A 110,042-nucleotide genomic window follows, 5' to 3' on the forward strand; every position below is an offset into this window, starting at 1 on the left:
CGGCTGGAGCTCCACCGTGTGCTCGCCGGCCATCGTGACGTTGACCAGGTCGCCGACCACCGCGCGGGCGATCCGGGTCAGCTCGTCGTCGTCGAGGTCCGGGTGCTGGAGCAGCACCTTGTTGATCGGGGCCGACCACAGCTCGGAGCGGCGGGACACCCGGACCGTCACCAGGTGCGGATGCGGCACCCGGTAGCCGGGCCCTATCAGCATCGCCGCGTCCAGCCCCTCCCCGTTGACCGCGGCCCAGACCTCGCCGATCTCCGCCTCGATCTTGCCGAGTGCCAGGGCCGCCAGCTCGCGGTCCATCGGCACGGAGTGCAGCAGCCGGCCGCGCGCCGCGTCGTACACCTGGGCACCCTGCCCGCACACCGCGAGCCCCTCGTATCCGAGCCCGTCCAGGACGTGCCGGACCTGCGGGACGGGGCGGCCGGTCACCACGATGTGCCGGGCGCCGGCCGCGCGCGCCCGCGCGAGCGCGGCGTACGAGCGAGGTGAGACGGTGTCACCGGCGCGCAGCAGGGTCCCGTCCAGGTCGGTGGCGATCAGCGCATAGGGGAGGGAGCGCGGGAGAGCGTGCGGGAGGGCGCGAGTCACGGCGCCAAGGATACGGACCGGATTGGACAAGTCCTACAAATAGCGCCCCAATCCGGCCTCCCGCAGGCCCCGGGAGACACGTAACGTGTCAACCCGCACTGTGTCACCCGGGACACCCCCGGACCGCGTGGAAAGCGAGGCAGCACCCCATGCCCCAGCAGAGCCCCCTGGACGTCCCCGAGGGCGACCCGTTCGGCCCGCACAACCTGCCGTACGGAGTGTTCAGCACCAGCGCGGAGCCGGAGCGGCGACGCATCGGTGTGCGGCTCGGCGGTCATGTGCTCGACGCGGGCGCGGCCGCCCTGGCCCTCGGCTCCCCCTACGCCGGGCTCCTCGGCCGGCCCTCGCTGAACCCGCTGCTCGCGGCCGGCCGCACCGCCTGGCACGACGTCCGGCGGGCGCTGACCGCCTGGGTGACCGACCCCGGCCACCGGCCCACCGTGGAACCCCACCTGATCGCCCTCGACGAGGTCACCCTGCACCTGCCGTACGAGGTCGCCGACTACGTCGACTTCTACGCCAGCGAGCACCACGCCACCAACGTGGGCCGGATGTTCCGCCCGGACGGCGACGCCCTCACCCCCAACTGGAAGCACCTCCCCATCGGTTACCACGGCCGCTCCGGCACCATCGTGGTCTCCGGCACCGAGGTGGTCCGGCCCGCCGGACAGCGCAAGACCCCCGCCGACCCGGCCCCGGTGTTCGGGCCGAGCGTCAAGCTGGACATCGAGGCCGAGGTCGGCTTCGTGGTCGGCGCCCCCTCCGAGCAGGGCGTCCCGGTGGCCCTCGGCGACTTCCGGGAGCACGTCTTCGGACTCTTCCTGCTCAACGACTGGTCCGCGCGGGACATCCAGGCCTGGGAGTACGTCCCGCTGGGCCCCTTCCTCGGCAAGTCCTTCGCCACCTCGGTGTCGGCCTGGGTGACCCCGCTGGAGGCCCTGGACTCCGCCCGGGTCGCGCCCCCGGACCGGGACTTCCCGCTGCTGCCCTACCTCGACGACGCGGAGGCCGACGAGCCCGGCGGCTTCGACCTGCACATCAGCGTGTCGGTCAACGGGCAGGAGGTGGCCCGGCCGCCGTTCTCCTCCATGTACTGGACGGCCGCCCAGCAGCTCGCCCATATGACGGTCAACGGGGCCTCGCTGCGCACCGGCGACGTCTTCGGCTCCGGCACGGTCAGCGGCCCGGAGGTCGACCAGCGCGGTTCGCTGCTGGAGCTGACCTGGAACGGCCGGGACGCCATCGAACTGGCCGACGGCAAGCGGACCTTCCTGGAGGACGGTGACACCGTCACCCTGACCGCCTGGGCCCCCGGCGCGGACGGCGCCCGGGTCGGCCTCGGCGAGGTCACCGGCCGGATCGTGCCGGGCCGCTGATCGTGCCCGGCCGCTAGCGGAACCCAGCCCCGGCGGGGCCCCTCCCCCGGACGGCCGACGCCCATTGGGCGGCCGTCCGGGTGCGGGGGATGTGGCGGGCCGTCAGGGTGGACGGACGGGAGCGGGATGCCCGTACGTCCGTACCCCCACCGCGAGGAGCCCCATGAGCGTCCGTCAGCTGAAGACCGCCGTCACCTGTGTGGCCGTGGCCGCCCTCGCCCTGGCCGCCGTCCCCGGCGCGCACGCGGTGGACGGGCCGGCCCCCGACCCCCGCAACCGGCAGGCGATGCGGGACATGGCCACCGCCATCGCGGTCACCGCCAAGTACGTGGACGAGCGCGAGGCGATCAAGGACGGCTATGTGAAGCACGGCGAGTGCATGAACAACCCGTTCGGGGTGGGCGCCATGGGTTTCCACTACGTCAAGGACGCCTACTGGGGGTCCAAGGACCCGGCCAAGCCGACCGCGCTGCTCTACAGCGCCGAGAAGGACAAGCACGGGCGGCGCCAGCTCCAGGCGGTGGAGTGGATGTCCACCGACCGGGACCAGGACCTGAAGACCACCGACGACCGCCCCAGCATGTTCGGACTCCCCTTCGACGGGCCGATGCCCGGCCACTGGGCGGGCATGCCCAAGCACTACGACCTGCACATGTGGGCGTACAAGAAGAACCCGGCCGGCCGCTTCCACAACTGGAACCCCGCCCTGACCTGCCCGAAGACCCCCGGGGCCAAGACCACCACCCCGGCCCACGCCCACCACTGACCGGAACGTCGACCGCCCGGGGCATACACGGCAGGGCCCGGTCCCCCGAAGGGACCGGGCCCTGCCGTGCCGGACGGGGTGGTCAGCGGACGAAGATGCTCGACTGGCCCGCCAGGTCCAGGAAGTACTGGGGGGCGACGCCCAGGACCAGGGTGACCGCGACGCCCACTGCGATGGTGGTCATGGTCAGCGGGGAAGGCACGGCCACCGTCGGGCCGTCGGCCTTCGGCTCGCTGAAGAACATCAGCACGATCACCCGGATGTAGAAGAACGCGGCGATCGCCGAGGAGATCACACCTACCACCACCAGGGCTCCCGCCCCGCCCTCCGCCGCGGCCTTGAACACCGCGAACTTTCCGGCGAACCCGCTGGTCAGCGGGATTCCGGCGAAGGCCAGCAGAAACACCGCGAACACCGCCGCGGTCAGCGGGGAGCGACGGCCCAGACCGGCCCACTTGGACAGGTGGGTGGCCTCGCCGCCCGCGTCGCGCACCAGGGTGACCACGGCGAACGCGCCGATGGTCACGAAGGAGTAGGCGCCCAGGTAGAAGAGGACCGAGGAGATGCCCTCCTCCGAGGTGGCGATCACACCCGCCAGGATGAACCCGGCGTGCGCGATGGAGGAGTAGGCCAGCAGCCGCTTCACATCGGTCTGGGTGACCGCGATGATCGCGCCCGCCAGCATGGTCACGATCGCCACGCCCCACATCACCGGCCGCCAGTCCCAGCGCAGGCCGGGCAGCACCACGTACAGCAGCCGGAGCAGGGCGCCGAAGGCGGCGACCTTGGTGGCGGCGGCCATGAAGCCGGTGACCGGGGTGGGGGCGCCCTGGTAGACGTCCGGGGTCCACATGTGGAACGGGACGGCGCCGACCTTGAACAGCAGGCCCATCAGGATCAGCGCCCCGCCGATCAGCAGCAGGACGTCGTTGCCCATGGTCGCGGCCAGGGCCGGGTCCACGGTGGCGACGGTGCCGTCGACCACGTCGGCGATCGCCGCGTACGAGACGGAGCCCGCGTAGCCGTAGAGCAGGGCGATGCCGAACAGCAGGAAGGCCGAGGAGAAGGCACCGAGCAGGAAGTACTTGACCGCGGCCTCCTGCGACATCAGCCGCTGGCGGCGGGCGACGGCGCAGAGCAGGTACAGCGGGAGGGAGAAGACCTCCAGGGCGATGAACAGGGTCAGCAGGTCGTTCGCCGCCGGGAAGATCAGCATTCCGGCGATCGCGAACAGGGCCAGCGGGAACACCTCGGTGGTGGTGAACCCGGCCTTGACGGCGGCCTTCTCGCTGTCACTGCCCGGGGTGGACGCCGCCTGGGCGGCGAAGGAGTCCACCCGGTTGCCGTGCGCCGCCGGGTCGAGGCGCCGCTCGGCGAAGGTGAACAGGGCCACCACGGAGGCCAGCAGGATGGTGCCCTGGAGGAACAGGGCGGGACCGTCCACCGCGATGGCGCCCATCGCGGCGATGTGCGCCTTGGTGGTGCCGTATCCGCCGGCCGCCAGGGCCACCACGGCCGCGAAGGCGCAGGCGAGGGCGGCGACGGACAGGAACACCTGCGCGTAGTAGCGGGACCTGCGCGGCAGGAAGGCCTCCACCAGCACGCCCAGAATGGCCGCGGAGATCACGATCAGGGTGGGCGCGAGCTGGGCGTACTCGATGTTCGGGGCCGGGATCCGGTCGATCGCGTCGGCGCTCAGGACGTTCACTTCGCCGCCTCCACCTTCTCGGCGGGCACGGCCGGCCGGGGATCCTTCTCTTTCACATCGGACATCGTGTGCCGCACCGCCGGGTTGACGATCTCGGTGAGCGGCTTCGGGTAGACCCCGAGGAAGACCAGCACCGCGATCAGCGGGGCCACCACCAGGACCTCCCGCAGGCGGAGGTCGGGCATGGTGCGGACCTCCTCCTTCACCGGGCCGGTCATGGTCCGCTGGTACAGGACCAGCACGTACAGGGCGGCCAGCACGATGCCGAGGGTGGCGATGATGCCGACCACCGGGTACCGGGCGAAGGTGCCGACCAGGACCAGGAACTCGCTGACGAACGGGGCGAGTCCGGGCAGCGAGAGGGTGGCGAGCCCGCCGATCAGGAAGGTCCCGGCGAGCACCGGGGCCACCTTCTGGACACCGCCGTAGTCGGCGATGAGCCGGGATCCGCGGCGGGAGATCAGGAATCCGGCGACCAGCATCAGCGCCGCCGTCGACAGGCCGTGGTTGACCATGTAGAGGGTGGCGCCGGACTGCCCCTGGGAGGTCATCGCGAAGATGCCCAGGATGATGAAGCCGAAGTGCGAGATCGAGGCGTAGGCCACCAGCCGCTTGATGTCCCGCTGGCCGACGGCGAGCAGCGCCCCGTAGACGATGCTGATCAGGGCGAGGACCAGGACCACCGGGGTGGCCCACTTGCTGGCCTCGGGGAAGAGGCCCAGGCAGAAGCGGAGCATCGCGAAGGTGCCGACCTTGTCGACCACCGCGGTGATCAGTACGGCGACCGGGGCGGTGGACTCGCCCATGGCGTTGGGCAGCCAGGTGTGCAGCGGCCACAGCGGGGCCTTCACCGCGAAGGCGAAGAAGAACCCGAGGAACAGCAGCCGCTCGGTGTTGGTGGCCATCTCCAGTTCGCCGGACTCGCGGAGCGCGGCGATCTCCTGGAGGGAGAAGCTGCCGGCGACCACGTACAGCCCGATGACGGCGGCCAGCATGATCAGGCCGCCGGCCAGGTTGTAGAGGAGGAACTTGACCGCGGCGTAGGACCGCTGGGCGGCCGCGTTCTCGTCGGATCCGCTGTGTGCCCGGTCCCCGAAGCCACCGATGAGGAAGTACATCGGGATGAGCATGGCTTCGAAGAAGATGTAGAAGACGAACACGTCGGTGGCGGCGAAGGAGATGATCACCATCGCCTCGACCATCAGGATCAGGGCGAAGAAGCCCTGGGTGGGACGCCACCGCGAGGAGGAGGTCTCCAGCGGGTCGGCGTCGTGCCAGCCGGCCGCGATGATGAACGGGATCAGCAGGGCGGTCAGGGCGATCAGGGCGACCCCGATGCCGTCCACGCCCAGTTCGTAGCGGACCCCGAAGTCGGGGATCCAGGCGTGCGACTCGGTGAGCTGGTAGCGCGCGCCGCCCGGGTCGAACCGGACGGCGACCACCGCGGCCAGGGCCAGGGTCGCCACCGAGACGAGCAGCGCGAGCCACTTGGCGGCGGTCCGGCGGGCGGCCGGTACGGCCGCCGTGAGGACCGCGCCGACCGCGGGGACCGCGGCTGTCACCGTCAGAAGCGGGAAATTCATCTCACACCGCCCTCATCAGCAGGGTCGCGGCGATCAGGATCGCCGTGCCCCCGAACATCGAGACCGCGTAACTGCGGGCGTAGCCGTTCTGCAGCTTGCGCAGCCGGCCCGACAGTCCGCCGACCGACGCGGCGGTCCCGTTGACCACCCCGTCGACCAGGGTGTGGTCGACGTACACGAGCGAGCGGGTCAGGTGCTCGCCGCCGCGGACCAGCACCACGTGGTTGAACTCGTCCTGGTACAGGTCCTTGCGGGCCGCCCGGGTGAGGACGGAGCCGCGCGGGGCGGTCACCGGGACGGGCTTCTTGCCGTACTGGGCGTAGGCGATGCCGACGCCGACGAGCATCACGACCACGGTGGAGGCGGTGATGGCCGCCGCGCCGATCGGCGGGTGGCCGTGATCGAAGGAGGTGACCGGCTCCAGCCACTTCACGAAGGACTCGTGGAAGCTGAACAGGCCGCCCGCGAACACCGATCCGAAGGCCAGCACGATCATCGGGATGGTCATCGACCTGGGCGACTCGTGCGGGTGCGGGAGTTCGCCGTTCTCGTCGGGCTGCCAGCGCTTCTCGCCGAAGAAGGTGAGGAGCATGACGCGGGTCATGTAGTACGCGGTGATGGCCGCGCCCAGCAGGGTGACCGCGCCGAGGATCCAGCCCTCGGTGCCGCCCTTCGCGAAGGCCGCTTCGATGATCTTGTCCTTGGACCAGAAGCCGGAGAGGCCGGGGAAGCCGATGATGGCCAGGTAGCCGAGGCCGAAGGTGACGAAGGTGACCGGCATGTACTTCCGCAGGCCGCCGTACTTGCGCATGTCGACCTCGTCGTTCATGCCGTGCATGACCGAGCCGGCGCCGAGGAACAGCCCGGCCTTGAAGAAGCCGTGGGTGACCAGGTGCATGATCGCGAACACGTAGCCGATGGGGCCGAGGCCGGCGGCCAGGATCATGTAGCCGATCTGCGACATGGTGGATCCGGCCAGGGCCTTCTTGATGTCGTCCTTGGCGCAACCGACGATCGCACCGAACAGCAGGGTGACCGCGCCGACCACGACCACGACCAGCTGGGCGTCCGGGGAGGCGTTGAAGACCGTCCCGGAACGGACGATCAGATACACGCCGGCGGTCACCATGGTGGCGGCGTGGATCAGGGCCGAGACCGGGGTCGGGCCCTCCATGGCGTCGCCGAGCCAGGACTGCAGAGGCACCTGCGCGGACTTGCCGCAGGCGGCCAGCAGCAGCATCAGGGCGATCCCGGTGACGACCGCCCCGGAGGCCTGGTCCACCGAGCCGAGCACCGGGCCGAAGGCGAAGGTGCCGAAGGTGGTGAACATCAGCATGATCGCGATGGACAGTCCGATGTCACCGACCCGGTTGACCAGGAAGGCCTTCTTCGCGGCGGTGGCCGCGCTGGGCTTGTGCTGCCAGAAGCCGATCAGCAGGTACGAGGCGAGGCCCACGCCCTCCCAGCCGACGTACAGCAGGAGGTAGTTGTCGGCGAGGACCAGCAGCAGCATCGCCGCGAGGAACAGGTTGAGGTAGCCGAAGAAGCGGCGCCTGCGCTCGTCGTGCTCCATGTAGCCGATGGAGTACACGTGGATGAGCGTGCCCACCCCGGAGATCAGCAGGACGAAGGTCATCGACAGCTGGTCGAGCTGGAAGGCGATGTCCGCCTGGAACCCCTCGACGGGGATCCAGCTGAACAGCTTCTGGTGCAGGGCGCGGTCGTCCGCGTCCCGGCTGAGCATGTCGGCGAAGAGGGTCGCGCCGATCCCGAAGGAGACGGCGGCGAGCAGGGTGCCGAGCCAGTGCCCGACTTTGTCGAGGCGCCGGCCGCCGCAGAGCAGCACCGCCGCTCCGAGCAGGGGCGCCGCGATGAGCAGCGCGATCAGGTTCTCCACGGTGTGCGCCCCTTACAGCTTCATCAGGCTGGCGTCGTCGACCGAGGCCGAGTGGCGGGTACGGAACAGCGACACGATGATCGCCAGGCCGACCACGACCTCCGCGGCGGCGACGACCATCGTGAAGAAGGCGATGATCTGGCCGTCGAGGTTGCCGTGCATCCGGGAGAAGGTGACGAAGGCGAGGTTGCAGGCGTTGAGCATCAGCTCCACGCACATGAACAGCACGATCGCGTTCCGCCGGACCAGCACCCCGGCGGCGCCGATGGTGAACAGCAGCGCCGAGAGATAGAGGTAGTTGACCGGATTCACTTCGCCGCCTCCTCGTGCGCGTCCCGTCCGAGGCGTTCCGCCGAGCGCTGTTCCAGCGCCTTCAGGTCCTCCATGGCCTGGCCGGACACGTCCCGGATCTGGCCTCGGGCGCGCAGCGTCTTGTTGACCGTCAGCTCGGACGGGGTGCCGTCCGGGAGCAGGCCGGGGACGTCCACCGCGTTGTGCCGGGCGTACACCCCGGGGGCCGGCAGCGGCGGGAGCTGGACTCCGCCGCGGACCCGCCGCTCGGCCAGCTCGCGCTGGGTGGCGGAGGCCTCGGTGCGCTCGCGGTGGGTGAGCACCATCGCGCCGACCGCCGCGGTGATCAGCAGGGCGCCGGTGAGCTCGAAGGCGAACACGTACTTGGTGAAGATGATCTGGGCGAGGCCCTCGACATGGCCGGCGGAGTTGACCCGGCCCAGGCCGTTGAAGTGGGTCAGCCCGGCCTGTCCGATGCCGGCGATCAGCAGGCTGCCGAAGCCGAGTCCGCAGAGCACGGCCAGCCAGCGCTGGCCCTTGATGGTCTCCTTGAGGGAGTCCGCCGCGGTGACGCCGACGAGCATGACCACGAACAGGAACAGCATCATGATGGCGCCGGTGTAGACGACGACCTGGACGATGCCCAGGAAGTACGCCCCGTTGGCCAGGTAGAAGACCGCCAGGATGATCATCGTGCCGGCCAGGCACAGCGCGGAGTGCACGGCCTTCTTCATCAGGACGGTGCACAGGGCGCCGATCACGGCGATGGTGCCGAGCACCCAGAACTGGACCGCCTCACCGGTGGAGGCCGCCGCGGCGAGCGCGCTCACGCGTCCACCTCCTCGGCCGTGCCGGCGGCCTCCGCCGGGACCTCGCCCTTGGAGACGGCCACCTGCCGGGTGGTGCCCGGGGCGGCCGCGGTCACCAGGCCCCGGTAGTAGTCCTGTTCGTCCGTGCCCGGGAACACCGAGTGCGGGGCCTCGACCATGCCCTCGGTCAGTCCGGCGAGCAGCTGCTCCTTGGTGTAGATCAGCGACTCGCGGCTGGCGTCGGCCAGTTCGAACTCGTTGGTCATGGTCAGCGCGCGGGTCGGACAGGCCTCCACGCAGAGGCCGCAGAGGATGCAGCGGGCGTAGTTGATCTGGTACACCCGGCCGTACCGCTCGCCCGGGGAGTACCGCTCCTCCTCCGAGTTGTCCGCGCCCTCCACGTAGATGGCGTCGGCGGGACAGGCCCAGGCGCAGAGCTCGCACCCGATGCACTTCTCCAGACCGTCCGGATGGCGGTTGAGCTGGTGCCGTCCGTGGAAGCGGGGGGCGGTGGTCTTCTGCTGTTCCGGATACTGCTCGGTCAGCCGCTTCTTGAACATGGCCTTGAAGGTCACGCCGAAGCCGGCCACCGGGTTCTGCCACTTCTCGTCAGACATCTCTCAAGCCTCCTCTCGGTCACTGTCAGCATTCGCGCCGCCACTGACAATCAGCTCCCGCTCGCCGCGGGACCGCCTGCGCGGTACGGGAGCCGCGTGCTGGCCGGGCTTCGGCGGGACCGGGAATCCGCCCGCCATCGGGTCGAAGGGTTCCTCCGCCTCGGCCTTCGCCGGCCCGGCCGCCTTCGCCTTCCGGTCCCGGAACAGGTCCACCAGCAGGGACAGCAGGAGGACGGCGACCACGCCGCCGCCGACGTAGAGGACGATCTCGGCGAAGTCGTAGGCCTCGTTGCGCAGCGCCCGGACGGTGGCGACCAGCATCAGCCAGACCACCGAGACGGGGATGAGGACCTTCCAGCCGAGCTTCATCAGCTGGTCGTAGCGGACCCGGGGAAGGGTGCCGCGCAGCCAGATGAAGAAGAACAGCAGCAGTTGCACCTTGAGGACGAACCACAGCATCGGCCACCAGCCGTGGTTGGCGCCCTCCCAGAAGGTGCTGATCGGGTACGGGGCCCGCCAGCCGCCCAGGAAGAGGGTGGTCGCGACCGCCGAGACCGTCACCATGTTCACGTACTCGGCGAGCATGAAGAGCGCGAACTTGATGGAGGAGTACTCGGTGTTGAAGCCGCCGACCAGGTCGCCCTCGGACTCCGGCATGTCGAACGGGGCCCGGTTGGTCTCGCCGACCATGGTGACCACGTAGATGAGGAAGGACACCGGCAGCAGCACGATGTACCAGCGGTCCGCCTGCGCCTCCACGATCGCCGAGGTCGACATGGACCCGGAGTAGAGGAACACCGAGGCGAAGGCGGCGCCCATGGCGATCTCGTAGCTGATCATCTGGGCGCAGGAGCGGAGTCCGCCGAGCAGCGGGTAGGTGGAGCCGGAGGACCAGCCGGCCAGCACGATGCCGTAGATGCCGACCGAGGCCACCGCGAGGATGTACAGCATCGCGATCGGCAGGTCGGTGAGCTGCATGGTGGTGCGCTGGCCGAGGATGGACACCTCGTTGCCGGCCGGTCCGAAGGGGATCACCGCGATGGCCATGAAGGCCGGGACGGCCGCGACGACCGGGGCGAGGATGTACACCGCCTTGTCGGCCCGCTTGACGACGATGTCCTCCTTCAGCATCAGCTTGATGCCGTCGGCGAGGGACTGCAGGAAGCCCCAGGGGCCGTGCCGGTTGGGGCCGATGCGCAGCTGCATCCAGGCGACCACCTTGCGTTCCCACACGATGGAGAACAGCACGGTGACCATCAGGAAGGCGAAGCAGAACACCGCCTTGATGACCACGAGCCACCAGACGTCCCGCCCGAAGAGCGAGAGGTCCTCGGCGGCGAGCTGTACGGCGTTCACGCGTCCACCTCCGCAGTGGTGTCGGACGGGGCCGCGGCCGGGCCGATCCGGACCAGGGTGCCCGGCAGGGCCCCGGTGTCCGCGGTGACCCCGCGGCCCGCCGAGTTGAGCGGGAGCCAGACCACCCGGTCGGGCATCTCGGTGACCCGCAGCGGGAAGGCGACGGTGCCCGCGGGTCCGGTGACGGCCAGCACGTCGCCGTTCTTGACCCCGGTCTCGGCGGCGGTGGCCGCGGAGAGCCGGGCGGAGGCCTCGTGCCGGGTGCCGGCCAGTGCCTCGTCGCCCTGCTGGAGGAGGCCCTGGTCCAGGAGCAGCCGGTGGCCGGCCAGGACGGCCTCGCCGGTGCCGGGGCGGGGCAGCGGCTCGGGGTCGGCGGGCTGTTCGGAGGCGCGTTCGCCGGTCCAGCCGCCGAGCCGGTCGATCTCCCGGCGCACCGCGTGGATGTCGGGCAGGCCCAGCGGCCGGCCGGCCTCCTCGGCGAGCATGTGCAGCACCCGGGCGTCGGACGGGGCCAGCCGCCGGGTCATCTGCTCGGGCTTCAGGGCCGCCTCGAAGGGGCGGATCCGGCCTTCCCAGTTGATGAAGGCGCCCGGCTTCTCGGCGACCGCGGCCACCGGGAACACCACGTCGGCGTGGTCGGTGACCTCGCTGGGGCGGAGTTCCAGGGAGACCACGAAGGTCTCCCGGAGCGCCTCGCGGGCCCGGACCGGGTCGGGCAGGTCGGTGACCTCGACCCCGGCGACGACCAGGGCGCCGAGCTCTCCGCCGGCCGCGGCCTCCACGATCTGGCCGGTGTCCCGGCCGTAGCGGTGCGGGAGTTCGTCCAGGCCCCAGGCCGCGGCGACCTCCTCGCGGGCGCGCGGGTCGGTGGCCGGACGGGCACCCGGCAGCAGCGAGGGCAGGGCGCCCGCCTCGACGGCGGCCCGCTCCCCGGCGCGCCGGGGGATCCACACCAGGCGGGCCCCGGTGGCGGCGGCCGCCCGGACCGCGGCGGTCAGCGCACCGGGCACGGCGGCGAGCCGCTCGCCCACCACGATGACGGCGCCGGGGGCGCGCAGTGCCTCGGCGGCCTCGTGGCCGCCCTCCTCCAGGCCGGTGCGGGTGGCCAGTGCGGCCAGCCAGGCCGGCTCGGTGCCGGGGGCGGCGGCCAGCAGGGTGCCGCCCGCCTTCTCCAGGCCCCGGGTGGCGAAGGGGGCCAGGGCGAAGGTCCGCTGCTTGTGCTTGCGGTGGGCCTTGCGGAGCCTGAGGAAGACCCCGGGGGCCTCCTCCTCGGACTCGATCCCGGCGAGCAGGACGGCGGGGGCGGCCTCCAGGGAGGCGTAGGTGACCCCTTCGCCGGACAGGTCGGCGCCGGTGCCGGCCACGGTGGCGGCGAGGAACTCGGCCTCCTCCGCGCTGTGTGCCCGGGCCCGGAAGTCGATGTCGTTGGTGTCGAGGACCACCCGGGCGAACTTGGCGTAGCCGTAGGCGTCCTCGACGGTGAGCCGGCCACCGGTGAGCACTCCGGCGCGGCCGCGGGCGGCGGCCAGTCCGGCGGCGGCCGCGGCGAGGGCCTCGGGCCAGCTCGCCGGCTCCAGTTCGCCGGAGGCGGCGCTGCGGACCAGCGGGGTGGTGAGCCGGTCGGGGCGCTGGGCGTAGCGGAACCCGAAGCGGCCCTTGTCGCAGATCCACTCCTCGTTGACCTGGGGGTCCTCCGCGGCGAGCCGGCGGAGGACCTTGCCGCGCCGGTGGTCGGTGCGGGTGGCGCAGCCGCCCGCGCAGTGCTCGCAGACGCTGGGCGAGGAGACCAGGTCGAAGGGGCGGGAGCGGAACCGGTAGGCGGCGGAGGTGAGCGCGCCCACCGGGCAGATCTGGATGGTGTTGCCGGAGAAGTAGGACTCGAAGGGGTCGTCCTCGCCGGTGCCGACCTGCTGGAGGGCGCCGCGTTCCAGGAGTTCGATCATGGGGTCGCCGGCGACCTGGTTGGAGAAGCGGGTGCAGCGGGCGCACAGGACGCAGCGTTCGCGGTCCAGCAGCACCTGGGTGGAGATCGGGACGGGCTTCTCGTAGGTCCGCTTCTGTCCGTCGAACCGGGAGTCGGACTGTCCGTGGGACATCGCCTGGTTCTGCAGCGGGCATTCGCCGCCCTTGTCGCAGACCGGGCAGTCCAGCGGGTGGTTGATGAGCAGCAGCTCCATCACCCCGCGCTGGGCCTTCTCCGCGACCGGGGAGCTCAGCTGGGTCTTGACGACCATGCCGTCGGTGCAGGTGATGGTGCAGGAGGCCATCGGCTTGCGCTGGCCCTCCACCTCGACGATGCACTGGCGGCAGGCGCCGACCGGGTCGAGCAGGGGGTGGTCGCAGAAGCGCGGGATCTCGACGCCGATCTGTTCGGCGGCCCGGATGACGAGCGTCCCCTTGGGTACGGACAGCTCGACCCCGTCGATGGTGAGGGAGACGTGGTCCTCGGCCGGGGCGGTCATGCGGTCACCTCCGTGTCGGCCCACAGGGTCGACTTCTTGGGGTCGAAGGGGCAGCCCTTGCCCGTGATGTGCTGCTCGTACTCCTCGCGGAAGTACTGGAGGGAGGAGAAGATCGGGCTGGCCGCTCCGTCGCCGAGGGCGCAGAAGGACTTGCCGTTGATGTTGTCGGCGATGTCGTTCAGCTTGTCGAGGTCGGACATCTCTCCCTTGCCCGCCTCGATGTCGCGGAGCAACTGGACGAGCCAGTAGGTGCCTTCGCGGCAGGGGGTGCACTTGCCGCAGGACTCGTGGGCGTAGAACTCGGTCCACCGGGTGACGGCGCGGACCACGCAGGTGGTCTCGTCGAAGCACTGGAGGGCCTTGGTGCCGAGCATGGAGCCGGCCGCGCCGACGCCCTCGTAGTCCAGCGGGACGTCGAGGTGCGCGTCGGTGAACATGGGGGTGGAGGAGCCGCCGGGGGTCCAGAACTTGAGCCGGTGTCCGGGGCGCATCCCGCCGCTCATGTCGAGGAGCTGGCGCAGGGTGATGCCGAGCGGGGCCTCGTACTGGCCGGGGCCGGAGACGTGTCCGGACAGCGAGTAGAGGGTGAAGCCGGGGGACTTCTCGGTCCCCATGGACTTGAACCAGTCCTTGCCGCGGTTGAGGATCGCGGGAACCGAGGCGATGGACTCCACGTTGTTCACCACGGTGGGGCAGGCGTAGAGGCCTTCCACCGCGGGGAAGGGGGGGCGCAGCCGGGGCTGTCCGCGCCGGCCTTCGAGGGAGTCGAGGAGGGCGGTCTCCTCGCCGCAGATGTAGGCGCCGGCTCCGGCGTGCACCGTGATGTCCAGGTCGATGCCGCTGCCGAGGATGTCCTTGCCGAGGTAGCCGGCCTCGTAGGCCTCGCGCACGGCCTCGTGCAGTCGGCGGAGGACGGGGACGACCTCGCCGCGCAGGTAGATGAAGGCGTGCTGGGAGCGGATCGCGTAGCAGGCGATGATCATTCCCTCGATGAGGGAGTGCGGGTTGGCGAAGAGGAGGGGGATGTCCTTGCAGGTCCCGGGCTCCGACTCGTCCGCGTTGACCACCAGGTAGTGCGGCTTGCCGTCGCCCTGGGGGATGAACTGCCACTTCATCCCGGTGGGGAAGCCGGCGCCGCCGCGGCCGCGCAGACCGGAGTCCTTCACGTAGGCGATCAGGTCGTCCGGGGTCATGGCGAGGGCCTTGCGCAGGCCCTCGTAGCCCTCGTGGCGCCGGTAGGTCTCCAGGGTCCACGACCGGGGGTCGTCCCAGAACGACGACAGCACGGGCGCGAGGAGCTTCTCCGGGCTGGTGCCGTTCTTGCTGAGCTCGGTGGACACGCTCATCACTCCCCTCCCCCGGCACCGGTCTCACCGCGCGGGTGGACGATCGGTGTGTGCGGGGCTTCGCCGCGGGCGATCCGCAGTCCGATCAGCGAGGCCGGTCCGGCTCCGCCGCTCGCCTCGACGGCGCCCTCGCGCTCGTCGGGGAAGCCGGCGAGGATCCGGGCGGTCTCCTTGTACGTGCACAGCGGCGCGCCGCGGGTGGGCTGCACCGGGCGGCCGGCGAGCAGGTCGTCGACGAGCCCCTTGGCCGATTCGGGGGTCTGGTTGTCGAAGAACTCCCAGTTGACCATCACGACGGGGGCGAAGTCACAGGCCGCGTTGCACTCGATGTGTTCGAGGGTGACCTTGCCGTCGGGGGTGGTCTCGTTGTTGCCGACCCCGAGGTGCTCCTTGAGCTCCTCGAAGATGGTGTCGCCGCCCATGACCGCGCAGAGGGTGTTGGTGCACACCCCGACCTGGTAGTCCCCGGAGGGCTTGCGCCGGTACATGGTGTAGAAGGTGGCGACCGCCGTGACCTCGGCGGTGGTCAGGCCCAGCACCTCGGCGCAGAAGCGGATGCCGGTGCGCGAGACGTGGCCCTCCTCCGACTGGACGAGGTGGAGCAGGGGCAGCAGCGCGCTGCGGCTGTCGGGGTAGCGGGCGATGACCTCGGCGGCGTCCGCGGCGAGCCGTTCGCGGACCTCCGCCGGATAGTCGGGGGCGGGCAGCCGGGGCATGCCCAGCGAGATGTCGGTCATCGGTCGACGCCTCCCATCACGGGGTCGATGGAGGCGACGGCGACGATGACGTCGGCGACCTGGCCGCCCTCGCACATCGCGGCCATGGCCTGCAGGTTGGTGAAGGACGGGTCGCGGAAGTGGACCCGGTAGGGGCGGGTGCCTCCGTCGGAGACCAGGTGGACGCCGAGTTCGCCCTTGGGGGACTCGACGGCGGCGTAGGCCTGGCCGGCCGGGACCCGGAAGCCCTCGGTCACCAGCTTGAAGTGGTGGATGAGGGCCTCCATGGAGGTGCCCATGATGTTCCTGATGTGGTCGAGCGAGTTGCCGAGGCCGTCCGGGCCCATGGCGAGCTGCGCCGGCCAGGCGATCTTCTTGTCGGCGACCATGACCGGGCCGGGCTCCAGCCGGTCCAGGCACTGCTCGACGATCCGCAGGGACTGGCGCATCTCCTCCAGGCGGATCAGGAACCGCCCGTAGGAGTCGCAGCTCTCGGCGGTGGGCACGTCGAACTCGTAGGTGTCGTAGCCGCAGTACGGGTCGGTCTTGCGGAGGTCGTGCGGCAGTCCGGCCGAGCGGAGCACCGGGCCGGTGGCGCCGAGCGCCATGCAGCCGGCCAGGTCCAGGTAGCCGACGTCCTGCATGCGGGCCTTGAAGATGGGGTTGCCGGTGGCGAGCTTGTCGTACTCCGGCAGGTTCTTCTTCATGGTCTTCACGAACTCGCGGAGCTGGTCCACGGCGCCCGGGGGCAGGTCCTGGGCGAGGCCGCCGGGGCGGACGAACGCGTGGTTCATCCGCAGACCGGTGATCAGCTCGAAGAGGTCGAGGATCAGTTCGCGGTCCCGGAACCCGTAGATCATGATCGTGGTGGCGCCCAGCTCCATGCCGCCGGTGGCGATGCACACCAGGTGGGAGGAGAGCCGGTTGAGCTCCATCAGGAGCACCCGCAGGACGGTGGCCCGGTCGGGGACCTGCTCGGTGATGCCGAGCAGCTTCTCGACGCCCAGGCAGTACGCCGTCTCGTTGAAGAACGGCGTCAGGTAGTCCATGCGCGTGACGAAGGTGGTGCCCTGCGTCCAGTTGCGGAATTCGAGGTTCTTCTCGATTCCGGTGTGCAGGTAGCCGATGCCGCAGCGGGCCTCGGTGACGGTCTCGCCGTCGATCTCCAGGATCAGCCGGAGCACCCCGTGGGTGGAGGGGTGCTGGGGGCCCATGTTGACGACGATCCGCTCGTCGTCGGCCCGGGCCGCGGACTGGACGACCTCGTCCCAGTCCCCGCCGGTGACGGTGTAGACGGTGCCTTCGGTGGTCTCGCGCGCGGAGGCGTGGCTGTGAAGGGGTGACGTGGACATCAGCTGTACGACCTCCGCTGGTCGGGAGCCGGGATCTGGGCGCCCTTGTACTCGACGGGGATGCCGCCGAGCGGGTAGTCCTTGCGCTGCGGGAACCCCTGCCAGTCGTCCGGCATCATGATCCGGGTGAGGGCCGGGTGACCGTCGAAGACCAGCCCGAAGAAGTCGTAGGTCTCGCGCTCGTGCCAGTCGTTGGTCGGGTAGACGGAGACCAGCGAGGGGATGTGCGGGTCGGCGTCGGGGACCGACACCTCCAGGCGCAGGATCCGGCCGTGGGTGAGCGAGCGCAGGTGGTAGACGGCGTGCAGCTCGCGGCCCTTGTCCCCGGGGAAGTGCACCCCGGAGACCCCGGTGCAGAGCTCGAAGCGCAGCGCCGGGTCGTCCCGCAGGGTCCGGGCGACCCGGACCAGGTGCTCGCGGGCGATGTGGAAGGTCAGCTCGCCGCGGTCCACCACGGTCTTCTCGATGGCGTTGCCGGGGACCAGGTCCTGCTCCTCCAGGGCGCCTTCGAGCTCGTCGGCCACCTCGTCGAAGTACGAACCGTAGGGGCGGGTGGCGGCGCCGGGCAGGGTGACCACCCGGACCAGGCCGCCGTAGCCGCTGGTGTCGCCGCCGGCCGCGGCACCGAACATGCCCTTGCGGACGCCGATCACCTCGCCGGGGCCGGTGCCACCGCGCGGGGCGGGGACGTTGTCGCCGTTCTCGGCTGTCGCGTCGCTCACCGGAGCAGACCCTTCATCTCGATCAGGGGGAGCGCCTTGAGGGCCGCTTCCTCGGCCTCCCGGGCCGCTTCTTCCCGGTTCACGCCGAGTTTGGAGCCCTGGATCTTCTGGTGGAGCTTGAGGATCGCGTCCATCAGCATCTCGGGGCGGGGCGGGCAGCCCGGCAGGTAGATGTCCACCGGGACGATGTGGTCCACGCCCTGGACGATCGCGTAGTTGTTGAACATCCCGCCCGAGGAGGCGCACACGCCCATGGAGATGACCCACTTGGGGGCGGGCATCTGGTCGTACACCTGCCGCAGCACCGGCGCCATCTTCTGGCTGACCCGGCCGGCCACGATCATCAGGTCGGCCTGGCGCGGTGACCCGCGGAAGACCTCCATGCCGAAGCGGGCCAGGTCGTAGCGGCCGGCGCCGGTCGTCATCATCTCGATGGCGCAGCACGCGAGGCCGAAGGTGGCGGGGAAGACGGATGACTTGCGCACCCAGCCCGCGGCCTGTTCGACGGTGGTCAGCAGAAAGCCGCTCGGCAGCTTCTCTTCCAGTCCCATGGAAAACTCAGCCCCTCAGTCCCATTCCAGGCCGCCGCGCCGCCAGACATACGCGTAGGCGACGAAGACGGTGAGCACGAAGAGCAGCATCTCGACGAGCCCGAAGATCCCCAGGGCGTCGAAGGTGACGGCCCAGGGATAGAGGAAGACGATCTCGATGTCGAAGACGATGAAGAGCATCGCCGTCAGGTAGTACTTGATCGGGAAGCGGCCGCCGCCGGCCGGCATGGGAGTGGGCTCGATGCCGCACTCGTACGCCTCAAGCTTCGCCCTGTTGTACCGTTTTGGGCCGATCAGCGTGGCCATGACCACGGAGAAGATCGCAAACCCTGCGCCTAGGGCGCCGAGCACGAGGATGGGCGCGTAGGCATTCACGCTCCTCGCTCCTTCCAGTCGTCCTTGACCGTTGGACCGCTGCACCGGCCGTACACGCCCCGCCTCGCATGTGAGGCAGTTCACAAGCCGGACTGGTGCGCATCTTATGCCTGGCGGTCTGTGATCTGCGACACGGGTAACAAGACCGAGTTTGTGATCTCCACCACCTGACGAACGATCATGAAGTCCGATGAGTGGTGATCTTCATACGCGAAGCACCCACATGATCACCAGAGGTGACATCCGCACGGGTTTCCCCAGGTGGAAGCGTTGGCGCACTATCAAAGGCTGGATCCTGCACGCAAATTGGCGCTGGCCGCCGGGAAGGTGATATGCGAACCCGCGTCGCCCGACCGGGGGAGGCCGCGCGGAGCCGAGTGGACGCGTGCTTCCGTTCACGAACTCCACAGGACGCTCACAGCGCTCCCACGGCGAGACACTCCTGTGACCTGTGTCACGGCGAAATCGCGTCGGGGAAAGAGGGCTTGGCCAACTGTGCGCCCGGATGGTAGGCGTTGGATCAAATCGGACTAATCATGGAAACCCCATGATCACAGGCCTGCAACGGGCTGTCCGTTTCGCCCGTTACGGCGTCAATAAGCGAAACGGAGCGCCCGGTTCGCGCCGTTCGCGCACAACTGTGGCGCAGACCACGTTTCTTGAAGCAACCCCTGACGCCCTGATAGCGGTTGTTCCCATGTCCCTTACCGCTCACATACCCAGCCACCGGAAGCCCCGTCGCAGCGCCTCGAAGCTCGCGGTCCGCGCCGGAGTTGCCGGTGGCGTCCTCAGCACCCTGGCGATGGCCGGCACGGCGAGCGCCACCCCGGCCGAGCCGGTGACCGAGACCCTGGAAATGCCGATCCTGAACGTGGATCTGGTCTCCGGTGTGGCCTCCGCCGTCACCACCGCCGCCGACAACTCCCGCGCCGCCGCCGTCAACGGCGAGCTGGACGCCCAGGAGGCGGCCGCCCGCACCGGTGCCGCCGACGAGGCCCGCAAGGCCAAGGCCGCCGCGCAGAAGAAGCTCGACGAGAAGAAGATCAAGGCCGAGGCCGAGCGCCGCGCCGCCGCCGACCGCGCCACCCGCAACGACGGCCGGACCGGACTCAAGAAGCCCAAGAAGCTCACCGCGCCCAAGGAGCAGGAGACCCCGGTCTCGCAGGGCTCCGCGGCCGCCATCGTGAACTTCGCCCGCGCCCAGGTCGGCAAGGCCTACGTGCTGGGCAGCACCGGCCCCTCCTCGTACGACTGCTCCGGTCTGGTGCGCGCCGCCTACCGGCAGGCCGACATCTCGCTGCCGCGCATGTCCCAGGACCAGTCGACGGCCGGCCGCTCGGTCTCGCTGAACAACCTCAAGCCCGGCGACATCCTCTTCTGGGGCTCCAAGGGCAACGCCTACCACGTGGCCGTCTACGTGGGCGGCGGCAAGTTCGTCGGCGCCCAGAACTCCCGCACCGGCATCGTCGAGCGCTCCCTGAGCTACGACCGCCCCACCGGCGCCGTCCGCCTCCTCTGACGGAGCCTCCCAGCCCAGCGCGAAGGGCCGGCACTCCCCCGCTCGGGGGTGGAGTGCCGGCCCTTCGCGCGTGAGCTCAGGTCCCCAGGATGTAGTCGGCCGAGCTGATCCGGTTCTTGAAGGTGGCCGAGGCGTTGCCCCGGTAGCCCTCCGGGATCGTGCCCACGTTCCCGTCGATGTCCTTGTCGGTGGCCACCTTCCAGGTGAACACGTCCAGGTTCTTGTAGGACTCGGTGTTGTCGTTGGCCGTCCTGCCCCGGCCCGCGCACCCGGCCGGCCCGGAGAAGGAGTCGCCGGAGAAGTTCATGTCCTCGCCCAGCAGGTCGAAGACGCATCCGGACTGGCCCGCCCCGTAGTAGAGCCCGAACTCGTTCTGCTCCAGGTACCCGTTCTTCTGGAGCGCCGTGGCCGGACTCCCGGAGACGAGGACGACGGCCACCGCGACGGCCGCCGGAACACCGCTCACGGACAGGCGGTGCAAGACCCTTTTCACCATGGTTCCTCCCTGTGGGGCGATGCGGGTGTCTCGGCTGAGAATTAGGTACGACAAACTCCCGGAAGTAAAGGGGGCGTCGCACCGGTGGCGGAAAGGGACGTTGGCCGGGAATTGCCTTGTCGGCCGTTCCGGCCGTTCTTTAGAGTTCGTCGGCCCAGGATCCGGTCCAGCGAGGGAAGAACTGCACCCATGCGCAAGCACCTTGCCGTCCCGCTGCTGCTGATGTGCGCGTCCGCCACGGCCTGCGGCGGGGGCGGTCAGGAGCCCCGGGCCGAGGACAGTCCACCGCCCTCCAAGGCCGAACTCGCCTACTACGCCTGCCTGGAGAAGCAGGGACTCGCCCTGGAGACCTCCGACGGCGGCTACCCGCGGCTGGCCAAGACCGAGCCGATGGAGCGCATCACGGCCGCGGAGGCCGTGTGCGGGGCGCTGCTCCCGCCCCTTCCGTCCGCACGGCCGGCGAGTGCGGAAGAACTCGCCGAGGCACGCCGGAAAACCGCCTGCATGCGCGCCGAAGGGATTTCCTGGTATCCGGATCCCGACCCGGTCACCGGGGAATTCAATTCGATCACCAGTGAGCAGATGGGCGAACTCAAGACCACCCGGGCCGACGCCCTGGAGAAATGCCGCGAACAGCGATGACCCTACGCGCCGTCAGCGGGCGTCCGCGGCCAGCTTGAAGCGGGCCTCGCGCTGCCGGCCGTAGAGCGCCAGCGTCTCGGCGTGGTCCTCGGCCAGCCGCCGCTGGTAGGCCGTCTCCACGGCGGCCCAGACCCCGACCAGGTTGACCTCCCGCTTGCAGGCCACGTCCCGGGTGGCCGCGGCCCGTGCCCGGGGCCCGGCCTTCGCCTCGGCCAGCCCCAGCTTCTCCACCACGTCGTACGGGCTCGGGATGCCCGGGTAGCCGGCCGCGGCCATGCAGGCCGACCACTTGGCGAGCACCGCCCGCACCCGGGAGTCCTGCTTGGAGCGGTCGTGCGCCTCGGCGGCCAGGCCGAAGCCGAACAGCAGGTCCACGCTGTCCCGGGTGGGGGCGTACAGCTTCCGGTAGCCCTCGCGGAGGCAGCCGCCGGCCGCGATCCGGCGGCCGGCGACGCTGATCCCGCTGTCGGCCCGGTCCGCCTCCTCCTGGGTGCGCGGGTCCGGCCCCTCCGGGCCCTGTCCTCCCGGGGCCCGGCCGTAGAGCACGGTGGCGGCGCTGTCGCCGAGCGGGGCGGGGGCCGGTTTGGCGGGCCGCGGACGGCCGGCCGTCTTGTCGTAGCCGTACCGGGCCGCGTGCACCGGGTCGGCGAGGCCGAACAGATAGCGGTGCCGGTCCCCGGCCGCGGCCGGGTCGGGGGCGCCGGGCGGGTTCGGGAGGTATCCGAAGCCGTACCGGGCCATGCAGGCGGTCACCAGCCGGTCCTGGACCCGGGCCATCCGCCGGGACTCCTCCTCGGAGTCGGTGAAGGCGTCCATCGGGAAGGACAGCGTGGCGGTCGGCGGGTCCACGGCCACCGGGCCGAGCGCCGGCTCCCCACGGGAGGGCTCGGGCGCGCCCCCCGAGCAGCCGGCGAGCAGTACGGCGACGAGCACCGGCGCCACCGCGGTCACGGTGGCGCCGGCCTTGGTCCTGCTGCCGGGTGGCTGTGCTCTCATCCTCGCGCCCTCCTCCTGGATCACCCCAGGATGGGAGCCGGCTCCGCCGCGGTACAGGCGAGTTGAGGACAGTTCCCGGGTGTTTTCAGCTCAGCGTGACCCACTGGTTCGCGTCACCGAACACCCAGGTGCCGTTCGCCGGGTCCTGCGCCTGCACATTGCCGAAGACCTTCAGCCGCTCCGACTTGATGAACTTGTACCCCACCTCGGGGGTGTGCACCTGCACCTCCGCCTGCCAGGGGACCTGCTTGCCCGGCACGCAGTCCACCTCGGCGGTGAACCGGCCCTGCACGAGCAGCGGCTGCTCCTGGCTCGCCGACCCGCCGACGAGCACCCGGACCGGCTTGGTGCAGCTGAGCGTCCCCTTCAGGGTCGCCCTGCCCTTGGTGAACTTCCCGCCCGCCTTGATCGTCATCCCGAGGGCCAGCGGGGCCGGCGGCACGGCCGAGTCCAGGGTCAGGTATCCGCGCAGCTCATCGCGGTCCGCGCAGTCCTGCCGGTAGGTCAGCTTCAGCTTCGCGACCTTGCCGGTGTCCCCGAAGACCAGCTCGCTGATCCCGAAGGAGCCGGTGAGGGTCGCGCAGCCGCCGTTGTAGCCGTTGACGAAGAGGGAGGGCCGGTCCAGGGCGACGCCGGGCATCTCGGGGGTCTTCACCGCGTCCGTGTACTGGCCCACGGCCAGGGCCTGTCCGGCGGGTGCGGCGAAGTCCAGGGTCCAGGTGTCACCGGGACGGTTCACGACCACCCGCAGGGTGCGGCGGTCGGCGGAGACCTTGGCGTCGAAGGTGTCGCCGTACGTCGGGTGGTACCAGACGGCCCGGTCGGTCTGGCCGTCGCCGGAGTCCCCCTGCCAGTTGAACTCGGCCTGGGCCACCGGTGCGGCCTGCGCGGTGCCGGACCCGGCCAGGACGGCGGTCAGCGGCAGGGCCAGCGCCGTCAGGACGGCCGCGGTGCGCCGGAGCGCGGACATGCGGATTCCCACTCTGTGTTCCCCCCATGGTGCAGACGATCGGATGATACGGATGATCAACATTGGATCGCCGCGAGTCTGCCAATGGCGGGCGTTGCGGGGCAACGGGCTTTCCGCCCGGGGCGGTTGACCGCCAGCGGCGGACAACCGTCACCCCGGGCGCCCGGGCGCCCGGCCCTCAGGCCTTGGGGGCCACCTTGGAGAGACCGTTGATGACCCGGTCCATCGCGTCCCCGCCGGTCGGGTCGGTCAGGTTGGCCAGCATCTTCAGGGTGAACCGCATCAGCACCGGGTGGGTCAGTCCGCGCTGTGCCGCGATCTTCATGACCTTCGGGTTGCCGATCAGCTTCACGAAGGCGCGGCCCAGGCTGTAGTAGCCGCCGTAGGTCTCCTTCAGCACCTTCGGGTAGTTGTGCAGGGCCAGCTCCCGCTGGGCAGGGGTGGCCCGGGCGTGCGCCTGCACGATCACCTCGGCCGCGATCTGCCCGGACTCCATGGCATAGGCGATGCCCTCGCCGTTGAACGGGTTGACCAGCCCGCCCGCGTCACCGACCAGCAGCAGGCCCTTGGTGTAGTGCGGCTGCCGGTTGAACGCCATCGGCAGGGCCGCGCCGCGGATCGGCTGGGTCATGTTCTCCGGGGTGTACCCCCAGTCCTCGGGCATGGAGGCGCACCAGGCCTTGAGGACCTCGCGCCAGTCCAGCTCGCGGAACGCGGAGGAGGAGTTCAGGATGCCCAGGCCCACGTTGGAGGTGCCGTCGCCCATCCCGAAGATCCAGCCGTAGCCGGGCAGCAGCCGGTCCTGTGCCCCGCGCCGGTCCCACAGCTCCAGCCAGGACTCCAGGTAGTCGTCGTCGTGCCGGGGCGAGGTGAAGTACGTCCGGACGGCCACGCCCATCGGCCGGTCCTCGCGCCGGTGCAGGCCCATCGCCAGGGAGATCCGCGAGGAGTTGCCGTCGGCCGCGACCACCAGCGGGGCGTGGAAGGTGACCGCGGTCTTCTCCTCGCCGAGCTTGGCGTGCACCCCGGTGATGTGCCCGGTGCGCGGGTCGCGGATCGGCTCGCCGACGTTGCAGCGCTCGTACAGCCGGGCCCCGGCCTTCTGGGCCTGCCGGGCCAGGGTCTCGTCGAAGTCGTCGCGCTTGCGGACGAGCCCGTAGTCGGGGAAGGAGGCCAGCTCGGGCCAGTCCAGCTGGAGCCGCTGTCCGCCGCCGATGATGCGCAGGCCCTTGTTGCGGAGCCAGCCGGCCTCCTCGGAGATGTCGATCCCCATCGCGACCAGCTGCTTGGTGGCGCGCGGGGTGAGGCCGTCGCCGCACACCTTCTCGCGCGGGAACGCGGTCTTCTCCAGCAGCAGGACGTCGAGTCCGGCCTTGGCGAGGTAGTAGGCGGTGGTGGAGCCGGCGGGTCCGGCCCCGACGACGATCACATCCGCGGTGTGCTCGGAGAGGGGCTCGGTCACTGCGGGTTCTCCCGAAGGCTCGAATGGGGGTGCCGAAGGGCACGGGACATGTGCAGTCTAAGCAGCGAGAGAGATCACGGATCGAAGGGCTACCTCGATGACGACAGTGCCGACTTCACCGACCCGGCCGCTTCCCGCCGTCGGGCTCCGCGTCCCCACCGACGAGGACGCCCACGCCTGGCACGCGCTGTTCGCCGATCCCGATGTGATGGAGTTCCTCGGCGGTCCCGCCGAGCTCTCCTCCTACGAGGAGTTCACCGCGCGGCAGCGGCTGCACGACGCCCGGCACGGGTTCTGCCTGTGGTCCCTGCTCGGCGCGGAAGGCCAGGTCATCGGCTTCACCGGGGCCCAGCCCTGGCCGGTGGAGAAGGAGTGGGGGCCGGTCGGGGAGATCGAGATCGGCTGGCGGCTGGGCCGTTCGCACTGGGGCCGGGGCTATGCCACGGCGGCCGCCGAGGCCACCGTGGAGCGGGTCCGGGCGGCCGGTCTGGAACGGGTCTGCGCCATGATCGACGCCCGGAACACGCGTTCGGTGGCGGTGGCCGACCGCCTCGGCATGACCCTGGCCGAGGAATTCACCAGCCCGAGTGGCGCCCCCGGCCGCCGGTACGTCCTGGAACTCCGCTAGCGGAGGCGGCCGGGGCCGGTCCGGGCTCAGAAGACGGACAGTCCGGTCAGGGTGGTGAACCGGTCCAGGGCCGCCACCCCGGCCACCGAGTTGCCCTGGGCGTCCAGCCCGGGGCTCCACACCGCGATGGTGCACCGGCCGGGGACCACCGCCACGATCCCGCCGCCGACCCCGCTCTTGCCCGGCAGCCCCACCCGGTAGGCGAACTCCCCGGCCGCGTCGTACGTCCCGCAGGTCAGCATCACCGCGTTGATCTGCTTGGCCTCGCTGCGGGTGAGCAGCCGCGACCCGTCCGAGCGGAGCCCGTGCCGGGCCAGGAAGCGGGCGGCGAGCGCCAGGTCGGCGCAGCTCATCTCGATGGAGCACTGCCAGAAGTAGTGCTCCAGCAGGTCCGGGACCGGGTTGTCGATGTTGCCGTAGGAGGCCATGAAGTGGGCGACGGCCGCGTTCCGGTCTCCGTGGGACTGCTCGGAGGCGGCCACCTCGGGGTCGAACCCGAGCTCCGGGTTCACGCTCTCCGCCCGCAGGAACTCCAGGAGTTCGCTGCTGGCGTCGCCGGTCAGGGTCTGGAGCCGGTCGGTGACCACCAGGGCGCCCGCGTTGATGAATGGGTTGCGCGGGATGCCGTTCTCGTACTCCAGCTGCACCAGGGAGTTGAAGGGGTTGCCGGAGGGCTCCCGGCCGACCCGCTCCCACAGGCTGTCCCCGCCCTCGGCCAGGGCCAGGGCCAGCGCGAACACCTTGGTGACGGACTGCGCGGAGAACGGGGTGCGCCAGTCCCCCACCCCGTACACGGTCCCGTCGAGGTCGGCGACGGCCATGCCGAACTGGCGGGGGTCCACACCGGCCAGCGCCGGGATGTACTCGGCCGGGGTGCCGCTGCCGACCAGCGGGGCGACGTCGGAGGCGATCTGCTCCAGCAGCGCCCGGTAGTCGAAGGCGGCGGGTTCCACGGCGGCCGGCACGGTGCGGGGTCCTCAGGCCTTGGTGCCGCGGTGCAGGGCCGCGATCCCGCCGGACAGGTTCCGCCAGGCCACCGAGGACCAGCCGGCCTTCTGCAGCAGGGCGGCCAGCGCGGGCTGGTCCGGCCACTCGCGGATGGACTCGGCGAGGTACACGTAGGCGTCCGGGTTGGAGGACACCGCGCGGGCCACCGGCGGCAGGGCCCGCATCAGGTACTCGGTGTACACGGTCCGGAACGGCGCCCAGGTGGGCCGGGAGAACTCGCAGATGACCACCCGGCCGCCCGGCTTGGTCACCCGGTACAGCTCCCGCAGCGCCGCCTCGGTGTCCTGGACGTTGCGCAGCCCGAAGGAGATGGTGACCGCGTCGAAGGTGTCGTCGCGGAACGGCAGCCGGGTCGCGTCCCCGGCGGTCAGCGGCAGCCACGGGTGCTTCCGCTTGCCCTCGCGGAGCATCCCGAGGGAGAAGTCGCAGGGGACCACGTAGGCGCCGGTGGCCGCGAAGGGCAGCGAGCTGGTCGCGGTGCCGGCGGCCAGGTCCAGGACCTTCTGCCCGGGGCGGGCGTCCACCGCCCGGGCGGTCGCCCTGCGCCACACCCGGTCCTGGCCCAGCGACAGCACGTCGTTGGTGAGGTCGTAGTTCGCCGCCACCCTGTCGAACATGGAGGCGACTTCGTGCGGCTGCTTGTCCAGGTGTGCGCGGGTCACTGGCGTTCGGCCTCGCTCGGCTCGGTCCGGGTGGGTACCGGGCCATTCTGGCAGGCTCGGGGGGTGCCTTCCGGGCACCCCCCGGTGGAACCGGCGCCGCCCGTTCCCCGTCTACCGGCACGGGCGGGCCGGTCCGACCGGCCGGGGTGCCCGCCCGACCCGCCCGACCCGACGACACCAGGGGGAAGCCGCGCGACCGGCCCGGTGGGGGCCGCCGTACGGCGCACTCATGCGCGCATCGACCCGTACGCCCAGAAGTCCGTCCAACCGCCGGCCGAGGGCCCGCCCGCCCCGCGCGGCGGCCCGGGACGAAAGGCTCCGGAGGCTCCGCCGGACCCTGCTGGGTCTGCTCTGCACGGCCGCCGCGATCGCCTTCGCGCTGTCCCTCACCCCCGACGACCCGGCCGCGGACGGCTCCCCGGCCGCCCTGCGGCCCCCGGACGACTCCCGGGCCTCCCGCGACTCCTCCGGGGCGTCCCGGCCGGGCGCCGGCACCTTCACCGCCTCGCGGGTCACCGCCGACCGGCACGGCGCCGAACCGGCCCGCCGCTACCGGGTGGAGGTGGAGGACGGCTCCGGACTGGACGCCGACCGGGCGGCCCGCGAGGTCGACGCGATCCTCGCCGACCGGCGGGGCTGGATCAGGGACGGGCGGTCCGGGTTCCGGCTGGTCGGACCGGACAGCCCGGTGGACTTCACCGTGAAGATCGCCACCCCCGGCACCACCGACCGGCTGTGCGAGGTCACCACCCCCGAGCTGGTCGGCGAGACCAACTGCCGGACCGACCACACCGTGGTGGTCAACCTCAAGCGGTGGCTGCAGGGCTCCCCGCAGTTCGACGGGCCGGTGACCGAGTACCGGGCGCTGATCGTCAACCACGAGGTCGGGCACGAGCTGGGCCGCCCGCACGAGACCTGCCCCGGCCCGGGACGGCCGGCACCGGCGATGATGCAGCAGCTCAAGGGCCTCCAGGGCTGCCGGTCCAACGCCTGGCCGTACGACCGGGCGGGCCGCTACCTGTCCGGGCCCCAGGTGCCGTAGCCCGCGCACGGCGCGCCGGGGCGAGCGGACCCGGGCAGTCGGGGGCCTGGCCGGCGCGGGCGCGTCAGCGGCGGCGGTGCAGCAGCCGGCCGCCGATCACCGTGGCCACGCAGCTGGTCGCGCCGCGCTCCAGCAGGGCCGCCTCGTCGGGCACGTCGTAGACCGCGAACCGGGCGGGCGCGCCCTCCTCCAGGACCCCGGAGTACGCCTCGGCCGCCGCCGCCCGGCCGGCCAGCGGGTCCAGCGAGGCGGGTGCCGCCGGCCCGGTGGGCGGCAGCACGGCCAGCCCGGAGCGGACCACCGCCGTCCGCACCGACGGGACGGTGAACGGGCCGGCCACCGCGACCACCCCGCGGGCCAGCAGTTTCTGGGTGCCGCGCCGGGCGCTGTTGCCCCAACGGGCCTCGGTCATCTTCAGATCGGCCAGCGCCGGGCCGGTGATCGGGTCCGCGCCGAGTTCGGTGATCTCGTACGGGTCGTCCGGGTAGTAGGTCCGCTCCAGCAGTTCGGCCCCGGACCGCAGCAGCAGCCCGGGCACCAGCAGCCCCGGCCAGCGCCGGACCCGGGCGTGCGGGTGCCGGGCGGCCAGTTCGCCGTACGGGCCGAGGGCGGCGATCCGGTCGCCGTCGACCAGGACGGCACCGCCGGGCAGCGGCCCGGCCGGCGCCCCGGGACCGGCCGGCGCCCCGGTGACCAGCAGGTCGGCGGTGTGCAGGGTGAGCATCGGCGCGGACTCAGTTCGCGGAGATGAGCTTCAGCTCGGGGTGCGCGGTCCCGCCCTCGATGGCGGTGGAGGAGATGTGCGAGACCACCCGGTGGTCGGCCGGGTCGTTCGCCGGGTCCTCGTGCACGGCCAGGTGCTCGTAGGTGGTCGCGCGCTGCGCCGGGACCCGGCCCGCCTTGCGGATCAGGTCGATGATCTCGTGCCGGTTGGAGCGGTGCTTGGCACCCGCCGAGGAGACCACGTTCTCCTCCAGCATGATCGAGCCCAGGTCGTCGGCGCCGTAGTGCAGCGAGAGCTGTCCGGCCTCCTTGCCGACGGTCAGCCAGGACCCCTGGATGTGGGCGACGTTGTCGAGGAACAGCCGGGCGATGGCGATCATCCGGAGGTACTCGAACACGGTGGCCTGGGTGCGGCCCTTGAGGTGGTTGTTCTCGGGCTGGTAGGTGTACGGGATGAAGGCCCGGAAGCCGCCCGTCCGGTCCTGCACCTCGCGGATCATGCGGATGTGCTCGATCCGCTCGGCGTTGGTCTCGCCGGTGCCCATCAGCATGGTGGAGGTGGACTCCACGCCCAGGTTATGGGCCAGCTCCATGATCTCCAGCCAGCGCTCCCCGGACTCCTTGAGCGGGGCGATGGCCTTCCGCGGGCGGGCCGGCAGCAGCTCGGCGCCGGCCCCGGCGAAGGAGTCCAGTCCGGCCGCGTGGATCCGGCGGATCGCCTCCTCGGCGCTCACCTTGGAGATCCGCGCCATGTGCTCGACCTCGGAGGCGCCCAGGGAGTGGATGACCAGCTGCGGGAACGCCTTCTTGATCGCGGAGAAGTGCTCCTCGTAGTACTCCACCCCGTAGTCCGGGTGGTGGCCGCCCTGGAACATCACCTGGGTGCCGCCGAGCTCCACGGTCTCCGCGCAGCGGCGCAGGATGTCGTCGAGGTCCCGGCTCCAGCCCTTCTTCGTGTCCTTGGGGGCCGCGTAGAAGGCGCAGAACTTGCAGGCCGTCACGCAGACGTTGGTGTAGTTGATGTTCCGCTCGATGATGTACGTCGCGATGTGCTCGGTACCGGCGTAACGGCGCCGGCGCGCGGCGTCGGCGGCGGAGCCGAGGGCGTGCAGCGGGGCGTGGCGGTAGAGGTCGAGCGCCTCCTCCGCGGAGATCCGGCCCCCCGCGGCGGCACGGTCGAGGACAGACTGGAGAGCGGCCTGGTCGGTCACCGGTGCGTCACCCTTCGGCGGTGTGTCAAGGTCCGGACCGGCCCAGCCTACGCCAGTGCTGTCAAGGGTCGCGGGTGAGGTCTCCCTCGGGGTTACCGGCCGGTCCGTCGCCGGAGGCGTAGTGCAGGGTGCCGTTCGGGTTCAGGGTGAACCGCTCGTTCGCGGAGCCGTCGGAGCAGACCCCGGGGGCCGGATTGGTTCCGCCGGAGGTGTCCAGCACCAGGGACCGGTCGGTGGCCGAGGCCAGCTTCCAGTCCCCGCCGCAGTCCGTGTCCAGCAGCGGGACCACCGACTTGTCCCGGCCGACCACCTCGCCGACCTTCCCGGCCCGGATGGTGATCTCGAAGGGGCTGGAGACCCCGAGCCGGGCCGTGGTGACCGTGCCCTTCCAGGTGCCGATGAACTTCTCCGGGACCTCGCGGACCGGCGCGGGGGTGGTGGGCTTCCGGGTGGACTTCGGGGTGGGCTTCGGGGTGGGCTCCGTCGCGGCCGGCGGTGCCGCCGAGCCCGACCCGCCGTCGCTCGGCCGGCCCTCCGAGGCCATGTCCCGGCCCTTGTCCCCGGTGCCGGGCAGCAGGCCCGTGCCGTACAGCCCGCCCGCCAGCGCGGCCACCACGGCGGCGGCGGCCACCACCACGGTGCAGCTCACCCGCCGCCCGGCCGCGGTCACCCGCACCTCCCGACCCCCGCCCGCCGCCCCGGTGACGGCCCCGGCCGCGCCGGTGCCGGTGCCGGTGCCGGTGCCCGGGCCGGAGCCGTGCGTGGGATCGGTGCTGAACGCGGGGTCGGTGCCGAACGCGGGGCCGGTGCCGTGCGTGGGGTCGGTGGCGAAAGCGGGGCCGGAGCCGTACGAGGGGTCGGCGGCGCCGAAGGCGCCCGCGGGGGCGTAGCCCGTCCCGCCGGCCGGGTACGGGCCGGGCGGGGTCTCCGGGGCGGCGGGCGCGGCCGGGGCGTCCAGGTCCAGCAGGTCGAAGGCCGCCCGGCTGGCCTCCTCCACCAGCGGGGCCGGCAGCCAGCCCGGGCCGTCCAGGGCCCCGGCCAGCCGGGCCGCGAGCTCCTCCGGCGCGGGCCGGGCGGCGGGGGCCTTCGCCAGACAGGCCGCCGCCAGCTCGCGCAGCGGCCCGGGCGGCACCGCGCCCAGCTCCGGCTCCTCGTGCACCACCTTGTAGAGCAGGGTCGCCGAGTTGTCCCCGCTGAACGGCGGCACCCCGGTGGCCGCGAAGACCAGGACCGCACCCAGCGAGAAGACGTCCGCCGCCCCGGTGACCCCCTTGCCGAGGATCTGCTCCGGGGCCATGTAGCCGGGCGAACCCACCGATACCCCGGTGGAGGTCAGCGAGGCGGTTCCGTCGGTGGCCCGGGCGATCCCGAAGTCGATCAGCCGCGGCCGGTCCAGCCCGAGCATCACGTTCGAGGGCTTCACGTCCCGGTGCACCAGCCCCAGCCCGTGCACCGCCACCAGCGCCCGGGCCAGCCCGAGTCCCACCGCCCGGACCGCCGGTTCCGGCAGCGGGCCGTGGCCCGCCACCGCCCGGTCCAGCGAGGGCCCGGGCACATAGCCGGTGGCCACCCACGGCACGGCCGCCCCGGGATCCGCGTCCAGCACCGGAGCGGTCCACTCGCCGCCCACCCGGCGGGCCGCCGCGACCTCCCGGCGGAAACGGGCCCGGAACTCGTCGTCCGAGGCGAAGTGCGGGTGCACGATCTTCACCGCGACCGTCCGGCCGCCGGCGCTGCGCCCCAGGTACACCCGGCCCATCCCGCCGGAACCGAGCCTGCCGATCAGCCGATAGGCCCCGATGGTCCGCGGGTCCCCGTCCTCCAGCGGCCGCATGGCGTGTCCCCTCCCCGAGCCTGCCTGACTGCCCGCACAGTAGCGGGAGCGGGCGGGCACCGGGCCGCGAATTCGGCAGGAATCAATAGCGGGTTCACCGAACTCGCCCAATTCCGAGGCCAATTCGGTACCGCTGGGGACTATGGGGTCAGCAACTCCACTTGTACGTCGGCCGGGAACCCGGTGGTGGGGCCGGTCCGCCGGGCGAATTCCCTTACCCCGGCCAGTTGCTCGGCCCCGAAGCGGAAGTCGAGGGTGGTGAAGTAGCGCTCCAGGAGTTTCGCGTCGAAGGCCTCCCAGCGGGCCGCCTGCTCGGCGACCTTGCCGACCTCTTCGAGGGAGAGGTCACGGGAGGCGAGGAATGCCTCGTGCACCCTGCGCACCACCTGTGGCTCCCGTTCCAGGTACTCCCGGCGGGCCGCCCAGACGGCGAAGACGAAGGGCAGCCCGGTCCAGTCCTTCCACATCTGCCCGAGGTCGTGCACGGTCAGGCCGAGCCGGGGGGCGTCGTGCAGGGAGGCCCGCAGGGCCGCGTCCCCGATCAGCACGGCGGCGTCCGCCTCCTGCATCATCACGCCCAGGTCGGGCGGGCAGGAGTAGTAGTCGGGGCGCACCCGGTACTGCTCGGCGAGCAGCAGCTGGGCCAGCCGTACGGAGGTCCTGGAGGTGGAGCCGAGGGCCACCGGGGCGCCGTCCAGCCGCTCCAGGGGCACCTTGGAGACGATCACGCAGGACATCACCGGGCCGTCGCAGCCCACCGCGATATCGGGGAAGGCGACGAGGTCCCCGGCGTTCCGGAGGAACTCCACGAGGGTGATGGGGCCCATGTCCAGCTCCCCCTCCACCAGCCTCCGGCTGAGTTTCTCGGGGGTGTCCTTGGTCAGCTCCAGATCCAGCAGGGTGCCGGTCCTGGCCAGCCCCCAGTAGAGCGGCAGGCAGTTCAGGAACTGGATGTGGCCGACCCGCGGCCGGCTGCGATAGGGGTCCACATCGCGAGACTAGCCGGGGTCTCGTCGTCAGCCTCTCAGCGGGTCTCAAACGTCCGGGTGACGTGATCTTTCCCTCTGGTCTCGCACGGACAGTGCGTGCTAGGCTCGACGCAAGTTGCAGTTTGGTTTCCCTTGCAGTACGAGGCCTGCGGAGCATGTGACCCGCAGGCTTTTGTAGTTTTCAGACTTCTTAGCAGGTTCTGGAGCAGGGCGACCCTTTGGCCCATAGGAGGGCTCATGGCTACCGGAACCGTGAAGTGGTTCAACGCTGAAAAGGGCTTCGGCTTCATCGCCCAGGACGGCGGCGGCCCGGATGTCTTCGTCCACTACTCCGCGATCAACGCGTCTGGCTTCCGCTCCCTTGAGGAGAACCAGACCGTGAACTTCGACGTCACCCAGGGCCCGAAGGGCCCGCAGGCGGAGAACGTCACCCCGGCCTAATCGCCCGGGCCAACCAATCGCGGTTGGATAGCAGTACCCAAGGAGCCCCGTACCTTCCGTGTGAACGGAAGCGCCGGGGCTCCTGCCTTTGTGTCCGGACGGCCGGGCACGGACAACGGACAGCGGTGCGGGCCGTGAGCGTGTGCTCACGGCCCGCGGTCGCGTCCGGGGTGGGTCAGACCGTCTCGGGGGCCTTCTCCACCAGCAGGTCCAGGACCAGCTCGACGCCCTCGGGGGTGGTGACCCTCAGGTGGTAGGTGCCGGGCCCGGTGCCGATGGTGAAGATCCGCGGCAGCCTGACCTCGCCGTCCTCGCCGGCGGCGGGCAGTTCCAGGGAGTGCAGCCGCTCGGTGTCCTTGGCCGGGACGGTGCCCTTCTCCGTGAAGAACGGGCCGGTGCTGTCCTTGCCGACCGGCACCCACTGGCCCCGGTCGTCCTTGGTGACCATCTCGGCGGTGAGGACGGTCCCGGCGAAGGGCTTGCCGTCGGCGCCGGTGACCAGCAGCCGCTGCTCGGAGAAGCTGGCGCCGGCCACCACCTTCAGCGGCTCCTCGCCGATCCGGGCGATCCCGGTGGCGACCGGCCGCGGGGTGACCTTGCCGTCGAACTTCACCGTGTACTCGTGGACCCCGTAGAAGGTGGCCCGCAGGGTGAAGGTGCCGCCCTTGCCGTTGTCGGCGATCTTCAGCTCGGGGAGCGCGACGATCCCCTCGGCGTCGGTGCGCAGCACGGCATGGGTCTTGCCGCCCTGACGGAAGGCGGTTCCGCCGGTGGTGTCCGAGGTGAGCTCCAGCACCACGATCTCGCCGGCCCCGGCCGCCCGGCCGTTGCTGAGCACGGCCCGGACCCGGGAGGCGGGGGCGAGGACGGATCCGGCCTCGGCGGTCAGGGTGTGGTCGCCGAGCACCTCCAGCTTGGCCACCGCGGCCGGCGGCTTGGGCTTGACCGGGGGCTTGGGCAGCACCGGGGGCTTGGGCTTGACCGGAGGCGTCGGCGGCTGCGGCTTGCCCGGCTTGCTCGGCTTGTCCGGGTTGGTCGGCGGGGTGTACGGGGGCTGCGGCGGGACGTAGGGGGGCTGCGCCGGCGGGATCGGAACGGTCGGCGGCGGGGTGGGGTAGTCGCCCGCGGGCGGGTTCGGGATCCCGCCGGCCCCCTTCTGGTACTGCCGCATCCAGCCCGTGACGGTGTTCACGTACTCGCGCGAGTTGTTGTAGCTGAGGATCGCCTTGTCCAGGTCCCCGGCATCGCTCAGGTCGCGGTCCCCGGCGCACAGGTAGAGGCCGGCGCCGAGCGCCGCGTCGTAGATGTTGTTCGGGTCCCGCTTGCCGTCGGCGTTGCCGTCGGCGCCCCAGGTCGACCAGGTGGACGGGATGAACTGCATCGGGCCGACGGCCCGGTCGAAGACGGTGTCCGCGTCCCACTCGCCCTTGTCGGTGTCGCGGATCTCGGCGAAGCCGTTGCCGTCCAGCCGGGGGCCGCGGATCGGCTTCTGGGTGTAGCCGTCCTCCTTGAGGCCGTAGCCGGAGGCGTGCACCGACTCGACCCGGCCGATGCCGGCCAGCAGCTGCCAGGGCAGCTTGCAGGTGGGCAGCGCGGCCTTGACCGCGGTCTCGGCGCGCTGGTAGGCGGCCAGTGCGGTGGCCGGGATGCCGGAGGCCCCGTCGGTGCCGCCGCCCTGGCCGGTGCCCTGCCCGGGACCGGAGCCCTCGGCGGGCGGGTTGGCGACCAGGTCGGGAAGGTCGAGGCGGGCGTTGCCGCGGCCGTTCGCCTGGGGGCTGTCCGGGGTGGGTTCGGCCTCTCCGGCGTCGGCGGCCGGGGTGGTCGACACCACGGCGGCCGTGGTGAGGCTGGCGGCGAGCGCGGCGGTGCAGAGCACCTTGCGCGAGGTGTTGGCAAGGTGGCGGTGAAGAGGCTTCACAGTGCGGTGTTCCCCCCAAGACGGCTGTGAATATCCACTGTTTATCAGGTATCCGGACCCGACTCGCCGTCCTCCGCCCCTTTGTGACGCAGTAGGCCCTCCCTTCGGGAGACAGGACCTTCGCCCTTGTCCGTAATGACCAATAGACCCCCTATTTCCGCTCATTGGTCTTTAGGCTTCCTCCAGGGGGAATTCGGGGCGAGTTCACCGGAAGGACCCCATGGCCAAGAAGGACCAGCGCCGCGAGGCACGCGCCCGACTGCTGGCGGAACGCGAGGCGGAGGCCCGGCGGGCACGGCTGCGCGGCCGGCTGACCGTGGGCGGCGCACTGCTGGCCGTCCTGGCCGTCGCGGCCGGCACCGGCCTGTATCTGAACGGCTCCGGCGGCACGGACGAAGGGCCGGACGCCGCGGCCGCCGCCCGGCCCTTCGTCCGGCCCGCCCACACCACCGGCCCGGACGGGGTGGTCGTCCCCTACGGCAGGCCCGACGCCAGGAACGTCCTGTCCGTCTGGGTGGACCCGCGCTGCCCGTTCTGCGCGGGCGTGGAACAGGGCCTCGGCGCCACCTTCAAGGAGCAGGCCGACGCCGGCACCTACCGGATCGAGTACCACTTCGCCACGTTCCTGGACGGCTCCCTGGGCGGCAAGGGCTCCAAGCGGGCCGTCAACGCCCTGGGCGCGGCCGTCAACGAGAGCCCGGAGAAGTTCCTCGCCTACCTCCAGGTCCTCTACCGGAACATCCCGGAGAACGAGTCCGAGGACCGGTTCGGCTCCACCGCCACCCTCCTCGACCTGGCCGGTCAGGTTCCGGGCCTGCGGACGGCGGAGTTCAACCGGTCGGTGAAGGAACTCACCTACCTGCCGTGGGTGGAGAAGGTGTCGCGGCAGTTCTACGAGCAGCACAAGACGGGCACCCCGGAGGTCACCCTCGACGGCCGCACGCTGAACGTGGTCTCCGGCCGGGGCATCGAGTCCATCAGTCCGTCCGCGTTCCGCGCCCTGGTGACGGAGACCCTGAAGGGCTGACCGGCGGGGCCGCGGCGTAGAGGGCGGCGATCTCCTCGGCATAGCGGTCGGCGACCGCCGCCCGGCGGAGCTTCAGGGTGGGGGTCAGCTCCCCCGACTCCACCGTGAAGTCCTCGTCCAGGAGGTGGAAGGCCCGGATCCGGGCCGGCCGGGACAGGCCCTCGTTGGTCTCCGCCACCACCCCGGCGATCAGCGCGCGGACCGCCGGGTCGGCGGCCGGGGAGCCGTCCGGGCCGGGGGCGCGCCCCTCCCGGCGGGCCCAGGCCGCCGTCTCCGCCGGGTCCAGCACGATCAGGGCCACCGGATAGGGGCGGCGGTCGCCGACCAGCACCGCCCGGCTGACGAACCGGCTCCGCTGGAGGGCGAACTCGGCCTCCGTCGGGGTGATGTTCTTGCCCGCGGAGGTGATGATCAGTTCCTTCTTGCGGCCGGTGACCGAGAGGTAGCCGTCCGGGTCGAGGGCCCCGAGGTCCCCGGTGTGCAGCCAGCCCGCGCCGTCCAGCGCCCCGGCCGTGGCCCCCGGGTCCCGGTGGTAGCCGGGGAAGACCATCGGGCCGCGGGCCAGGATCTCGCCGTCCTCGGCGATCCGCACCTCGCAGCCGGCCACCGGTCGGCCGACCGTGCCGGGGCGGACCGCGCCCGGGTGGTTCAGGGAGATCACCCCGGCCGACTCGGTCATCCCGTACCCCTCGAACACCGCGATCCCGCAGGCCCGCAGGAAGTCCAGGGTGGCCGGGGCGATCGGGGCGCCGCCGGTGAGGGCCCAGCGCAGCCGGCCGCCCAGGGCCGCCCGGACCGGGCCGTAGAGCGTGGCGTCCGCCGCCTCCCAGGCGGGCCGGTCCGCTTCCGGGAGCCGGCCCTCGGCGGCGAGCACCCCCAGCCGGACGGCCTCCTCGAACCGGGCCCGGCCGTCCGCTCCGGTCCCGGCCGGCCCGCCCGCCGGGTCCGGCCCGGCCGCCTCGGCCAGGGACAGCACCACCGCGTGCAGTTTCTCGAACAGCCTGGGCACGGACGGCAGATGGGTGGGGCGGGCCTCCGCCAGCTCGGCCACCACGTCCTCGATCCGGCCGCCGAAGTAGCAGAGCTCAGCGCCCTGGAGCAGGGTGGTGAACTGGATGAGCTGGGCGAGCAGATGGGCCAGCGGGAGGTAGAGGTACGTGGAGTCGCCGGGGCCGCCGCCGACCAGCGGGAGAGTGGCGTCCTGGACGGCGCCGAGGTTGCCGTGGGTCAGCCGGCAGCCCTTCGGCAGGCCGGTGGTGCCGGAGGTGTAGACGAAGGCCGCGTCGTCGTCCGGCCGGACGGCCGCCGCCCGCGCCCGGACCGCCCCGACGGCGGCCGCCTCCGCGCCGCCCGCCCGATCGTCCGCCCGGTCGTCCGTCGTGCCCGGGCCGTCCGGGCCGTCCGGGCCGTCCGGGCCGTCCGGGCCGTCCGGGCCACCGTACGGCGGGGCGTCCATCCGGACCGTCCGGCGGAGCTCCGGCAGCCGGCCGGCCGCCCTGAGCTCCGCCACCCGGGCCTCCTGGGCCGCGTCCTCGCAGACCACCAGGACCGCGCCGGAGTCCGCCAGCACCCAGGCGAGCTCCTCCTCCCCCGCCGTCGGGTAGACCGGGACCAGCACGGCGCCCGCCGCCAGCACCCCGAAGTGCGCGTACGTCCACTCCGGGCGGGTCTCGGCCAGCACCGCCACCCGTTCGCCCGCCGCCACCCCCAGCCCGATCAGCCCGGCGGCCACGGCGGTGGCCGAGGCGTCGAGCGCGTGGTAGGTCCGGGTCCGCCAGCCGCCGTCGCGGCGGTACCGCAGGGCGGTCCGCGGTCCGTGGCGGTGCGCGGCCCATCGGGTGAACACCGCCAGGGTGTCCGGCCGTTCGTCCATCGCGGCCCTCCAGGGGATCGGCCACCGGGGATCGGTGGCCCCCCGACGGTAGGGAGGCCCCGGCGGCCCGGCCCATGACCGGAAGCGTCATCACCGCTGACCGCAGCGCTCAATCCGGCTACCGTCACAGCCATGGGGAGGCGGACGATCACCGTGCACCAGGTCCGTGCCGTGCTCGCGGGGGCGCGGCGCCGCGGCATCGACACCGTGCCGCTGCTCCAGGAGGCGCAGATCCCGCCGCTGCTGCTGGGCGACGACCGGGCGCGGATCACCCCGGCCCAGTTCGCCCGGCTGTTCCGGGCCCTGTACCGGACCACCCAGGACGAGTTCCTGGGGCTGAGCAGCGGTCCGCCCAGCCGGCCGGGGACCTTCGCGATGATGTGCCACGCCTCGCTGGGCTGCCGGGACCTGGAGGCGGCGATGCGGCGCGGGGCGGCGTTCTACGGGCTGTTCCCGGGCGGCCCGGACCTGCTGCTGGAGGTGTCCGGGGGCGAGGCCCGGTTCGCCGTCCGGGACGATCTCGCCCCGGACGGGGAGCGGTTCCTGACGGAGTGCCTGCTGGCGATCTGGCACCGGCTGTGCAGCTGGCTGATCGGCCGCCGGATCCCGCTGGAACACACCGCGTTCGCGTATCCGCCGCCCCCGCACGCGGAGGAGTACGCGGTGCTCTTCGACTGCCCGGTGCGGTTCGGGCAGGACTGGACCGGGGCGGTGTTCGACGCCCGCTGGCTGTCCGCCCCGCTGGTGCGGGACGAGGCCGCGCTCGACGCGATGCTCCGCCGGGCCCCCTTCGACCTGCTGTCCCGCCCGGAGTACGGGACCACGGTGGCCGAGCAGGTGCGGCGGGCGCTGGCGCAGCAGTTGCGGGCCTCGCCCCGGCTGCCGGAGCTGGGCGAGGTGGCCGCCCGGCTGGCGGTGTCCCCGGCCACCCTGCGGCGCCGGCTGCGGCAGGAGGGGACCTCCTTCCAGGAGCTCAAGGACCATGTGCGGCGGGACGCGGCGATCGCCGGGCTGGCCGAGAGCGGGGAGCCGATCGCGGAGCTGGCGGCCCGGCTGGGGTTCTCCGAGGACACCGCCTTCCACCGGGCCTTCCGCCGCTGGACCGGCACCACCCCGGGGGCCTACCGGCTGCTCCGGGACCGGCCGCCGGTCTGACCGGTTCCGGGCCGCCCGGTCGAGCGGCCCGGTTGAGCGGCCCGGCCGGCAAAGGTGAGCTGCGCGGTCAGCGCCGTGCCGACCGGTCGGTCAGTACCGTCTCCTCACCTGTCCACCCCCACAAGGACGTTGGGAGAGCCGCCCCATGCGTATGCGTATCCGCAGCACCGTCCTGGCCGCCGTGGCCGCCCTGGCCGTCTCGGCCGCCATCCCCGCCGCCTCCGCCGACTCGACCGGCACCGCCACCGGCACCACCGCCGCCGCGGCGGCGAACGCGCCCGGAGACCTCGTCAGCAGTGCGCCGTCCGCCTTCCACCCGCTGCCCGGGCAGCCCACCAACACCCGGGCCTGGAAGATCCTCTACCGTTCGACCACCGCCGACGGCGCCCCCGACACCGTCTCCGGCACGGTGATCGTCCCGCAGGACGGCCGGACCGGTCCGCGCCCGCTGATCACCTACGCCGTCGGGACCGTCGGCCTCGGCGACTCCTGCGCCCCCAGCGCCAACTTCCCGTACGGGACGGGTCTGGAGGCCAATCTGATCCAGCAGCTGACCTGGCGCGGCTGGGCCGTGGTCGTCACCGACTACGAGGGGCTGGGCACCCCCGGCACCCACACGTACACCGTCGGCCGCTCGGCCGGCCACGCCATGCTGGACGCGGCGCGGGCCGCCCAACGGCTGCCGGGGGCCGGGCTGTCGGCCGACGGACCGGTGGGCATCATGGGCTACTCGCAGGGCGGTCAGGCGGCCGGCTGGGCCGCCGAGCTCCAGGGCGGGTACGCGCCGGAGCTGAAGGTGAAGGGGACCGCGACCGGCGGGGTGCCGGCCGATCTGATGAGGGTGGCCCGGGCCAACGACGGCTCCTTCGGCTCCGGTCTGATCTTCATGGCGGCGGCCGGGCAGGATGCGGCCTTCCCCGAACTGGACCTGGACTCCTATCTGAACCCGGCCGGCCGGGTGCTGGTCGACTACCTGCGGAACAACTGCGTGGCCGTCGACGCGGTCGTCGGGTCGTTCAAGCGGATCTCCGACCTCACCACCACCGATCCGCTGGGCCGGCCGGACTGGCAGGCCCGGCTGGACCAGTCGAAGCTGGGCCGCACCGCCCCGGCCGCGCCGGTGTACCAGTACCACGCGCTCGCCGACGAGCTGATCCCGTACGCGGTGGGCCGGCAGCTGCGGCAGGACTGGTGTGCGCGGGGGGCCACCGTGAAGTGGGAGACCATCTGGGTCGGCGAGCACGTCAGCGGGGTGATCACCGAGGCCTTCGAGGCGCAGAACTGGATGGCCGACCGGTTCGCCGGGCGGCCGGCCTCGGGCAACTGCTGACCCGGTCCCGCCGGGCTCACTCCCCGGCGGGACAGGAGAGGGTGCCGGGCGGGAGCCGGCCGTGGAGCAGGAACTCGTCCACCCGGCCCCGCACACAGGCGGAGCCGGCGTAGCCGGTGTGCCCGTCGCCCTTGTGGTCCAGGACCACGGCGGAGCCCAGCCGCCGGGCGGTCTCCTCGGTCCACTCGTAGGGGGTGGCCGGATCCCCCCGGGTGCCGACCAGCAGCATCCGGGGGATGCCGGCCGGGCGGTCGATCCGCCGGATGAAGTCGGTGCCCGGCGGGCGCCCGTAGCAGGCGAGGACGGTCATCAGCTGGCCCGGACCGAAGATCCGGGAGGCGGCGCGGAACTCCGAGCCGAGGGCCTCCAGCCGCCCGTCGACGGCCTCCGGCGGGGCCCGGTCGCCGGTCCGGTCGGGGTCGTCGGCGCAGTTGACGGCGACCAGCGCGGCCGGGGCGTTGTCGGGCGGCACCGGGTCGGGGCCGGGCCCGGGAGGGTCGGCGGGGGCGGGCCGGTCGGGCCCGCCGATGGCCAGCAGTCCGCTCGGGTCCTCGTCCCGTTCCAGGAGCCGCAGTCCGCGGGCCAGGTCGGGCCGGCGGTCGGTGGAGTAGAGGGCCGTGGAGAGGGCGCCGACCACGTCCTGTCCGGTGAACGGCGAGCCGTCCTCACCGATCAGCGGGCGGGCGTCGAGCCGGGCCACCAGGTCGGCGACCCGCTCCTTGGCGGTGCGGGTGTTCGTCCCGTACACGCAGTCCGGTTGGTGGGCGCACCAGGTCAGGAAGTTGTCCAGGGCCTGCTGCTGGCCCTTGGCCGAGACCAGGGCCTGTTCGGTGAGGCCCTCGGCGAGGGTGTCGACCCCGTCGAGGACCATCCGGCCGGTCCGGTCCGGGTGCCGGGCGGCGTAGACGGCGCCGAGCCGGGTGCCGTAGGAGAACCCGAGGTAGGTGAGCTTGCGGTCGCCGAGGGCCTGCCGGACCAGTTCCAGGTCCTCGGCCACGTGCACGGTCCCGATGTACGGGAGGACCGGGCCGGAGTGCCGGGCGCAGCGCGCGGCCAGGGCGCGCAGGGCGGCCAGCTGGGAGGCGGTGTCCTCGCCGACCGGGCCGTCGGGGTCCATGGAGCCGCCGCAGCTGACCGGTGCGCTGTGCCCGACCCCTCGGGGGTCGAAGGTGACCAGGTCGTAGTGCTTGCGGAGCTCGCCGAACCGGTCGCCGCCGGCGGCGAGGGTGGCGATGCCGGGGCCGCCGGGGCCGCCGAAGTTGAGGACCAGGGAGCCCAGCCGTTTGGATCCGGTGGCGGGCAGCCGGGCGAGGGCCAGGTCCAGGGTGCCCTTGGCGGGGTCGGCGGTGTCCAGGGGCACGGTGAGGGTGCCGCAGCGCATGTCCTCGGGGACCGGCCGCTCGGGGCAGTCCGCGGTCCAGTCGATCCGCGGCGGCCCGGGGGCGGCCCGGGCGGCGGGGGCGGCGCCGGGCAGCAGCGCACAGCCCAGGCCGAGGACCACGGCCGCGGCCACGGTCCCGGCGGCACCACGGGCCCCGGCCGCACCACGGCCGGCTGCCGCACCGCGGCTCGCGGAGGCCCGGGTCGCGGGGGTTCGGGAACGGCTCACGGTCCCTCCCAGGAGGTTCCCCCGGCCCAGACCACCTTAGGCGGTCAGCTCCGGTACAGCTCCTCGATCTCCCGCGCGTGGTCGCGCCCGATGGCGTCCCGGCGGAGTTTGAGGGAGGGGGTGAGGTGCCCCCGCTCCTCGGTGAAGTCCCCGGGCAGCACGGCGAACCGGCGGATGGACTCGGCGCGCGAGACGAGCCGGTTGGCCTCGTCCACGGCCCGCTGGAGGTCGGCGAGCAGTTCCGGGTCGCGGACGAGCTCGGCGACCGGGGTCCGCTGCTTGCGGTGCATCTGCCGCCAGTGGGCCAGCCCGTCCGGTTCGAGGGTGATCAGGGCGGTGACGTAGGGCCGGTTGTCGCCGACCACCAGGCACTGGCCGACCAGCGGGTGGGCGCGCAGCCAGTCCTCCAGCGGGGCGGGGGCCACGTTCTTGCCGCCGGAGGTGATGATCAGGTCCTTCTTGCGGCCGGTGATGCTGAGGTAGCCGTCCGCGTCGAGGGTGCCGATGTCCCCGGTGGCGAGCCAGTGGCCGGGGGGCATGGGCTGCGGGTCGTTCCAGTAGCCGGCGAAGACGTGCCGGCCGTACAGCAGCACCTCGCCGTCCTCGGCGATGCGGACCGCGCTGCCGGGGAGCGGCCAGCCGACGGTGCCCAGGCGGGGCCGCAGGGGCGGGGTGACGGTGCTGGCGCCGGTGGTCTCGGTCAGTCCGTAGCCCTCGAACACCTCGATCCCGGCGCCGTTGTAGAAGGCGGAGAGCCGGTGTCCGAGCGGGGATCCGCCGCTGATGACGTACCGGACGCGGCCGCCGAGGGCGGCCCGGATGCGGCGGTAGACCAGGGGGTCGTAGAGGGCGCGGGCGGCGCGGGCGCCGATGCCGGGGGTGCGTCCGGTGCCGCCGGCGGCCTCGCCGAACCGGCGGGCGATGCGGGCGGCCCGGTCGAAGGAGGAGGCGCGGCCCATGTTCTCGGCGGTGGCGCGGGCCGTGTTGTAGACCTTCTCCAGGACGTAGGGGATGGCGAGGAGGAAGGTCGGCCGGAAGCCGGCCAGGTCGGCGAGCAGGTCCTCGGTGCGGATGCTCTGGGCGTGGCCGAGTTTGACCCGGGCGCGCAGGCAGCCGATGGCGACCATCCGGCCGAAGACGTGCGAGAGCGGCAGGAAGAGGAGGGTGGAGGCGGGGTCGGTGCTGACCGAGTCGAAGACCGGGTGGAGCAGGGCGACGGCGTTGTCGACCTCGGCGAAGAAGTTGCCGTGGGTGAGGACGCAGCCCTTGGGGGTCCCGGTGGTGCCGGAGGTGTAGACGAGGGTGGCGACGGAGTCGGGGGTGCGGCTGCGGCGGCGTTCGTGGACGGCCTCGTCGGGCACCCCGGCCCCGGCCTTGATCAGCTGTCCGACGGCTCCGGTGTCGAGTTCCCACAGGTGGACCAGTCCGGGCAGGTTGCCGCGTTCGGCGCTGATGATCCGGGCCTGGACCTTCTCCTCGACCACGCAGGCGACGGCGCCGGAGTCCTGGATGATCCAGCGGGCCTGGAGGGCGGAGGAGGTGGGGTAGACGGGGACGGTGACGAGTCCGGCGGCCCAGCCGGCGAAGTCGAGCAGGGTCCACTCGTAGGAGGTGCGGGCCATGATGGCGAGCCGGTCCCCGGGCCGGAGCCCTTCGGCGACCAGGCCCTTGGCGACGGCGAGGACCTCGGCGGCGAACTCGGCGGCGGTGACGTCCTGCCAGCTGCCGTCCGGCTGCTTGCGGGCGAGGACCGCCTCGGCGGGGGCCCGTTCGGCGTTCTCGAAGGGGATGTCCCCCAGCGATCCGGTCACCGGGACGGAGGCCAGCGCGGGGACCGAGACCTCCCGCACCACCCCGCCTTCGACCGTTTTGGTGGGCTCCGTACCGTGCGTCGTGGGTTCCATCGCGGCCTCCTCGCACCCCAGGTAGCGTTACCGCCGGTAATCTACGCACCGGTAACCCCGCCTGAACACCCCCCGCACAGACCTCCTACCGAACCCACCCATCAGCACCGGGGAACACCGCGGCCCCCGCCCGGACGGGGGCGGGGGCCGAGATGGGCGTACGTCCGGCCGGTACGCGCGGGGCGTACCGGCCGGACGTACGGTCAGGCGGCGGTGGCGACGGCCGGGACCGGGGCGCGGTCCTCCAGCGGGGAGGCGGAGGCGTTGGCGTACGCCTCCTTGTCCAGGATCCCCTCGCGGGCCGCGACCACGACCGGGACCAGTGCCTGCCCGGCCACGTTGGTGGCGGTGCGCATCATGTCCAGGATCGGGTCGATGGCCATCAGCAGGCCGACACCGGCCAGCGGCAGGCCCAGCGTGGACAGGGTCAGGGTGAGCATGACCGTGGCACCGGTCAGACCGGCCGTGGCGGCCGAGCCGACCACCGAGACGAAGGCGATGAGCAGGTACTCCTTGATGCCCAGCTGCACGTCGAAGATGTTCGCGATGAAGATCGCGGCGAGCGCCGGGTAGATCGCGGCGCAGCCGTCCATCTTGGTGGTGGCACCGAAGGGCACGGCGAAGGAGGCGTACTCCTTCGGAACGCCGAGGCGCTCGGTGACCTTCTGGGTGACCGGCATGGTGCCGACCGAGGAGCGGGAGACGAAGGCCAGCTGGATGGCGGGCCAGGCGCCCTTGAAGAACTGGAGCGGGCTGACCTTGGCCACGGTGGCCAGCAGCAGCGGGTACACGCCGAACATCACGAGCGCCGAGCCGATGTAGACGTCGGCGGTGAAGGTGGCGTACTTGCCGATGAGCTCCCAGCCGTAGGTGGCGATGGCGGTGCCGATCAGACCGACCGTGCCGAGCGGGGCGAGCCGGATGACCCACCACAGGGCCTTCTGGAGCAGCTCCAGGACGGACTCGGCGACGCTCAGCACCGGCTGGGCCTTGTCGCCGAGCTGAAGGGCGGCGATACCGGCGACGGCGGCCATGAAGACGATCTGGAGCACGTTCAGCTCGGTGAACGGCGTGATGATGTCGGTGGGCACGATGCCGGTGAGGAAGTCGATCCAGGAGCCGGTCCGCTTGGGCAGCTGGCCGTCGGCCGGGGTGAGGCCGGTGCCGGCGCCGGGGTTGGTCAGCAGGCCGATGGCGATGCCGATGGCCACCGCGATCAGCGAGGTGATCATGAACCAGAGCAGGGTCTGGCCGGCCAGCCGGGCGGCGTTGTTGACCTTCCGCAGATTGGTGATCGACACCAGGATCGCGAAGAAGACCAGCGGGGCCACGGCCAGCTTCAGCAGCTGGACGAAGATGTCACCGATCTGCTCCAGGGTGGTCTGCAGCCAGCTGACGTCCTGGCTGCGGGCCAGCCAGCCGAGCAGGACGCCGAGCACCAGACCGGCGATGATCTGGGCCCAGAAGGGGAACTTGAACGACCGCTTGGGCCCGGAGGCCTCGGGGGTCGTGGTGACGGACGCGGACACGGACACACTCCGGGGTATGACGCACGGGAAAAGAACAGGGCACGCTTCTGCGGTGCGGCAGCCGAAGGGCCGGCCGGGACACCGTCGCGCGGGGCTGGACCGGGAACCGGTCAGGAGCAGCGGCGACAGGCCGCGGACACGCGGCGGCAGAGGTCGACATACAGGCGCGCCACGAGCGGGGTGCTCACGGCTTCGAGGGGCGCGGGTGTAGTCGGCATGTAAAGGACGCTAACACTCATCCTTTGAGATTCTCAAAGGCGTTCTTTGGGTGCGGCGGTCCCGCGAGCAGCCCGGAACGCACTCCGCCCCAGTGCTGGGGCGGAATCTGCCGGCACCGGGGCGGGTCGTTGTGTGATGAAGCTAACCGGAAGCGGAACCCGGTCCTCCTGGAACCTAGTCCTCCTGGCTGCGGTTCGCCGCGAGCCGCTGCTTGGCCCCGGCGACGCCGCCGGCGACCTGCACGCTCATCGCCTCGCGCTGCTTGCGCAGCAGCACGAAGGACAGCGGCGCGGAGATCACGATCGCCAGGAGCATCACCCAGGCGAGGTTGGCGTCCCCGAGCCCGGCCGGCACCCAGCGGAGCCGGACGAGGGCGAAGACCACCGCGAAGCACCCGACGAAGATGCCCAGCCGCATCACGGTGTACCGAATGGCTGCGTTCGACTTGCCGGCCACGCTGACCCCTTATGTCTCTACATCGTCCGTCCCGCCCAGTGAAGCACGCCGGACCCCGCCCCCGGGCCGCCGGGGGCGGGGTCCGGCGGACGCCCCGGCCCCCGGCCCCGGCGCGGCGAGACGGCGACCTGAGTACCGACTACTCATTTCCGCAGTGCGCGGAGCGACCTACGATAGCCGTCACCTTTTCTTCCGAGGTTTCAGCGAGCGCCTGTCACAACAATGCGCCGGATCCGGCTCGGGTAACCGACAGGGCAGGTGAAAGGCACGGGCTCCGCAGTGAAGGAGACGTTCCGAGATGGTCCTCAGCTCCGACGACTTGGCCGCCCACTATGATCGCCTCGCCGACAGGTTCGGAAGGGATTGGACCTTCTCCCCGGGATTCGTCTCCTGGATGTACGCGTGCATTTCCGAGCGACTGGCGCCGCGGCCCCGTGCACGCGTCGCCGATATCGGATGCGGCACCGGTCTCTACGCCGGCCGCCTTGCCCGGCAGGTCCGCACGGTCGTCTGCGTCGACCCGTCGGAGAGGATGCTCGCGGCGCTCCCCGAGGACCCGGCGCTCGTCCCCGTGCGGGCCTCGTTGGAAGATCTGGCGAAGGGGTCGGCCGAGCTGCCCCTCGCAGGCTTCGACGCCATCCTGGTGAAGAACGTCATCCACCACGTGTCGGACGCGGACCGTGCCGCCGTCCTGCGCAACCTCGCCGCCCTGCTGGCCCCCGGTGGCCGGCTGCTGGTCGTGACACTGGCAACGCGGCTGGACTTCCCGCTGTTCGCGGGGGCGATCGAGCGGTTCGACCGCTGCGCCTGCGACCCGTTCGAGATCGCAGCGATGCTCGCGGAGACCGGACTCGCCACCGAGCTCACCCACGAGTCCCGTCCGGCGACGATCGGCAAGCGGGCATGGATGGCGATGGTCGAGGGGCGCTTCCTGTCCTTCCTCTCCGAGTTCGACGACGCCGAACTCGCCTCCGGGCTGGCCGAGATCGATGCCGAGCACCCCGGCCCCATCCTGCCGTTCACCCACCGCTACGCGTTCGTACTCGCACGCAAGCCCATCGGAGAAGGCGGCGCGTCATGTCCCTGATGGATGAGGTCAGATCGTTCGTCGGCACCGATGTACGGCGCCATTTGGCCGATCACGGTGACGACCCCTATCCGCACGCGCTGGTGACCCGTATCAGGGAATTGGGGCTTCCCGCCGCCAATGTGCCCCGCAGCTACGGCGGCTTGGAACTGTCGCCCCGGCACATCCACGACATCACCTATGAACTCGCACGCGGCTGGCTGTCCCTGGCCGCCTTGGTCGGCACCCATCTCCGCCTCGTCCAACTCATCACGCAATACGGGACGGAGGAGCAGAAGGACCGGCTTCTGCCACTCGTCGCCGCGGGCCGGCACATATATGCCCGAGCCAATGCGGAATACGGGGTCAAGGGGGCCCACCGGTTACGGACGAAGGTCGAGTTCCTCGGCGACCGGGGCGTCCTGAACGGCAGGAAGAACTGGGTGACCAACGCCCGGCACGCCGACCTGATCTTCGCCATCGCGCGGGGCGACAACGCCGCTCACGCCGTCATGGTGGAGCCCGACCGCCCCGGCGTCGTCATCGGTGACGAACTGCCACGGCCAGGTCTGAAGGGCGTGTCCCTCGCCGAGGTCGAGTTCCGGGACCACGCAGTCGACCCGGACCGCGACGTCCTCGGCGGGCGTCGGTGCGACATCACGCCCGCGCTCGACGGTTCGGGAGGCGAGGCGGCCGACTACGCGAGCAGGGCGCTGGGCTGTGCCGACGCCGTCTACACCCGGGCCCTGCACATCGTCCGGGACACGTTGGCGACCCGTCCCGAGGACGTCCGGGGAGCCATCCGCCTGCGCGTCGGCGAAGCGGCCACCCGGCTGGCGGCCATGCGCGCCGTCCGGGCGGACCTGGCGGGCCCCGCTCCGGGGATCCCGGCCGACGAGGCCAAGGTGTTCTGCACGACGACCTTGCAGGAACTCATCCGTACGACGGCGATGCTCAGCGGTGGAACCGGATACGCGGGTCACGACGCCACGCTCGGCAGGCACTACCGCGACGCCCTCGCCCTGCATGTCACGGGACCCCCGGACGACATCCTGCTCTCCCGTATCGGCGCCCGCGAGACAGCGGACGCACCTCACGAGGAAGGGAACTGACATGGAGATCTACCGTCAGGACGGCAGTGTCGTGCTGCGGTACGCCACCCATCTCAAGAGTGCAGAAGAGCAGTTCGTACGCCGGTCCTCGCTGCGGGAGGGCGCACGGATCCTGCAACTGCCCGCCTATCGCGGGGTCGACATCGACCTGTTGGACCTCTCCACCCTGAACACCACGGGCACGTTCAAGGCGTGGCTGGCATGTGTCGCCAGCGCGGAATGCCTGCGCCGGGGCCACGAAACCATCCTCGCGCAGAGTTCGGGGAACACCGCCAACGCCTTGGCCACCTACGCCGGCCGCCTCGGCATCCGCTGTGTGATCCTGCACCCCCGGACCTCCCGAAGACGCATACTGCCCCAGCTGGCGGCCGGCGGGACCGTCCAGTTCGTCGAGATGGAAGCGGCGGAGGCAGAGATCAAGGCGTCCCTGCGCACCTACGCCGAGGCGTCCGGGCTGCCCGTCGCGCCGACCCTGCTGGACCAGGACGAGGGCAACAAGCTGCGCGCGTACTTCCTGCGGGACGCGGCGGCCGCTCTGGGCCGGTCCTGGGACTGGCACGTCCAGGCCGTCTCCAGTGCCTACGGCCCCTTCGGCTTCTACCGAGGCATCGACGAGATCCTCGGCTCCCCCGGTCCGGGCATGCGGACGCCCCGGTTCCTGGGAATCCAACAGGAGGCGGTTTCGCCCTATGTCCGTGCCGTCACGGGGGCGCGGGAAGAAGAGTCCACTGCCCCGATGATCGAACCGACTCTCTTCCGCAGGACGCTGACTCCGGACCTGGTGGACGACATGCGCAAGCTGTGCGCGTCCACGGGGGGCACCGTGCGGCAGCTCACCAACGCGACCTTCCGCGACCTCGAATCCAGGGCCATCGCCATGGTCGAAGGCGCGGGAATGGCGGTCACGCGTGACCCCGACGGTGAACCCAGGGAACGGGCCGGTCTCTATTCGGTCGCCGGAGCCATCGATGCGGTCGACCACTCCGTCATCGGCCCGGGTCAGCGGATCCTCGCCGTCTACACCGGCGGCTCGGCAACGCGCCCGACCGGAGTGTACGAACCGAAGTGGCGAGCCACTCCCGCCACCATCTCCTCCGTCATCTCAGCGGCGCTCGCGGAGGCGCCGAGTCCATCCCCCGGCTTCATCACCACCTGAACCGCGTCGATGCGAAGGAGCGCGCGAGATGACGGAACGGACGATCGACGTCCTCGGCTGCAGGTTCCATCATGTCTGGCTGCGGGACAACTGCCCGTGCAGTTCCTGCCGCGACCCGGCCAGCTTCCAGAAGCTGGTCGATCTGACCGACCTTCCGCGCGACCCCAGCCCGGCACGCTTCCGTGTCGACGAGTCCGTCCTGGTCATCGACTGGGACGAGGAGCCGGGACACCGGAGCGTCTTCTCCGTCCCCTGGCTTCTGGCTCACTCCTATGATCCGCCGCCGGACGGCGCGGACGAGGACCGCAGCATCCTCTGGGATGCGGACAGCTGGACGGGTGCGACGTACACGGCGCACGAGATGCGGGGCGGCGAGACCGATGCTCAGGGATGGGCAGCCGATGTGGCCGCGCACGGATTCGCCTTCTTCCGCAACGTCACCGTGGACGATTTGAACCGCTTCATATCGAACATAGGACCTGTGTACGAGACCGAGTTCGGGCGCTTCCTCACGGTGAGGGCGGTGCCGGGAACCACGGACCTGACGGAGACCGAGCATCCACTCAGTGCCCACACCGACTTCTCCGTGCACACGCACATCCCGCCCCTCCTCCAGTTCATGCTCTTCATCGAACACGAAGCCACCGGCGGCGACTCCGTCCTGATCGACGGCTTCAAGGTCGCGGAGGACTTCCGCACCGCCCAACCCGCACATTTCGAGCGACTCGTCCGCACCCGCGTGAACTTCCAGCAATACGACACATCGCATCGCTACCTCCTCCGCAGGGTGCGGCCCCTCATAGAACTCGACCCGGACGGCACCGTCGAAGGCGTGTTCTTCGCCCACTCTCACGCATGCAACTGGTCTCTCCCGGCGCACGAGATGGAGGCGTTCTACGAAGCCTATGCGTCATTCTTCTCCTATCTGAAGGACCCCGCCTACCAGCTGCGCACTCGTATGCGCCCCGGTGACTGCTTCGCCTTCCGGAACGGCCGAATCCTCCACGGAAGAACCGGGTTCGACGCCCGCTCCGGCCCTCGCACCCTGGTCGACGCCTACGTTCCGTGGCAGTACTTCGAAGCACGGCGAAGGTTTCACCGGCTCCAACCGCTCTACGCGTCGAGCAACCCCCTCCGAATCCCCACTCCCCGGAAATGAGGAGGTGCGTTCGTGGACCACTACGATGTCGTGGTCGCCGGCCTCGGTGCAGCAGGCAGCAGCACCGTCCGGCATCTGGCGCAGGCCGGCTACCGGGTCCTGGGACTCGACCGCTTCGGTCCGGCGAATTCCATGGGATCAAGCCATGGCGGCACACGAATCATCCGGTGCGCCTATGCGGAGGGGCCCGAATTCATGCCGCTCCTCCTGCGCGCCCATGAACTCTGGGACGAACTCGCCCTGCAATGCGGCGGCCCCCTCGTCCACCGGTCCGGCGTCCTGTTCATGGGAGGCGCCGACAGCGCGGCCGCCCGGAGCATCGCCTGCGCCCGACGCTTCGGCATCGAACACTCCGAGCTCGACGCCGACGGCATCCGGAAGATGTCACCGAACGCATCGGTATCCGATGAAACGATTGCCTGTTTCGACGCGAGAGGGGGCTGGGTCCGGCCGGAGGACGTGCTCGCGCACCACTACCGAATGGCCGAGGAGCACGGAGCCCGCCTCCGGTTCTTCGAGCCCGTGCTGGACTGGAGCCCGGGCCGGTACGGCATCACGGTGCGCACCCGGTACGGGCACTACGGGGCCGCGCGTCTGGTCATCTGCAACGGCTCGTGGTCGTCCCAGCTCGTCCCCGAACTGCCCGTACGCCCCCGTCGACAGGTGCAGCACTGGTTCGGACTCCAGCCGCGCACGGCCGACCACTTCGCGCCCGACGGCTTCCCGGTGCACATCTGGGACACTCCGGAAGGGAGGTTCGGCGTACTCCCGGCCGTCGACGGTCGGGCGGGCGGCATCAAATGCGTCCTCGGGGCCGACTCACCCCCCTGCGACCCGGACGGGCTGTCACGGGACGTCACCTCCCAGGAGACGGAAGCAGCCGCGGGACTACTGCGCACCCATCTTCCCGGCGCGACCGCAGGGCGGATGCGTTCCACGGTCTGCACCTATCCCCGGACACCCGACGATCGCTTCGTCATCGGAGAACTCCCGCAGCACCCGGAGGTCGTCCTCGCCACCGGCCTCGGAGGCCACGGCTTCAAGTTCCTGCCGGTCATCGGAGAGATCGTCCGGGGCATCGTGGAGAAGGGCCCGGGGTTCGACGAAGAACAGATCAGACCCTTCGCCCCCTTCGCCTTCTAGTGCAACGGCAGCAGCATGGTGATGTCGTCGCGGTCGTCGCCGGGGGCGACGCGGATGGCGTCGGGGACGCGGCCGACCTCCTTGTAGCCGCAGGCGGCGTAGAAGTGCTCCAGGCCGACGCCGCCGCGGCAGGTGAGGCGGACGGCCTCGATGCCGGGGACGGAGCGGGCCGCGTCGGCGACGGCGGCCATCAGCGCGCGGCCTTCGCCCCGGCCCTGGAGGCCGGGGTGGAGCATCACCGTGTAGACCCACAGCCAGTGCGTCTGGAGGCGGTGCGGGTTCAGGGTGAGGAACGCGGTGGCGGCGACCCGGCCGGTGGTGTCGTGGCCGACCAGCAGGCGGGTCCTCCCCTCGGCGACGGCGGCGAGCTGCAGCAGCAGCTGCGGGCGGATGTCCTCCTGGACCACCGGGGGGACGAAGCCCACGGCGCCGCCCGCGTTGGTGACGTCCACCCACAGGTCGAGGATGCCTTCGTGCAGCGCGCGGTCGACCTTCGGGTCGAAGGTGAACCTCAGAGGAGTAAGGGTCATGTACGGAGATTAGTCGTTACTTGCCGGATGCACCAGAGAAAAAAGTAAGCCCTGACCGCGAGGGCCAGGGCTTACTTCGAGTCTCGGAGCGGCGTCAGACGCGCATCGGCTGCGGGGACTCCCGGAGGCCGGCGTCCGGGCCGGGGTACTCCCGGATGATCTCGTAGCGGGTATTCCGCTCGACCGGGCGGAAGCCGGCCTCCCGGATCAGTTCCAGGAGGTCCTCACGGCCCAGCTTGTTCGGGGTGCCGTAGTCGTCGGCATCGTGCGTGATCTTGTACTCGACCACCGAGCCGTCCATGTCGTCCGCCCCGTGCTGGAGCGCCAGCTGGGCGGTCTGCACCCCGTGCATCACCCAGAACACCTTGACGTGCGGCACGTTGTCGAAGAGCAGCCGGGAGACCGCGAAGGTCTTCAGGGCCTCGGCACCGGTGGCCATCGAGGTGCGCGCCTGGAGCGTGTTGCGGACCTTGCCGTCCTTCATGTCCACGAAGTCGTGCTGGTACCGCAGCGGGATGAAGACCTGGAAACCGCCGGTCTCGTCCTGGAGTTCGCGCAGCCGCAGCACGTGGTCCACGCGGTGGCGCGGCTCCTCGATGTGGCCGTAGAGCATCGTGCACGGGGTCTTCAGACCCTTCTCGTGCGCGAGCCGGTGGATGCGCGACCAGTCCTCCCAGTGGGTGCGGTGGTCGACGATGTGCTGCCGGACCTCCCAGTCGAAGATCTCCGCGCCGCCGCCGGTGAGCGACTCCAGGCCCGCCTCGATCAGCTCGTCCAGGATGTCGGACGCCGAGAGGCCGGAGATGGTTTCGAAGTGGTGGATCTCGGTGGCCGTGAAGGCCTTCAGCGAGACCTCGGGCAGCGCCTTCTTCAGCTCGGAGAGCGAGCGCGGGTAGTAGCGCCACGGCAGGTTCGGGTGCAGACCGTTGACGATGTGCAGCTCGGTGAGGTTGTCGTTCTCCATGGCCTTGGCCAGGCGCACGGCCTCCTCGATGCGCATCGTGTACGCGTCCTTCTCGCCCGGCTTCCGCTGGAACGAGCAGTACGCGCAGGACGCGGTGCACACGTTGGTCATGTTGAGGTGGCGGTTGACGTTGAAGTGCACGACGTCGCCGTTCTTGCGCGTCCGCACCTCGTGGGCGAGGCCGCCGAGCCAGGCCAGATCGTCCGACTCGTAGAGGGCGATGCCGTCCTCACGGGTCAGCCGCTCGCCGGAGCGGACCTTCTCCTCCAGCTCACGCTTGAGCCCCGCGTCCATGTACCGGTCGCCTCCTCTGGATGTCCTGCAACCCGCCCCACCGTACTCTCAGGATTCCTCCGGCAGTTCCCCGACCCGGTTCTCCCACTTGGTGGAGAGCACGATCGTGGTGCGGGTCCGGGAGACGCCCTTGGTGCCCGAGAGCTTGCGGATGATCTTCTCCAGACCGTCCACGTCGCTGGCCCGCACCTTGAGCATGAAGGAGTCGTCGCCGGCGATGAACCAGCAGTCCTCGATCTCGGCGAGGTCCTTCAGCCGCCGCGCCACGTCCTCGTGGTCGGCCGCGTCGGAGAGCGAGATCCCGATCAGCGCCGTCACGCCGAGACCGAGCGAGGCCGCGTCCACGGTCGCCCGGTAACCGGTGATCACTCCGGCCGTCTCCAGCCGGTTGATCCGGTCGGTGACGCTGGGGCCGGAGAGGCCCACGAGCCGGCCCAGCTCCGCATAGGAGGCACGTCCGTTCTCCCGGAGTGCCTGGATGAGCTGCCTATCCACCGCGTCCATGTTCTGGAGCCTTCCATTATTCGGCGATCCCGCAAGTTTACGTATAGAATCAAAGGCGCACAGGGTCAACACCCTGTGAATCTTTCAACAGATCAACGACGATCTGACGATCTTCAGGAGTGGTTCACCGTGTTCACGATCGAGATGGCCTACGCCCAGATGCGACAGCTTCAGGAGCAGGCCAACCGATCCCGCGCCCACCAGCAGCTCCTCGCCGCCCAGCGCGCCGAGAAGTCCGCCCGGCCGCGCACCGCCAAGAAGCGCTAACCCCGAGGCCGGGAGCCACCGATCTCCCCCTCCCAACGGCGGTACAGCCGGTGCGGCACCCCTGCCGCGTCCAGCACCCGCCCCGCGACGAAGTCCACGAGATCCTGGATGTGCGTCGCACCCGCGTAGAACGCCGGAGAGGCGGGCAGCACCACGGCTCCCGCCTCGTCCAGCGCCACCAGATGCTTCAGCGTCTGACCGTTCAGCGGGGTCTCCCGCACCGCGACCACCAGCCGGCGCCGCTCCTTGAGCATCACGCTCGCCGCCCGCTGCAGCAGGTCCTTCGACAGCCCCAGCGCCACCCCCGCCACACAGGCGGTACTGGCCGGCACGATCAGCATCCCGCGCACCGGATACGAGCCCGAGCTCGGCCCGGCCGCCAGGTCCCCCGCACCCCAGTACCGCACCTCGTCGAGCGGCAGGTTCCGGAAGGTCCCCGGCTTCCCGTCGGCCCCCCGGCCCAGCCACTCCGCGAGGTCCTCGCGCCAGTGGGCGTCCCGGAAGGCGATGCCGGTCTCGTCCAGCAGGGTGAGCCGCGAGGCCCGGCTGACCACCAGGTCCACGCTCTCCCCGGCCGCCAGCAGACCACGCAGCACCGCCGCCGCGTACGGCGTCCCCGACGCCCCGGAAACACCGACCACCCACGGGGTGCGCTTGCCGTCACTCATGGCGACGAGCCTATCCGGCCACCCCCGGGGGGCACCCGCCCAGGGCGCCGTCCGGCGGGACGGTCCGACGGCCGCCCGGAGGGCGGCCCGGGCGGTGGGCCGCTCAGACGGTCAGGCCCCGGGTGAGCAGGTCCAGCAGCGCGCACGCGAACAGCGCGATCCCGATGAAACCGTTCACCGTGAAGAAGGCCCGGTTCAGCCGGGACAGGTCGTGCGGCTTCACGATCGTGTGCTCGTACAGGAACGCCGCCACGACCACCGCCAGACCGGCCCAGAACAGCACCCCGGCCCCGGTGGCCAGCGCGTACCAGGCCAGCAGGGCCGTGGTCACCGCGTGGCAGACCCGCGCGCCCCACAGCGCCGCCGGCACCCCGAACCGGGCCGGCACCGACTTCACGCCCTCGGCCCGGTCCGCCGCCACGTCCTGGCAGGCGAAGATCAGGTCGAAACCACCGATCCACACCCCGACCGCCAGCCCCAGCAGCACCGCGTCCCAGGACCACTCCCCGGTCACCGCCAGCCAGGCCCCGATCGGCCCCATGGCCTGCGCCAGGCCCAGGATGGCGTGCGGGTAGTTCGTGAACCGCTTGCCGTACGGATAGACCACCATCGGCACCACCGCCACCGGCGCCAGCGCCAGGCACAGCGGGTTCAGCAGCGCGGCCGCGCCCAGGAACACCGCCAGCGCGATCCCGGCCCCGGTCCAGGCGGACCGCACCGACACCGCCCCGGTCACCAGCTCCCGGTTCGCGGTCCGCGGGTTCCGGGCGTCGATCTCCCGGTCGATGATCCGGTTCGCGGCCATCGCGAAGGTCCGCAGACCCACCATGCAGACGGTCACCAGCAGCAGCTGCACCCAGTGCACGCTGCGGTCCACCGTGAACATCGCGGTGAGCGCGGCGATGTAGGCGAAGGGCAGCGCGAAGACCGAGTGCTCGATCATCACCAGCCGCAGGAAGGCCTTCACCTTCCCGGAAGCCTGCGGGGCCGGGCCCGAACCCAGCACCCCCTCGGCGGCCGAGGTCATCGAAGGGCCTCCCGGAACTCCGCCAGGTCGGCCAGCAGCCCGGCGGTCCCCACCTCGCCGATGTCGACGGTCAGGGGGTCCGCCTCCTCCCCCTCGGGGGAGGTCACGTACGCGGTGAACGCGAAGCCCGCGTCCCCGGCCGGGGCGGCGTCCAGCCGGAACACCGTGCCGGCCTCCACCGTGAAGGCCTCGCCGGTGCCCAGCGCCAGCGCCAGCCGCTCGGCGAAGTCCTCCGCCTCGGCGTCCCGCAGACCGGGCAGCTCGAAACCGTCGCCCTCGCCGTCCGCCTCGCCCAGCAGCAGCGCCCAGACGTCTCCGGGGCCGGCGAACTCCTCGGGGCTGACCCCCGCCTGCTCGGCGGCCGTCCGGACCCCCGGGTCGGCGGGGTCGATCAGCGGGCGCACCAGCGCCACGTAGGTCTCGTCGGTCCCGATGAACAGCTCGGGGCCGCTCGCCGCGATCGGGCTCACCTGGTCGCTCACAGTCCGTACTCCTTCCAGCGCCGGTCCACCAGGGCGGCGGTCGCCGGGTCGGACTCCACCATGTCGGGCCAGCCGCCGTCGCGGGTGTAGCCCTCCTCGGGGAGTTTCCGCGTCGCGTCGATGCCCGCCTTGCCTCCCCAGAACTGCTGGTAGGAGGCGTGGTCCAGATGGTCCACCGGGCCCTCGACCACGGTCAGGTCCCGGGCGTAGTCGGTGTTGCCGAGGGCCCGCCAGGACACCTCGTGCAGGTCGTGGACGTCGCAGTCCTTGTCCACCACGACGATCAGCTTGGTCAGCGACATCATGTGGGCGCCCCAGATGGCGTGCATGACCTTCTGCGCGTGCTTGGGGTACTTCTTGTCGATCGAGACGATCGCGCAGTTGTGGAAGCCGCCCGACTCGGGGAGGTGGTAGTCCACGATGTCCGGCACGATGATCTTCAGCAGCGGCAGGAAGAAGCGTTCCGTGGCGCGGCCCAGCGGCCCGTCCTCGGTCGGCGGCCGGCCGACCACGATCGACTGGATCAGCGGGCGCCGGCGCATGGTCACGCAGTCGATCTTCAGCGCGGGGAACGGCTCCTGCGGGGTGTAGAAGCCGGTGTGGTCGCCGAACGGGCCCTCGGGGAGCATCTCCCCCGGCTCCAGCCAGCCCTCGATGACCACCTCGGCGTTGGCCGGGACCTGGAGCGGGACGGTCTTGCAGTCGACCATCTCGATCCGCTTGCCGGCCACGAACCCGGCGAACAGGTACTCGTCGATGTCCCCGGGCAGCGGCGCGGTGGAGGCGTAGGTGACGGCCGGCGGGCAGCCGAAGGCGATGGCGACCGGCAGCCGCTCGCCCTTGGCCGCGGCCACCGCGTAGTGGTTGCGGCTGTCCTTGTGGATCTGCCAGTGCATGCCGATGGTGCGCTTGTCGTGGCGCTGGAGGCGGTAGAGGCCCAGGTTGCGGACCCCGGTCTCCGGGTGCTTGGTGTGGGTCAGCCCCAGGTTGAAGAAGGAGCCGCCGTCCTTGGGCCAGGTGAAGAGGGCCGGCAGCCGGTCCAGGTCCACGTCGTCGCCGGTGAGGACGACCTCCTGGACGGGCGCGGACTCGCCCTTCACCTTCTTCGGCGGGACGTGCACCATCGAGCCGAGCTTGCCGAAGGCCTCGCGGACCCCGATGAACCCCTGCGGGAGCTCCGGCTTCAGCAGCCCGCCGATCTTCTCGCTGATCTCGGCGTACGACTTCAGGCCGAGGGCCTTCAGCAGCCGCCGGTCGGTGCCGAAGACGTTCATCGCCAGGGGCATGTCCGAGCCCTTGACGTTCTCGAACAGCAGCGCCGGGCCGCCGGCCTTGTTGACTCTGTCGACGATCTCACCGACCTCCAGATAGGGGTCGACTTCGGCCTTGATGCGCTTGAGGTCGCCCTCCCGCTCCAGAGCCCGGAGCAGCGAGCGGAGATCGTCGTAAGCCATAGGGGCCAGTATCCGCCACGGACTACCCTGGAGGCGTCACCGGGGCCCGCCGCGGCCCGCCACCGATACCTGGGGGTCGGTCCCACACCGTGCTGCGCTATCTGCCGTTCCTACTGATCATCGGACTGACGGTCTATACGTTCATCGACTGCCTGAACACGCCGGAGGAGGAGGTCAAGCACCTCCCCAAGGTGGCCTGGGTGATCATCATCCTGCTGTTCTCGATCGTCGGCCCGGTGGTCTGGCTGTACGCGGGCAAGAAGCGCTCCGCCGCCGGCGGCCGCGGCCGGTCCGGTGGGCGGCGCGGCCAGTGGGTGGCCCCGGACGACAACCCGGACTTCCTCAAGCGCCTCGGCGAGGAGCAGGACCGCAAGCAGCGCCACGAGAACGACCGCGACGAGGACGACAAGGACAAGGACACCCCCTGAGGACGCCCCTAGGGGGGTCGGCTCAGGGCCGGTGCTCGGCGGCCACGCGTTCCGCGGCGCGGGCGAAGGCCCGGACCGCGCCCGTGGTGTCGGCCGCCCGCCAGATCAGGCCGTAGCCCACCGGCGGGGTGTCCTCCACCGGCACGTACACCACCCCCGGCCGGGAGTGGTAGGTCGCCGTGTGCGCGGCCGTCAGCAGGGCGCCCCGGTCCGCCGCGACCATCACCAGCGCCTCCTGGAGGTTGGTGACCTCGGGGCCCCGGCCGATCGGACGCCCGGACGGGGTGCGGGCCGGGGTCTGCCGCTCCCGCCGGTAGGCCGGCAGGTCCCCGGCGACGGACAGCAGCGGGACGCCCGCCAGGTCCTCCGGGGTCAGCGTGCCCAGGGCGGCCAGCCGGTGGCCGGCGGCCACGGCGAGCACCCGTCCCTCGCTGAACAGCTCCGGCCCCTCGCCCAGGTCGGCCTCGCGGACCGGGAACTCGGCGAAGGCCACGTCGAACTCCCCCTTGCGGAGCTGCCCGTAGGGGTCCGACAGCGGCACCTCGCAGACCTCGACCGCGAGTCCCGGGTGGCTGCCGCGCAGTGCCTGGGCGGCCCGGAGGACGAGTTCCCCGGCGGGCGGGGTGGAGAAGCCCACGTGCAGCACCCCGTCGGCGGCCCGGGCGGTGGCCGAGGCCCGTTCCAGGGCGGCGGCGATGCCCCGGTGGTGGGGTTCCAGGTCCTCGCGGAGCTGCCGCCCGAGGGCGGTGAGGACCACGCTGCGGCTGGTCCGGACGAAGAGCGGGCCGCCGACGCGGCGCTCCAGGCGCTGTGTCAGCTGGCTGACCCGGGCGCGGGAGAGGAGCATGCGTTCGGCGGTGCGGCCGAAGTGCAGTTCCTCCGCCAGGATCAGGAAGCACTCCAGTTCGTCGTGATCGGTAAGCATGACTGAACGAACGTTGCGTTCTTCGGCGTTGTTCCCCCTGTCTCCCGCAACGAGCCTTGACGGCATGAGACTTGACGAGCGGAACGGTGAATCGATGAACGGACGGCAGTGGGGTGTCCTGCTCGTCCTGTGCGGCGCGATCTTCCTGGAGGGGATCGACGTGGCGATGCTGAACGTCGCCCTGCCCTCCATCCGGGCGGACCTCGGGCTGTCCACCGGGGACCTCCAGTGGGTGATGAGCGCCTACGTCCTCGGCTACGGCGGCTTCATGCTGCTGGGCGGCCGGGCCGCCGACCTCTTCGGCCGCCGGCGGATGTTCCTCGGCTGGCTGACCGTGTTCCTGCTCTTCTCCGGGCTCGGCGGACTGGCCACCGAGGGCTGGATGCTGATCGCCGCCCGGTTCGTCACCGGGGTGGCCGCCGCCTTCATGACCCCGGCCGGCCTGTCGATCATCACCACCGGGTTCGAGGAGGGACCCAAGCGCGACAAGGCGCTGCTGGTCTACTCGGGCACCGCGGCCGGCGGGTTCTCCATCGGTCTGGTCGTCGGCGGTCTGCTGAGCTCGGTGGACTGGCGCTGGGTGTTCTTCGCCCCGGTGGTGCTGTCCGCGCTGATCCTCCTCGCCGCCCTGGTGTTCGTCCCGAAGTCGGCGCGGCCGGTGCGGGAGCCGGGGCAGCGGATCGACCTCGCGGGCGGGATCACCGTCACCGCCGCGATCGTGCTGCTGGTGCTCGGGGTGGAGCGGGCCGCGCACGCCGGGGCCGGGATCACCGCCGCGACCGTGGGCGCCGGGCTGGTGCTGCTGCTGGTCTTCGGGGCGGTCGAGCGCCGGGCGGCCGAGCCGCTGGTGAGGCTGTCGGTGCTGCGGTCGGGCCGGCTGCTGCGCACCAACGCCGCGGCGCTGCTGTTCTCGGGCGGGTTCTTCGGCTTCCAGTTCCTGGTGGTGCTCTACCTCCAGGAACTGCGCGGCTGGTCGACGATGGAGACCAGTCTGGCGATGATCGTGATCGGTATCGACGCGGTCCTCTCCCCCACCCTGGTGCCCAGGCTGGTGGCCCGGTTCGGCAACCCCCGGCTGATCTTCGCCGGGCTGCTGGTGGCCGCGCTGGCGTACGGGCTGTTCCTGCCGCTGGGCGCCGACTGGACGTATCTGGCGATGCTGCCCGCGCTGGTGCTGCTGGGCCTGGCCTTCGCCCTGGTCTACGGTCCGCTGACGATCGTGGGGACGGAGGGCGTCGCCGAGGAGGACCAGGGTCTGGCCGGCGGTCTCCTCTACACCTCGTTCCAGTTCGGTGCGGCCCTGGGGCTGTCCGCGGTGACGGCGGTGGCGGCCTCGGCGGGCGGGACCGAGCTGGAGGCCTACCGGACGGCGCTGTTCGTGCCCTTCGTGGCGGTGCTGCTGGCGGCGGCGGTCAGTGCTCCGGGGCTGCGCTCCCGGGCCGGCCGGACGGTGGCCGGGTCGGCGGAGCCGGCCGCGGCCGCCGGGGCGGCCGAACCGGCCCGTACCTGAGCGGGGCCCGTACCTGAGCGGGGGTACGGGCGGGAACGCGGCGGCGGCCGGTGCCCGGGACCGAGGTCCCGGTGCACCGGCCGCCGTCGTCGGCGCGAACCGGCCTGCGGCTCAGACTCCCGCGTAGGAGTGCTTGCCGTTGAGCAGGATGTTCACGCCGTAGTAGTTCCAGATCCAGCAGGCGAAGGCGAACAGGGCCAGGTAGGCGGCCTTGCGGCCCTTCCAGCCGGCGGTGGCGCGGGCGTGCAGGTAGCAGGCGTAGGCCACCCAGGTCACGAAGGACCAGACCTCCTTGGGGTCCCAGCCCCAGAAGCGGCCCCAGGCGTCGTTGGCCCAGATGGCGCCCGCGATGATCGTGAAGGTCCACAGCGGGAACACGGCCGCGTTGATGCGGTACGAGAACTTGTCCAGCGAGGCGGCCGAGGGGAGCCGCTCCAGCACCGAGGAGGCGAACCGGCCGACGGTGCGGCCGCCGGCCAGCCGGGCCTCGTAGGAGTCGCGGAAGAGGTAGAGCACCGTGCCGGCCGCGCCGAGGTAGAAGACCGCGCCGCAGAAGATGGCGGTGGAGACGTGGATCCACAGCCAGTAGGAGTCCAGGGCCGGGACCAGCTGGTCGCTCTCGGTGTACAGCCAGGTGGTGGCGATGCCGAGGTCGAGCAGGACGGTGGTGACCAGGATCAGTCCGAGCCAGCGGACGTTCTTCTTCGCGACCAGCAGGGCCAGGTAGGCGCCGACCGCCACGGTGGAGAAGGTGATCGAGAACTCGTACATGTTGCCCCAGGGGGCCCGCTGCACGGACAGCGCGCGGGTGGCCACCCCGGCCGCCTCGATCAGGAAGGCCAGGGCGGTCAGCGAGACCGCGATCCGGCCGTAGAGGTCGCCCTGCTCGGTGTCGCCGGCCGCGCCGGGGCCGTCCGGGACGTCACGGCTGCCGGCCGCCGCCCGGGTGACCACCTTGGGCCGGTCCAGGACGGCGGTGCCGCCGTCCTTGCCGCGGACCTGTACGGCGGGCGCCTTGGCGGCGGTGCCGGTCAGGGCGGCCGCGGTGCGGCCGACCTTGCTCCGGCTGCCGAAGATCCACTCGGCGATGTGGGCGAGGAAGGCGAGCGTGTAGACCGCCATCGACGAATAGACCAGGTAGTTGCTGATCTGGGCCAGGTTCTCGTTGGCTGCGACTGCGAGCGAGGTCATGCACGCTCTCCTTCAACGGTTTCTTCGACAGGATCCTGCGCCGGGGCGGGCGCCGTGGGCGCCTCCTCGTGCAGGGTGGCGGCCAGCTCGGCCAGTTCCTCGGGGAGCCGGGGGGACTCGCTGCGGCCGAGTCCGGCCAGCTCCACCACGGTCACCCCGTCCGGTCCCGGCACCGCCCGGACCCAGATCCGGCGGCGCTGGATGAACAGGGAGCCGATCAGGCCGAGCACGGCGGCCACCGCTCCGGCCAGGGCGAGCCCGTTCCCGGGCTGCTGGGAGACCTGGAAGGTGGCCCAGCGCTCGATGCCCTCGAACTTCACCGAGCCCGCCCCGTCCGGCAGGGTCAGGGTCTCACCGGGCAGCAGCTTCTTCTTGAGCAGCTCGCCCTTCTCGTCGGTGAACTTCTGCATCTTGCGGGTGTCGAGCTGGTAGACGTTCTGCGGCAGCCCGGAGTCCACCCCGAGGCTGCCGTGGTAGGCGCTGAGCGCCAGCACCGGGAAGTCCAGGGCGGGGAACTGCGAGAACATCGTGCCCTTGCCCTCGCCGGCGTAGGTGGGCACGAACCAGGCGGCGAAGCCCAGCTGGGTCTTCTTGCCGGCCTTGTCGCGGTAGCCGTCGGTGACCTTGACGGCTCCGGAGGAGGTGAGGTTGGAGTCCTGGGGCAGCATCGGCACGGCGTCCCGGAAGATCACCTGGCCCTTGCGGTCGGTGACCGAGATGATCGGCGCGTATCCGTGGCCCAGCAGGTAGACCTTGGAGCCCTGGACGTCGAGCGGCTCGTTGACCTCGATCTCGGCCTTGTGCGGGGTGGCGTAGGGGCCGTCCTGGACCGTGACGTACGCCTTGAAGTCGCGGGGGGTGCCCTTCTGCGGGCCGGTCTTCTCGAAGGTGGCGTCGAACCGGTCGAGGCTGAAGCTGAACCGGGGCAGCTCGTCGGGGTCGAAGAGGCTGCCGGACTTGAAGTCGTCGTACTGGGTGAGCGTGTTCGAGAAGCCCTGGCCGCGCAGGACCAGCTTGCCGCCCTCGGACTTGAAGAGCTGCCCGGTGGCGAAGGCGACCAGCATCACGATCAGCGCGATGTGGAAGAGCAGGTTGCCTGCCTCGCGGAGGTAGCCCTTCTCGGCGGCGACCGATCCGGCGCCCGCGCCGGTGCCGGGCTCGGTGCGGAAGCGGCGCCCGCCGAGCAGGGTCCGGGCGTGCTCCAGGACCGCCTCGGGGGCGGCCCCGGTGCGCCAGGTCGCGTAGACCGGCAGCCGGTCCAGCCGCTTGGGGGCGGCCGGCGGGCGGCCCCGGAGCTGCCCGACGAACTGCCAGGTGCGGGGCACGATGCAGCCGATGAGCGAGATGAACAGCAGCAGGTAGATCGCGGAGAACCAGAACGAGGTGTAGACGTCGAAGAGCTGGAGCTTCTCGGCGGCCGGCACCCAGAACTCGTGGGTCCGCTTCCACTCGGCGACCTTCATCGGGTCGACCTGGGTCTGCGGGACCAGCGATCCGGGGATGGAGCCCAGGGACAGCAGGAGCAGCAGGATCAGCGCCACCCGCATGGAGGTGAGCTGCCGCCAGAACCAGCGGGCCCAGCCGATCACCCCGATGCCGACCGGTGCGGTGTCCTGGCCGCCGTCCTCGACGGGGGCGGTGGACAGCTGGGCGGAGGCCGCGCTGTCCGTGGCGTCGGGCACGGGCCCGGTGTCCGCTGCCGTGTCCGTGCTGTTGTCTGTCGTCCTCATGTCCTGCTCATGTCCTGTTGGCCCTCAGATCCCGACGGTGAAGCCGCTGGTCCAGCTCTGCATCTCCCACACGATGCTGTTCCAGATTCCTGTGACGAGCAGCAGACCGGTGAGGATCAGCATGCCGCCACCGATCCGCATGACCCACGCGTAGTGCTTCTTGACCCAGCCGAACGCGCCCAGCGCCTTGCGGAAGGCCACGGCGGCGAGGATGAACGGCACCCCGAGGCCCAGACAGTAGACGGCGGTCAGCAGGGCGCCCCGGCCGGCGCTCGCCTCGTTGATGGACAGGGTGGCGAGGGCGCCCAGGGTGGGTCCGGTGCAGGGGGCCCAGCCGATGCCGAAGAGCACTCCGAGCAGGGGGGCGCCGACCAGTCCGGCGGTGGGCTTCTTGTGGAAGCGGAACTCCCGCATGGTGACGCCCGGGATCAGTCCCATGAAGAACAGCCCGAGCAGGATGACCAGACCGCCCATGACCCGGGATATGACGTCCCGGTTCTGCTGGAGGGTGTCGCCGAAGTAGCCGAAGAGGGCTCCCCCGGAGACGAACACGGCGGTGAACCCGAGGACGAACAGGCAGGCGCCGGCGAGCAGCCGGCCGCGCTTGGCCTCGGCGAGGTCGGCGCCGCTGGCCCCGGTGACGTACGAGAGGTAGCCGGGCACCAGCGGCAGGACGCACGGCGAGAAGAAGGAGACCAGACCGGCCAGCAGGGCGATCGGCATGGCCAGCAGCAGGCCGCCGCTCAGCACGGTCTCGTTGACGCCGATGTCCTGGGCCAGCGGCAGCATGGCGGGGGTCACCGGGTCACTTCTCCGCGAGCAGCGGGTCGATCATCTTCCGCAGCCGGGTGTCGTCCAGCGCGGTCAGGGCGCGGGCCGCGATCCGGCCCTCCTTGTCCAGCACGATGGTCGAGGGGATGGCCGCGGGGTTGAGGGTGCCGGAGGGGAAGCGGAGGATCAGCTTGCCGTCCGGGTCGAAGAGGCTCGGGTAGGTGATCCCGAAGTCCTTCTCGAAGTTCTGCGGGTTCAGCTTGCGCGGGTCCCGGGTGTTGATGCCGACGAAGGCCACGGGCGCGCCGTCCTTGGCGAGCTGGTCGGAGACCTTCTTGAAGTACGGGGCCTCGCTGCGGCACGGGGCGCACCAGGAGCCCCACACGTTGAGGACCACCACCTTGCCCTTGAGGGCGGTGGTGTCGAGGGTCCCGCCGTCGAGGGTCTCGCCGTCGAGCTTGGGGGCCGCCACCCGCTCGCTTCTGGCGACGGTGGAGATCCCGCTGGGCCCGGTCACGTAGTTACCGCCGGCGGAGCTCGCGGACTTGCCGCCCTCGCCGCACGCCGTGAGGGTGACGGTGCTCGCGAGGGCAAGGCCGGTCAGCAGGATGGGGGCGCGGCCGATTCTCATGTGAAAAGTTTCGCATGGGCATATCAGGGATCTTCCGCGCCCCCCGGGACATCGCGTCGCCGCTGATCAGGCGGCCGTCAGGAACGTTTTCCAGCCGCCGGCCGGTGCCTGGCCCGGGGCCAGGGTGCGCATCTTGGCCAGAACCGCCGGGTCCTGGGCGTCGAGCCAGTCCACGAACTGCCGGAAGGATACGAGGCGTACGTCCTTTTTGTCCGCCATCGCCTTGAGGGCTTCCTCCACGGCGTCCATGTAGATCCCGCCGTTCCACTGCTCGAAGTGGTTGCCGATGAACAGCGGCGCCCGGTTCGTCTCGTATGCCCGCTTGAACCCGTTGAGGTAGGTGCCGGTCGCCTGCTTACGCCAGGCCGGGTAGTTGGAGGGCACGCCCCGGGTGGTGTTCTTCGACTGGTTCGCGAGGATGTTGTAGTCCATCGACAGCACCTCGAAGGAGTGCCCGGGGAACGGCAGCGACTGCAACGGCAGGTCCCAGATCCCGCCCCGCTTCACCGGCCACTGCTGGAGGCCGCCGGGCGAGCTCGCGTCGTACCGCCAGCCGAGCGCCTTCGCGGTCGGCAGCAGCCGCTCCTGCCCGAGCAGACAGGGGGTCCGGCCGCCGACCAGCTCCCGGCGGTAGTCGAAGGGCAGCGGCTCCAGGTCGGTGAACCCCGTGTTGGTCCGCCAGTTGGTGACGAAGGACACGGCCTGCTCGGTCTCGCTGCGCCAGTCCTCGGAGCTCCACTTCCCGACCGAGCCGGAGCCGCCGCAGAAGTGGCCGTTGAAGTGGGTGCCTATCTCGTGCCCGTCGAGCCAGGCCTGACGGACGTTCTTCAGGGTCAGCCGGACGTTCTCGTCCTTGAGGTAGCCGATGTCGGAGGCGCCGACCCGGTTCCTCGGCGGCTTGTAGAGGTCCTTCTTCGACTCCGGCAGCAGATAGATCCCGGAGAGGAAGAAGGTCATCGCCGCCCGGTGGTCCTTCGCCAGCTTCAGGAAGCGGGGGAAGAGACCGTTGCCTATCTCACCCGCCCCGTCCCAGCTGAACACCACGAACTGCGGCGGGGTCTCCCCGGGCTGCAGCCGCACCGGCTTGTCCGGCTGGTGCGGCTGCGGCCCCGTGTCCGAGGTCGAGCCGTCACCTATCGGCCTGCCGGGCGCCGGCCCGCCGTCGGGTCCTCCCGAGGCCTCACCGGACCCCTTCGGCCCCGGGGTGGCAGACCCGGAGGCACCACCACCGCCACCACTGCCGCTGCCGCCACCGCTGCCGCAGCCCGCGACACCCACGGCGGCCGCGGCACCCAATCCGAGCCCCAACGCACCCCGTCGGCTGAATTCACGCATGACACCGTCCCCCTGTCGCTCGTTCACATACACCCTGTCGTGCCCATATAGACGGACAAACGTACGTGGTGGATGCATCCGATACGGGGATTCCCTCGCGTAGCCGCATGTATTTGGCCAAACCCGTAACAGCCGCGCACCAAACGGTCACATGCACGGCCCGGATCGTGGCGCGCATCACACGGGGAGGGCCCGTGACGGGGGCCGGGCCGGGGGCCGCGCCCCCGGCCGGGGAACCGCGACTACGCCCCGAAGGCCTTCGACTGGCCCTTCACCGGCTTGGCCCCCGCCAGGAGGTGTGCCGGGACCAGGTCTCGGGCCGGCTCGCTGTAACCCACCGAGACGATCTTGTCGCCGCGGTAGGTGAACGAGGTCAGCGAGGCCAGGGTGCACTGCCGGCGCCGCGGGTCGTGCCACAGCCGGCGCTTCTCCACGAAGCTCCGCACGATCCAGATGGGCAGCTGGTGGCTCACGCACACCGCCTCGTGCCCGCGGGCCGCGTCCTTCGCCGCGTCCAGCGCGCCCATCATCCGGACCACCTGCTCCACGTACGGCTCGCCCCAGGACGGCCGGAACGGGTTGGTCAGGTGCTTCCAGTTCTCCGGCTTGCGCAGCGCACCGTCGCCCACGCCGAAGGTCTTGCCCTCGAAGACGTTCTCCGCCTCCAGCAGCCGGGCATCGGTGGCCAGGTCCAGACCGTGGGCCTTGGCGACCGGTGCCGCGGTCTCCTGCGCCCGCTCCAGCGGGGAGGACACCACATGGGTGATGTCCCGGCCCTCCAGGTGCTCGGCGACCCGGTCGGCCATCTCCCGCCCCAGCTCGGACAGGTGGTAGCCGGGCCGGCGGCCGTAGAGCACGCCCTCGGGGTTGTGGACCTCCCCGTGCCGCATCAGATGGACGACGGTGATGTCGTCCGGGGCGCTGTTTCCCGTGCTGCCGCTCATGCGGTGGCCTCCGCGGCGGCGCGGGCGGCGGCGGGCAGGGCCGCCGCGATCCGCTCGACCGCCCGCTCGTCGTGGGCGGTGGACACGAACCAGGACTCGAAGGCGGACGGCGGCAGGTAGACGCCCTGCGCCAGCATCGAGTGGAAGAAGCCGTTGAAGCGGAAGGACTCCTGCTTCTTGGCGTCCTCGTAGTTCCGCACCTCGTCCTCGGTGAAGAACACGGAGAACATGTTGGACGCCGTCTGCAGCCGGTGCGCCACGCCCTCCTTGGCGAGCGCCCCGCTGACCAGGCCCTGGATCTCCCGGGAGACCGCGTCGACCTTCTCGTACGCGGCGGCGTCGAGCAGCCGCAGCTGTGCCAGGCCCGCCGCGGTCGCGATCGGGTTCCCGGAGAGCGTGCCCGCCTGGTAGACGGGACCGGCCGGCGCCAGGTGGCCCATGACGTCCGCCCGGCCGCCGAAGGCCGCGGCCGGGAACCCGCCGCCCATCACCTTGCCGAAGGTCATCAGGTCGGGCTTCACCCCGTCCACCCCGTACCAGCCGGCCCGGCTGGTACGGAAGCCGGTCATCACCTCGTCGGAGATGTACAGCGCGCCGTTCTCCCGGCACAGGTCCGCCAGGCCCTGGTTGAAACCGGGGCCGGGGGTGACCACGCCCATGTTGCCGGGCGCCGCCTCGGTGATCACACAGGCGATCTCGCCGGGGTGCGCGGCGAACGCCGCCCGCACCGCCTCCAGGTCGTTGTAGGGGAGCACGATGGTGTCCCCTGCCTGCGCCCCGGTCACGCCCGGGGTGTCCGGCAGCGCGAAGGTCGCGAGCCCGGAGCCGGCGGCGGCCAGCAGCGCGTCCACGTGGCCGTGGTAGCAGCCGGCGAACTTCACCACCTTGGCGCGGCCGGTGAACCCGCGGGCCAGCCGGATCGCCGACATGGTCGCCTCGGTGCCCGAGGACACCAGCCGGACCTGCTCGACGGGCTCGATCCGGGCGACGATCTCCTCGGCCAGCGCGACCTCGCCCTCACCGGGCGTACCGAAGGAGGTGCCGCGCGCCACGGCCTCCTGCACGGCGGCGACCACCTCGGGATGCGAATGTCCGAGAATCATCGGCCCCCAGGAACAGACGAGGTCGACATACTCCCTGCCATCGGCATCGGTGAGATACGGACCGGTACCGGACACCATGAACCGGGGCGTACCGCCCACGGCTCGGAAGGCGCGGACCGGAGAGTTCACGCCGCCGGGGGTCACGAGGGACGCGCGCTCGAAGAGCGTCTGCGAAACTGGGGCTTCATACGTGTACGGGTAGCTCACACCAGCCATGGTCTCAGAGGCCGCGACAGACTTGCGGACGGGCGTTTCACCGCTGCGGCGCGGGGGAGGTCACTGCCATGATGATCAGGCTGCGTGGCGGGGGCTGCGGAGCCGGGGCAGGCGCAGGCAAGACCAGTCGGGTGGAGATATGCAACGCGGTGGTGGACCGGGCGAGGGTACGGACGGCCTCGACCCGCAGCGCGCCCGCGAAGCCAGGGAGGCCCGGCAGGCCCGCCGGCGCAGCGGCGGCAAGCACCGGCGCGCTTCCGCCGAGCCGGCCGGCCCGGCATCGAACCCGTCCCCCTCTGCGGACTCCGGCGCGGGCGTCGGGGGCCGCGGCATGGGAGTGACGTACAAGTACTTCGGCGCCCCGGACGGCGCCACGGCCGCGCGGGTCCCGGTCACCATGCGCCCCGAGGAGCTCGGCGGGGACGAGCTGGGCATGGGCGGCATGTTCACCAAGATCAAGCCGGAGACGGTGGCCGCGATGGTCCTGACCGGCATCGAGGGCATACCCCTGCACAAGGTGCCCCCGCTGGAACTGGTGGTCCTGCACCCCGACTACGCGGTGGTCAAACTCCCCATGACCGTGGTCGACCCGCTGCGCGGGATCGGCGAGGAATCGGTCGGCGCGGCGGCCTTCATCTGGTCCACGGTCCCCGACCGGGGCGGCCCCCGGGACGCCTTCAACGTCTACCAGCTGCTCCACGAATGGCAAGATTTCAGCCATCGTCTGCACGAGGCCGGCCACCAGCCCTACTGTCTGGTCTGGCCCTGATCATGACCACGCCCCCGGGGGACACCCCCGTACTGCTGACCCCGTGGGCCGAGGGCCGCGCGTTCGAGCTGCTGCTGGAGCGCGCCAACGCCCCCGGGATGACCCGTTTCCTCGGCGGCCCGGAGACCCCGGCCAAACTCGCCGACCGGCAGCGCCGGTACGTGGCGCTCAGCGCCCGGGAGCCGGCCGCGGGCCGGATGTTCCGGGTGGACGTGGCCGGCGAACCGGCCGGCACGGTCGGCTTCTGGGAACGGGACTGGCTCGGCGAGCCGGTCTACGAGACCGGCTGGGGCATCCTCCCCGGGTTCCAGGGCCGCGGCCTGGCCGTGGCCGCCGTCACCGCCCTGATCGCCCACGCCCGGACCCACGGCACCCGCCCCTCCCTGAACGCCTTCCCCGGCCTGGAGCACGGGGGTTCCAACGGCGTGTGCCGCCGCGCGGGCTTCACCCTGGTCGGGGAGACGGACTTCGAGTACCCGCCCGGCCAGGTCCACCGGGGCAACCACTGGCGCTTCGACCTCGGCTGAGGGCGCGGCGGCGGGCCCGGGCGGGCAACGGCGGCCCCGGCGGTTCGCGGGGCCCGTCAGGTGGTGAGGACCGCGCGGCCGCGGTGGCCGCCCGCGGCGAGCAGGGTGTGGGCGGCGGCGGCCTCCGCGAGCGGGTAGACGGCGCCGACCCGGAGGGTGAGCGCCCCCTCGTCCACCAGGCCGGCCAGTTCGGCCAGTCGCGCGCCGTCCGCGGCCACCTCCTGTTCCAGCACCCGGACCCCCCGGACCGGCTCCGGGCTGCCGCCCGGCGTCAGACCGACGTACACCCCGCCGTCCCGGACGGCGTCCAGGGCCACCCCGTTCAACACCGCCGCGTCCAGCACCCCGTCCACCCCGAGCCCGGCCGGAGCCGACCCCCGGGGCAGGAACCCGGTCGCGCCGAGGCCCCGTACGAGTTCCTCGTCCTCCGCGCCGGCCAGCGCGGTGACGACCAGCCCGGCCCGGGCGGCCAGTTGCACCGCGAGTCCGCCGACCATCCCGGCCGCGCCGGTGATCAGGACGGAGTCCCCGGCGGTCAGCCCCAGTTGGTCCACCGCGCGGGCCGCCGTCAGCCCGGCGAGCGGCAGTACGGCCGCCGCCTCCTGCGGCACCGACTCCGGGGCGGCGGCCAGCGCGTCCGCGTCGAGGACCGCGTACTCGGCGTGCGAGCCGAGCGGTTTCACCGTGCCGTAGTGCAGGGCCACCACCGACTGTCCGGGCGTCCAGCCGGACACCCCGGGGCCGAGTTCCGCCACCTCACCGGCCACGTCCCAGCCGAGCCCGACCCGCTGCCCGGCCCCGCCGAACACCCCGGCCCTGACCAGCGCGTCCACCGGATTCACCCCGGCCGCCCGGACCCGCACCAGGACCTGCCCGGCCCCGGGCACCGGCACCGGGACCTCGGCGATCCCCAGCACCTCCGGCCCGCCGAACCCGTCCACCACGACCGCCCGCATCGTCCCCGTCGTCGACCCCATGACCTCTCCCCACTCCCGGCGTTCCCGCCGTTCTCGGCGTTCCCGATGCGCACTAACTTATGGAGAGTTACTTTCCTTCCGTAAGGACGCACATGAAGGTGCGTACCCGACCCGGAGGGAAGTGGGGCACCCCATGGCCACTCAGACCGCGGCGGCCCGCAGGGCCGAAGCCCGTGCCGCCTACGACGCGTTCGTCGCGGACTGCCCGACCGGGCAGCTCCTCGCCCGGATCGGCGACAAATGGGCCGGCCTGGTCATCGGCGCACTCCGCGAATCCGCCGAGGCCACGGCACCCGGCAGCATGCGGTACAGCGAACTCGGTCGCCGCATCCCCGGGGTCAGCCAGAAGATGCTCACCCAGACCCTCCGCACCCTGGAGCGCGACGGTCTGGTCTCCCGGACCGTCACCCCCTCGGTCCCGGTCCGCGTCGACTACGCCCTCACCCCGCTCGGCAGCAGCCTCGGCGGTCTGCTGTCCGCCGTGAAGCTGTGGGCCGAGACCCACTTCGACGAGGTCCACGAGGCCCGCGACCGCTACGACCGGACCGCCGCCACCGCCTGACACCGCCCGGCACCGCCCGGCAGCGGACCGTCCGCCCGGAAAAACCGCACCCCGGCCGGGCGGCCCGATGGCATGCTGAGCCCGTGAACGGTCCCGACATCCACCTCACCCTCGCCCCCGAGCTGCGGCTCTTCGCCCCGCCGGCCCGCCGGGCGGAACGCACCCCGACGGCCACCGACGGCGCCTCCAGCCTCGGCCATGTGGTCGAGTCCACCGGTGTCCCGCTGACCGAGGTCGGCCGGCTGCTCGCCGACGGCGAGGAAGTCCCGGTCTCGTACGTCCCGTTGGGCGGCCAGCACATCGAGGTGGAGGCCGTCACCCGCCCCCAGCAGGTCCCGGGCGCCCCCCTCCGCTTCCTCCTCGACGTGCACCTCGGCACCCTCGCCCGCCGGCTGAGGCTGCTGGGCGTGGACACGGCGTACGAGAACGAGGACATCGGCGACCCGGCCCTGGCCACCCGCTCGGCGGCCGAGCGGCGGGTGCTGCTGTCCCGCGACCGGGGGCTGCTGCGGCGCCGCGAGATCTGGGCCGGCGCCTATGTCTACAGCGACCGGCCGGACGACCAACTCCGCGACGTCCTGGGCCGGTTCGCGCCCCGCCTGGAACCGTGGACCCGCTGCACCGCCTGCAACGGCACCCTGCGGACGGCCGACAAGGAATCGGTCGGCGAACTGATCGAGGGCGGCACGCAGCGGACGTACGACGTCTTCGCACAATGCGGCTCCTGCGACCGGGTCTACTGGCGCGGCGCCCACCACGCCCGCCTGGAGCGCATCGTCTCGGAAGCGGTGGAGGAGTTCGGCCCCTACGGCCGCGCCTACTCCGGCACCCGGGGCCCGCAAAACCCCTGACACACCCCCGCCCGCCGGGGGGGGGGGGGGGGGGGGGGGGCCCCCCCCCCCCCCCCCCCGGCCCCCCGCCCCCCCCCGCCGCCCCCCGCCCCCCCCCCCCGGGGGGGGGGGGCCCCCCCCCCCCCCCCCCCCCCCGGCGGCCCGGGCACCCGGGCCGCGGCCGCGCGAGCACCCGGACACCCGGGCCGCGGCCGCGCGGGCGCCGACCGCCCGGCCGGAGGCCCGGGCCGTGGCGCCGCGCCGGAGGCGCCTGGCGCGGGTCCCGGCCGCCGCCCCCGGTGGCTGGCAGACTCCCCGCCATGACCGCCACCCCCACCCCCGGGTCCGTCGATGTCGCCGTGGTGGGCGCCGGCCCCACCGGACTGCTGCTCGCCGGTGACCTCGCCGCCGCCGGACTCACCGTGGCCTTGCTGGAGCGGCGGCCGAGCACCGCCGCCAACCTCACCCGGGCGTTCGCCGTGCACGCCCGGACCCTGGAACTGCTCGACGCCCGCGGCCTCGCGGACGAGCTGGTGGCCACCGGCCGCCCGGTGCGGCGGCTGGGCCTGTCCGACCGGCTCGCCGTCCGGCTCGACGACCTCGCCGCCCGCACCCGTTTCCCGTACGTGCTGGTCACCCCGCAGTACGAGACCGAGCGGCTGCTGGAACGCCGCGCACTGTCCACAGGTGTGGACATCCGCTACGGAACCGAGTTCACCGCCCTCCGCGAGCTCGCCGACCGGGTCGAGCTGAAGGTCCGCACCGCCGACGGCGCCTCCGGAGTCCTGCACGCCCGCCACCTGGTCGGCACCGACGGCCACCGCTCCGCCGTCCGGGCCTCCCTCGGCCTGCCCTTCCCCGGCCAGTCCGCGATCCGCTCCGTCATCCTGGCCGACGTACGGCTCACCGACCCGCCGCCCGACGTCCTCACCTTCAGCGGCAACGGCCGGGCCTTCGCCTTCCTCGTGCCGTTCGGTGACGGCTGGTACCGGGCCATCGGCTGGCAGCGCGACCGGCAGCCCGCCGACGACGCCCCCGTCGACCTCTCCGAGCTCCGCGACATCACCCGGGACTGCTTCGGCACCGACCACGGCATGCACGACGCCCGCTGGATCTCCCGTTTCCACAGCGACGAACGCCAGGTCCCGCGCTACCGCACCGGCCGGGTCTTCCTCGCCGGGGACGCCGCACACGTCCACACCCCGGCCGGCGGCCAGGGCATGAACACCGGCATCCAGGACTCCGCCAACCTCTCCTGGAAACTCGCCGCCGCCCTGAACGGCCGCGCCGCCGACCCCGAGGCCCTCCTCGACAGCTACCACGGCGAACGGCACCCGGTCGGCCGGATGGTGCTGCGCAGCAGCGGCGCCCTGATCCGGATGGTGATCGGCGGCACCGCCGCGATGCGCGGCGCCCGCACCCTCGGCGGCGCCGTCCTGGGCAGCGTCCCGGCCGCCCGCGCCCGGGCCATGGGCCTGATCACCGGGATCGGCATCGCCTACCCGCCGCCCCCCGGCGGCCGCCGCCCGGCGGGCCGACGGGCCCCGGACGTGCCGCTCACGGACGGCGGCCGCCTGTACGAGCGCCTGCGCACCGGTGACTTCGTCCTGCTCACCCCGGCCCCGGCAGCCCCGCAAACCTCTCCTGCGGCTCTGCCCGCTCCCGCCCCCGGGATCACCCACGCCCACTGGCGCGACCCGCACCGGACCACCCACGCGCTGATCCGCCCAGACGGCTACATCGCCTGGTCGGCGGAACACCCCTCCGAAGCGGACACCAGCACGGCGATCGCCGGCTGGCTCGCCCCCACCCGCCCCTGAACACCACACCGGCCGGGCCCACAGGCCCGGCCGGTGTCTCGGATGCTCAGAACCTCCGAGGCTCAGAAGGCGTACGCGTCGCCCGTGTCCAGGGCCAGCACCACGTGCTCGTCATTGGCCCGGTTCCGGTCGGTCGCCCCGCCGTTCCACAGGGTGTCGACCCGCAGGACCACCTCGGACGGCCGCTCCTTCAGCCGCAGCACCAGCCCGATGTGGCGGCCCCGCCCGTGCGCGGGCAGGGCGCCCGTCTCGCACACCACCTCGCGCAGTCCGGCCCGGGCGCAGCCCCCGGCCAGTTCCTGCCGGTCCGCGAGGTCCGCGGACAGCCTCAGCCGGAGCGTGGCGGTGGCGAGGGCCGAGGGGCCCTCGTTCTCCGGGATCAGCAGCACGCCGAGCCGGCCCGCCGAGAGCGACACCCGGCCGTGGTAGCCCACGTCCGCCTCCGCCTCCGGTCCGACGGCGACGCCCGCGCCGACCCCGGCTGCCACGCCGGGCCCGGACGCGTGGGCGGCTCCCGCGGCCCCGGCCCCGAGCACCACGGCCACCGCGGCCGCCACCGCGCTCCGTACGACACCGCCAGGACGACGCGCCCTCAGCGCGGCCATCACCACCGTCACCACCGTCACCACCTCCAGTGACCCGGACGCTAGCCCGCCGACCGGTCGCACCATCGGACCATCACACGAACGAGGGCGCTGCGTCCCGCCATCTGCCCGGGCCCGGGGACCCGGCGACCCGGCGGCCCCGCGCCCGCCCGCTGCCTATGCTGGCCGGAACAGCCCGTACGCACATACGAGGGAGCTCCGCACATGAGCACGGCCACCCGGACCGCAGTAGTCACCGGCGCGAGCAGCGGGATCGGTGCGGCCACCGCCCGGCAGCTGGCCGCGGCCGGCTACCACGTCGTACTCACGGCCCGCCGCAAGGACCGCATCGAGGCGGTCGCGGAGGAGATCCGCGCGGCCGGCCACTCGGCGGCCGCGCACGCCCTCGACGTCACCGACCGGGCCGCCGTGGACGCCTTCGCCGCCTCCCTCGACGGCTGCGCGGTCCTGGTCAACAACGCGGGCGGGGCGCTCGGCGCCGAACCGGTCGCCACCGGCGACCCGGCCGACTGGCGCACCATGTACGAGGTCAACGTGATCGGCACGCTGAACCTCACCCAGGCCCTGCTGCCCGCCCTGGACGCCTCCGGCGACGGCACCGTGGTCGTCCTGTCCTCCACCGCCGGGCACTCCACGTACGAGGGCGGCGCCGGGTACGTGGCCGCCAAGAACGGCGCCCGGGTCCTCGCCGAGACCCTCCGGCTGGAGATCGTCGGCCGCCCGGTGCGGGTCATCGAGATCGCCCCCGGCATGGTCAAGACCGAGGAGTTCGCGACCACCCGCTTCCGCGGGGACACCGACAAGGCCGCCAAGGTGTACGCGGGGGTGGCCGAGCCGCTCACCGCCGAGGACGTGGCCGAGACCATCACCTGGGCGGTCACCCGCCCCAGCCACGTCAACATCGACCTGCTGGTGGTCCGGCCGCGCGCGCAGGCCTCCAACACCAAGGTGCACCGGGAGCTCTGAGCGGCCGGGCCGTCACCGGCCCGGCCCTTCGGCCGGCCCGGCCCGCTGGATGACCCGCCCGTTGGATGACCGGCCCGTTGGATGACCGGCCGCCCGGGGTTGCTCCACGCTCCCGGGCGGCCGGCCGTCATGGGGGCCGCGGGCCGTCGTCGGCCCGCGCGGACCCGGTCAGACCAGACCGGCGGCTTTCAGCGCGGGCATCAGGGCGGCCGGCTTCAGCCCGGCGGCCTTCGCCGCCGCCAGCGTCCGCTGGAGGTCCGCCGCGAGGGTCGGCGTGAAGTGCAGCAGCACCACGTCGCCCGCCGCGAGCCGCGGGGTGGGCGGCGGGGTGTCGCCCCAGGTGGTCAGGTCGTGGGTCCAGGTGACCAGGGCCTTCATCCCGCAGGCCTTCGCGGCCAGCCGGACCTCGTCGTTCACGGCCCCGTACGGCGGGCGCAGCAGCTTGGGCGCCCGCCCGAAGGTGGCCTGCAACTGGTCCCCGGCCCCGCACACCTCCGCGTCCTTGCCGGCCGCGTCGAGGGTGGTCAGATCGGGGTGGTTCACGGTGTGGTTCTCCACCGTGGCCCGGCCCTCGTCCGTCAGCCGGGTGAAGTAGCCGGTGTCGTAGGAGGTGGCGCCCGGCAGCAGGAACAGGGAGGCCGGCACCCGCTTGTCGATCAGCGTCTGGGCGACCGCGGGGTCGTGGTACCACCCGTCGTCGATGGTGATGAAGACGACCTTCTCCTGGGTCGGGACCTTCGACACGACCGGCGGCAGACCCGCCCTGGCCTGCGCGGATCCGACCATTCCCACGCTCAGCGACAAGGACGCGAGCACACCGAGAACCACACGCGATCTCCACATGCGGCACACCTTGGTCTAGACCAACTCACCCCGTCAACCCCCTTGCACCACACGGTGGTTGCTTCGTCGCGACCGACACACGGAGGGGCCCGGACCGTTTCCGGTCCGGGCCCCTCCGCTCCCCCGACAGCCGCGCCCCGGGCTCAGCCCTTGACGCAGATGAGCTGCTTCAGCTTGGCCACCACGCGCACCAGATCGGTCTGCTGCGCCATGACCTGCTCGATCGGCTTGTAGGCGGCCGGGATCTCGTCCACGACCCCCGAGTCCTTGCGGCACTCAACCCCCCGGGTCTGGTCCGCGAGGTCCCGCACCGAGAACCGCTTCTTCGCCGCGGTCCGGCTCATCTTCCGGCCCGCCCCGTGCGAGGCCGAGTTGAAGGCCTTCTCGTTGCCCAGCCCCTTGACGATGTACGAGCCCGCGCCCATCGAACCGGGGATGATCCCGTAGTCCCCGCTGCCCGCGCGGATCGCGCCCTTGCGGGTGACCAGCAGGTCCATGCCCTCGTACCGCTCCTCCGCCACGTAGTTGTGGTGGCAGCTGATCTCCTGCTCGAAGGAGACCTTCGCCTTCCGGAACTCCTTCCGGACGACCTCCTTGAACAGCGCCATCATCACGGCCCGGTTGTACTTGGCGTACTCCTGCGCCCAGTACAGGTCGTTGCGGTACGCCTCCATCTCCGGAGTGGCGGCGAGGAACACCGCGAGGTCGCGGTCCACCAGGCCCTGATTGTGCGAGAGGCCGCGGGCGATGCCGATGTGGTGCATGGCCAGCTCGTTGCCGATGCCCCGCGAGCCGGAGTGCAGCATCAACCAGACGGAATCGGACTCGTCCGTGCAGAATTCGACGAAGTGGTTGCCGGATCCGAGCGTTCCGAGCTGCTTCGCGGCCCGTTCCCGACGGAACTTGACCTCGTCCGCCAGGTAGTCGAACCGTTCCCACAGGTCCCCGAAGCCCCGCTCGGTCCCGAAGCCGTACAGCCGGGCCGGGTCGACCGGGTCGCGGTGGAGGCCGGCGCCGACCGGGATGGCCCGCTCGATCTGCGAACGCAGCTTCGAGAGGTCCCCGGGCAGGTCGTTGGCGGTCAGCGAGGTCTTGACCGCGGACATTCCGCAGCCGATGTCCACGCCGACGGCGGCCGGGCAGACCGCGTCCTTCATGGCGATCACCGAGCCGACCGTGGCCCCCTTGCCGTAGTGGACGTCCGGCATCACCGCCAGGCCCTTGATCCACGGGAGGGTGGCGACATTGTGGAGCTGCTGCATCGCGCTGTCTTCGACGGCCGCCGGATCGGTCCACATCCGGATCGGGACCTTCGCCCCGGGCACCTCTACATACGACATTTCATCCCCACTACCCCGTAAACCAAAGAAAAGCCTGAATACGCAAAAAGCCTCGCTCTCGGTCCCAAACGCGACAAGGGACCGGCATCAGCGCCAGCGCGTGCGGTAGACATTGTGTCCATCGCCCGCCACACCGCGGCAACGGAATATTCGACCGAGGGAGCCACAAGACGTGCAGCGCAAGGCAGTACGGCTGACCCTGCCGGGCATCGCGGTGCTCGCCGCGCTCGTGACCGGCTGCACCGCCGGCGACGCCGGCAAGGCGGGCGGCGGCGACTCCAAGGGCGGTGTCGACGCCCCGGTGGCCGCGGCCCCCGGCAAGTACCGCAGTCTGCCGATGCCCTGCAAGGCCGTGGACGAGAAGCGGACCAAGGCCATGCTGCCCGTCGACCCCGAGCTGCCCGCGGACCGCCGGGACCAGCTGTACGCCGGGGTGGCCGACACCTCCTACGACGGGGACCGCCGGGTCGGCTGCCGCTGGAAGGCGCAGGACACCGACACCACCACCCGGCTCCTCTACGTCGGCTTCGAGCGGGTGGTCTCCTACGACCGGGCCGCCGCCAGCGACGACGACAAGGCGCACCTGGTGTACGAGCGCCAGCTCGTCGGCGCCGGCCTGCCCGCGGCCGTGACCTCCACCACCCCGCCCACCGGCACCACCGGCACCACCGGGTCGCCCGCCCCGGGCAGTTCCCCCGGCGCCACCCCCTCCCCCGGCGCCCCCTCGGGCCCCACCGGCGGAAGCGGCTCCCCCGGCAGCGGCAGCCCCAGCGGCAGCAGCGGCACCGACTCCGGCGAGCTCGGTTCGCGCCGGCTGGACGGGCTGGGCGACGAGGCCTTCCTCCTCGACCGGTCCGCCACGACCGCCGGGGCACCGGGCTCCACCGGCACGGCCGGTACGACCGGCACGACGGGCACGACCGCCCCTTCCCGCACGGTCCGGATCGTGTTCCGCACCTCGAACGTCATCGTCACGGTCGACTACGGCGTGCTGCCCTCCACCGCGAGCACCGAGGTGTCGGCCGAGGAAACCCAGGAACTGACAGTGGAGTTGGCGGAGGCACTCGCCGAGCGCTTCGGCGACTAGGCGCACCCTCGGCGGGCCGCCGGGGCGCGTCCGCGTGATGGCGGGCACAGCAGGCCGTCCCCCGATCGGGCTACGGTTGCCGGGTCCCGCCGTCCGTCATTGAAGGAATCATGCGCCGATCAGCCTCCCGTCTCACCCGCGTTCTCGCTTGCGCGTCCGTCCCGGTGCTCCTCGCCGTGGCCGGCTGCTCCTCCGATTCCGGCAAGGGGGGCTCCGACTCCGGCAACGACAAGAAGGCGTCCGATTCATCCGGTTCGTCCTCCTCGGCCGGCTCCACCGGCGGCTCGGGTTCCGGTTCCGCCCAGCCGAGCGCCGAGCCCTCCGCGACCAAGCTCCCGGAGGTCGCGGTCGCCAAGCTGCCCGACCCCTGCAAGGTGATCCAGGCGAAGACCGTCACGGCGCTGGTGCCCGAGGTCAAGAACGCGGGCGGTCTGGCGACCAAGTCCAACGACCTCGCCAACCGGGCCGGCTGCTCCTGGAACGGCCTCGACGAGAACGGCCTGAAGGGCTCGGACTACCGCTGGCTGGCCGTCTCCCTGGTCCGCTACGACTCCCACGAGTCCCTCGGCAGCGGCGACAAGCGCGCCGAGGAGCAGTACGCCAAGCAGGTCGAGGCGGCCAAGGGCTCCGAGGGTGCGCAGAAGGTCGCGGCGCAGGAGGTGGCCGGGGTCGGTGACCAGGCCACCAGCGTGACGTACAGCGTGAAGAAGGACGTGGAGTTCTTCAACACCACGGTGGTGGCCCGGACCCACAACGTGGTGGTCACCCTCGACTACAACGGTGCCGCCTACGAGGGCGCCACCGCCCCCGACCGGGCGAAGCTGACCCAGGGCGCGATCGCCGCCGTCAAGGAGGCCGTGAACGCGGCCGGGGCCGCCAAGCAGTAGCCCGGGCGCCGGCTCCCGGCGTCCACCCGTACTCTGTGGCCAGAGTTTGGCCAGATTTTGACCGGAGCTGGACAAGTGGGAGGGGATCGCGGGTGGCCGCGATGGAGCTGACTCGGACGCACCGAATACTCATCGGCGTCGTGGTGGCCGGAGCCGTGGTGATCGCGGCGATCGGCTTCGCGGGCTCGTATTCCGCGGTCCGCGCCCTGGCCCTGAAGAAGGGCTTCGGCGACTTCTCGCTGGTGTTCCCGATCGGCATCGACGCGGGCATCTGTGTGCTGCTCGCCCTCGACCTGCTCCTCACCTGGATCCGGATCCCGTTCCCGCTGCTGCGGCAGACGGCCTGGCTGCTGACCGCGGCGACGATCGCGTTCAACGGCGCGGCCGCCTGGCCGGACCCGCTGGGCGTGGGCATGCACGCGGTGATCCCGATCCTGTTCGTGGTCACGGTGGAGGCGGCCCGGCACGCGGTCGGCCGGATCGCGGACATCACCGCGGACCGGCACATGGAGGGCGTCCGGATCACTCGCTGGCTGCTCTCGCCGGTGCCGACGTTCAAGCTGTGGCGGCGGATGAAGCTGTGGGAGCTGCGCAGTTACGAGCAGGCCGTGGGCATGGAGCAGGACCGGCTGATCTACCAGGCCCGGCTCCAGGCCCGTTACGGTCGCGGCTGGCGGCGGAAGGCCCCCGTGGAGGCGCTGATGCCGCTGCGGCTGGCCCGGATCGGCGTCCCGCTGGCGCAGACCGCCGCCGACGGCCTGGCCGCGGCCGGGATCGCCCCGGCCCTGCTGCCCCCGGCCGCGCCGGATCCGGCGCCGGCCCCGGCCCAGGTGACGGCCTCGGCCCAGCCCGCCCTCACGGCGGCCGAGCCCACCCCCGGATCCGCCTCCGGATCCGCCTCCGAATCCGCGGCCGAGGCCCCGGACGACGCCGCCGCCCCCCAGCCCGTCCAGCAGGCGCAGGCCGCCCAGACCGCGCAGGTTCCCCAGCAGGCGGCCCAGCCGCCCGTCTACGCGATGGACCCCACCGCGATGCCGGCCGCGCACAACAGCGCCTGGTTCGCCGCCCCGAAGGCACCGCAGGCCGCGTACGAGGGCGGCTACAACCCGCAGTACGTCGAGGGCCTGGAGCCCACCCCGGTGCTCGCGCCGACCGGCCCCGGCCCGGAGGAGGAGCCCGCCCCCGGGCTCCCCGACGCCCCGGACGTCCCCGCCAGCGCCGAGGTGCCCGAGGTGCCCGAGCAGCTCCCGCCGGACGAGCACGAGTTCACGGAGGCCGCCTACAAGGTGTTCCGGATGTTCATCAACGAGCACGGGAACTTCCCGACCCCCGAGGCGCTCGACATACACCTCTCCGACGGCTACGGGGTGACGCACCCGCGCAGCACCTCCCTGCTCCGCCGGATGATGCCGGACCTCCGGCAGCGCTACGAGGTCGAGGCCGCGGCCGAGCACATCGCCTGAGCCCGAGCACGGCCACGACCACGACCACACAGGCGAGAGGGCCCGCACCCCACCGGGGTGCGGGCCCTCCGGCGTGCCGGGGCCGGGCCGTGGGGACCGACTGCCGGCTGAAACATTCCCGAGGGACGGCTGCAGTCTTCCCCCGCCAGTCTGCTCCCACAGGGGCGGAGGAGGGGCCTTCGCCCTGCCGCCGTCCATAGAAGAGGTGTGAATGATCGTGCGGAATGTGACCGCCCCGTCCATCGCAGTGGGAATGGGGATCAGCGTCCTCGCCTCGCTGATCTCCCTGGCAGCCGTTCCCGCCGAAGCGGCCCCGACCCCGACCCCGAAAGGAGTGAACTGGGAGCCGTGCCGGGATGCGGCGGCGGACTGGAACCGCAAGGACGATCGCAGTGAATGCGCCCTCATTCCTGTTCCGGTCGACTATTCCAAGCCGGCCGGCCGGAAGATAGACATCGCCGTGAGCCGGGTCAAGGCCACCGGAAAGCGCACGGGCGCCCTGTTCGGCAACCCCGGAGGTCCGGGCCTGCCCGGCACCCCGATCCCCTTCGAACTCCTCGACAGCCGGCTGGCTGCGATGAACGAGGAACTCGATTTCATCGGCATCGACACGCGTGGAACGGGATACAGCGCCCAGATTTCCTGCGACGCACCCGAATCGCCGCCGACGGAAACCGAGAAGGAGGCGTTCGAGCGACAGGCGGACCAGAAGCGCACGTGCATCGCCAAGGACCCGGAGCTGGCGCTCTCCATCAGCATGGAGAACGCCGCCCGGGACATGGACCACATCCGGCAGGTACTGGGTTACCCGAGGATAAACTTCTACGGAAATTCCGGCGGCACCGCACTGGGTGCGGTCTACCGCTCGATGTTCGACCACCGAGTCGACCGCATGTGGCTGGACTCGATCATGTCCCCGGTCGGCCAGGATGCTGCCGTCACCGCACAGGTCGCGCAGGATCACGCCGCATACCAGCGGTTCTTCAAGTGGCTCGCCGACAGGAACGCGACCTACGGGTTCGGGAACTCGGCCAAGAAGGTCGAGTCCGCGCTGATCGCGTTGCAGGCGAAGGTGGGTCGTGCGGAATTCGCCCCGTCCCTCGATCCGAATCCGAAGGCAGCTCCGGACCGGTGGCGACGGTCTGCGGCGAAACTGCTGGAGCTCCGGAAGAGCGGTGCGGGCAACAGCCCCCGACAGCAGAATGCGGATCGCAGGACGTTCGGTTTCGGCGAGATCGGCCGTAATTACGGGTTCACCCACGATGCCTTCATGTGCAACGCGAGCACGGACGGCCGGACGTACGCGGACTTCGTCGAGATGAGGAAGAAGCGGCAGACCGAGTATCCCTTCGCGACGAACGCCAACGACGAACTCATCATGTTCTGCGCGGGCTGGCCGGCGGGCAAGGCCTGGGACCTCAGGCCCGGAAAGAGCCGGCTGCAACTGTCAGGCCACAAGTTCGAGATCGTCACGCCCTACGCGTGGGCGGAGATGATGCACGAGAAGATCGGCGGCTCTCTGCTGACGGTCATGGACGCGACGCACTCCAGTATGAAGTCCAAGGACCTGGCCTGCGGATCCAAGGTGGTCGACTTCTTCCGGAAGGGCACCACCACGGACGGCAGTTGCCCCGGTCTCCCCGATGATCCGACGGGCTTCCCGGGACCTGCCGGCGATCTGGCGGGCACCGTGAGGCTCCCGAACTGCTCGGCTTCGCTGGTCCGCCCCCGCACCGCCCGCGACGGGGACAAGGCCCTGCTGCTGAGCAACGGGCACTGCCATCCCGCGGGGCGGCCGAAGCCGGGTGAAGTGGTCACCGACAAGGGTGTCCCGGTGGAGGGCAGCGTGCTGAGCCCGGCAGGCCGCGAACTGGGCCCGGTGACGGGACGGGTCGTGTACGCGACGATGACCGGAACCGACGTGATGCTGGCACAGCTGGATTCGACGTACGCGGACATCCGGCGGAAGTACGGGGTGGAGGCGTTCCCGCTGGCCTCGTCCGCTCCCGCTGCCGGGCAGCGGATCAAGGTGGCGTCGAGTTTCCTGGAAAGCGTGTGGTCCTGCCGGGTCGAGGCGGTGGTTCCGACCCTCAGGGAGGGCGACTATTCCTCGGCCGACGCGCTCCGGTACGCGAAGGAGTGCGACACCCGGCCCGGAAGCTCCGGATCGGCCGTGGTCGATGCCCGGACCGGGGAGCTCGTCGCGGTGAACAGCACCAGCAACCGGGACGGCAAGCAGTGCGAACTCAACAACCCGTGTGAGGTGGACGGCACGGGCACCACGGTCCACCGAGGGCGCGGATACGCCACGCGGACCGCGGCGATCGCCGCCTGCGTCGGAGCGGGCAACGCGCTGGACCTCACCCGCCGGGAATGCGAACTGCCCAAGCCCTGACCCCGACCTTGACCCCGACCTTGACCCCGGCCGCGGCCGCGGCCGCGAGCATGCGGAAGGGCCCGCACCCCCCAGGGGTGCGGGCCCTTCGCCGTGCCGGGCGCGGTCCGCTACGCCGCGAGCAGCCTGCGGACCCGGTCCGCGCCGACCGCGAGCAGCAGCGTGGGCAGCCGCGGGCCGGTCTCCCGGGTGACCAGGAGGCGGTAGAGCAGGGCGAAGAAGGTGCGCTGCGCGACCTTCAGCTCCGGCGTGGGCTTGGCGTCGGGCTCCAGCCCGGCCATCACCTTCGGCACCCCGTAGACCAGGGTGGTCAGCCCGTCGAGGGACCAGTGCGAGTCCAGGCCCTCCAGGAGCAGCCGCAGGGATTCACGGCCGTCCGCGTCCAGGGAGGACAGCAGCTCGGTGTCCGGCTCCTCGCGGACCAGGGTCCGCTGGTCGGCCGGGACCTGGGTGGTGATCCAGTTCTCGGCGCGGTCCAGCCGGGGCCGGACCTCGTCCAGCGAGGTGAGCGGCTGCTCCGGGTCGAGGTCGCCGAGGATCCGCAGGGTCTGCTCGTCGTGCCCGGCGGTGATGTCGGCGACGGACGCGAGCGTCCGGTACGGCATCGGGCGGGGGGTGCGCGGCAGCTCGGCGGCGGCGGTGCGCACGGCGCGGGTGTGGGAGGCGGCGTCGGCGGGCAGCACGCTGCCGTCGGCGACCTTGGCCTCCAGCTTGTCCCACTCGTCGTAGAGCCGCTGGATCTCCTGGTCGAAGGCGATCTTGAAGGACTGGTTGGGGCGGCGGCGGGCGTAGAGCCAGCGCAGCAGCTGCGGTTCCATGATCTTCAGCGCGTCGGCCGGGGTGGGGACCCCGCCCTTGCTGGAGGACATCTTGGCCATGCCGCTGATGCCGACGAAGGCGTACATCGGGCCGATCGGCTGCTCGCCGCCGAAGATGTGGACGATCTGGCCGCCGACCTGGAAGGAGGAGCCGGGCGAGGAGTGGTCCACGCCGGAGGGCTCGAAGATCACGCCCTCGTAGGCCCAGCGCATCGGCCAGTCGACCTTCCAGACCAGCTTGCCGCGGTTGAACTCGGAGAGCTTGACCGTCTCGGTGAACTCGTCCTCGGCGCAGACGTAGGTGAGCTCGGTGGTCTCGTCGTCGTAGGCGGTGACCTTGGTGAAGTCCTTGCCGCACTGCCCGCAGTAGGGCTTGTACGGGAAGTAGCCGCCCTCGCCGGTGCTGCCGTCGTCCTCGGCGGCGGCGCCGGAGCCCTCGGCGGCCTCCAGCTCGGCCTCGTCCACCGGCTTCTGCTGGGGCTTCTTGCCGCCCGGCTTCTGCTTGGTGCGGTACTGGTCGAGGATGGCGTCGATGTCGCCGCGGTGCTTCATCGCGTGCAGGACCTGCTCGCGGTAGGTGCCCGCGGTGTACTGCTCGGTCTGGCTGATGCCGTCGTACTCGACGCCGAGCTCGGCAAGCGCCTCGACCATGGCGGCCTTGAAGTGCTCGGCCCAGTTCGGGTACGCGGAGCCCTCGGGGGCGGGGACCGAGGTCAGCGGGCGGCCGATGTGCTCGGCCCAGCTGCCGTCGACTCCGGGGACGCCGGCCGGCACCTTGCGGTAGCGGTCGTAGTCGTCCCAGGAGATCAGGTGGCGGACCTCGATGCCCCGGCGGCGGATCTCGTCCGCGACCAGGTGCGGGGTCATGACCTCGCGGAGGTTGCCCAGGTGGATGGGGCCCGACGGGGAGAGTCCGGACGCGACGACGACAGGTTTGCCGGGTGCTCGGCGCTCCGCCTCGGCGATGACCTCGTCCGCGAAACGGGAGACCCAGTCGGTCTCGGTGCTGCTCTGAGCCACGACACGTCCTTCTATCTCAAATGCTGGCGTCAGCCTTACCTCCGGCCATTCTCCCAGACGGAAGCCGCCGCTCCGGGGTTGCCTTTATCCCGTGAGACGGGAAGTCGCCCCGTGGGATACTCGGGGGCAGCTCGGGGGCACCTCTCCCGTCTTCTCCCGTCTCACAGGAACGGCAGCTCATGGCCTCGGTCCCTTCCCTCGCCTCGACCGTCAACCAGCGCGTCGCGGACGCCCTCGCCTCCGCCCTGCCGGAGGCCGGTGCCGCCGTCGACCCGCTGCTGCGACGCAGCGACCGGGCGGACTTCCAGGCGAACGGCATCCTGGCGCTCGCGAAGAAGGCCAAGGCCAATCCGCGCGAGCTGGCGGCGACCGTGCTGGACGCCCTGGACAAGGGCGGGGTCATCGCGGACATCGAGGTGTCCGGGCCGGGCTTCCTGAACATCTCGGTGGCCGACCGGGCGATCGTGGAGACCCTGGCGGCGCGGGCCGCGGACGACCGGCTCGGGGTGCCGTTCTCGGCGTCCGCGGGCACCACGGTGATCGACTACGCGCAGCCGAACGTGGCCAAGGAGATGCACGTCGGCCATCTGCGGTCCGCGGTGATCGGTGCCGCGATGGTCGAGATCCTGGAGTTCACCGGCGAGACGGTGGTCCGCAGGCACCACATCGGCGACTGGGGCACCCAGTTCGGCATGCTCATCCAGTACCTGATGGAGCACCCGCACGAGCTGGACCACGAGGGCGCGGACGCGGGCGCGGAGGTCTCCGGCGAGGAGGCCATGTCCAGCCTGAACCGGCTCTACAAGGCCTCCCGAGCGCTGTTCGACTCCGACGAGGAGTTCAAGACCCGGGCCCGGGCCCGGGTGGTGGACCTCCAGGCGGGCGAGGAGCGGACCCTCGCCCTGTGGCAGCGGTTCGTGGACGAGTCGAAGATCTACTTCTACTCGGTCTTCGACAAGCTGGACATGGACATCCAGGACCCGGACATCGTCGGCGAGTCCGGCTACAACGACATGCTGGTGGAGACCTGCCGGCTGCTGGAGGAGTCGGGGGTCGCGGTCCGCTCCAACGGCGCGCTGTGCGTGTTCTTCGACGAGTACAAGGGCCCCGACGGCAACCCGACCCCGCTGATCGTGCAGAAGTCGGACGGCGGTTTCGGCTACGCGGCGACCGACCTGTCGGCGATCCGCGACCGGGTCGGCAACCTGAAGGCGAGCACCCTGCTGTACGTGGTGGACGCCCGGCAGTCGCTGCACTTCAAGATGGTCTTCGAGACCGCCCGGCGGGCCGGCTGGCTGAACGAGGACGTGAAGGCGGAGCAACTGGCCTTCGGCACGGTCCTCGGCAAGGACGGCAAGCCGTTCAAGACCCGTGAGGGCGAGACGGTGCGGCTGGTGGACCTGCTGGACGAGGCGGTGGACCGGGCGACCGCGGTGGTGCGGGAGAAGGCCGAGAAGGTCGGCCTGTCCGAGGAAGAGATCGTGGAGAACGGCCGGTACGTGGGCATCGGCGCGGTGAAGTACGCCGACCTGTCGACCTCCGCCGCCCGGGACTACAAGTTCGACCTGGACCAGATGGTCTCGCTGAACGGCGACACCTCGGTGTACCTCCAGTACGCGTACGCCCGGATCCGGTCCATCCTCCGCAAGGCGGGCGACCGGTCCCCGGCCGCGCACCCGGAGCTGGAGCTGGCCCCGGCGGAGCGGGCGCTGGGCCTGCACCTGGACTCCTTCGGCGAGCTGATCGGCGAGGCGGCCGCCGAGTACGCCCCGCACAAGCTGGCGGCCTACCTGTACCAGCTGTCCTCGCTGTTCACGACGTTCTACGACCAGTGCCCGGTGATCAAGCCGGAGCCGGCTCCCGAGGTCGCCGAGAACCGCCTGTTCCTGTGCGAGCTGACCGCCCGCACCCTCTCCAAGGGCATGTCCCTGCTGGGCATCCGCACCCCCGAGAAGCTCTGAGGCACCGCTGCGGCGAATCACTCGAACGGATCGATTCCGGGTGGTTTGTCCGGGTAGGGGGGTTGGGTCCTTCCCCCCTACCCGTGGGAGCGCCCGTGCCCGACAAGAACGGCCCCTACAAGGCCGGCACCCCCTGCTGGATCGATCTGATGGTCCCCGACCAGCAGGCCGCGCTCGACTTCTACCGCGACCTGTTCGGCTGGCAGGGCGAGGTGGGCCCGCCGGAGACCGGCGGATACGCCGTCTGCACGCTCAAGGGCCGGCCGGTCGCCGGAATCATGCGGGCGAGCAACCCGGACGGCACCGTCCCGGACCCGATGCCCCCGGTCGCCTGGACGACCTACCTCGCCACCGACAACCTGGACGGCGCCCTGCGCGACGCGACGGCCGCCGGCGGCACGCCCCTCTTCGACGCCATGGACGTGATGGACCTCGGCCGGATGGCCGTGGTCGCCGACCCGACGGGCGCGGTGTTCGGCCTGTGGGAGGCGGGGTCCTTCGACGGGGCCGGCATCGTCAACGAGCACGGCGCGCTGATCTGGAACGAGCTGGCCACCGGCGACCCGGCGGCGGCGAGGGCCTTCTACGAGGCGGTGCTGCCGGTCTCCACCGGCCCCTCGGAGATGGAGGGCGCCGGGGACTACGTCGAGTTCCAGGTCGGCGGCCGGGCCGTGGCCGGGATGATGGACCTGGCCAAGATGCCGCCGGGCGTCCCCGCGCACTGGATGGCGTACTTCAACGTGGACGACCCGGACAGCGTGGTCGACGCGGCGGTCCGCGCCGGCGCCAGCGTCCTCGCCCCGCCCTTCGACATGGTCGCGGGCCGCATGGCGGTCCTCGCCGACCCGCAGGGCGGCGTCTTCTCGGTGATCCGGGCGCACGCCCCCGAGCAGCCCTCCTAATCCCCGTACGGCGAGGGGCCGGACCGAGCCGCTGATCACGGCCGATCCGGCCCGCGCACCGTGCCCCGGAGGCACTCCGTCGCGAATCCCCGGACCCCCGGAGCCATTTAGGGGTGCCCTAAGGGGGCACCCCCCGTGCCCCCGGTAACGGCTCCTTCTAGTTTTGCCTACGCCGCACCCATTGGGGCCACCGAAGCAGGTTCACGGATCGGGAATGTGGGGACTGAAATGCTCTACTCACGCAAGAGTAACGCCTCGAGGATACAGCGAATACTGACGGCCTCTTGCGCCGCCGCCTGCCTGACGCTCACGCTGACGCAACCGGCACACGCAAGCGAATGGGACATTTACGTAACGGCGGGAACCAACAAGCTGCACCGCTTGGAGTCCGGCACCCTCCAGAACCTCGGAACCTTGGACGGAGTCGGGGCGGGTGGTTACTGGAGCAGCGCCATGTCACCGGACGGCACACGGATCTACGCGCCCAGGAGAACCCTTGCGGGCGGGTTCATGGACGTGTTCGACACGGCCACCAACACGAAGGTCACGCAAATCCCGTCCAACGTCATCGACTCCTTCAATGGGACCGTATCCAACAGCACCCATGTTTATTCGGTGGCCCAGGAAGCAGGTCAGTGGCAGATCGAGGCGTTCTCCCTGGCAACCAACACACTCACGGGAAAGATCCCCGTACATTCCTACTCCTTGAAGATGAGGCCCCAAGGGGACTACCTGTTCGCCAGCGCATTCAATCAGATTTCCATGATTGACACGGCAACGAACACCGTCGTTGCAACCTTCCAGGCGCCCGGCGTCCGATTCATGGAATTCAATCCGGATGGAACGAAGATTTACGCCTCCAGCCACAGCGACGGATTGATCAGGGTCATCGACATCGCTACCCAGCAGATCACGGTGGCACTCGACCTCAACAAGCCCGGAGACAGGGCCTATCCGAGGTCCATGGCTTTCAAGGGAAATACCTTCTATGTGGTGGACAGCAAACAGCAGATCTGCCACACCGAGGAGGAGCACCCGAAGGTCACCGTGGTTGACCTGACCACGAACACGGTGACACAGACGATAAAATTCGACGGAACCACCCCCGGGAACAATTACAAGTGCCCCGACAATATCCGTATGCACGCCTCCGGCAGGCAGTTCTACGTAACCGCAACAGGGCTGGGAGCACCCACTGACGGGACACGGAAGAGCCTTCTCGAATTCGACACCACCGACAACTCGCTGAAGAAGTCGGTCACTTTGCCCGTCCAGAACATCACCGGGTTCACCATCAAGTAGGTCTCGTAACAGGCCAGGCTGCCGGGACCAGGCGTCCACCGCCCGGGTCCGCGCCCACCGGTCGGGGCCACGCGCGGACCCCGACCGGAGTTTCTGTACGGGTCGGGGACGGCTACTTCGGGGCCCGGGTGGGGAGTTCCTCCCCATGCCACCGAGGAAACGGGCGCGGCCCAATGCGACGGCGATGCGGATGGTCGGCAGCCAGGTGGCCGCCGCCCGGATCGCCAAGCGGATGACCCAGCGCGAACTCGGCGAGGCGGTCGGTCTCCACGAGGAGACCATCGCCTCCATCGAGCAGGGCAGACGCGTCCTGATGCCGGACGTGGCCGCCCACATGGACCGGGTCCTCGGCCTGCCGGGCTTACTGACCGTCGCGGCGGAGAACGTACCCCTCGTGGACATGTTCCCGCCGTGGGCCGAGCCGCTGATCGAGCTGGAGAAGACCGCACTGGCTCTGTCCTCGTACCAGAACCAGGTAGTTCCGGGGCTGCTTCAGACCGAGGCTTACGCGGAGGCGGTGTTCCGGAGCCGGATCCCGCTGTTCACGGAGGAGGAGATCGCGGATCAGACCGCAGCCCGGCTGGGCCGTCAGCCGGTGCTGCGCCGCAAGGATCCGATGCTGGCCAGCTTCGTCATATGGGAACCGGCCCTGCACTCCCCGCTGGGCGGCCCCGAGGTGCACCGGGAGCAGCTCCGCCACCTGCTGGAATGCTCCCGGCTGCCCGGGGTCACCATCCAGATCCTGCCGATGGACCGGGTTGCCCACCCGGCCCTCGACGGCCCCTTCGTCCTGCTGGAGACGCCGAAACGGCAGTACCTCGGCTATGTGGAGAGCCAGCGCGGAAGCCAGCTGGTCACCGACCCCGACGAGTTCGGCATCCTGGCACAGAAGTATGCGATGCTCCGGACACAGGCCCTCAACCCCGAGGAAACCAGGGACCTGTTGAACCGGCTGCTAGGAGATCGATGAGCACCAGCACCGCACTGAAGTGGTTCAAGTCCAGCTACAGCGGCAGTGAAGGCGGCGACTGCCTCGAAGTGGCCGTCGAATGGCGCAAGTCGTCCTACAGCGGCAGCGACGGCGGGAACTGCGTGGAGATGGCCGTCTGCGGCGCGGCCGAGGCCGAGCGGGTGCACGTGCGGGACTCCAAGGTTCCGCACGGGCCCAGCCTCACCCTCTCGCCCGCGTCCTGGACCCACCTCGCTCAGTGGGTCAGCGGGTAGGAGTGCCGGCCCGAGACCTCGTCGATCTCCGCGTGCGCCTTCTGGAGCAGCTGGGACGCGAGGTCCATGAGCGTGCGGGCGCCGGCGATCTCCTCGCCGACCCTCAGCTGCTCCGGGTCGGACGGGTGGCGCATGGCGTAGCCGCGCGCCCTCATCTCGCTGCCGTCGGGCAGCCGGAGCAGGGCCACCGCACCCGTGCGGTCGCCCTGCTCGTCGAACTCCAGCTCCACGTGCCAGCCTGCGAGCGTGGACATGTAGACCACCTCCTGCACTCCAGGGTGCGCCGTGGTGGCCGTCAGCGCTCGTCGCGCAGCCAGCCGGCGACCTCGGTCGCCCAGTAGGTGAGGATCGTGTCCGCGCCGGCCCGCTTGATGCCGGTGAGGGTCTCCAGGATGGCGCGGTCGCGTTCCACCCAGCCCTTCTCGGCGGCCGCCTCGATCATCGCGTACTCGCCGCTGATCTGGTACGCGGCGACCGGGACGTCCACGGCCTGGGCGACCCGGTAGAGGATGTCGAGGTAGGGGCCGGCCGGCTTGACCATGACCATGTCGGCTCCCTCCTCCAGGTCCAGGGCCAGCTCGCGCAGGGATTCGCGGGCGTTGGCCGGGTCCTGCTGGTAGCTCTTGCGGTCGCCCTGGAGCGAGGAGGCGACGGCCTCGCGGAAGGGGCCGTAGAAGGCGGAGGAGTACTTGGCGGTGTAGGCGAGGATCGCGACGTCCTCGTGGCCGGTCTCGTCCAGGGCGTCCCGGACGACTCCGACCTGACCGTCCATCATCCCGCTGGGGCCGACCACGTGGACGCCCGCGTCGGCCTGGACCTGGGCCATCTCGGCGTAGCGCTCCAGGGTGGCGTCGTTGTCCACCCGGCCGTGCTCGTCCAGGACGCCGCAGTGGCCGTGGTCGGTGTACTCGTCCAGGCACAGGTCCGACATGATCACCAGGTCGTCGCCGACCTCGGAGCGGACGTCGCGGATGGCGAGCTGGAGGATGCCGTCGGGCTCGGTTCCGGCGGTGCCGAGGGCGTCCTTGTTCTCGTCGGCCGGGACGCCGAACAGCATGATCCCGGAGACTCCGGCGGCGACCGCCTCCACGGCGGCCTTCCGGAGGGTGTCGCGGGTGTGCTGGACGACGCCCGGCATCGCCGAGATGGCGAGCGGCTCGCTGATGCCCTCGCGGACGAAGGCCGGCAGGATCAGGTCCGAGGGGTGCAGGCGGGTCTCGGCGACCATCCGCCGCATCGCCGGGGTGGTCCGCAGCCGACGGGGCCGCGAGCCGGGGAACGATCCGTACGTGCTCATCTTCAGTCGCCTTCTCCACCAGACAGCTCTGTCGGGGCAAGCCTAGGGCGTGTGCGGAGGCCGGGGTGTCGCGGCGGTGCGGTCCTGCCAGTGCCACAGTGCCCTCAGACGGCCGTCGTGCTCGTACCGTTCGCCGAGCGGGCCGGCCAGCTCGAAAGCGCGGGCGGTGCGCGGATCGTCCCGTTCGGCGAGGCCGTAGGCACCGGTCAGGCGCAGCTCCTGGTCCTCATCGCGCAGGAGGTCCGCCAGCAGCGCGGTTACCTCCGCGCCGCGGTCAGGGCCCGAGGCCAGGGCGTACCCGGCGGCCCGGCGGACCTCCGGGTCGCCGTCGCGCACCAGGCCGAGGAGCAGCCCGACGGTGGCGGCGGCGGAGCCGTCCAGCCGCCCCAGCACCCCGGCCGCGGTGCCCCGCACCCCGGCGTCCGGGTCCGCGCACAGCGTCCGGAGCAGCGCGAGGTCCGCCGCGGTCGCCGGCCGGTCCACGATCTCCAGGCAGTACGGCACCTCGCGGCGCACCCGGGCGTCGGGGTGCCCGGCGTGGCGGTGTCCCAGCTCGGGGAGCACGGGGCGCTGGCCGTCGCCCAGGAAGTCGAGGAGCGCGGCGAGCACCCCGCCGTCGGCCTCCCGGGCCGCCCACTCCTCCAGCAGCGGACCCTCCGCCTTCGCGTAGTAGCCGGAGTTGCCGCTGAAGCTCGCGAGGACGTCCCGTAGGGAGACGTAGTCGATCACGACCATCCGGTGGGCCGGGGAGGGGTGGTCGCGGTAGGACAGCACCGCCTCCCAGGTGTCCTTGCTGCGCCGCTGCGAGAGCACGTGCCGGACCTCCGACCGGTCGGTGTGGCAGGGGTCGTCCCGGCGGGCGGCCCGCTCCACCAGCTCCGCCACCGGCGGCAGCACCCGGAACGCCCACTCCAGGACGGTCAGCACCGCCCCGTGGCCGTCCCGCACCAACCGGCCGCCGAGGCGGATCTCCTCCATGGCGGTCCAGTCGACCTCCACCGGCACGGTCCGTGCCGGGCCCGCCGCCCCGGTGCGGCGCCGGAGCTCCGCCTCGGCCCCGGTCTCGTACCAGTGGCGGGCCGCGGCCAGCAGCCGCTCCCGTTCCCCGGCCGGCACCCGCACCGCAGGATCCTCGCCGAGGACGGCCGACACCACCGGGGCGCAGCCGCCCTCGACGGCCCGCAGCAGCGGGGTGGTGCCGTCCGGCAGGACCCGGTCCGGGTCGGCTCCGGCCTCGACGAGCGCCGCGGCGGCCTCCACCGCGTACGCCTGGACGGCCGCGCACAGCGGGGGCAGTCCGTCCGGTCCGGGCCCGTCCGGGTCCGCGCCCGCCGCCAGCAGGGCGAGGACCCGCTCGGCGTCCCCCGCCCTTGCCGCCGCCTCCAGCGCACCGGCCCCCGTACCCGTATCCGCGCCCGTGTCCGTATCCGTCATGCGTGCTCCCCCTCCGTCGCCCGGCCGCGATCATGACCGGCCCGGCCTCCGGGCACAACGGGATTACGGACCACCCGACCCCGCGGCGGGGCGGGCGCAGGAGGTCGGCCCGGACGCACAGAACGGGCCCGGGTGCGCTGTGCACCCGGGCCCGCCCGTTCCTCCGGATCCGCCGGCTAACCGGCCCGGACCCCTCACGTCGTACGACGGCGGCGTGCGCCCGGCCGCCGCTCGCTGGGCCGGAACACCGTCTCCCCGGCCTGCTTGGCCGCCTCGCGGCGCGCCGCGCCGTACTCGGCGAGGGCCTCCGCCAGCTTCGACACGCTCGGCTCCGGCGACAGCACGTCCACCCGGAGCCCGTGCTCCTCGGCGGTCTTCGCGGTCGCCGGGCCGATACACGCGATGACCGTCACGTTGTGCGGCTTGCCCGCGATCCCGACCAGGTTCCGCACCGTGGACGAGGAGGTGAAGAGCACGGCGTCGAAGCCGCCGCCCTTGATCGCCTCACGGGTGTCGGCCGGCGGCGGGGACGCGCGCACGGTCCGGTAGGCCGTGACGTCGTCCACCTCCCAGCCGAGCTCTATCAGCCCGGCCACCAGGGTCTCCGTGGCGATGTCCGCACGCGGCAGGAACACCCGGTCGATCGGGTCGAAGACCGGGTCGTAGGGCGGCCAGTCCTCCAGCAGCCCGGCCGCGGACTGCTCGCCGGAGGGCACCAGGTCCGGCTTCACACCGAACTCGACCAGCGCGGCGGCCGTCTGCTCGCCCACCGCGGCCACCTTGATGCCCGCGAAGGCCCGGGCGTCCAGCCCGTACTCCTCGAACTTCTCCCGGACCGCCTTGACGGCGTTGACCGAGGTGAAGGCGATCCACTCGTAGCGGCCCGTCACCAGGCCCTTGACCGCGCGCTCCATCTGCTGAGGGGTGCGCGGCGGCTCCACGGCGATGGTGGGCACCTCGTGCGGCACCGCGCCGTAGGAACGCAGCTGGTCGGAGAGCGAGGCGGCCTGTTCCTTCGTCCGCGGAACCAGCACCCGCCAGCCGAACAGCGGCTTCGACTCGAACCAGGAGAGGTCCTCGCGGCGGGCCGCCGGGTGGTGCTCACCGACCACGGCTATCACCGGCCGGCCGCCCTCGGGCGAGGGGAGCACCTTGCCCTGCTTGAACACCTGGGCGATGGTCCCCAGAGTGGCGCTCCAGGTCCGCTGCCGTGTCGTGGTGCCCGCCACCGTGACCGTCAGCGGGGTGTCCGCCTTGCGGCCGGCCGACACCAGCTCGGCGGCCAGCGCCGACACCGTCTCCAGCGTGGCCGACACCACCAGGGTGCCGTCGCTGGCCCCGGCCTCGGTCCAGCAGCGGGCGGTGGCCGTCCGGGCGTCCAGGAAGCGGACGTCCGTGCCGCTCCTGTCGCGCAGCGGCACACCCGCGTACGCGGGGACACCGACCGCCGTCGCGACGCCCGGCACCACCTCGAAGGGGATGCCCTCGGCCGCGCAGGCCAGCATCTCCTCGGTGGCGCTGCCGTCCAGTCCGGGGTCGCCGGTGACCGCACGGACCACCCGCCTGCCGGTGCGCGCGGCCTCCATGACAAGATTGGCCGCGTCCCGGATCACCGGCACCCCGGCGGCGGCTGACGCTTCGTCAGCTACCGTCAGCTGTGGTGTGTCCACGCCCGTGCGCGCGTGCGTCCGGACGACGTCGAGCACCTCGGGCTCCGCGATCAGCACGTCCGCCGACGAGAGCGCCTCGACGGCGCGCAGCGTCAGCAGACCCGGATCGCCGGGGCCGGCGCCCAGGAAGGTGACGTGTCCGTGGGCGGCGGGAGCCGGAAACGCGGAGGGGTTGAGACTTGAGGGGTTCAAAGGGATCGCTCCCCCATCAGACCGGCCGCGCCCTTGGCCAGCATCTCGTCCGCGAGTTCGCGGCCGAGCGCCATGGCCTCGTCGTACGACTGGGGCACGGGTCCGGTGGTGGACAGCTGCACCAGCGTCGAGCCGTCGAGGGTTCCGACGACGCCGCGCAGGCGCATTTCGTTGACAATCTGCCCGTCGGCCAACAGGTCGGCGAACGCTCCCACGGGCGCGCTGCAGCCGGCCTCCAGGGCGGCGAGCAGGGATCGCTCGGCGGTCACGGCGGCCCGGGTGTACGGGTCGTCGAGCTCACCGAGCGCGGCGATCAGGTCCACGCTGGACGCGGGACATTCGACCGCCAGTGCCCCCTGGCCGGGGGCGGGCAGAACATGGTCGACCGACAGCAGGTGGGTCGCCTCGTCGCGGCGCCCGATCCGGTTGAGACCGGCCGCCGCCAGGACCACCGCGTCCAGTTCGCCGTCGCGCACGAACTGGATGCGGGTGTCGACGTTGCCGCGGATCGGCACCGTCTCGACGGTCTTGCCGAGGCTGCGGGCGTACGCGTTCAGCTGCGCCATCCGGCGCGGCGAACCGGTGCCGACCCGGGCCCCGTCGGGAAGCTCCTCGAACCGGAGTCCGTCCCGGGCCACCAGCGCGTCCCGGGGGTCCTCGCGCTGCGGCATCGCCGCGACCACCAGGTCCTCGGGCTGCGTCGTCGGCAGGTCCTTCAGCGAGTGCACGGCGAAGTCGACCTCACCGCGGAGCAGGGCGTCGCGCAGTGCGGTGACGAACACCCCGGTTCCGCCGATCTGCGCCAGGTGCTCGCGCGAGACGTCGCCGTACGTGGTGATCTCCACCAGTTCGACCGGCCGGCCGGTGATCTTCCGGACCGCCTCGGCCACGTGCCCGGACTGGGACATCGCCAGCTTGCTGCGGCGCGTGCCGAGCCGGAGGGGCTGGTCCAGCCGTGTGTTCATGATGCCCGTCCTGAGTCGTGGTTCTGGTCCGCCCGGCCGACGGACGCCACCGTCTGCGGGTCGAGGTCGAAGAGTTCGCGCAGCGCGTCGGCGTAGCCGGCGCCACCGGGTTCGCTCGCCAGCTGCTTCACCCGCACCGTCGGCGCGTGCAGCAGCTTGTCGACGACCCGCCGTACCGTCTGGGTCACCTCGGCCCGCTGCCGGTCGTCGAGCTCCGGCAGCCGGCCGTTGAGCCGGGTCACCTCTCCCGCGACGACCTCCGCGGCCATCGCCCTCAGGGCAACCACTGTGGGCGTGATGTGCGCCGCGCGCTGGGCGGCACCGAAAGCCGCCACCTCATCCGCCACTATCGCGCGCACCGCGTCCACATCCGCGGCCATCGGCGCGTCGGCGCTGGCCTCGGCCAGGCTTTCGATGTCGACCAGCCGCACCCCGGGGAGCCGGTGGGCCGCCGCGTCGATGTCCCGGGGCATGGCGAGGTCCAGCAGGGCCAGACGCACCGGCACCGCCTCGTCGCACTGCGCCCGGCCGACCCGCTTGGGCATCCGGATCGCGGCGGCCTCGCCCTGGTCGGCCCAGGTCCCGTGGAGTTCCAGGGAGTTCGCGTCCACCCCGGTCAGCGCGGCCCGCCCGTCGGCGGTCCGGGCCGGGTCGGCGGCCAGGCTGTCCAGTCCGACCGGACAGCCGTCCGGGTCCACGGCCGTGCTGATGGTCCGCGCGGCCCCGGCGTCGGCGATCCGCCCGCCGGCCTGCGCCATCTCCGCCAGCTTCGCGAGCACCGCCGAGTCCAGCCCGGCCGGCACCGCTTCCGGCTCGGCCGGGGTGACGGGCGCGGGCTCCGGGGCGGGGACTCGGGAGCCGGGGAGCAGCGGACCGCCCCCGGCCACGGCCGAGGCCACGTCGTCCCCGGTGAGCACCAGCCCGGTCGCGCCGGTGCAGGACACCACCACGTCGACTCGTGTCAGCTCGTCCGCGACCCCGCTGATCGGGACGGCCCGTGCGGCGGCCCCCGCGGCCCCGAGGATCTCCACCAGCCGCTCGGCCCGCTCCGCGGTCCGGTTGGCCACGACCACCTCGGCCACCCCGACCCGCGCCAGCGTCGCCGCGGCCAGCGAGGACATCGAGCCGGCGCCGATCACCAGCGCCCGCTTCCCGGCCGCCCAGGCGTCCACCGGCTCGCGCGCGGCCAGCTGCTCCAGCCCGAAGGTGACGAGCGACTGCCCGGCCCGGTCGATGCCGGTCTCGCTGTGCGCCCGCTTGCCGACCCGCAGGGCCTGCTGGAACAGGTCGTTGATCAGCCGTCCGGCGGTGTGCAGGTCCTGCGACAGCGCCAGCGCGTCCTTGATCTGCCCGAGGATCTGGCCCTCGCCCACGACCATCGAGTCCAGTCCGCAGGCCACCGAGAACAGGTGGTGCACCGCCCGGTCCTCGTAGTGCACGTACAGGTAGGGGGTGAGCTCCTCCAGGGCCACCCCGCTGTGCTGGGCGAGCAGGGTGGACAGCTCGGCGACACCGGCGTGGAACTTGTCCACGTCGGCGTACAGCTCGATCCGGTTGCAGGTGGCGAGCACCGCCGCCTCGGCCGCCGGCTCGGCGGCGAGGGTGTCGTGCAGCAGCTTGATCTTGGCGTCCGCGTGCAGCGAGGCGCGCTCCAGGACGCTCACCGGCGCGCTGCGGTGGCTCAGTCCCACGACGAGGAGGCTCATGCCGGCATCACCGCCGGCACATCACCCTCCGGACCGCCCTTGCGGGGCGCGGCGGCGGTACGGGCGGAGGGCGGCACCGGGGCGCCCGCGCCGGGCGCGCCCAGGGCGGTGCCGCCGCCCGGCGCCGGCTCGGCGGCCTGGTCCCCGGCGGCGGCCGCGGCGGCCTCCTCGCCGGCCTTGCGCTGCTCGTGGAAGGCGAGGATCTGGAGCTCGATGGAGAGGTCCACCTTCCGCACGTCCACGCCCTCGGGCACGGACAGGACGGTGGGCGCGAAGTTCAGGATGGAGGTCACACCGGCGGCGATCAGCCGCTCGCTGACCTGCTGGGCGGCGCCGGCCGGGGTCGCGATGACCCCGATCGAGACGCCGTTCTCCTCGATGATCTTCTCCAGCTCGTCGGTGTGCTGCACGGGCATGCCCGCCACCGGCTTCCCGGCCATGGCCGGGTCGGCGTCGATGAGCGCCGCGACCCGGAAGCCGCGGGAGGCGAAGCCGCCGTAGTTGGCGAGGGCCGCGCCCAGGTTGCCGATGCCGACGATGACGACCGGCCAGTCCTGCGTCAGGCCCAGCTCGCGGGAGATCTGGTAGACGAGGTACTCGACGTCGTAGCCGACGCCCCGGGTGCCGTAGGAACCCAGGTAGGAGAAGTCCTTGCGGAGCTTCGCGGAGTTCACTCCGGCGGCCGCGGCGAGCTCCTCCGAGGACACCGTGGGCACCGATCGCTCGGAGAGCGCGGTGAGGGCGCGCAAGTACAGCGGAAGCCTGGCGACAGTGGCCTCGGGAATGCCTCGGCTGCGGGTCGCCGGTCGGTGAGTTCGGCCAGTTGCCACGATGCTCCTGCGGGATGAGCGGGGCTGCAGGCGGCCGCTTGTCCCAGGACCGCCCCGTCGAATGCAGGCTATGTCTTTGTGAACGCGTGCACAAAGATTGTGTCCGCTTTGTCCGAGCAAAGTGACCGGGGTCACGCGAGTTCCTCAGGCCCTCAGCGCGCCGCGCAGCCGGTCGGGGTTCACCCGCCAGAAGGTGTGCTGTTCACCGTCGATCAACACCACCGGAATCTGCTCCCAGTGGAGCCGGTAGAGCTCCTCGTCCTGAGAAATGTCCTTCTTCTCCCATTTGGCGCCGGTTTCAGCACAGATTTTCTCGATCACTTCCTGGGCCTCGTCACACAGATGGCAGCCGGGCTTCCCGATCAGCGTGACCATCCGCTCCCCGGGACCCTTCTTTTCCTTACGACGCAGCAAAGGACTCATGCCCCCATTCTCCCGCGCCGGATCGGAGCGAAGTGTTAACGGATCCGTTTCCCCACGGTTCGAGGCCCACCGAACACAGTGGCTATGCTCGCGTCATGGCCGCTCTGGGATGGCTCACCCCCCGTAGGCGCTCCGCCACCGCGCGCAGCGTGCTGGCAGGCGAGGCCTCCGCCGAGGCCGCCCGCAAGTCCGCGCTGGACCCGGAGGCGGACCTCCCCGACCTCGCGGAGGCGGAGGAGCCCGAGGAGACCGAACCGGAGGAGTTCCCGGTCGCCGGGGACGACCTCGCCGCCGCCTTCTTCGACCTCGACAACACCGTGATGCAGGGCGCCGCGATCTTCCACTTCGGCCGCGGGCTCTACAAGCGCGAGTTCTTCCAGCGCCGCGAGCTGGCCCGGTTCGCCTGGCAGCAGGCCTGGTTCCGGCTGGCCGGGGTCGAGGACCCCGAGCACATGCAGGACGCCCGGGACAGCGCCCTCTCCATCGTCAAGGGCCACGAGGTCTCCGAGCTGATGGCCATCGGCGAGGAGATCTACGACGAGTACATGGCGGAGCGGATCTGGCCCGGCACCCGGGCCCTGGCCCAGGCGCACCTGGACGCCGGCCAGAAGGTCTGGCTGGTCACCGCCGCCCCGGTGGAGACCGCCACCATCATCGCCCGCCGGCTCGGCCTGACCGGCGCCCTGGGCACCGTCGCCGAATCCGTGGACGGGGTCTACACCGGCCGCCTGGTCGGCGAGCCCCTGCACGGCCCGGCCAAGGCCGAGGCGGTGCGCGCCCTGGCCGCCGCCGAGGGCCTGGACCTCGCGCGCTGCGCCGCGTACAGCGATTCGCACAACGACATCCCGATGCTGTCGCTGGTCGGACACCCGTACGCGATCAATCCCGATACGAAACTGCGCAAGCATGCCCGCGCCCAGGACTGGCGGCTGCGCGACTACCGCACCGGCCGCAAGGCCGTGAAGGTCGGCGTCCCGGCCGCCGCCGGGGTCGGCGCGCTGGCGGGCGGGGCCGCGGCCGCCATCGCCCTGCACCGCCGCCGCAAGTAGCCGTACGGCCGGTCCCGCAGTCTTCCCGCCCCGAGGGGGCGGTACTCGGCCATGCCCGGATCGGCCACAACAGGCCCCGGAAGCATCCATTCCGAGCGGAAAAACGATCAACAATCGATCACGGACTGCGACCGAATATGCCCTCGACACGCAACAGAAGTGTCGGAAGCGATGATTTTCGCAACTGGGTGTAGCGCTGCCTGTACGAAGCGTTATTCTCCTCAAACGCATGCCGCCGCCCATCTGTCGCCACGACGGGTGAACGGTCCCGCACTGCACGTGATGGAAGCTCTGCCTCTGGGAGTCCCGTGTACCCACCTGTCGGGGTTGACGCCTCGGGCCTGGCTACGCTGCGCGCAACGGTCATCGACCAGCTGCGCGGCTTCGTCCCCACCGCGTACGCCGTCCCCGCCTTCGCCACCGCGGTCCCGGCCGGTATCGGCCCGGCCGGACCTTGCTACGCCCTGACCGACGGCGGGGCCACGGTGGGCAGACGCGGCCGTTCCGGCGGCGCCTCCGGGAACGGCGGAACCGGCACCGCCGCCCGCCGCCCCACCGCGGACAGCGACAGCGCCCGCATGATGGACCTGGTCGAACGGGCCCAGGCCGGCGAGGCCGACGCCTTCGGCCGCCTGTACGACCAGTACAGCGACACCGTGTACCGGTACATCTACTACCGGGTGGGCGGCAAGGCCACGGCGGAGGACCTCACCAGCGAGACCTTCCTGCGCGCCCTGCGCCGCATCTCCACCTTCACCTGGCAGGGCCGCGACTTCGGGGCCTGGCTGGTCACGATCGCCCGGAACCTGGTCGCCGACCACTTCAAATCGAGCCGGTTCCGGCTCGAAGTGACCACCGGCGAGATGCTCGACGCCAACGAGGTCGAACGCAGCCCCGAGGACTCCGTCCTGGAGTCCCTCTCCAACGCCGCCCTGCTCGAAGCCGTCCGCAAGCTCAATCCCCAGCAGCAGGAATGCGTGACCCTGCGCTTCCTGCAAGGACTCTCGGTCGCCGAGACCGCCCGGGTCATGGGGAAGAACGAGGGCGCCATCAAAACCCTCCAATACCGGGCGGTCCGGACCCTGGCCCGCCTGCTCCCGGAAGACGCCCGCTGAGTCACCCCATGTCGCTGTGGTCCGATCATCCTTCGTCCGTAACCCAACTGCCGCGCCGCTCGTTGTGCGGAATGCAGGCTCCCTGTGGACACGCCCTGCCCGAAGCCAGTCACTCGAAAGTGTGGATGCGCTCAAGGAAGGCAACCTTCCGGACACCCCGGGGAGTCGATCGTCATGACGAGAGGAGGTGCCGCCAGTGATCGCGAACGTTTCCACCCACCGGCGGGCGAACGCCTTCGCCCAGGCCCTGGAGGATCGGACCCCGTCCGACCTTGCTGATCCGGAGCCGGCGGCCGAGCAGTCCGAGGCACCTGCCGAACCTGCCGAACCCGCCGAGCACAACCGGTTGTTGGCCCTGGCGAACGTGCTCGGCGAACGTATGCCGCGCCCGGAGCTGGACGCCGAGGTCAAAGTGGTGCAACGAGCACAGCTCGTCGCCGCCATGGAGGCCATGGTGATGGAGGAGAGGGCCGGGGGCGGTGCCGCCTCGGACCCTCTGGTGCCCGAACAGCGGACCGGCCGCGGCGCCCACCGGGCGAGCCCGCTCCGGAAATTGCGGCCCCGCTCCCGCTGGTCCAAGGGCATCGCAGCGGGCGGCCTCACGGTCGGTGTGGCCGCGGGAGCCTTCAGCGGAGTGGCCGCTGCCAGTTCCGACGCCCTGCCGGGTGACTCCCTCTACCCCGTGAAACTCGGGATGGAGGACCTCAAGCTCGGCATGGCCGACGACGACTCCGACAGGGGCGAGCTCTACCTCACCCAGGCCTCCACCAGGCTGTCGGAAGCGCGCCGGCTGATGGAGCGCGGCAAGACCGGCCAGCTGGACCACGAGGACCTGAGCGAGATCCGCCGCGCCCTGAACGGCGTCAGACACGACGCCACCGAAGCCCACCGACTGCTCCAGTCGGCCTACGAACGGGACGGCTCCCTCGGCCCCATCCAGGCCCTGACCGCCTTCTCCCGCTCCCACCGCGACGCCTGGGGCAAACTCCGCGAGAAGCTCCCGCCGCAACTCGGCGACATGGGCGAACAGGTCTCCTCGGTGTTCCAGGCCATAGACGATGACGTCGCCCCCCTGCAGAGGCTGCTCCCCAAGCCGCCCGAGCAGAGCCGCGGCACCTCGCCGGCCCCCGGCAGCACCCAGCAGCGGCCCGGCAGCACCACCCGCGCCCCGGGCAGCCCGCCCTCGGCCACACCCGGACAGAGCACCCCCGCCCCGACCGGCCCCACCGCCGACCGGAGCAAGGAGTCCGACCCCACCGGACTGCTCCCCGGCGACCCCGGAGACCTGCTCAAGCCGCCCCTGGAGAACATCCAGCCGGACCCGGCGCCCAGCACCGGGGAACCCGAGCCGGACATCACCCTGCCGCCGCTGCTCCCCGGACTCCTCCCGGGGCTCGGCATCAGCCAGGAAGACGTGGACTGAGCCACCGTCCGGCGGCGGGACACCTCCCGCCGCCGGATCTCAGCAGCACAGGCCTCAGAAGAACACCGAACGCCGCTGCACCAGCAGCTTGTAGAGCGTGTGCTGTATCTGCTCCCGGACCTGATCCGTCAGATTGAACATCAGCATCGGATCCTCCACCGCCTCCGGCGCATACCCGTCCGTCGGAATCGGCTCCCCGAACTGGATCGTCCACTTCGTCGGCAGCGGAACCGCCCCCAGCGGCCCCAGCAGCGGGAACGTCGGCGTGATCGGGAAGTACGGCACCCCCAGCAGCCGCGCCAGCGTCTTCGCGTTGCCGATCATCGGGTAGATCTCCTCCGCCCCCACGATCGAACAGGGCACGATCGGCGTGCCCGCCCGCAGCGCCGTGGAGACGAACCCGCCCCGGCCGAACCGCTGGAGCTTGTACCGCTCGCCGAACGGCTTCCCCAGCCCCTTGAAGCCCTCCGGCATCACCCCCACCAGCTCCCCGGCCTCCAGCAGCCGCTGCGCGTCCTCCGCACAGGCCAGGGTGTGCCCCGCCTTCCGGGCCAGCTCGTTGACCACCGGCAGCATGAACACCAGGTCCGCGGCCAGCAGCCGCAGATGCCGCTGCGCGGGATGCCGGTCGTGCACCGCCACCTGGAGCATCAGCCCGTCCAGCGGCAGCGCCCCCGAGTGGTTCGCCACGATCAGCGCACCACCCTCGGCGGGGATGTTCTCCATCCCCTTCACTTCCACCCGGAAGTACTTCTCGTACAGCGGCCGCAGCAAGGTCATCAGGACCTCGTCGGTGAGCTCCTTGTCGTACCCGAAGTCATCGACCTCGTACTCACCGGTGAGCCGCCGGCGCAGGAACGCCAGCCCGCCGGCGATCCGCCGGTCCCAGCCAGCCGCCCCGGCCGGCCCCGCGGGTCCGGCGGGCTCGGCGGGCTCCGGGGAATCCACCGGATCCGGCTCGGGCGCCGCCACCGGCTCCACCGGCGGGACCGCCCGCACCCTGCGGCCGCCGGCCGGACGCTTGCGCGGACGGTCCTCGTCGAACGGAATGACCTTGGCGTCCGCCACTATCGCTGCGCTCCCTCTTCACGTACCGCGGAATCTTCCAGCAAACCCGCCACCCGGTCGACCGCCCGGCCCACCCGGTCCGGCGGCAACAGCCCGCCGCCCCGGCTCCGCGCGAAGTCCGCGAAGGTCTCCGCCGTCGTGTAGAGCGGGTCGAAGCCGAGGACCTGGCGCATCTGCGCGGTCTCCACGACCCGGCCGTGGGTCAGCAGCCGGATCTGCTCCGGCGAGAAGTCCGTGACCCCCACCGCCCGCAGCGCCGAACCCACCCAGGTGACGGCCGGCAGCAGCAGCGGCAGCGTGGGCCGCCCCAGCCGCCGCGCGCACTGCGACAGCAGCAGCACCCCGTCCCCGGCGATGTTGAAGGTCCCGCTGTTCAGGGTCCCCGGCCGGGGCGCCCGGGAGGCCAGCCGGAGCACGTCCAGCACATCGTCCTCGTGGACGAACTGCAGCCGCGGGTCATAGCCCAGCACCGTGGGCAGCACCGGGATCGAGAAGTACTCGGCCAGCGGCGAATCCGCCAGCGGCCCCAGGATGTTCGCGAACCGCAGCACGCACACCGCCACATCGGGCCGGCGCCGCGCGAAGCCCCGCACATAGCCCTCGACCTCGGCCGCGTCCTTGGCGAACCCGCCCGCCGGCAGCGCCTTCGGCTGCGCCGTCTCCGGGAACACCGCCGGGTCCTTGGCCGCGCCCCCGTACACACCGGTGCTCGACTTCACCACCAGCCGCTGGACCGTGGGCGACTTCTGGCAGGCACCCAGCAGCTGCATAGTGCCGATGACGTTGGTCTCCTTGACGGTGCTGCGCGCACCCCCGCCGATCCCCGCACCGCCCCCGGTGACCGCCAGGTGCACCACCGTGTCCACCGCGTGCTCGGCGAGCACCCGGGCGATGGCCGACTGCCGGATGTCCGTCCGGACGAACTGGGCCGAGCCCAGATGCGGCGGGGCCACGGAGTCCACCGCGATGACCCGCTCCACCTCGGGGTCCCGCTGCACCCGGCGCACGAATCGGGCCCCCAGCTGCCGGGCAGCCCCGGTGACGAGCACGACCTTCCCCACGAGCCCAGCGCCTCCCTAGTCCGCCTGCACCACAGCCCCCCCACCATGATGGTGGAGGGGCTGCGGAGTACACGTACAGCTACCGTTTACTTCTTGTTACGGCGCTGGACGCGGGTGCGCTTGAGCAGCTTGCGGTGCTTCTTCTTAGCCATCCGCTTGCGCCGCTTCTTGATAACAGAGCCCACGACTACCCTCGCTCACTTCTCGGAACATCCCCGCACGAGGCGGGGATCGGTGCGGGGCGTCTGGGCCCACACGACCTACGTCGGCCTAGCCTACCCGCCCGAGCTCCGAGCTTGTAATCCGCAGGCAACCCGATGTCCGCCTCAGGCCGACTCCACCCCCACAAATGACTCACGGAGGTACTCATGGACCGCGTTCTCGGGGACCCGGAAGGACCGGCCCACCCGGATCGCGGGCAGATGGCCGTTGTGCACCAAGCGGTACACGGTCATCTTCGACACTCGCATCACCGAGGCGACCTCCGCCACGGTCAGGAACTGAACCTCACTGAGAGGCCTCTCGCCAGCAGCCATGACACACCTTGACCTTCCGCGCATGACGGGGCACCGGCTTCCCCTCCGGTTACTCCACGTCGTCGCACGCTCACTCCCCAGATTAGGGGCGGGTGATGCGAGTGGGGAAGAGGTGTTGCAGCCACCGGACGCACGGAACGGTTACCCCGACAAACTGACCCTGTCCAGGACATAGCGGGTGAGCGGCCGGTAATAGTCGGAACGGACGGCGTCATCAAGCGGAACGGCCACCGACACACTGCCCTCGGCTTCCCCGACGAACAGCGCCGGATCATCCGTATCCGCCAGCCCGATGGCCTCGAATCCCAGCTGACCTGCTCCGCAGACCCACCCGTGGTCCCCCACCACGAGTTCCGGCAGCGGCCCGCCGGCCTCCGCCAGCGCCCCCAGGGCGATCCGAACCGGCAGCGGGGAATGGGAGTGTGCGCCGGTGGCACCACCGGGCCCCCGCGCGCCGGGTTCCCGCACCAGAGCGACCCCCCGTACGTAATCGAGGCTGTACCTGCGTACGCCGAACCGGGACGCCATGTCGACATCACGCCCCTGCGCCGGGGTGAGGACGACACATCCCGCCGCCGACAGCGCCTCGGCCAAACTGACGTAGAACCCCAGGAGCCGATGCGGATGCCCGGTCCCGAACAGCACCGGGGCACGCGCCGCCACCACCCGCCGCAGCCGGCCCGCGAACGCCTCCAGTGCCGCCAGGGTCCGCTCCGGGTCGATCACGTCCGGGCCGCTGACGTGCGAGGGGTCCGAGGAGACCCCGCACTTGTCGGCCATCAGCCGGATCAGATCCCGCTCCTCCCAGCCCCGTTCCGGGTCGAGCCCGAGCAGCACCCGCGGATCCCGCGCCGCGAACAACCGGTAGCTCCGCAGGCTCTCCTCCCGGGAGGTGGCCACGGGACCGGCCAGCCGGGCCGCCAGCAGATGCGCACGCAGGGCGCCGGTGCTCAACACCCTCCGATGCTCCCGCAACAGAACTGAATGATCATCAATTCCCGGGAACAGCCCCACAGTTGGCCTAATCCGGACGGCAGCGGCCGGTCAGACCAGCATCCCGCGGAGCGGGAAGACCGCCCGCCGGGTCGCCAGCACGGCCTGGTCGGTGCGGTCGGCCGGATCGTAGCCGTCCTCCCAGTCCCGCCACTGGGGGGTCCGTCCGTCCGTCATCCTGCCCGGGGCCAGCTGCCGGGTCAGCGCGTACACCTGGTCCCGCCAGGAGGAGGGCACCAGGGTCTCCGGGGCCACCGGCCGGTGCCCGGCGATGGCCACCAGATGGGTCCAGGACCGCGGCACCACGTCGGCCACCGCGTAACCGCCGCCGCCCAGCGCCAGCCAGCGCCCGTCCGCGTACCGGTGCGCCAGCTCGTGGCAGGCCTCCTGCACGGCCCGCTGGGCGTCCAGGGAGACCGCCAGGTGCGCGAGCGGGTCCTCGAAGTGGGTGTCGGCCCCGTGCTGGGTCACCAGCACCTGAGGCCGGAAGTCGGCGAGCAGCTCGGGCACGGTGGCGTGGAAGGCCCGCAGCCAGCCCTCGTCACCGGTCCCGGCGGGCAGCGCCACGTTCACCGCGGATCCCTCGGCGTCCGGGCCGCCGGTCTCCTCCGGCCAGCCGGTCTGCGGGAACAGGGTCCTCGGGTGCTCGTGCACCGACACGGTCAGCACCCGCGGGTCGTCCCAGAAGGCCGCCTGCACCCCGTCCCCGTGGTGCACGTCCACGTCCACGTAGGCGATCCGCTCGGCGCCGAGCTCCAGCAGCCGGGCGATGGCCACCGAGGCGTCGTTGTAGACGCAGAACCCGGCGGCCCCGCCGGGCATGGCGTGGTGGAGTCCGCCGGCGAAGTTCACGGCGTGCTCGGCCTCGCCCCGCCAGACCGCCTCGGCCCCCGCCACGGACTGTCCGGCGATCAGCGCGGCGGCCTCGTGCATCCCGTGGAACGCCGGATCGTCCACGGTGCCCAGCCCGTAGGACCCGTCGGCGGCGCCCGGATCGGCGGACAGCTCCCGCACGGCGGCCACGTAGTCCTCACGGTGGACCAGCCGCAGCGTGGAGTCACCGGCCGGTTTGGCAGCCCGCACCTCCAGCACGCGCTCCAGGCCGAAGGCGCGGACCAGTCCCATGGTCAGCGCCAGACGCACCGGATCCATCGGATGGCCGGGCCCGAAGTCATACTTCGTTACCGCCTCGTCCCACATCAACAACCCGCGGCCGCTCATGCCCGACACCGTATCGGGCCGGTTCCGTGCCGAACGAGCGGGCGTACCCCAGCGTCACCAGGACCAGCAGCATGGGCACGAGCATCGCCCCCCGGTAGCTCCAGGCGTCGCCGAGCGCCCCCACCAGAGGGGATCCGACCAGGAACCCCACGTAGTTGAAGATGTTCAGCCGGGCGATCGCCCGGTCGGAGTCCCCGGGGAAGAGCCGGCCGGCCGCGGCGAAGGTCTGCGGCACGATCACGCACAGCCCGAGGCCGAGCAGGGTGAACCCCAGCATCCCCACCCAGGCGCCGGGGGCGAGCGCCACCACCGCGAAACCGCCGGCGGCCAGCAGGGTCCCGCCGCGGACCACGGACACCGCCCCGAACCGGCGTACGCCGAGGTCTCCGACGGCCCGCCCCAGCAGGGTGGTCACCATGTAGAGGTTGTAGGGGACGGTGGCGAGCTGCTCGGAGCTGCCCAGGACGTCCTGGAGGTACTTGGCGCTCCAGTTGGAGACGGTGGAGTCCCCGATGTAGGCACAGGCCATCACCAGGCAGAGCGGCAGCAGCAGCCGCAGGGACCGCCCGCCGGCATCCCCGGTGCCGGTGTCCCCACGGATGGAGTCCGTGTCGTCCGCGTCGTCCGCGTCCCGGTAGAAGCGGCTGCCGGCCAGGGCCAGCGGCAGCAGCAGGGCCACGGCGGGGAAGTAGGACGCGAACAGGGAGAGGTGCCAGTGGGCGCCGGCCCAGGCGGCGGAAGCCCCGACGATCCCGCCGAGGCTGTAGGCCGCGTGGAACCCCAGCATGATGCTGCGGCCGTAGGCCCGCTGGAGGCTGACCCCGAGCATGTTCATCGAGGCGTCCAGCCCGCCCACGGCCAGTCCGAACGCGGCCAGCGCGCAGGCCACCTGCCAGAGCCCGCTGCCGGCCCCGACCCCGAGGAGCGCCAGCAGCACCAGCGGCTGGGACCACCGCAGCACCGCGCTCGGCGGCACCGTCCGCACCAGCTTCTCGGTGACCACGCTGGCCACCCCGGCGAGGACGGGCACGGCGGCGAGGAAGGCGGGCAGCAGGGCGTCCGATATCCCGTACCGGTCCTGGATGGCCGGGATCCGTGTCACCAGCAGGGCGAAGGTCACGCCCTGCACGAAGAAGCTGAACCCCAGCGCCCCGCGGCCGCGCCGCAGCATCGCCGTTTCCGTCATGGTCATGGCGGCACAGCGTAGGCCCGGCGGCTACCGGTGGGTAGAGATCAGACCGAGAAGTTCCGGGAGCTCGGCCATCTCCCGGAAGTGGCCGCTGGCGCCGGCGAGGGTCTCGGCGCTCGTCATGGCGGTGAACCCGTACACGTCCATCCCGGCGGCCACGGCGGCCTGCACTCCGAGCCGGCTGTCCTCGACGACCACGCACTTCTCGGGGGCGACGCCCATCTCCCGGGCGGCGTGCAGGAACAGGTCGGGGGCGGGCTTGCCCTTGCCCACGTCCTGGGCGCTGAAGACCAGTTCGTCGGGGAACCAGCGGGTCAGTCCGGCGGCACGGTGTCCGACCCGGATCCGCTGGTGGCTGCCGGAGGAGGCGAGGCAGTACCGCACTCCCCCGGCGACCAGCGCGTCGAGGAGTTCGACCACGCCTTCCACGGGCCGCAGTTCCCGCTCGAAGGCGGCGAAGGTCCGTGCGTGGAGGGTCTGGTCGAACTCGGCCGGCAGCCGCTGTCCGGTGCGCTCGTGGACGAGGTCGTGCACCCGGTGCACGGCGGCACCCATGTAGTCGCGGAGCGAGTCCTCGTACGAGGTGGGGTGCCCGAGTTCGGTCAGGTAGCCGGCCAGGATCGTGTTGGCGACCGGTTCGCTGTCGACCAGCACACCGTCGTTGTCGAAGATCACGAGTTCATAGGTCATACACCGACCCTAAACGCAGAAAAGCCCCGCACCATTTAAGGTGCGGGGCTTCCCCACAATGATTGTTCGGCGGCGTCCTACTCTCCCACAGGGTCCCCCCTGCAG

General features: G+C 71.6%; 102 protein-coding genes and 1 pseudogene (1 of these 103 running past the window's edge). 36 read left to right on the top strand and 67 right to left on the bottom strand.

Features of this window, described 5'->3' with window-relative positions; all coding sequences use genetic code 11:
* Positions 1 to 597, bottom strand: the 5' portion of a protein-coding gene (locus ACZ50K_RS25180) for an HAD family hydrolase (protein ID WP_468907019.1). Its footprint begins 234 nt before the window's first position; the window shows 597 of its 831 coding nt (coding positions 1-597); the start codon lies at positions 595 to 597; the stop codon falls past the left edge of the window.
* 149 nt (positions 598 to 746) lie between these two features.
* Here ACZ50K_RS25180 and fahA point away from each other — a divergent pair, with 149 nt between their 5' ends.
* Positions 747 to 1,973, top strand: coding sequence for a fumarylacetoacetase (gene fahA, locus ACZ50K_RS25185; protein ID WP_468907022.1), 1,227 nt, complete (start codon positions 747 to 749; stop codon positions 1,971 to 1,973).
* 163 nt (positions 1,974 to 2,136) lie between these two features.
* Complete coding sequence (locus tag ACZ50K_RS25190; RefSeq protein WP_468907025.1) at positions 2,137 to 2,739, top strand: hypothetical protein; 603 nt, start codon at positions 2,137 to 2,139, stop codon at positions 2,737 to 2,739.
* Positions 2,740 to 2,821: 82 nt separating this feature from the next.
* On the opposite strand, the gene nuoN is transcribed toward ACZ50K_RS25190, so the two are convergent.
* The 14 genes from nuoN to ACZ50K_RS25260 are packed head-to-tail and all read right to left on the bottom strand — an operon-like array spanning position 2,822 to position 18,524.
* Entirely contained in the window at positions 2,822 to 4,447 is a 1,626-nt protein-coding gene (gene nuoN, locus ACZ50K_RS25195) for an NADH-quinone oxidoreductase subunit NuoN (protein ID WP_468907028.1), read from the bottom strand.
* Complete coding sequence (locus ACZ50K_RS25200) at positions 4,444 to 6,030, bottom strand: NADH-quinone oxidoreductase subunit M (protein WP_468907031.1); 1,587 nt, start codon at positions 6,028 to 6,030, stop codon at positions 4,444 to 4,446. Before ACZ50K_RS25200 ends, nuoN begins: the two co-directional genes overlap by 4 nt.
* 1 nt (position 6,031) lies before the next feature.
* Positions 6,032 to 7,927, bottom strand: coding sequence for an NADH-quinone oxidoreductase subunit L (gene nuoL / locus ACZ50K_RS25205; RefSeq protein ID WP_468907033.1), 1,896 nt, complete (start codon positions 7,925 to 7,927; stop codon positions 6,032 to 6,034).
* Between the two features lie 12 nt (positions 7,928 to 7,939).
* Entirely contained in the window at positions 7,940 to 8,239 is a 300-nt protein-coding gene (gene nuoK / locus ACZ50K_RS25210) for an NADH-quinone oxidoreductase subunit NuoK (RefSeq protein WP_468907036.1), read from the bottom strand.
* The gene (locus tag ACZ50K_RS25215; protein WP_468907039.1) at positions 8,236 to 9,048 is read right to left on the bottom strand and encodes an NADH-quinone oxidoreductase subunit J; all 813 of its coding nucleotides are present in this window, start codon (positions 9,046 to 9,048) and stop codon (positions 8,236 to 8,238) included. Before ACZ50K_RS25215 ends, nuoK begins: the two co-directional genes overlap by 4 nt.
* Positions 9,045 to 9,644, bottom strand: coding sequence for an NADH-quinone oxidoreductase subunit NuoI (gene nuoI, locus ACZ50K_RS25220; protein ID WP_468907041.1), 600 nt, complete (start codon positions 9,642 to 9,644; stop codon positions 9,045 to 9,047). Before nuoI ends, ACZ50K_RS25215 begins: the two co-directional genes overlap by 4 nt.
* A 3-nt stretch (positions 9,645 to 9,647) precedes the next feature.
* A complete protein-coding gene (gene nuoH / locus ACZ50K_RS25225; protein WP_468907044.1) occupies positions 9,648 to 11,000 on the bottom strand; it encodes an NADH-quinone oxidoreductase subunit NuoH in 1,353 nt (450 codons plus the stop codon).
* Entirely contained in the window at positions 10,997 to 13,462 is a 2,466-nt protein-coding gene (locus ACZ50K_RS25230; protein WP_468907046.1) for an NADH-quinone oxidoreductase subunit G, read from the bottom strand. The genes nuoH and ACZ50K_RS25230 overlap by 4 nt, the downstream gene beginning before the upstream one ends.
* Positions 13,459 to 14,808 carry an NADH-quinone oxidoreductase subunit NuoF gene (gene nuoF, locus ACZ50K_RS25235; protein WP_468907049.1) on the bottom strand — a complete coding sequence of 450 codons (1,350 nt, stop codon included), beginning with the start codon at positions 14,806 to 14,808 and terminating at the stop codon, positions 13,459 to 13,461. Before nuoF ends, ACZ50K_RS25230 begins: the two co-directional genes overlap by 4 nt.
* A complete protein-coding gene (gene nuoE / locus ACZ50K_RS25240; RefSeq protein ID WP_468907051.1) occupies positions 14,808 to 15,545 on the bottom strand; it encodes an NADH-quinone oxidoreductase subunit NuoE in 738 nt (245 codons plus the stop codon). Before nuoE ends, nuoF begins: the two co-directional genes overlap by 1 nt.
* On the bottom strand, positions 15,542 to 16,876 hold the full coding sequence (locus ACZ50K_RS25245; protein ID WP_468907054.1) for an NADH-quinone oxidoreductase subunit D: 1,335 nt from the start codon (positions 16,874 to 16,876) through the stop codon (positions 15,542 to 15,544). The genes nuoE and ACZ50K_RS25245 overlap by 4 nt, the downstream gene beginning before the upstream one ends.
* Positions 16,876 to 17,598 (bottom strand): NADH-quinone oxidoreductase subunit C, encoded by a 723-nt coding sequence (locus ACZ50K_RS25250; RefSeq protein ID WP_468907057.1) that lies wholly within the window; start codon positions 17,596 to 17,598, stop codon positions 16,876 to 16,878. The genes ACZ50K_RS25245 and ACZ50K_RS25250 overlap by 1 nt, the downstream gene beginning before the upstream one ends.
* Complete coding sequence (locus ACZ50K_RS25255; protein WP_468907061.1) at positions 17,595 to 18,149, bottom strand: NuoB/complex I 20 kDa subunit family protein; 555 nt, start codon at positions 18,147 to 18,149, stop codon at positions 17,595 to 17,597. Before ACZ50K_RS25255 ends, ACZ50K_RS25250 begins: the two co-directional genes overlap by 4 nt.
* A 15-nt stretch (positions 18,150 to 18,164) precedes the next feature.
* On the bottom strand, positions 18,165 to 18,524 hold the full coding sequence (locus ACZ50K_RS25260; protein ID WP_424212346.1) for an NADH-quinone oxidoreductase subunit A: 360 nt from the start codon (positions 18,522 to 18,524) through the stop codon (positions 18,165 to 18,167).
* A gap of 697 nt (positions 18,525 to 19,221) precedes the next feature.
* Here ACZ50K_RS25260 and ACZ50K_RS25265 point away from each other — a divergent pair.
* Positions 19,222 to 20,043, top strand: a complete 822-nt coding sequence (locus ACZ50K_RS25265; RefSeq protein WP_468907064.1) for a C40 family peptidase — start codon at positions 19,222 to 19,224, stop codon at positions 20,041 to 20,043.
* Between the two features lie 76 nt (positions 20,044 to 20,119).
* On the opposite strand, the gene ACZ50K_RS25270 is transcribed toward ACZ50K_RS25265, so the two are convergent.
* Positions 20,120 to 20,509: a hypothetical protein gene (locus ACZ50K_RS25270; protein ID WP_468907067.1), complete on the bottom strand. Its 390-nt coding sequence runs from the start codon at positions 20,507 to 20,509 to the stop codon at positions 20,120 to 20,122.
* A gap of 219 nt (positions 20,510 to 20,728) precedes the next feature.
* On the opposite strand from ACZ50K_RS25270, the gene ACZ50K_RS25275 reads away from it, so the two are divergent.
* The gene (locus ACZ50K_RS25275; protein ID WP_468907069.1) at positions 20,729 to 21,181 is read left to right on the top strand and encodes a hypothetical protein; all 453 of its coding nucleotides are present in this window, start codon (positions 20,729 to 20,731) and stop codon (positions 21,179 to 21,181) included.
* 12 nt (positions 21,182 to 21,193) lie between these two features.
* Here ACZ50K_RS25275 and ACZ50K_RS25280 read toward each other — a convergent pair whose 3' ends face one another.
* From ACZ50K_RS25280 to ACZ50K_RS25290, 3 genes are all read right to left on the bottom strand, one after another.
* The gene (locus ACZ50K_RS25280) at positions 21,194 to 22,177 is read right to left on the bottom strand and encodes a hypothetical protein (RefSeq protein WP_468907072.1); all 984 of its coding nucleotides are present in this window, start codon (positions 22,175 to 22,177) and stop codon (positions 21,194 to 21,196) included.
* Positions 22,178 to 22,262: 85 nt separating this feature from the next.
* Positions 22,263 to 23,147, bottom strand: a complete 885-nt coding sequence (locus tag ACZ50K_RS25285) for a hypothetical protein (protein ID WP_468907075.1) — start codon at positions 23,145 to 23,147, stop codon at positions 22,263 to 22,265.
* Between the two features lie 178 nt (positions 23,148 to 23,325).
* On the bottom strand, positions 23,326 to 24,609 hold the full coding sequence (locus ACZ50K_RS25290) for a geranylgeranyl reductase family protein (RefSeq protein WP_468907078.1): 1,284 nt from the start codon (positions 24,607 to 24,609) through the stop codon (positions 23,326 to 23,328).
* 97 nt (positions 24,610 to 24,706) lie between these two features.
* On the opposite strand from ACZ50K_RS25290, the gene ACZ50K_RS25295 reads away from it, so the two are divergent.
* Positions 24,707 to 25,237 carry a GNAT family N-acetyltransferase gene (locus ACZ50K_RS25295; RefSeq protein WP_468907080.1) on the top strand — a complete coding sequence of 177 codons (531 nt, stop codon included), beginning with the start codon at positions 24,707 to 24,709 and terminating at the stop codon, positions 25,235 to 25,237.
* Between the two features lie 26 nt (positions 25,238 to 25,263).
* Here ACZ50K_RS25295 and ACZ50K_RS25300 read toward each other — a convergent pair whose 3' ends face one another.
* Entirely contained in the window at positions 25,264 to 26,202 is a 939-nt protein-coding gene (locus ACZ50K_RS25300) for a glutaminase (RefSeq protein ID WP_468907083.1), read from the bottom strand.
* Between the two features lie 12 nt (positions 26,203 to 26,214).
* Complete coding sequence (locus tag ACZ50K_RS25305) at positions 26,215 to 26,907, bottom strand: demethylmenaquinone methyltransferase (RefSeq protein ID WP_468907086.1); 693 nt, start codon at positions 26,905 to 26,907, stop codon at positions 26,215 to 26,217.
* Positions 26,908 to 27,136: 229 nt separating this feature from the next.
* On the opposite strand from ACZ50K_RS25305, the gene ACZ50K_RS25310 reads away from it, so the two are divergent.
* Positions 27,137 to 27,949, top strand: coding sequence for a DUF3152 domain-containing protein (locus ACZ50K_RS25310; protein WP_468907089.1), 813 nt, complete (start codon positions 27,137 to 27,139; stop codon positions 27,947 to 27,949).
* A 64-nt stretch (positions 27,950 to 28,013) separates the two neighbouring features.
* On the opposite strand, the gene ACZ50K_RS25315 is transcribed toward ACZ50K_RS25310, so the two are convergent.
* The 4 genes from ACZ50K_RS25315 to ACZ50K_RS25330 form a co-directional block, all read right to left on the bottom strand.
* Positions 28,014 to 28,673: an imidazolonepropionase-like domain-containing protein gene (locus ACZ50K_RS25315; RefSeq protein ID WP_468907091.1), complete on the bottom strand. Its 660-nt coding sequence runs from the start codon at positions 28,671 to 28,673 to the stop codon at positions 28,014 to 28,016.
* Between the two features lie 10 nt (positions 28,674 to 28,683).
* Positions 28,684 to 29,883, bottom strand: coding sequence for a cyclic dehypoxanthinyl futalosine synthase (mqnC, locus tag ACZ50K_RS25320; RefSeq protein ID WP_468907093.1), 1,200 nt, complete (start codon positions 29,881 to 29,883; stop codon positions 28,684 to 28,686).
* Positions 29,884 to 29,944: 61 nt separating this feature from the next.
* On the bottom strand, positions 29,945 to 31,717 hold the full coding sequence (locus ACZ50K_RS25325) for a protein kinase domain-containing protein (protein ID WP_468907095.1): 1,773 nt from the start codon (positions 31,715 to 31,717) through the stop codon (positions 29,945 to 29,947).
* A gap of 140 nt (positions 31,718 to 31,857) precedes the next feature.
* The gene (locus ACZ50K_RS25330) at positions 31,858 to 32,706 is read right to left on the bottom strand and encodes a menaquinone biosynthetic enzyme MqnA/MqnD family protein (protein ID WP_468907097.1); all 849 of its coding nucleotides are present in this window, start codon (positions 32,704 to 32,706) and stop codon (positions 31,858 to 31,860) included.
* A gap of 237 nt (positions 32,707 to 32,943) precedes the next feature.
* Here ACZ50K_RS25330 and ACZ50K_RS25335 point away from each other — a divergent pair, with 237 nt between their 5' ends.
* Positions 32,944 to 33,147 carry a cold-shock protein gene (locus ACZ50K_RS25335; RefSeq protein ID WP_030012116.1) on the top strand — a complete coding sequence of 68 codons (204 nt, stop codon included), beginning with the start codon at positions 32,944 to 32,946 and terminating at the stop codon, positions 33,145 to 33,147.
* A gap of 175 nt (positions 33,148 to 33,322) precedes the next feature.
* Here ACZ50K_RS25335 and ACZ50K_RS25340 read toward each other — a convergent pair whose 3' ends face one another.
* Positions 33,323 to 35,065: a lytic transglycosylase domain-containing protein gene (locus ACZ50K_RS25340; protein ID WP_468907100.1), complete on the bottom strand. Its 1,743-nt coding sequence runs from the start codon at positions 35,063 to 35,065 to the stop codon at positions 33,323 to 33,325.
* A gap of 220 nt (positions 35,066 to 35,285) precedes the next feature.
* Between ACZ50K_RS25340 and ACZ50K_RS25345 the strand changes: the two genes are divergently transcribed.
* Positions 35,286 to 36,092 carry a thioredoxin domain-containing protein gene (locus ACZ50K_RS25345; protein WP_468907102.1) on the top strand — a complete coding sequence of 269 codons (807 nt, stop codon included), beginning with the start codon at positions 35,286 to 35,288 and terminating at the stop codon, positions 36,090 to 36,092.
* Here the strand turns inward: ACZ50K_RS25345 and ACZ50K_RS25350 are convergent.
* Positions 36,043 to 37,965, bottom strand: coding sequence for an AMP-dependent synthetase/ligase (locus tag ACZ50K_RS25350; RefSeq protein ID WP_468907105.1), 1,923 nt, complete (start codon positions 37,963 to 37,965; stop codon positions 36,043 to 36,045). The genes ACZ50K_RS25345 and ACZ50K_RS25350 overlap by 50 nt on opposite strands.
* A 132-nt stretch (positions 37,966 to 38,097) precedes the next feature.
* On the opposite strand from ACZ50K_RS25350, the gene ACZ50K_RS25355 reads away from it, so the two are divergent.
* Both ACZ50K_RS25355 and ACZ50K_RS25360 read left to right on the top strand, forming a co-directional pair.
* Positions 38,098 to 39,120, top strand: coding sequence for an AraC family transcriptional regulator (locus ACZ50K_RS25355; RefSeq protein WP_468907107.1), 1,023 nt, complete (start codon positions 38,098 to 38,100; stop codon positions 39,118 to 39,120).
* A gap of 151 nt (positions 39,121 to 39,271) precedes the next feature.
* Positions 39,272 to 40,450: a lipase family protein gene (locus ACZ50K_RS25360; RefSeq protein WP_468907267.1), complete on the top strand. Its 1,179-nt coding sequence runs from the start codon at positions 39,272 to 39,274 to the stop codon at positions 40,448 to 40,450.
* Between the two features lie 16 nt (positions 40,451 to 40,466).
* Here ACZ50K_RS25360 and ACZ50K_RS25365 read toward each other — a convergent pair whose 3' ends face one another.
* The 4 genes from ACZ50K_RS25365 to ACZ50K_RS25380 form a co-directional block, all read right to left on the bottom strand.
* On the bottom strand, positions 40,467 to 42,059 hold the full coding sequence (locus tag ACZ50K_RS25365) for an alpha/beta hydrolase (RefSeq protein ID WP_468907110.1): 1,593 nt from the start codon (positions 42,057 to 42,059) through the stop codon (positions 40,467 to 40,469).
* A 44-nt stretch (positions 42,060 to 42,103) separates the two neighbouring features.
* Complete coding sequence (locus ACZ50K_RS25370; RefSeq protein WP_468907113.1) at positions 42,104 to 43,963, bottom strand: AMP-dependent synthetase/ligase; 1,860 nt, start codon at positions 43,961 to 43,963, stop codon at positions 42,104 to 42,106.
* 203 nt (positions 43,964 to 44,166) lie between these two features.
* Positions 44,167 to 45,492, bottom strand: coding sequence for a dicarboxylate/amino acid:cation symporter (locus tag ACZ50K_RS25375; RefSeq protein ID WP_468907116.1), 1,326 nt, complete (start codon positions 45,490 to 45,492; stop codon positions 44,167 to 44,169).
* Between the two features lie 393 nt (positions 45,493 to 45,885).
* Positions 45,886 to 46,167 carry a DUF4229 domain-containing protein gene (locus tag ACZ50K_RS25380; protein WP_468907119.1) on the bottom strand — a complete coding sequence of 94 codons (282 nt, stop codon included), beginning with the start codon at positions 46,165 to 46,167 and terminating at the stop codon, positions 45,886 to 45,888.
* Positions 46,168 to 46,465: 298 nt separating this feature from the next.
* On the opposite strand from ACZ50K_RS25380, the gene ACZ50K_RS25385 reads away from it, so the two are divergent.
* From ACZ50K_RS25385 to solA, 5 genes are read left to right on the top strand one after another with little or no spacing between them, the layout of a single operon-like run.
* Entirely contained in the window at positions 46,466 to 47,254 is a 789-nt protein-coding gene (locus ACZ50K_RS25385; protein WP_468907122.1) for a class I SAM-dependent methyltransferase, read from the top strand.
* On the top strand, positions 47,245 to 48,345 hold the full coding sequence (locus tag ACZ50K_RS25390) for an acyl-CoA dehydrogenase family protein (RefSeq protein ID WP_468907125.1): 1,101 nt from the start codon (positions 47,245 to 47,247) through the stop codon (positions 48,343 to 48,345). Before ACZ50K_RS25385 ends, ACZ50K_RS25390 begins: the two co-directional genes overlap by 10 nt.
* A gap of 1 nt (position 48,346) precedes the next feature.
* Positions 48,347 to 49,501, top strand: coding sequence for a threonine synthase (locus tag ACZ50K_RS25395; RefSeq protein WP_468907128.1), 1,155 nt, complete (start codon positions 48,347 to 48,349; stop codon positions 49,499 to 49,501).
* A gap of 28 nt (positions 49,502 to 49,529) precedes the next feature.
* Positions 49,530 to 50,660: a TauD/TfdA family dioxygenase gene (locus ACZ50K_RS25400; protein WP_468907131.1), complete on the top strand. Its 1,131-nt coding sequence runs from the start codon at positions 49,530 to 49,532 to the stop codon at positions 50,658 to 50,660.
* Positions 50,661 to 50,672: 12 nt separating this feature from the next.
* Positions 50,673 to 51,803 (top strand): N-methyl-L-tryptophan oxidase, encoded by a 1,131-nt coding sequence (gene solA, locus ACZ50K_RS25405; RefSeq protein WP_468907134.1) that lies wholly within the window; start codon positions 50,673 to 50,675, stop codon positions 51,801 to 51,803.
* Here solA and ACZ50K_RS25410 read toward each other — a convergent pair.
* The 3 genes from ACZ50K_RS25410 to ACZ50K_RS25420 form a co-directional block, all read right to left on the bottom strand.
* A complete protein-coding gene (locus tag ACZ50K_RS25410) occupies positions 51,800 to 52,333 on the bottom strand; it encodes a GNAT family N-acetyltransferase (protein WP_468907137.1) in 534 nt (177 codons plus the stop codon). The two genes, solA and ACZ50K_RS25410, sit on opposite strands and share 4 nt — an antisense overlap.
* 94 nt (positions 52,334 to 52,427) lie before the next feature.
* Positions 52,428 to 53,591, bottom strand: coding sequence for an aminofutalosine synthase MqnE (mqnE, locus tag ACZ50K_RS25415; protein ID WP_468907140.1), 1,164 nt, complete (start codon positions 53,589 to 53,591; stop codon positions 52,428 to 52,430).
* Between the two features lie 48 nt (positions 53,592 to 53,639).
* Positions 53,640 to 54,095: an Lrp/AsnC family transcriptional regulator gene (locus tag ACZ50K_RS25420; protein ID WP_468907143.1), complete on the bottom strand. Its 456-nt coding sequence runs from the start codon at positions 54,093 to 54,095 to the stop codon at positions 53,640 to 53,642.
* A 129-nt stretch (positions 54,096 to 54,224) separates the two neighbouring features.
* Here ACZ50K_RS25420 and ACZ50K_RS25425 point away from each other — a divergent pair, with 129 nt between their 5' ends.
* Entirely contained in the window at positions 54,225 to 54,362 is a 138-nt protein-coding gene (locus tag ACZ50K_RS25425) for a hypothetical protein (protein ID WP_468907279.1), read from the top strand.
* On the opposite strand, the gene ACZ50K_RS25430 is transcribed toward ACZ50K_RS25425, so the two are convergent.
* From ACZ50K_RS25430 to ACZ50K_RS25445, 4 genes are all read right to left on the bottom strand, one after another.
* On the bottom strand, positions 54,359 to 55,030 hold the full coding sequence (locus ACZ50K_RS25430; protein WP_468907146.1) for a UbiX family flavin prenyltransferase: 672 nt from the start codon (positions 55,028 to 55,030) through the stop codon (positions 54,359 to 54,361). The two genes, ACZ50K_RS25425 and ACZ50K_RS25430, sit on opposite strands and share 4 nt — an antisense overlap.
* A 103-nt stretch (positions 55,031 to 55,133) precedes the next feature.
* Positions 55,134 to 56,057, bottom strand: a complete 924-nt coding sequence (gene mqnP / locus ACZ50K_RS25435) for a menaquinone biosynthesis prenyltransferase MqnP (protein ID WP_468907149.1) — start codon at positions 56,055 to 56,057, stop codon at positions 55,134 to 55,136.
* Complete coding sequence (locus ACZ50K_RS25440; RefSeq protein WP_468907152.1) at positions 56,054 to 56,539, bottom strand: hypothetical protein; 486 nt, start codon at positions 56,537 to 56,539, stop codon at positions 56,054 to 56,056. The genes mqnP and ACZ50K_RS25440 overlap by 4 nt, the downstream gene beginning before the upstream one ends.
* Positions 56,536 to 57,993: a menaquinone biosynthesis decarboxylase gene (locus ACZ50K_RS25445; RefSeq protein WP_468907155.1), complete on the bottom strand. Its 1,458-nt coding sequence runs from the start codon at positions 57,991 to 57,993 to the stop codon at positions 56,536 to 56,538. The genes ACZ50K_RS25440 and ACZ50K_RS25445 overlap by 4 nt, the downstream gene beginning before the upstream one ends.
* 89 nt (positions 57,994 to 58,082) lie before the next feature.
* Between ACZ50K_RS25445 and ACZ50K_RS25450 the strand changes: the two genes are divergently transcribed.
* On the top strand, positions 58,083 to 58,421 hold the full coding sequence (locus ACZ50K_RS25450; protein WP_468907158.1) for a PLD nuclease N-terminal domain-containing protein: 339 nt from the start codon (positions 58,083 to 58,085) through the stop codon (positions 58,419 to 58,421).
* Positions 58,422 to 58,443: 22 nt separating this feature from the next.
* Here ACZ50K_RS25450 and ACZ50K_RS25455 read toward each other — a convergent pair whose 3' ends face one another.
* Positions 58,444 to 59,346 carry a LysR family transcriptional regulator gene (locus tag ACZ50K_RS25455; protein ID WP_468907161.1) on the bottom strand — a complete coding sequence of 301 codons (903 nt, stop codon included), beginning with the start codon at positions 59,344 to 59,346 and terminating at the stop codon, positions 58,444 to 58,446.
* Between the two features lie 94 nt (positions 59,347 to 59,440).
* Between ACZ50K_RS25455 and ACZ50K_RS25460 the strand changes: the two genes are divergently transcribed.
* Positions 59,441 to 60,856, top strand: a complete 1,416-nt coding sequence (locus ACZ50K_RS25460; protein WP_468907269.1) for an MFS transporter — start codon at positions 59,441 to 59,443, stop codon at positions 60,854 to 60,856.
* A gap of 111 nt (positions 60,857 to 60,967) precedes the next feature.
* Here the strand turns inward: ACZ50K_RS25460 and ccsB are convergent, their stop codons facing one another.
* The 7 genes from ccsB to hemL form a co-directional block, all read right to left on the bottom strand.
* Complete coding sequence (gene ccsB / locus ACZ50K_RS25465; RefSeq protein ID WP_468907163.1) at positions 60,968 to 62,047, bottom strand: c-type cytochrome biogenesis protein CcsB; 1,080 nt, start codon at positions 62,045 to 62,047, stop codon at positions 60,968 to 60,970.
* Complete coding sequence (resB, locus tag ACZ50K_RS25470) at positions 62,044 to 63,777, bottom strand: cytochrome c biogenesis protein ResB (RefSeq protein WP_468907166.1); 1,734 nt, start codon at positions 63,775 to 63,777, stop codon at positions 62,044 to 62,046. Before resB ends, ccsB begins: the two co-directional genes overlap by 4 nt.
* A 24-nt stretch (positions 63,778 to 63,801) precedes the next feature.
* Entirely contained in the window at positions 63,802 to 64,566 is a 765-nt protein-coding gene (locus ACZ50K_RS25475) for a cytochrome c biogenesis CcdA family protein (RefSeq protein WP_468907271.1), read from the bottom strand.
* A gap of 16 nt (positions 64,567 to 64,582) precedes the next feature.
* On the bottom strand, positions 64,583 to 65,179 hold the full coding sequence (locus ACZ50K_RS25480; RefSeq protein ID WP_468907168.1) for a TlpA family protein disulfide reductase: 597 nt from the start codon (positions 65,177 to 65,179) through the stop codon (positions 64,583 to 64,585).
* 66 nt (positions 65,180 to 65,245) lie between these two features.
* The gene (locus ACZ50K_RS25485; protein ID WP_468907171.1) at positions 65,246 to 66,514 is read right to left on the bottom strand and encodes a polysaccharide deacetylase family protein; all 1,269 of its coding nucleotides are present in this window, start codon (positions 66,512 to 66,514) and stop codon (positions 65,246 to 65,248) included.
* A gap of 242 nt (positions 66,515 to 66,756) precedes the next feature.
* Positions 66,757 to 67,458 (bottom strand): histidine phosphatase family protein, encoded by a 702-nt coding sequence (locus ACZ50K_RS25490; RefSeq protein ID WP_468907173.1) that lies wholly within the window; start codon positions 67,456 to 67,458, stop codon positions 66,757 to 66,759.
* Positions 67,455 to 68,777 (bottom strand): glutamate-1-semialdehyde 2,1-aminomutase, encoded by a 1,323-nt coding sequence (gene hemL / locus ACZ50K_RS25495; RefSeq protein WP_468907174.1) that lies wholly within the window; start codon positions 68,775 to 68,777, stop codon positions 67,455 to 67,457. The genes ACZ50K_RS25490 and hemL overlap by 4 nt, the downstream gene beginning before the upstream one ends.
* Before the next feature lie 139 nt (positions 68,778 to 68,916).
* On the opposite strand from hemL, the gene ACZ50K_RS25500 reads away from it, so the two are divergent.
* Positions 68,917 to 69,546 (top strand): hypothetical protein, encoded by a 630-nt coding sequence (locus ACZ50K_RS25500; protein WP_468907177.1) that lies wholly within the window; start codon positions 68,917 to 68,919, stop codon positions 69,544 to 69,546.
* A 2-nt stretch (positions 69,547 to 69,548) separates the two neighbouring features.
* Positions 69,549 to 70,073 (top strand): GNAT family N-acetyltransferase, encoded by a 525-nt coding sequence (locus ACZ50K_RS25505; protein WP_468907179.1) that lies wholly within the window; start codon positions 69,549 to 69,551, stop codon positions 70,071 to 70,073.
* A 56-nt stretch (positions 70,074 to 70,129) separates the two neighbouring features.
* Here the strand turns inward: ACZ50K_RS25505 and ACZ50K_RS25510 are convergent, their stop codons facing one another.
* A complete protein-coding gene (locus tag ACZ50K_RS25510; RefSeq protein WP_468907273.1) occupies positions 70,130 to 71,029 on the bottom strand; it encodes an NADP-dependent oxidoreductase in 900 nt (299 codons plus the stop codon).
* A gap of 154 nt (positions 71,030 to 71,183) precedes the next feature.
* Here ACZ50K_RS25510 and ACZ50K_RS25515 point away from each other — a divergent pair, with 154 nt between their 5' ends.
* The 3 genes from ACZ50K_RS25515 to ACZ50K_RS25525 all read left to right on the top strand — a co-directional run bounded on the left by ACZ50K_RS25515 (position 71,184) and on the right by ACZ50K_RS25525 (position 74,262).
* Positions 71,184 to 71,612, top strand: coding sequence for a winged helix-turn-helix transcriptional regulator (locus ACZ50K_RS25515; RefSeq protein ID WP_468907182.1), 429 nt, complete (start codon positions 71,184 to 71,186; stop codon positions 71,610 to 71,612).
* An 83-nt stretch (positions 71,613 to 71,695) separates the two neighbouring features.
* Positions 71,696 to 72,463: a Mut7-C RNAse domain-containing protein gene (locus ACZ50K_RS25520; RefSeq protein WP_468907185.1), complete on the top strand. Its 768-nt coding sequence runs from the start codon at positions 71,696 to 71,698 to the stop codon at positions 72,461 to 72,463.
* A 299-nt stretch (positions 72,464 to 72,762) separates the two neighbouring features.
* Complete coding sequence (locus ACZ50K_RS25525) at positions 72,763 to 74,262, top strand: FAD-dependent monooxygenase (RefSeq protein ID WP_468907187.1); 1,500 nt, start codon at positions 72,763 to 72,765, stop codon at positions 74,260 to 74,262.
* Between the two features lie 62 nt (positions 74,263 to 74,324).
* Here the strand turns inward: ACZ50K_RS25525 and ACZ50K_RS25530 are convergent, their stop codons facing one another.
* Entirely contained in the window at positions 74,325 to 74,933 is a 609-nt protein-coding gene (locus ACZ50K_RS25530; RefSeq protein ID WP_468907190.1) for a hypothetical protein, read from the bottom strand.
* Positions 74,934 to 75,071: 138 nt separating this feature from the next.
* Here ACZ50K_RS25530 and ACZ50K_RS25535 point away from each other — a divergent pair, with 138 nt between their 5' ends.
* Positions 75,072 to 75,833 carry an SDR family NAD(P)-dependent oxidoreductase gene (locus tag ACZ50K_RS25535; protein ID WP_468907192.1) on the top strand — a complete coding sequence of 254 codons (762 nt, stop codon included), beginning with the start codon at positions 75,072 to 75,074 and terminating at the stop codon, positions 75,831 to 75,833.
* Positions 75,834 to 76,001: 168 nt separating this feature from the next.
* Here the strand turns inward: ACZ50K_RS25535 and ACZ50K_RS25540 are convergent, their stop codons facing one another.
* Positions 76,002 to 76,676 (bottom strand): polysaccharide deacetylase family protein, encoded by a 675-nt coding sequence (locus ACZ50K_RS25540; protein ID WP_468907195.1) that lies wholly within the window; start codon positions 76,674 to 76,676, stop codon positions 76,002 to 76,004.
* Between the two features lie 143 nt (positions 76,677 to 76,819).
* Entirely contained in the window at positions 76,820 to 78,016 is a 1,197-nt protein-coding gene (locus tag ACZ50K_RS25545; RefSeq protein WP_468907198.1) for an RtcB family protein, read from the bottom strand.
* 172 nt (positions 78,017 to 78,188) lie between these two features.
* On the opposite strand from ACZ50K_RS25545, the gene ACZ50K_RS25550 reads away from it, so the two are divergent.
* From ACZ50K_RS25550 to ACZ50K_RS25565, 4 genes are all read left to right on the top strand, one after another.
* Complete coding sequence (locus tag ACZ50K_RS25550; protein WP_468907200.1) at positions 78,189 to 79,103, top strand: DUF3558 domain-containing protein; 915 nt, start codon at positions 78,189 to 78,191, stop codon at positions 79,101 to 79,103.
* A gap of 110 nt (positions 79,104 to 79,213) precedes the next feature.
* Positions 79,214 to 79,990: a DUF3558 domain-containing protein gene (locus ACZ50K_RS25555; protein ID WP_468907202.1), complete on the top strand. Its 777-nt coding sequence runs from the start codon at positions 79,214 to 79,216 to the stop codon at positions 79,988 to 79,990.
* 101 nt (positions 79,991 to 80,091) lie between these two features.
* Entirely contained in the window at positions 80,092 to 81,453 is a 1,362-nt protein-coding gene (locus ACZ50K_RS25560) for a DUF2637 domain-containing protein (protein ID WP_468907205.1), read from the top strand.
* A 253-nt stretch (positions 81,454 to 81,706) separates the two neighbouring features.
* Positions 81,707 to 83,848, top strand: coding sequence for an alpha/beta fold hydrolase (locus ACZ50K_RS25565; RefSeq protein WP_468907207.1), 2,142 nt, complete (start codon positions 81,707 to 81,709; stop codon positions 83,846 to 83,848).
* Between the two features lie 110 nt (positions 83,849 to 83,958).
* Here the strand turns inward: ACZ50K_RS25565 and lysS are convergent, their stop codons facing one another.
* Positions 83,959 to 85,686: a lysine--tRNA ligase gene (gene lysS, locus ACZ50K_RS25570; RefSeq protein ID WP_468907210.1), complete on the bottom strand. Its 1,728-nt coding sequence runs from the start codon at positions 85,684 to 85,686 to the stop codon at positions 83,959 to 83,961.
* 179 nt (positions 85,687 to 85,865) lie between these two features.
* Here lysS and argS point away from each other — a divergent pair, with 179 nt between their 5' ends.
* From argS to ACZ50K_RS25595, 5 genes are all read left to right on the top strand, one after another.
* Positions 85,866 to 87,647, top strand: a complete 1,782-nt coding sequence (gene argS / locus ACZ50K_RS25575; RefSeq protein ID WP_468907213.1) for an arginine--tRNA ligase — start codon at positions 85,866 to 85,868, stop codon at positions 87,645 to 87,647.
* A 149-nt stretch (positions 87,648 to 87,796) separates the two neighbouring features.
* Positions 87,797 to 88,549, top strand: a complete 753-nt coding sequence (locus ACZ50K_RS25580; RefSeq protein ID WP_468907275.1) for a VOC family protein — start codon at positions 87,797 to 87,799, stop codon at positions 88,547 to 88,549.
* A 381-nt stretch (positions 88,550 to 88,930) separates the two neighbouring features.
* On the top strand, positions 88,931 to 89,851 hold the full coding sequence (locus tag ACZ50K_RS25585) for a YncE family protein (protein WP_468907216.1): 921 nt from the start codon (positions 88,931 to 88,933) through the stop codon (positions 89,849 to 89,851).
* A gap of 145 nt (positions 89,852 to 89,996) precedes the next feature.
* The gene (locus ACZ50K_RS25590; protein WP_468907219.1) at positions 89,997 to 90,821 is read left to right on the top strand and encodes a helix-turn-helix domain-containing protein; all 825 of its coding nucleotides are present in this window, start codon (positions 89,997 to 89,999) and stop codon (positions 90,819 to 90,821) included.
* On the top strand, positions 90,818 to 91,075 hold the full coding sequence (locus ACZ50K_RS25595; protein ID WP_468907221.1) for a DUF397 domain-containing protein: 258 nt from the start codon (positions 90,818 to 90,820) through the stop codon (positions 91,073 to 91,075). The genes ACZ50K_RS25590 and ACZ50K_RS25595 overlap by 4 nt, the downstream gene beginning before the upstream one ends.
* Here the strand turns inward: ACZ50K_RS25595 and ACZ50K_RS25600 are convergent.
* From ACZ50K_RS25600 to ACZ50K_RS25635, 8 genes are all read right to left on the bottom strand, one after another.
* Positions 91,057 to 91,329, bottom strand: a complete 273-nt coding sequence (locus ACZ50K_RS25600) for a DUF1876 domain-containing protein (protein ID WP_468907223.1) — start codon at positions 91,327 to 91,329, stop codon at positions 91,057 to 91,059. The genes ACZ50K_RS25595 and ACZ50K_RS25600 overlap by 19 nt on opposite strands.
* Positions 91,330 to 91,370: 41 nt before the next feature.
* Positions 91,371 to 92,372, bottom strand: coding sequence for a porphobilinogen synthase (gene hemB / locus ACZ50K_RS25605; RefSeq protein ID WP_468907226.1), 1,002 nt, complete (start codon positions 92,370 to 92,372; stop codon positions 91,371 to 91,373).
* A gap of 42 nt (positions 92,373 to 92,414) precedes the next feature.
* A complete protein-coding gene (locus ACZ50K_RS25610; RefSeq protein WP_468907229.1) occupies positions 92,415 to 93,806 on the bottom strand; it encodes a HEAT repeat domain-containing protein in 1,392 nt (463 codons plus the stop codon).
* 194 nt (positions 93,807 to 94,000) lie between these two features.
* Complete coding sequence (locus ACZ50K_RS25615; protein WP_468907232.1) at positions 94,001 to 95,668, bottom strand: bifunctional uroporphyrinogen-III C-methyltransferase/uroporphyrinogen-III synthase; 1,668 nt, start codon at positions 95,666 to 95,668, stop codon at positions 94,001 to 94,003.
* Positions 95,665 to 96,633 carry a hydroxymethylbilane synthase gene (gene hemC / locus ACZ50K_RS25620; RefSeq protein WP_468907234.1) on the bottom strand — a complete coding sequence of 323 codons (969 nt, stop codon included), beginning with the start codon at positions 96,631 to 96,633 and terminating at the stop codon, positions 95,665 to 95,667. Before hemC ends, ACZ50K_RS25615 begins: the two co-directional genes overlap by 4 nt.
* Entirely contained in the window at positions 96,630 to 98,339 is a 1,710-nt protein-coding gene (locus ACZ50K_RS25625; protein WP_468907236.1) for a glutamyl-tRNA reductase, read from the bottom strand. Before ACZ50K_RS25625 ends, hemC begins: the two co-directional genes overlap by 4 nt.
* On the bottom strand, positions 98,336 to 99,169 hold the full coding sequence (locus ACZ50K_RS25630) for a redox-sensing transcriptional repressor Rex (protein WP_468907238.1): 834 nt from the start codon (positions 99,167 to 99,169) through the stop codon (positions 98,336 to 98,338). The genes ACZ50K_RS25625 and ACZ50K_RS25630 overlap by 4 nt, the downstream gene beginning before the upstream one ends.
* Positions 99,170 to 99,313: 144 nt before the next feature.
* Positions 99,314 to 99,592: a glutaredoxin family protein gene (locus ACZ50K_RS25635; RefSeq protein ID WP_468907240.1), complete on the bottom strand. Its 279-nt coding sequence runs from the start codon at positions 99,590 to 99,592 to the stop codon at positions 99,314 to 99,316.
* Positions 99,593 to 99,687: 95 nt separating this feature from the next.
* Between ACZ50K_RS25635 and ACZ50K_RS25640 the strand changes: the two genes are divergently transcribed.
* From ACZ50K_RS25640 to ACZ50K_RS25650, 3 genes are all read left to right on the top strand, one after another.
* Positions 99,688 to 100,641, top strand: coding sequence for an HAD family hydrolase (locus tag ACZ50K_RS25640; RefSeq protein ID WP_468907242.1), 954 nt, complete (start codon positions 99,688 to 99,690; stop codon positions 100,639 to 100,641).
* A gap of 308 nt (positions 100,642 to 100,949) precedes the next feature.
* Positions 100,950 to 101,756: an ECF subfamily RNA polymerase sigma factor, BldN family gene (locus ACZ50K_RS25645; protein WP_468907243.1), complete on the top strand. Its 807-nt coding sequence runs from the start codon at positions 100,950 to 100,952 to the stop codon at positions 101,754 to 101,756.
* Positions 101,757 to 101,952: 196 nt separating this feature from the next.
* Complete coding sequence (locus ACZ50K_RS25650; RefSeq protein WP_468907245.1) at positions 101,953 to 103,179, top strand: DUF5667 domain-containing protein; 1,227 nt, start codon at positions 101,953 to 101,955, stop codon at positions 103,177 to 103,179.
* Positions 103,180 to 103,233: 54 nt separating this feature from the next.
* Here the strand turns inward: ACZ50K_RS25650 and ACZ50K_RS25655 are convergent, their stop codons facing one another.
* From ACZ50K_RS25655 to ACZ50K_RS25690, 8 genes and pseudogenes are all read right to left on the bottom strand, one after another.
* Positions 103,234 to 104,247, bottom strand: coding sequence for a lysophospholipid acyltransferase family protein (locus ACZ50K_RS25655; RefSeq protein ID WP_468907246.1), 1,014 nt, complete (start codon positions 104,245 to 104,247; stop codon positions 103,234 to 103,236).
* Positions 104,247 to 105,311: pseudogene (locus ACZ50K_RS25660) on the bottom strand (NAD-dependent epimerase/dehydratase family protein); the annotation flags it as partial. The pseudogene ACZ50K_RS25660 and the gene ACZ50K_RS25655, both read right to left, overlap by 1 nt.
* An 83-nt stretch (positions 105,312 to 105,394) precedes the next feature.
* Complete coding sequence (locus ACZ50K_RS25665; RefSeq protein WP_003948845.1) at positions 105,395 to 105,493, bottom strand: 30S ribosomal protein bS22; 99 nt, start codon at positions 105,491 to 105,493, stop codon at positions 105,395 to 105,397.
* Positions 105,494 to 105,634: 141 nt separating this feature from the next.
* A complete protein-coding gene (locus tag ACZ50K_RS25670) occupies positions 105,635 to 105,844 on the bottom strand; it encodes a helix-turn-helix domain-containing protein (RefSeq protein ID WP_162688852.1) in 210 nt (69 codons plus the stop codon).
* Positions 105,845 to 105,985: 141 nt separating this feature from the next.
* Positions 105,986 to 106,801 carry a phosphatase gene (locus ACZ50K_RS25675; protein ID WP_468907248.1) on the bottom strand — a complete coding sequence of 272 codons (816 nt, stop codon included), beginning with the start codon at positions 106,799 to 106,801 and terminating at the stop codon, positions 105,986 to 105,988.
* A gap of 87 nt (positions 106,802 to 106,888) precedes the next feature.
* Complete coding sequence (locus ACZ50K_RS25680) at positions 106,889 to 108,058, bottom strand: acetoin utilization protein AcuC (RefSeq protein WP_468907250.1); 1,170 nt, start codon at positions 108,056 to 108,058, stop codon at positions 106,889 to 106,891.
* Positions 108,009 to 109,244: an MFS transporter gene (locus tag ACZ50K_RS25685; RefSeq protein ID WP_468907277.1), complete on the bottom strand. Its 1,236-nt coding sequence runs from the start codon at positions 109,242 to 109,244 to the stop codon at positions 108,009 to 108,011. Before ACZ50K_RS25685 ends, ACZ50K_RS25680 begins: the two co-directional genes overlap by 50 nt.
* Positions 109,245 to 109,274: 30 nt before the next feature.
* Positions 109,275 to 109,937, bottom strand: a complete 663-nt coding sequence (locus ACZ50K_RS25690) for an HAD family hydrolase (protein WP_468907252.1) — start codon at positions 109,935 to 109,937, stop codon at positions 109,275 to 109,277.
* Positions 109,938 to 110,042: the final 105 nt, after the last annotated feature.

It is taken from the genome of Streptomyces sp. NPDC033845, from assembly GCF_055576225.1.

Coding starts and splice junctions, on each gene's coding strand:
- ACZ50K_RS25525 (WP_468907187.1), top strand. CDS start 72,763: ATGACCGCCACCCCCACCCCCGGGTCCGTCGATGTCGCCGTGGTGGGC.
- hemL (WP_468907174.1), bottom strand. CDS start 68,777: ATGGCTGGTGTGAGCTACCCGTACACGTATGAAGCCCCAGTTTCGCAG.
- ACZ50K_RS25515 (WP_468907182.1), top strand. CDS start 71,184: ATGGCCACTCAGACCGCGGCGGCCCGCAGGGCCGAAGCCCGTGCCGCC.
- ACZ50K_RS25200 (WP_468907031.1), bottom strand. CDS start 6,030: ATGAATTTCCCGCTTCTGACGGTGACAGCCGCGGTCCCCGCGGTCGGC.
- ACZ50K_RS25545 (WP_468907198.1), bottom strand. CDS start 78,016: ATGTCGTATGTAGAGGTGCCCGGGGCGAAGGTCCCGATCCGGATGTGG.
- ACZ50K_RS25475 (WP_468907271.1), bottom strand. CDS start 64,566: ATGCTGCCGCTGGCCCAGGACATCGGCGTCAACGAGACCGTGCTGAGC.
- ACZ50K_RS25505 (WP_468907179.1), top strand. CDS start 69,549: ATGACCACGCCCCCGGGGGACACCCCCGTACTGCTGACCCCGTGGGCC.
- nuoF (WP_468907049.1), bottom strand. CDS start 14,808: ATGAGCGTGTCCACCGAGCTCAGCAAGAACGGCACCAGCCCGGAGAAG.
- ACZ50K_RS25245 (WP_468907054.1), bottom strand. CDS start 16,876: ATGTCCACGTCACCCCTTCACAGCCACGCCTCCGCGCGCGAGACCACC.
- ACZ50K_RS25360 (WP_468907267.1), top strand. CDS start 39,272: ATGCGTATCCGCAGCACCGTCCTGGCCGCCGTGGCCGCCCTGGCCGTC.
- ACZ50K_RS25600 (WP_468907223.1), bottom strand. CDS start 91,329: ATGTCCACGCTCGCAGGCTGGCACGTGGAGCTGGAGTTCGACGAGCAG.
- ACZ50K_RS25595 (WP_468907221.1), top strand. CDS start 90,818: ATGAGCACCAGCACCGCACTGAAGTGGTTCAAGTCCAGCTACAGCGGC.
- ACZ50K_RS25430 (WP_468907146.1), bottom strand. CDS start 55,030: ATGAGTGACGGCAAGCGCACCCCGTGGGTGGTCGGTGTTTCCGGGGCG.
- hemC (WP_468907234.1), bottom strand. CDS start 96,633: ATGAACACACGGCTGGACCAGCCCCTCCGGCTCGGCACGCGCCGCAGC.
- ACZ50K_RS25485 (WP_468907171.1), bottom strand. CDS start 66,514: ATGCGTGAATTCAGCCGACGGGGTGCGTTGGGGCTCGGATTGGGTGCC.
- ACZ50K_RS25690 (WP_468907252.1), bottom strand. CDS start 109,937: ATGACCTATGAACTCGTGATCTTCGACAACGACGGTGTGCTGGTCGAC.
- ACZ50K_RS25285 (WP_468907075.1), bottom strand. CDS start 23,147: ATGTCCGCGCTCCGGCGCACCGCGGCCGTCCTGACGGCGCTGGCCCTG.
- ACZ50K_RS25400 (WP_468907131.1), top strand. CDS start 49,530: ATGACGGAACGGACGATCGACGTCCTCGGCTGCAGGTTCCATCATGTC.
- ACZ50K_RS25265 (WP_468907064.1), top strand. CDS start 19,222: ATGTCCCTTACCGCTCACATACCCAGCCACCGGAAGCCCCGTCGCAGC.
- ACZ50K_RS25395 (WP_468907128.1), top strand. CDS start 48,347: ATGGAGATCTACCGTCAGGACGGCAGTGTCGTGCTGCGGTACGCCACC.
- ACZ50K_RS25335 (WP_030012116.1), top strand. CDS start 32,944: ATGGCTACCGGAACCGTGAAGTGGTTCAACGCTGAAAAGGGCTTCGGC.
- ccsB (WP_468907163.1), bottom strand. CDS start 62,047: ATGACCTCGCTCGCAGTCGCAGCCAACGAGAACCTGGCCCAGATCAGC.
- ACZ50K_RS25625 (WP_468907236.1), bottom strand. CDS start 98,339: ATGAGCCTCCTCGTCGTGGGACTGAGCCACCGCAGCGCGCCGGTGAGC.
- ACZ50K_RS25355 (WP_468907107.1), top strand. CDS start 38,098: ATGGGGAGGCGGACGATCACCGTGCACCAGGTCCGTGCCGTGCTCGCG.
- ACZ50K_RS25445 (WP_468907155.1), bottom strand. CDS start 57,993: ATGGCTTACGACGATCTCCGCTCGCTGCTCCGGGCTCTGGAGCGGGAG.
- ACZ50K_RS25560 (WP_468907205.1), top strand. CDS start 80,092: ATGGAGCTGACTCGGACGCACCGAATACTCATCGGCGTCGTGGTGGCC.
- ACZ50K_RS25480 (WP_468907168.1), bottom strand. CDS start 65,179: ATGAGAATCGGCCGCGCCCCCATCCTGCTGACCGGCCTTGCCCTCGCG.
- ACZ50K_RS25510 (WP_468907273.1), bottom strand. CDS start 71,029: ATGCGGGCGGTCGTGGTGGACGGGTTCGGCGGGCCGGAGGTGCTGGGG.
- ACZ50K_RS25670 (WP_162688852.1), bottom strand. CDS start 105,844: ATGGCTGCTGGCGAGAGGCCTCTCAGTGAGGTTCAGTTCCTGACCGTG.
- ACZ50K_RS25500 (WP_468907177.1), top strand. CDS start 68,917: ATGCAACGCGGTGGTGGACCGGGCGAGGGTACGGACGGCCTCGACCCG.
- ACZ50K_RS25530 (WP_468907190.1), bottom strand. CDS start 74,933: ATGGTGCGACCGGTCGGCGGGCTAGCGTCCGGGTCACTGGAGGTGGTG.
- ACZ50K_RS25680 (WP_468907250.1), bottom strand. CDS start 108,058: ATGAGCGGCCGCGGGTTGTTGATGTGGGACGAGGCGGTAACGAAGTAT.
- ACZ50K_RS25490 (WP_468907173.1), bottom strand. CDS start 67,458: ATGAGCGGCAGCACGGGAAACAGCGCCCCGGACGACATCACCGTCGTC.
- ACZ50K_RS25345 (WP_468907102.1), top strand. CDS start 35,286: ATGGCCAAGAAGGACCAGCGCCGCGAGGCACGCGCCCGACTGCTGGCG.
- ACZ50K_RS25370 (WP_468907113.1), bottom strand. CDS start 43,963: ATGGAACCCACGACGCACGGTACGGAGCCCACCAAAACGGTCGAAGGC.
- fahA (WP_468907022.1), top strand. CDS start 747: ATGCCCCAGCAGAGCCCCCTGGACGTCCCCGAGGGCGACCCGTTCGGC.
- ACZ50K_RS25325 (WP_468907095.1), bottom strand. CDS start 31,717: ATGCGGCCGCTGGAGGACGGGGACCCGCGGACCATCGGGGCCTATCGG.
- ACZ50K_RS25685 (WP_468907277.1), bottom strand. CDS start 109,244: ATGACGGAAACGGCGATGCTGCGGCGCGGCCGCGGGGCGCTGGGGTTC.
- mqnP (WP_468907149.1), bottom strand. CDS start 56,057: ATGACCTCGGCCGCCGAGGGGGTGCTGGGTTCGGGCCCGGCCCCGCAG.
- nuoI (WP_468907041.1), bottom strand. CDS start 9,644: ATGTCTGACGAGAAGTGGCAGAACCCGGTGGCCGGCTTCGGCGTGACC.
- ACZ50K_RS25255 (WP_468907061.1), bottom strand. CDS start 18,149: ATGGGACTGGAAGAGAAGCTGCCGAGCGGCTTTCTGCTGACCACCGTC.
- argS (WP_468907213.1), top strand. CDS start 85,866: ATGGCCTCGGTCCCTTCCCTCGCCTCGACCGTCAACCAGCGCGTCGCG.
- ACZ50K_RS25390 (WP_468907125.1), top strand. CDS start 47,245: ATGTCCCTGATGGATGAGGTCAGATCGTTCGTCGGCACCGATGTACGG.
- ACZ50K_RS25580 (WP_468907275.1), top strand. CDS start 87,797: ATGGTCCCCGACCAGCAGGCCGCGCTCGACTTCTACCGCGACCTGTTC.
- ACZ50K_RS25460 (WP_468907269.1), top strand. CDS start 59,441: ATGAACGGACGGCAGTGGGGTGTCCTGCTCGTCCTGTGCGGCGCGATC.
- mqnE (WP_468907140.1), bottom strand. CDS start 53,591: ATGGACGCGGGGCTCAAGCGTGAGCTGGAGGAGAAGGTCCGCTCCGGC.
- ACZ50K_RS25275 (WP_468907069.1), top strand. CDS start 20,729: ATGCGCAAGCACCTTGCCGTCCCGCTGCTGCTGATGTGCGCGTCCGCC.
- ACZ50K_RS25350 (WP_468907105.1), bottom strand. CDS start 37,965: ATGGACGAACGGCCGGACACCCTGGCGGTGTTCACCCGATGGGCCGCG.
- resB (WP_468907166.1), bottom strand. CDS start 63,777: ATGAGGACGACAGACAACAGCACGGACACGGCAGCGGACACCGGGCCC.
- ACZ50K_RS25610 (WP_468907229.1), bottom strand. CDS start 93,806: ATGACGGATACGGACACGGGCGCGGATACGGGTACGGGGGCCGGTGCG.
- ACZ50K_RS25230 (WP_468907046.1), bottom strand. CDS start 13,462: ATGACCGCCCCGGCCGAGGACCACGTCTCCCTCACCATCGACGGGGTC.
- ACZ50K_RS25565 (WP_468907207.1), top strand. CDS start 81,707: ATGGGGATCAGCGTCCTCGCCTCGCTGATCTCCCTGGCAGCCGTTCCC.
- ACZ50K_RS25540 (WP_468907195.1), bottom strand. CDS start 76,676: ATGTGGAGATCGCGTGTGGTTCTCGGTGTGCTCGCGTCCTTGTCGCTG.
- ACZ50K_RS25410 (WP_468907137.1), bottom strand. CDS start 52,333: ATGACCCTTACTCCTCTGAGGTTCACCTTCGACCCGAAGGTCGACCGC.
- ACZ50K_RS25640 (WP_468907242.1), top strand. CDS start 99,688: ATGGCCGCTCTGGGATGGCTCACCCCCCGTAGGCGCTCCGCCACCGCG.
- ACZ50K_RS25555 (WP_468907202.1), top strand. CDS start 79,214: ATGCGCCGATCAGCCTCCCGTCTCACCCGCGTTCTCGCTTGCGCGTCC.
- ACZ50K_RS25635 (WP_468907240.1), bottom strand. CDS start 99,592: ATGAGTCCTTTGCTGCGTCGTAAGGAAAAGAAGGGTCCCGGGGAGCGG.
- nuoE (WP_468907051.1), bottom strand. CDS start 15,545: ATGACCGACATCTCGCTGGGCATGCCCCGGCTGCCCGCCCCCGACTAT.
- ACZ50K_RS25280 (WP_468907072.1), bottom strand. CDS start 22,177: ATGAGAGCACAGCCACCCGGCAGCAGGACCAAGGCCGGCGCCACCGTG.
- hemB (WP_468907226.1), bottom strand. CDS start 92,372: ATGAGCACGTACGGATCGTTCCCCGGCTCGCGGCCCCGTCGGCTGCGG.
- ACZ50K_RS25455 (WP_468907161.1), bottom strand. CDS start 59,346: ATGCTTACCGATCACGACGAACTGGAGTGCTTCCTGATCCTGGCGGAG.
- ACZ50K_RS25590 (WP_468907219.1), top strand. CDS start 89,997: ATGCCACCGAGGAAACGGGCGCGGCCCAATGCGACGGCGATGCGGATG.
- ACZ50K_RS25385 (WP_468907122.1), top strand. CDS start 46,466: ATGGTCCTCAGCTCCGACGACTTGGCCGCCCACTATGATCGCCTCGCC.
- ACZ50K_RS25535 (WP_468907192.1), top strand. CDS start 75,072: ATGAGCACGGCCACCCGGACCGCAGTAGTCACCGGCGCGAGCAGCGGG.
- ACZ50K_RS25315 (WP_468907091.1), bottom strand. CDS start 28,673: ATGCTCACCCTGCACACCGCCGACCTGCTGGTCACCGGGGCGCCGGCC.
- ACZ50K_RS25310 (WP_468907089.1), top strand. CDS start 27,137: ATGCGCGCATCGACCCGTACGCCCAGAAGTCCGTCCAACCGCCGGCCG.
- ACZ50K_RS25295 (WP_468907080.1), top strand. CDS start 24,707: ATGACGACAGTGCCGACTTCACCGACCCGGCCGCTTCCCGCCGTCGGG.
- ACZ50K_RS25190 (WP_468907025.1), top strand. CDS start 2,137: ATGAGCGTCCGTCAGCTGAAGACCGCCGTCACCTGTGTGGCCGTGGCC.
- ACZ50K_RS25420 (WP_468907143.1), bottom strand. CDS start 54,095: ATGGACGCGGTGGATAGGCAGCTCATCCAGGCACTCCGGGAGAACGGA.